General features: G+C 37.2%; 129 protein-coding genes, 1 tRNA gene and 12 pseudogenes (1 of these 142 running past the window's edge). 48 read left to right on the top strand and 94 right to left on the bottom strand.

The features are described from left to right. The 5 genes from OWR28_RS15865 to OWR28_RS15885 all read left to right on the top strand — a co-directional run. Positions 1 to 628, top strand: a 628-nt coding sequence (locus OWR28_RS15865; protein ID WP_332387489.1) for a recombinase family protein, incomplete at its 5' end; no start/stop codon positions are given. Further along, positions 538 to 759, top strand: a complete 222-nt coding sequence (locus OWR28_RS15870; RefSeq protein ID WP_332387490.1) for a recombinase family protein — start codon at positions 538 to 540, stop codon at positions 757 to 759. The genes OWR28_RS15865 and OWR28_RS15870, both read left to right, overlap by 91 nt. Beyond that, positions 756 to 1031 (top strand): zinc ribbon domain-containing protein, encoded by a 276-nt coding sequence (locus tag OWR28_RS15875; RefSeq protein ID WP_332387491.1) that lies wholly within the window; start codon positions 756 to 758, stop codon positions 1029 to 1031. Before OWR28_RS15870 ends, OWR28_RS15875 begins: the two co-directional genes overlap by 4 nt. A gap of 155 nt (positions 1032 to 1186) precedes the next feature. Next, positions 1187 to 1354 carry a hypothetical protein gene (locus tag OWR28_RS15880; RefSeq protein WP_332387492.1) on the top strand — a complete coding sequence of 56 codons (168 nt, stop codon included), beginning with the start codon at positions 1187 to 1189 and terminating at the stop codon, positions 1352 to 1354. Positions 1355 to 1373: 19 nt separating this feature from the next. Then, positions 1374 to 1658 (top strand): hypothetical protein, encoded by a 285-nt coding sequence (locus tag OWR28_RS15885; protein WP_332387493.1) that lies wholly within the window; start codon positions 1374 to 1376, stop codon positions 1656 to 1658. Between the two features lie 65 nt (positions 1659 to 1723). Here the strand turns inward: OWR28_RS15885 and OWR28_RS15890 are convergent. From OWR28_RS15890 to OWR28_RS15935, 10 genes and pseudogenes are all read right to left on the bottom strand, one after another. After that, positions 1724 to 1795: transfer RNA gene (locus OWR28_RS15890), tRNA-Arg, on the bottom strand. 50 nt (positions 1796 to 1845) lie between these two features. Further along, positions 1846 to 3605, bottom strand: a pseudogene (locus tag OWR28_RS15895) (TonB-dependent receptor). A 34-nt stretch (positions 3606 to 3639) separates the two neighbouring features. Next, positions 3640 to 3849: a hypothetical protein gene (locus tag OWR28_RS15900; RefSeq protein ID WP_332387494.1), complete on the bottom strand. Its 210-nt coding sequence runs from the start codon at positions 3847 to 3849 to the stop codon at positions 3640 to 3642. 8 nt (positions 3850 to 3857) lie between these two features. Then, the gene (locus OWR28_RS15905) at positions 3858 to 4130 is read right to left on the bottom strand and encodes a hypothetical protein (RefSeq protein WP_332387495.1); all 273 of its coding nucleotides are present in this window, start codon (positions 4128 to 4130) and stop codon (positions 3858 to 3860) included. A gap of 3 nt (positions 4131 to 4133) precedes the next feature. Next, a complete protein-coding gene (locus OWR28_RS15910; protein WP_332387496.1) occupies positions 4134 to 4268 on the bottom strand; it encodes a hypothetical protein in 135 nt (44 codons plus the stop codon). 130 nt (positions 4269 to 4398) lie between these two features. Next, the gene (locus tag OWR28_RS15915; RefSeq protein WP_332387497.1) at positions 4399 to 4596 is read right to left on the bottom strand and encodes a hypothetical protein; all 198 of its coding nucleotides are present in this window, start codon (positions 4594 to 4596) and stop codon (positions 4399 to 4401) included. Positions 4597 to 4702: 106 nt separating this feature from the next. Then, positions 4703 to 5779 carry a tetratricopeptide repeat protein gene (locus OWR28_RS15920; protein WP_332387498.1) on the bottom strand — a complete coding sequence of 359 codons (1077 nt, stop codon included), beginning with the start codon at positions 5777 to 5779 and terminating at the stop codon, positions 4703 to 4705. After that, positions 5722 to 5904, bottom strand: coding sequence for a hypothetical protein (locus OWR28_RS15925; protein WP_332387499.1), 183 nt, complete (start codon positions 5902 to 5904; stop codon positions 5722 to 5724). The genes OWR28_RS15920 and OWR28_RS15925 overlap by 58 nt, the downstream gene beginning before the upstream one ends. 121 nt (positions 5905 to 6025) lie before the next feature. Continuing rightward, positions 6026 to 6697, bottom strand: a complete 672-nt coding sequence (locus tag OWR28_RS15930; RefSeq protein WP_332387500.1) for a tetratricopeptide repeat protein — start codon at positions 6695 to 6697, stop codon at positions 6026 to 6028. Beyond that, positions 6694 to 7086 carry a tetratricopeptide repeat protein gene (locus OWR28_RS15935; RefSeq protein ID WP_332387501.1) on the bottom strand — a complete coding sequence of 131 codons (393 nt, stop codon included), beginning with the start codon at positions 7084 to 7086 and terminating at the stop codon, positions 6694 to 6696. Before OWR28_RS15935 ends, OWR28_RS15930 begins: the two co-directional genes overlap by 4 nt. A 257-nt stretch (positions 7087 to 7343) precedes the next feature. Here OWR28_RS15935 and OWR28_RS15940 point away from each other — a divergent pair, with 257 nt between their 5' ends. The 6 genes and pseudogenes from OWR28_RS15940 (at position 7344) to OWR28_RS15965 (ending at position 11854) form a co-directional block, all read left to right on the top strand. Then, the gene (locus OWR28_RS15940) at positions 7344 to 7892 is read left to right on the top strand and encodes a hypothetical protein (protein WP_332387502.1); all 549 of its coding nucleotides are present in this window, start codon (positions 7344 to 7346) and stop codon (positions 7890 to 7892) included. A 35-nt stretch (positions 7893 to 7927) separates the two neighbouring features. Beyond that, positions 7928 to 8326, top strand: coding sequence for a CocE/NonD family hydrolase (locus OWR28_RS15945; protein ID WP_332387503.1), 399 nt, complete (start codon positions 7928 to 7930; stop codon positions 8324 to 8326). Next, positions 8323 to 9066 carry a CocE/NonD family hydrolase gene (locus tag OWR28_RS15950; RefSeq protein WP_332387504.1) on the top strand — a complete coding sequence of 248 codons (744 nt, stop codon included), beginning with the start codon at positions 8323 to 8325 and terminating at the stop codon, positions 9064 to 9066. The genes OWR28_RS15945 and OWR28_RS15950 overlap by 4 nt, the downstream gene beginning before the upstream one ends. A 55-nt stretch (positions 9067 to 9121) precedes the next feature. Further along, on the top strand, positions 9122 to 9577 hold the full coding sequence (locus tag OWR28_RS15955) for a CocE/NonD family hydrolase C-terminal non-catalytic domain-containing protein (RefSeq protein WP_494168481.1): 456 nt from the start codon (positions 9122 to 9124) through the stop codon (positions 9575 to 9577). Positions 9578 to 9680: 103 nt separating this feature from the next. Further along, positions 9681 to 11361: pseudogene (locus tag OWR28_RS15960) on the top strand (APC family permease). Between the two features lie 157 nt (positions 11362 to 11518). Next, a complete protein-coding gene (locus tag OWR28_RS15965; protein ID WP_332387505.1) occupies positions 11519 to 11854 on the top strand; it encodes an Mpo1-like protein in 336 nt (111 codons plus the stop codon). Between the two features lie 211 nt (positions 11855 to 12065). Here OWR28_RS15965 and OWR28_RS15970 read toward each other — a convergent pair whose 3' ends face one another. From OWR28_RS15970 to OWR28_RS15985, 4 genes and pseudogenes are all read right to left on the bottom strand, one after another. Next, entirely contained in the window at positions 12066 to 12515 is a 450-nt protein-coding gene (locus tag OWR28_RS15970; RefSeq protein WP_332387506.1) for a hypothetical protein, read from the bottom strand. Between the two features lie 24 nt (positions 12516 to 12539). After that, on the bottom strand, positions 12540 to 12866 hold the full coding sequence (locus tag OWR28_RS15975; RefSeq protein ID WP_332387507.1) for a lipocalin family protein: 327 nt from the start codon (positions 12864 to 12866) through the stop codon (positions 12540 to 12542). After that, the gene (locus OWR28_RS15980; RefSeq protein WP_332387508.1) at positions 12863 to 12997 is read right to left on the bottom strand and encodes a hypothetical protein; all 135 of its coding nucleotides are present in this window, start codon (positions 12995 to 12997) and stop codon (positions 12863 to 12865) included. The genes OWR28_RS15975 and OWR28_RS15980 overlap by 4 nt, the downstream gene beginning before the upstream one ends. Before the next feature lie 123 nt (positions 12998 to 13120). Further along, positions 13121 to 15141: pseudogene (locus OWR28_RS15985) on the bottom strand (hypothetical protein). Between the two features lie 144 nt (positions 15142 to 15285). Between OWR28_RS15985 and OWR28_RS15990 the strand changes: the two are divergent. Further along, the gene (locus OWR28_RS15990) at positions 15286 to 15900 is read left to right on the top strand and encodes a DUF4377 domain-containing protein (protein ID WP_332387509.1); all 615 of its coding nucleotides are present in this window, start codon (positions 15286 to 15288) and stop codon (positions 15898 to 15900) included. Positions 15901 to 16048: 148 nt separating this feature from the next. Here the strand turns inward: OWR28_RS15990 and OWR28_RS15995 are convergent, their stop codons facing one another. Further along, positions 16049 to 16987 (bottom strand): SPFH domain-containing protein, encoded by a 939-nt coding sequence (locus tag OWR28_RS15995; RefSeq protein WP_002978074.1) that lies wholly within the window; start codon positions 16985 to 16987, stop codon positions 16049 to 16051. Positions 16988 to 17134: 147 nt separating this feature from the next. Between OWR28_RS15995 and OWR28_RS16000 the strand changes: the two genes are divergently transcribed. The 7 genes and pseudogenes from OWR28_RS16000 to OWR28_RS16030 all read left to right on the top strand — a co-directional run. Continuing rightward, a complete protein-coding gene (locus OWR28_RS16000) occupies positions 17135 to 17749 on the top strand; it encodes a Crp/Fnr family transcriptional regulator (protein WP_332387510.1) in 615 nt (204 codons plus the stop codon). A 108-nt stretch (positions 17750 to 17857) separates the two neighbouring features. Beyond that, positions 17858 to 18391: a YceI family protein gene (locus OWR28_RS16005; RefSeq protein WP_332387511.1), complete on the top strand. Its 534-nt coding sequence runs from the start codon at positions 17858 to 17860 to the stop codon at positions 18389 to 18391. 26 nt (positions 18392 to 18417) lie between these two features. Next, on the top strand, positions 18418 to 18636 hold the full coding sequence (locus OWR28_RS16010; protein ID WP_332387512.1) for a tautomerase family protein: 219 nt from the start codon (positions 18418 to 18420) through the stop codon (positions 18634 to 18636). Between the two features lie 6 nt (positions 18637 to 18642). Then, the gene (locus tag OWR28_RS16015) at positions 18643 to 19377 is read left to right on the top strand and encodes an SDR family oxidoreductase (RefSeq protein WP_332387513.1); all 735 of its coding nucleotides are present in this window, start codon (positions 18643 to 18645) and stop codon (positions 19375 to 19377) included. Then, positions 19374 to 19826: a nuclear transport factor 2 family protein gene (locus OWR28_RS16020; protein WP_332387514.1), complete on the top strand. Its 453-nt coding sequence runs from the start codon at positions 19374 to 19376 to the stop codon at positions 19824 to 19826. The genes OWR28_RS16015 and OWR28_RS16020 overlap by 4 nt, the downstream gene beginning before the upstream one ends. Positions 19827 to 19854: 28 nt before the next feature. Beyond that, a complete protein-coding gene (locus OWR28_RS16025) occupies positions 19855 to 20166 on the top strand; it encodes a nitronate monooxygenase (RefSeq protein ID WP_332387515.1) in 312 nt (103 codons plus the stop codon). Beyond that, positions 20163 to 20927: pseudogene (locus OWR28_RS16030) on the top strand (NAD(P)H-dependent flavin oxidoreductase); the annotation flags it as partial. The gene OWR28_RS16025 and the pseudogene OWR28_RS16030, both read left to right, overlap by 4 nt. A gap of 7 nt (positions 20928 to 20934) precedes the next feature. Here OWR28_RS16030 and OWR28_RS16035 read toward each other — a convergent pair. Then, complete coding sequence (locus OWR28_RS16035; protein WP_332388046.1) at positions 20935 to 22290, bottom strand: deoxyguanosinetriphosphate triphosphohydrolase; 1356 nt, start codon at positions 22288 to 22290, stop codon at positions 20935 to 20937. Positions 22291 to 22491: 201 nt separating this feature from the next. Between OWR28_RS16035 and OWR28_RS16040 the strand changes: the two genes are divergently transcribed. The 3 genes from OWR28_RS16040 (at position 22492) to OWR28_RS16050 (ending at position 23790) form a co-directional block, all read left to right on the top strand. Then, positions 22492 to 23121 carry a class I SAM-dependent methyltransferase gene (locus OWR28_RS16040; RefSeq protein ID WP_332387516.1) on the top strand — a complete coding sequence of 210 codons (630 nt, stop codon included), beginning with the start codon at positions 22492 to 22494 and terminating at the stop codon, positions 23119 to 23121. Positions 23122 to 23206: 85 nt separating this feature from the next. Next, on the top strand, positions 23207 to 23599 hold the full coding sequence (locus OWR28_RS16045) for a DNA-formamidopyrimidine glycosylase family protein (protein WP_332387517.1): 393 nt from the start codon (positions 23207 to 23209) through the stop codon (positions 23597 to 23599). A gap of 35 nt (positions 23600 to 23634) precedes the next feature. Further along, positions 23635 to 23790 carry a hypothetical protein gene (locus OWR28_RS16050; RefSeq protein WP_332388047.1) on the top strand — a complete coding sequence of 52 codons (156 nt, stop codon included), beginning with the start codon at positions 23635 to 23637 and terminating at the stop codon, positions 23788 to 23790. 333 nt (positions 23791 to 24123) lie between these two features. Here the strand turns inward: OWR28_RS16050 and OWR28_RS16055 are convergent, their stop codons facing one another. The 3 genes from OWR28_RS16055 to OWR28_RS16065 form a co-directional block, all read right to left on the bottom strand. Beyond that, the gene (locus OWR28_RS16055) at positions 24124 to 24846 is read right to left on the bottom strand and encodes a LytR/AlgR family response regulator transcription factor (RefSeq protein ID WP_332388048.1); all 723 of its coding nucleotides are present in this window, start codon (positions 24844 to 24846) and stop codon (positions 24124 to 24126) included. Then, a complete protein-coding gene (locus tag OWR28_RS16060; RefSeq protein ID WP_332387518.1) occupies positions 24846 to 25016 on the bottom strand; it encodes a hypothetical protein in 171 nt (56 codons plus the stop codon). Before OWR28_RS16060 ends, OWR28_RS16055 begins: the two co-directional genes overlap by 1 nt. Positions 25017 to 25248: 232 nt before the next feature. Next, the gene (locus OWR28_RS16065; RefSeq protein WP_332387519.1) at positions 25249 to 25920 is read right to left on the bottom strand and encodes a histidine kinase; all 672 of its coding nucleotides are present in this window, start codon (positions 25918 to 25920) and stop codon (positions 25249 to 25251) included. A 192-nt stretch (positions 25921 to 26112) separates the two neighbouring features. Here OWR28_RS16065 and OWR28_RS16070 point away from each other — a divergent pair, with 192 nt between their 5' ends. Both OWR28_RS16070 and OWR28_RS16075 read left to right on the top strand, forming a co-directional pair. Continuing rightward, positions 26113 to 26544 (top strand): hypothetical protein, encoded by a 432-nt coding sequence (locus tag OWR28_RS16070; protein ID WP_332387520.1) that lies wholly within the window; start codon positions 26113 to 26115, stop codon positions 26542 to 26544. Between the two features lie 231 nt (positions 26545 to 26775). After that, positions 26776 to 27459: a glycosyltransferase gene (locus OWR28_RS16075; RefSeq protein WP_332387521.1), complete on the top strand. Its 684-nt coding sequence runs from the start codon at positions 26776 to 26778 to the stop codon at positions 27457 to 27459. Here the strand turns inward: OWR28_RS16075 and OWR28_RS16080 are convergent. Next, positions 27428 to 27763, bottom strand: a complete 336-nt coding sequence (locus OWR28_RS16080; RefSeq protein WP_332387522.1) for a DMT family transporter — start codon at positions 27761 to 27763, stop codon at positions 27428 to 27430. The two genes, OWR28_RS16075 and OWR28_RS16080, sit on opposite strands and share 32 nt — an antisense overlap. Before the next feature lie 1190 nt (positions 27764 to 28953). Here OWR28_RS16080 and OWR28_RS16085 point away from each other — a divergent pair. The 3 genes from OWR28_RS16085 to OWR28_RS16095 all read left to right on the top strand — a co-directional run bounded on the left by OWR28_RS16085 (position 28954) and on the right by OWR28_RS16095 (position 31662). Continuing rightward, on the top strand, positions 28954 to 29673 hold the full coding sequence (locus tag OWR28_RS16085; RefSeq protein ID WP_332387523.1) for an ATP-binding protein: 720 nt from the start codon (positions 28954 to 28956) through the stop codon (positions 29671 to 29673). Further along, entirely contained in the window at positions 29670 to 30416 is a 747-nt protein-coding gene (locus OWR28_RS16090) for a YggS family pyridoxal phosphate-dependent enzyme (protein ID WP_332387524.1), read from the top strand. The genes OWR28_RS16085 and OWR28_RS16090 overlap by 4 nt, the downstream gene beginning before the upstream one ends. An 847-nt stretch (positions 30417 to 31263) precedes the next feature. After that, entirely contained in the window at positions 31264 to 31662 is a 399-nt protein-coding gene (locus OWR28_RS16095) for a helix-turn-helix domain-containing protein (protein ID WP_332387525.1), read from the top strand. A 275-nt stretch (positions 31663 to 31937) separates the two neighbouring features. On the opposite strand, the gene gcvP is transcribed toward OWR28_RS16095, so the two are convergent. The 8 genes and pseudogenes from gcvP to OWR28_RS16135 all read right to left on the bottom strand — a co-directional run bounded on the left by gcvP (position 31938) and on the right by OWR28_RS16135 (position 40937). After that, positions 31938 to 34796 (bottom strand): aminomethyl-transferring glycine dehydrogenase, encoded by a 2859-nt coding sequence (gene gcvP / locus OWR28_RS16100; RefSeq protein ID WP_332387526.1) that lies wholly within the window; start codon positions 34794 to 34796, stop codon positions 31938 to 31940. Positions 34797 to 35419: 623 nt separating this feature from the next. After that, a complete protein-coding gene (locus tag OWR28_RS16105; RefSeq protein WP_332387527.1) occupies positions 35420 to 36067 on the bottom strand; it encodes a DnaJ domain-containing protein in 648 nt (215 codons plus the stop codon). Positions 36068 to 36441: 374 nt separating this feature from the next. Further along, the gene (locus tag OWR28_RS16110; RefSeq protein WP_332387528.1) at positions 36442 to 36804 is read right to left on the bottom strand and encodes a hypothetical protein; all 363 of its coding nucleotides are present in this window, start codon (positions 36802 to 36804) and stop codon (positions 36442 to 36444) included. Continuing rightward, positions 36801 to 37082: a hypothetical protein gene (locus OWR28_RS16115; RefSeq protein WP_332387529.1), complete on the bottom strand. Its 282-nt coding sequence runs from the start codon at positions 37080 to 37082 to the stop codon at positions 36801 to 36803. Before OWR28_RS16115 ends, OWR28_RS16110 begins: the two co-directional genes overlap by 4 nt. A 221-nt stretch (positions 37083 to 37303) precedes the next feature. Further along, on the bottom strand, positions 37304 to 37471 hold the full coding sequence (locus OWR28_RS16120) for a hypothetical protein (RefSeq protein ID WP_332387530.1): 168 nt from the start codon (positions 37469 to 37471) through the stop codon (positions 37304 to 37306). 91 nt (positions 37472 to 37562) lie between these two features. Continuing rightward, positions 37563 to 37814, bottom strand: a complete 252-nt coding sequence (locus OWR28_RS16125) for a hypothetical protein (RefSeq protein WP_332387531.1) — start codon at positions 37812 to 37814, stop codon at positions 37563 to 37565. Between the two features lie 91 nt (positions 37815 to 37905). Next, the gene (locus OWR28_RS16130; RefSeq protein WP_332387532.1) at positions 37906 to 38460 is read right to left on the bottom strand and encodes an RNA polymerase sigma factor; all 555 of its coding nucleotides are present in this window, start codon (positions 38458 to 38460) and stop codon (positions 37906 to 37908) included. A 476-nt stretch (positions 38461 to 38936) separates the two neighbouring features. Further along, positions 38937 to 40937: pseudogene (locus tag OWR28_RS16135) on the bottom strand (S9 family peptidase). A 423-nt stretch (positions 40938 to 41360) separates the two neighbouring features. Between OWR28_RS16135 and OWR28_RS16140 the strand changes: the two are divergent. After that, the gene (locus tag OWR28_RS16140) at positions 41361 to 41927 is read left to right on the top strand and encodes a hypothetical protein (RefSeq protein WP_291896478.1); all 567 of its coding nucleotides are present in this window, start codon (positions 41361 to 41363) and stop codon (positions 41925 to 41927) included. 146 nt (positions 41928 to 42073) lie between these two features. On the opposite strand, the gene OWR28_RS16145 is transcribed toward OWR28_RS16140, so the two are convergent. The 21 genes and pseudogenes from OWR28_RS16145 to tpx (OWR28_RS16245) form a co-directional block, all read right to left on the bottom strand. Beyond that, positions 42074 to 42532, bottom strand: a complete 459-nt coding sequence (locus OWR28_RS16145; RefSeq protein WP_332387533.1) for a DoxX-related protein — start codon at positions 42530 to 42532, stop codon at positions 42074 to 42076. Between the two features lie 83 nt (positions 42533 to 42615). Next, a complete protein-coding gene (locus OWR28_RS16150) occupies positions 42616 to 43074 on the bottom strand; it encodes an SRPBCC family protein (protein WP_332387534.1) in 459 nt (152 codons plus the stop codon). Between the two features lie 40 nt (positions 43075 to 43114). After that, positions 43115 to 43543, bottom strand: coding sequence for an SRPBCC domain-containing protein (locus OWR28_RS16155; protein ID WP_332387535.1), 429 nt, complete (start codon positions 43541 to 43543; stop codon positions 43115 to 43117). A gap of 133 nt (positions 43544 to 43676) precedes the next feature. Further along, positions 43677 to 44510: an SDR family oxidoreductase gene (locus OWR28_RS16160; RefSeq protein WP_332387536.1), complete on the bottom strand. Its 834-nt coding sequence runs from the start codon at positions 44508 to 44510 to the stop codon at positions 43677 to 43679. A 149-nt stretch (positions 44511 to 44659) separates the two neighbouring features. After that, positions 44660 to 45040, bottom strand: coding sequence for a VOC family protein (locus tag OWR28_RS16165; RefSeq protein ID WP_332387537.1), 381 nt, complete (start codon positions 45038 to 45040; stop codon positions 44660 to 44662). Then, positions 45009 to 45233, bottom strand: a complete 225-nt coding sequence (locus OWR28_RS16170) for a VOC family protein (RefSeq protein WP_332387538.1) — start codon at positions 45231 to 45233, stop codon at positions 45009 to 45011. The genes OWR28_RS16165 and OWR28_RS16170 overlap by 32 nt, the downstream gene beginning before the upstream one ends. Then, the gene (locus OWR28_RS16175; RefSeq protein WP_332387539.1) at positions 45227 to 45424 is read right to left on the bottom strand and encodes a VOC family protein; all 198 of its coding nucleotides are present in this window, start codon (positions 45422 to 45424) and stop codon (positions 45227 to 45229) included. The genes OWR28_RS16170 and OWR28_RS16175 overlap by 7 nt, the downstream gene beginning before the upstream one ends. Positions 45425 to 45611: 187 nt before the next feature. Continuing rightward, a complete protein-coding gene (locus tag OWR28_RS16180) occupies positions 45612 to 45734 on the bottom strand; it encodes a hypothetical protein (protein ID WP_332387540.1) in 123 nt (40 codons plus the stop codon). 151 nt (positions 45735 to 45885) lie between these two features. Next, the gene (locus OWR28_RS16185) at positions 45886 to 46299 is read right to left on the bottom strand and encodes an SRPBCC family protein (protein WP_332387541.1); all 414 of its coding nucleotides are present in this window, start codon (positions 46297 to 46299) and stop codon (positions 45886 to 45888) included. A gap of 77 nt (positions 46300 to 46376) precedes the next feature. Beyond that, positions 46377 to 46807 (bottom strand): annotated as a pseudogene (locus OWR28_RS16190) (VOC family protein). Between the two features lie 88 nt (positions 46808 to 46895). Then, positions 46896 to 47672: an alpha/beta fold hydrolase gene (locus tag OWR28_RS16195; RefSeq protein WP_332387542.1), complete on the bottom strand. Its 777-nt coding sequence runs from the start codon at positions 47670 to 47672 to the stop codon at positions 46896 to 46898. A gap of 2 nt (positions 47673 to 47674) precedes the next feature. Next, positions 47675 to 48199, bottom strand: coding sequence for a DinB family protein (locus OWR28_RS16200; RefSeq protein WP_332387543.1), 525 nt, complete (start codon positions 48197 to 48199; stop codon positions 47675 to 47677). A 183-nt stretch (positions 48200 to 48382) separates the two neighbouring features. Next, on the bottom strand, positions 48383 to 48631 hold the full coding sequence (locus OWR28_RS16205) for a hypothetical protein (RefSeq protein WP_332387544.1): 249 nt from the start codon (positions 48629 to 48631) through the stop codon (positions 48383 to 48385). Positions 48632 to 48706: 75 nt separating this feature from the next. Next, positions 48707 to 48841 carry a hypothetical protein gene (locus OWR28_RS16210; RefSeq protein ID WP_332387545.1) on the bottom strand — a complete coding sequence of 45 codons (135 nt, stop codon included), beginning with the start codon at positions 48839 to 48841 and terminating at the stop codon, positions 48707 to 48709. A gap of 31 nt (positions 48842 to 48872) precedes the next feature. Then, on the bottom strand, positions 48873 to 49283 hold the full coding sequence (locus OWR28_RS16215) for a VOC family protein (RefSeq protein ID WP_332387546.1): 411 nt from the start codon (positions 49281 to 49283) through the stop codon (positions 48873 to 48875). A 97-nt stretch (positions 49284 to 49380) separates the two neighbouring features. Then, positions 49381 to 49788, bottom strand: a complete 408-nt coding sequence (locus OWR28_RS16220) for a VOC family protein (protein ID WP_332387547.1) — start codon at positions 49786 to 49788, stop codon at positions 49381 to 49383. Between the two features lie 77 nt (positions 49789 to 49865). After that, positions 49866 to 50417 (bottom strand): Crp/Fnr family transcriptional regulator, encoded by a 552-nt coding sequence (locus tag OWR28_RS16225; protein WP_332388049.1) that lies wholly within the window; start codon positions 50415 to 50417, stop codon positions 49866 to 49868. A gap of 309 nt (positions 50418 to 50726) precedes the next feature. Continuing rightward, positions 50727 to 51938 carry a DUF763 domain-containing protein gene (locus OWR28_RS16230; protein WP_332387548.1) on the bottom strand — a complete coding sequence of 404 codons (1212 nt, stop codon included), beginning with the start codon at positions 51936 to 51938 and terminating at the stop codon, positions 50727 to 50729. Positions 51939 to 52014: 76 nt separating this feature from the next. Next, positions 52015 to 52419: a glyoxalase superfamily protein gene (locus OWR28_RS16235; protein WP_332387549.1), complete on the bottom strand. Its 405-nt coding sequence runs from the start codon at positions 52417 to 52419 to the stop codon at positions 52015 to 52017. Positions 52420 to 52428: 9 nt separating this feature from the next. Further along, positions 52429 to 52776: a VOC family protein gene (locus tag OWR28_RS16240; protein ID WP_332387550.1), complete on the bottom strand. Its 348-nt coding sequence runs from the start codon at positions 52774 to 52776 to the stop codon at positions 52429 to 52431. A 75-nt stretch (positions 52777 to 52851) separates the two neighbouring features. Continuing rightward, a complete protein-coding gene (gene tpx / locus OWR28_RS16245) occupies positions 52852 to 53352 on the bottom strand; it encodes a thiol peroxidase (RefSeq protein WP_332387551.1) in 501 nt (166 codons plus the stop codon). Positions 53353 to 53617: 265 nt separating this feature from the next. Here tpx (OWR28_RS16245) and OWR28_RS16250 point away from each other — a divergent pair. Then, positions 53618 to 55836 (top strand): annotated as a pseudogene (locus tag OWR28_RS16250) (NADP-dependent isocitrate dehydrogenase). Between the two features lie 198 nt (positions 55837 to 56034). Here OWR28_RS16250 and OWR28_RS16255 read toward each other — a convergent pair. After that, positions 56035 to 56370 carry a winged helix-turn-helix transcriptional regulator gene (locus OWR28_RS16255; RefSeq protein WP_332387552.1) on the bottom strand — a complete coding sequence of 112 codons (336 nt, stop codon included), beginning with the start codon at positions 56368 to 56370 and terminating at the stop codon, positions 56035 to 56037. Positions 56371 to 56469: 99 nt separating this feature from the next. On the opposite strand from OWR28_RS16255, the gene OWR28_RS16260 reads away from it, so the two are divergent. From OWR28_RS16260 to OWR28_RS16290, 7 genes are all read left to right on the top strand, one after another. Continuing rightward, positions 56470 to 57216 carry an SDR family oxidoreductase gene (locus tag OWR28_RS16260; RefSeq protein ID WP_332387553.1) on the top strand — a complete coding sequence of 249 codons (747 nt, stop codon included), beginning with the start codon at positions 56470 to 56472 and terminating at the stop codon, positions 57214 to 57216. Between the two features lie 123 nt (positions 57217 to 57339). Then, positions 57340 to 58374, top strand: coding sequence for a heme-binding domain-containing protein (locus tag OWR28_RS16265; protein WP_332387554.1), 1035 nt, complete (start codon positions 57340 to 57342; stop codon positions 58372 to 58374). Further along, the gene (locus tag OWR28_RS16270; protein WP_332387555.1) at positions 58371 to 58787 is read left to right on the top strand and encodes a hypothetical protein; all 417 of its coding nucleotides are present in this window, start codon (positions 58371 to 58373) and stop codon (positions 58785 to 58787) included. The genes OWR28_RS16265 and OWR28_RS16270 overlap by 4 nt, the downstream gene beginning before the upstream one ends. 104 nt (positions 58788 to 58891) lie before the next feature. Beyond that, a complete protein-coding gene (locus OWR28_RS16275; RefSeq protein WP_332387556.1) occupies positions 58892 to 59905 on the top strand; it encodes a sensor histidine kinase in 1014 nt (337 codons plus the stop codon). Next, complete coding sequence (locus tag OWR28_RS16280; RefSeq protein WP_332387557.1) at positions 59886 to 60650, top strand: LytTR family DNA-binding domain-containing protein; 765 nt, start codon at positions 59886 to 59888, stop codon at positions 60648 to 60650. The genes OWR28_RS16275 and OWR28_RS16280 overlap by 20 nt, the downstream gene beginning before the upstream one ends. Positions 60651 to 62125: 1475 nt before the next feature. Next, positions 62126 to 62713, top strand: coding sequence for a DUF1223 domain-containing protein (locus OWR28_RS16285; RefSeq protein WP_332387558.1), 588 nt, complete (start codon positions 62126 to 62128; stop codon positions 62711 to 62713). Between the two features lie 32 nt (positions 62714 to 62745). Next, complete coding sequence (locus OWR28_RS16290) at positions 62746 to 63138, top strand: DoxX family protein (protein ID WP_332387559.1); 393 nt, start codon at positions 62746 to 62748, stop codon at positions 63136 to 63138. A 434-nt stretch (positions 63139 to 63572) separates the two neighbouring features. Here the strand turns inward: OWR28_RS16290 and OWR28_RS16295 are convergent, their stop codons facing one another. The 5 genes from OWR28_RS16295 to OWR28_RS16315 all read right to left on the bottom strand — a co-directional run bounded on the left by OWR28_RS16295 (position 63573) and on the right by OWR28_RS16315 (position 67091). Next, positions 63573 to 64121: an MBL fold metallo-hydrolase gene (locus OWR28_RS16295; RefSeq protein ID WP_332387560.1), complete on the bottom strand. Its 549-nt coding sequence runs from the start codon at positions 64119 to 64121 to the stop codon at positions 63573 to 63575. After that, positions 64070 to 64444 carry a hypothetical protein gene (locus OWR28_RS16300; RefSeq protein WP_332387561.1) on the bottom strand — a complete coding sequence of 125 codons (375 nt, stop codon included), beginning with the start codon at positions 64442 to 64444 and terminating at the stop codon, positions 64070 to 64072. Before OWR28_RS16300 ends, OWR28_RS16295 begins: the two co-directional genes overlap by 52 nt. 87 nt (positions 64445 to 64531) lie before the next feature. Then, the gene (locus tag OWR28_RS16305) at positions 64532 to 65533 is read right to left on the bottom strand and encodes an aldo/keto reductase (protein WP_332387562.1); all 1002 of its coding nucleotides are present in this window, start codon (positions 65531 to 65533) and stop codon (positions 64532 to 64534) included. 86 nt (positions 65534 to 65619) lie between these two features. Next, entirely contained in the window at positions 65620 to 66525 is a 906-nt protein-coding gene (locus OWR28_RS16310; protein WP_332387563.1) for a helix-turn-helix domain-containing protein, read from the bottom strand. A gap of 239 nt (positions 66526 to 66764) precedes the next feature. Then, the gene (locus tag OWR28_RS16315; RefSeq protein WP_332387564.1) at positions 66765 to 67091 is read right to left on the bottom strand and encodes a hypothetical protein; all 327 of its coding nucleotides are present in this window, start codon (positions 67089 to 67091) and stop codon (positions 66765 to 66767) included. 481 nt (positions 67092 to 67572) lie between these two features. On the opposite strand from OWR28_RS16315, the gene OWR28_RS16320 reads away from it, so the two are divergent. Then, positions 67573 to 67785, top strand: a complete 213-nt coding sequence (locus OWR28_RS16320; protein ID WP_332387565.1) for an N-acetyltransferase — start codon at positions 67573 to 67575, stop codon at positions 67783 to 67785. Between the two features lie 311 nt (positions 67786 to 68096). Here the strand turns inward: OWR28_RS16320 and OWR28_RS16325 are convergent, their stop codons facing one another. Next, a complete protein-coding gene (locus OWR28_RS16325; protein WP_332387566.1) occupies positions 68097 to 68954 on the bottom strand; it encodes an MBL fold metallo-hydrolase in 858 nt (285 codons plus the stop codon). A gap of 172 nt (positions 68955 to 69126) precedes the next feature. Between OWR28_RS16325 and OWR28_RS16330 the strand changes: the two genes are divergently transcribed. Beyond that, entirely contained in the window at positions 69127 to 69777 is a 651-nt protein-coding gene (locus OWR28_RS16330; protein ID WP_332387567.1) for a hypothetical protein, read from the top strand. Between the two features lie 44 nt (positions 69778 to 69821). Next, on the top strand, positions 69822 to 70661 hold the full coding sequence (locus OWR28_RS16335; RefSeq protein WP_332387568.1) for a S41 family peptidase: 840 nt from the start codon (positions 69822 to 69824) through the stop codon (positions 70659 to 70661). 87 nt (positions 70662 to 70748) lie between these two features. On the opposite strand, the gene OWR28_RS16340 is transcribed toward OWR28_RS16335, so the two are convergent. The 4 genes from OWR28_RS16340 to OWR28_RS16355 all read right to left on the bottom strand — a co-directional run bounded on the left by OWR28_RS16340 (position 70749) and on the right by OWR28_RS16355 (position 74294). Further along, positions 70749 to 71114 (bottom strand): DUF7716 domain-containing protein, encoded by a 366-nt coding sequence (locus OWR28_RS16340; RefSeq protein WP_332387569.1) that lies wholly within the window; start codon positions 71112 to 71114, stop codon positions 70749 to 70751. A gap of 61 nt (positions 71115 to 71175) precedes the next feature. Beyond that, complete coding sequence (locus tag OWR28_RS16345) at positions 71176 to 71991, bottom strand: hypothetical protein (RefSeq protein WP_332387570.1); 816 nt, start codon at positions 71989 to 71991, stop codon at positions 71176 to 71178. A gap of 11 nt (positions 71992 to 72002) precedes the next feature. Next, on the bottom strand, positions 72003 to 72512 hold the full coding sequence (locus tag OWR28_RS16350) for an RNA polymerase sigma factor (protein ID WP_332387571.1): 510 nt from the start codon (positions 72510 to 72512) through the stop codon (positions 72003 to 72005). A gap of 153 nt (positions 72513 to 72665) precedes the next feature. Beyond that, entirely contained in the window at positions 72666 to 74294 is a 1629-nt protein-coding gene (locus tag OWR28_RS16355) for an NADP-dependent glyceraldehyde-3-phosphate dehydrogenase (protein WP_332387572.1), read from the bottom strand. Positions 74295 to 74468: 174 nt separating this feature from the next. Here OWR28_RS16355 and tpx (OWR28_RS16360) point away from each other — a divergent pair, with 174 nt between their 5' ends. Continuing rightward, the gene (gene tpx / locus OWR28_RS16360; RefSeq protein ID WP_332387573.1) at positions 74469 to 75038 is read left to right on the top strand and encodes a thiol peroxidase; all 570 of its coding nucleotides are present in this window, start codon (positions 74469 to 74471) and stop codon (positions 75036 to 75038) included. A gap of 403 nt (positions 75039 to 75441) precedes the next feature. Here the strand turns inward: tpx (OWR28_RS16360) and OWR28_RS16365 are convergent, their stop codons facing one another. From OWR28_RS16365 to hutU, 4 genes and pseudogenes are all read right to left on the bottom strand, one after another. After that, positions 75442 to 76212 (bottom strand): MBL fold metallo-hydrolase, encoded by a 771-nt coding sequence (locus tag OWR28_RS16365; RefSeq protein ID WP_332387574.1) that lies wholly within the window; start codon positions 76210 to 76212, stop codon positions 75442 to 75444. Between the two features lie 217 nt (positions 76213 to 76429). Further along, a complete protein-coding gene (locus OWR28_RS16370; protein ID WP_494168477.1) occupies positions 76430 to 76663 on the bottom strand; it encodes a hypothetical protein in 234 nt (77 codons plus the stop codon). 20 nt (positions 76664 to 76683) lie between these two features. Continuing rightward, positions 76684 to 76890: a hypothetical protein gene (locus OWR28_RS16375; protein WP_332387575.1), complete on the bottom strand. Its 207-nt coding sequence runs from the start codon at positions 76888 to 76890 to the stop codon at positions 76684 to 76686. 94 nt (positions 76891 to 76984) lie between these two features. Then, positions 76985 to 78969: pseudogene (hutU, locus tag OWR28_RS16380) on the bottom strand (urocanate hydratase). Positions 78970 to 79192: 223 nt separating this feature from the next. On the opposite strand from hutU, the gene OWR28_RS16385 reads away from it, so the two are divergent. Further along, entirely contained in the window at positions 79193 to 79630 is a 438-nt protein-coding gene (locus OWR28_RS16385) for an endonuclease domain-containing protein (protein WP_332387576.1), read from the top strand. Positions 79631 to 79739: 109 nt separating this feature from the next. On the opposite strand, the gene OWR28_RS16390 is transcribed toward OWR28_RS16385, so the two are convergent. The 5 genes from OWR28_RS16390 to OWR28_RS16410 all read right to left on the bottom strand — a co-directional run bounded on the left by OWR28_RS16390 (position 79740) and on the right by OWR28_RS16410 (position 83014). Further along, the gene (locus OWR28_RS16390; RefSeq protein ID WP_332387577.1) at positions 79740 to 80033 is read right to left on the bottom strand and encodes a hypothetical protein; all 294 of its coding nucleotides are present in this window, start codon (positions 80031 to 80033) and stop codon (positions 79740 to 79742) included. Positions 80034 to 80082: 49 nt separating this feature from the next. After that, positions 80083 to 81069, bottom strand: a complete 987-nt coding sequence (locus OWR28_RS16395; protein WP_332387578.1) for a D-glycerate dehydrogenase — start codon at positions 81067 to 81069, stop codon at positions 80083 to 80085. 74 nt (positions 81070 to 81143) lie between these two features. Then, positions 81144 to 81407, bottom strand: coding sequence for a hypothetical protein (locus tag OWR28_RS16400; protein ID WP_002977995.1), 264 nt, complete (start codon positions 81405 to 81407; stop codon positions 81144 to 81146). 206 nt (positions 81408 to 81613) lie between these two features. Continuing rightward, a complete protein-coding gene (locus OWR28_RS16405) occupies positions 81614 to 82264 on the bottom strand; it encodes a protein-L-isoaspartate(D-aspartate) O-methyltransferase (protein ID WP_002977994.1) in 651 nt (216 codons plus the stop codon). Between the two features lie 102 nt (positions 82265 to 82366). Beyond that, positions 82367 to 83014: a hypothetical protein gene (locus OWR28_RS16410; RefSeq protein ID WP_332387579.1), complete on the bottom strand. Its 648-nt coding sequence runs from the start codon at positions 83012 to 83014 to the stop codon at positions 82367 to 82369. A gap of 133 nt (positions 83015 to 83147) precedes the next feature. Between OWR28_RS16410 and OWR28_RS16415 the strand changes: the two are divergent. The 6 genes and pseudogenes from OWR28_RS16415 (at position 83148) to OWR28_RS16440 (ending at position 88877) form a co-directional block, all read left to right on the top strand. Then, positions 83148 to 84109 (top strand): annotated as a pseudogene (locus OWR28_RS16415) (Gfo/Idh/MocA family protein). A gap of 459 nt (positions 84110 to 84568) precedes the next feature. Next, positions 84569 to 86299 (top strand): cellulase family glycosylhydrolase, encoded by a 1731-nt coding sequence (locus tag OWR28_RS16420; protein ID WP_332387580.1) that lies wholly within the window; start codon positions 84569 to 84571, stop codon positions 86297 to 86299. A gap of 65 nt (positions 86300 to 86364) precedes the next feature. Then, positions 86365 to 87243 (top strand): CGA/CIA family class A beta-lactamase, encoded by an 879-nt coding sequence (gene bla-A / locus OWR28_RS16425; RefSeq protein WP_332387581.1) that lies wholly within the window; start codon positions 86365 to 86367, stop codon positions 87241 to 87243. Between the two features lie 31 nt (positions 87244 to 87274). Beyond that, on the top strand, positions 87275 to 87685 hold the full coding sequence (locus OWR28_RS16430; protein ID WP_332387582.1) for a hypothetical protein: 411 nt from the start codon (positions 87275 to 87277) through the stop codon (positions 87683 to 87685). A 10-nt stretch (positions 87686 to 87695) separates the two neighbouring features. Beyond that, positions 87696 to 88586 (top strand): 3-hydroxybutyryl-CoA dehydrogenase, encoded by an 891-nt coding sequence (locus OWR28_RS16435; protein ID WP_332388050.1) that lies wholly within the window; start codon positions 87696 to 87698, stop codon positions 88584 to 88586. 51 nt (positions 88587 to 88637) lie between these two features. Then, the gene (locus OWR28_RS16440; RefSeq protein WP_002977986.1) at positions 88638 to 88877 is read left to right on the top strand and encodes a DUF8828 family protein; all 240 of its coding nucleotides are present in this window, start codon (positions 88638 to 88640) and stop codon (positions 88875 to 88877) included. A 50-nt stretch (positions 88878 to 88927) separates the two neighbouring features. On the opposite strand, the gene OWR28_RS16445 is transcribed toward OWR28_RS16440, so the two are convergent. From OWR28_RS16445 to dnaN, 6 genes are all read right to left on the bottom strand, one after another. After that, positions 88928 to 89338, bottom strand: coding sequence for an META domain-containing protein (locus tag OWR28_RS16445; RefSeq protein ID WP_002977985.1), 411 nt, complete (start codon positions 89336 to 89338; stop codon positions 88928 to 88930). A gap of 443 nt (positions 89339 to 89781) precedes the next feature. Continuing rightward, positions 89782 to 92184, bottom strand: coding sequence for a phenylalanine--tRNA ligase subunit beta (gene pheT, locus OWR28_RS16450; protein WP_332387584.1), 2403 nt, complete (start codon positions 92182 to 92184; stop codon positions 89782 to 89784). Between the two features lie 204 nt (positions 92185 to 92388). After that, positions 92389 to 93006 carry a DUF417 family protein gene (locus OWR28_RS16455; protein ID WP_332387585.1) on the bottom strand — a complete coding sequence of 206 codons (618 nt, stop codon included), beginning with the start codon at positions 93004 to 93006 and terminating at the stop codon, positions 92389 to 92391. 63 nt (positions 93007 to 93069) lie between these two features. Next, positions 93070 to 93900 carry a helix-turn-helix domain-containing protein gene (locus tag OWR28_RS16460; RefSeq protein ID WP_332387586.1) on the bottom strand — a complete coding sequence of 277 codons (831 nt, stop codon included), beginning with the start codon at positions 93898 to 93900 and terminating at the stop codon, positions 93070 to 93072. A 58-nt stretch (positions 93901 to 93958) separates the two neighbouring features. Continuing rightward, a complete protein-coding gene (locus OWR28_RS16465; RefSeq protein ID WP_332387587.1) occupies positions 93959 to 94723 on the bottom strand; it encodes a M23 family metallopeptidase in 765 nt (254 codons plus the stop codon). A gap of 334 nt (positions 94724 to 95057) precedes the next feature. Then, positions 95058 to 96188, bottom strand: a complete 1131-nt coding sequence (dnaN, locus tag OWR28_RS16470) for a DNA polymerase III subunit beta (protein ID WP_034699704.1) — start codon at positions 96186 to 96188, stop codon at positions 95058 to 95060. Positions 96189 to 96372: 184 nt separating this feature from the next. Here dnaN and OWR28_RS16475 point away from each other — a divergent pair, with 184 nt between their 5' ends. Beyond that, entirely contained in the window at positions 96373 to 96729 is a 357-nt protein-coding gene (locus OWR28_RS16475; protein ID WP_332387588.1) for a diacylglycerol kinase family protein, read from the top strand. A gap of 138 nt (positions 96730 to 96867) precedes the next feature. Here OWR28_RS16475 and OWR28_RS16480 read toward each other — a convergent pair whose 3' ends face one another. From OWR28_RS16480 to OWR28_RS16570, 19 genes and pseudogenes are all read right to left on the bottom strand, one after another. Continuing rightward, the gene (locus tag OWR28_RS16480; protein ID WP_332387589.1) at positions 96868 to 97326 is read right to left on the bottom strand and encodes a GyrI-like domain-containing protein; all 459 of its coding nucleotides are present in this window, start codon (positions 97324 to 97326) and stop codon (positions 96868 to 96870) included. A 418-nt stretch (positions 97327 to 97744) separates the two neighbouring features. Continuing rightward, the gene (locus tag OWR28_RS16485) at positions 97745 to 98077 is read right to left on the bottom strand and encodes a gamma-glutamylcyclotransferase family protein (RefSeq protein ID WP_332387590.1); all 333 of its coding nucleotides are present in this window, start codon (positions 98075 to 98077) and stop codon (positions 97745 to 97747) included. Next, the gene (locus tag OWR28_RS16490; RefSeq protein ID WP_494168482.1) at positions 98077 to 98388 is read right to left on the bottom strand and encodes an SGNH/GDSL hydrolase family protein; all 312 of its coding nucleotides are present in this window, start codon (positions 98386 to 98388) and stop codon (positions 98077 to 98079) included. The genes OWR28_RS16485 and OWR28_RS16490 overlap by 1 nt, the downstream gene beginning before the upstream one ends. Positions 98389 to 98403: 15 nt before the next feature. After that, positions 98404 to 98703 carry an SGNH/GDSL hydrolase family protein gene (locus OWR28_RS16495; RefSeq protein WP_332387592.1) on the bottom strand — a complete coding sequence of 100 codons (300 nt, stop codon included), beginning with the start codon at positions 98701 to 98703 and terminating at the stop codon, positions 98404 to 98406. A gap of 209 nt (positions 98704 to 98912) precedes the next feature. Next, positions 98913 to 99326, bottom strand: a complete 414-nt coding sequence (locus tag OWR28_RS16500; protein WP_332387593.1) for a barstar family protein — start codon at positions 99324 to 99326, stop codon at positions 98913 to 98915. Then, positions 99307 to 103001: pseudogene (locus OWR28_RS16505) on the bottom strand (phosphoribosylformylglycinamidine synthase). Before OWR28_RS16505 ends, OWR28_RS16500 begins: the two are co-directional and overlap by 20 nt. 189 nt (positions 103002 to 103190) lie before the next feature. Beyond that, positions 103191 to 103655: a hypothetical protein gene (locus OWR28_RS16510; RefSeq protein WP_332387594.1), complete on the bottom strand. Its 465-nt coding sequence runs from the start codon at positions 103653 to 103655 to the stop codon at positions 103191 to 103193. A 105-nt stretch (positions 103656 to 103760) separates the two neighbouring features. Then, positions 103761 to 103838 (bottom strand): annotated as a pseudogene (locus tag OWR28_RS16515) (hypothetical protein); the annotation flags it as partial. Between the two features lie 67 nt (positions 103839 to 103905). Next, positions 103906 to 104169 carry a hypothetical protein gene (locus tag OWR28_RS16520; RefSeq protein ID WP_332387595.1) on the bottom strand — a complete coding sequence of 88 codons (264 nt, stop codon included), beginning with the start codon at positions 104167 to 104169 and terminating at the stop codon, positions 103906 to 103908. 48 nt (positions 104170 to 104217) lie between these two features. Further along, positions 104218 to 105645, bottom strand: a complete 1428-nt coding sequence (purB, locus tag OWR28_RS16525) for an adenylosuccinate lyase (RefSeq protein WP_332387596.1) — start codon at positions 105643 to 105645, stop codon at positions 104218 to 104220. Between the two features lie 358 nt (positions 105646 to 106003). Then, positions 106004 to 106147, bottom strand: coding sequence for a bacteriocin-like protein (locus tag OWR28_RS16530; protein WP_332387597.1), 144 nt, complete (start codon positions 106145 to 106147; stop codon positions 106004 to 106006). Between the two features lie 281 nt (positions 106148 to 106428). Continuing rightward, complete coding sequence (locus OWR28_RS16535) at positions 106429 to 106689, bottom strand: hypothetical protein (protein ID WP_332387598.1); 261 nt, start codon at positions 106687 to 106689, stop codon at positions 106429 to 106431. Between the two features lie 177 nt (positions 106690 to 106866). Further along, on the bottom strand, positions 106867 to 107541 hold the full coding sequence (locus OWR28_RS16540) for a hypothetical protein (RefSeq protein ID WP_332387599.1): 675 nt from the start codon (positions 107539 to 107541) through the stop codon (positions 106867 to 106869). Further along, a complete protein-coding gene (locus OWR28_RS16545) occupies positions 107510 to 108643 on the bottom strand; it encodes an RHS repeat-associated core domain-containing protein (protein WP_332387600.1) in 1134 nt (377 codons plus the stop codon). The genes OWR28_RS16540 and OWR28_RS16545 overlap by 32 nt, the downstream gene beginning before the upstream one ends. A 338-nt stretch (positions 108644 to 108981) precedes the next feature. Further along, complete coding sequence (locus OWR28_RS16550; RefSeq protein WP_332387601.1) at positions 108982 to 109443, bottom strand: hypothetical protein; 462 nt, start codon at positions 109441 to 109443, stop codon at positions 108982 to 108984. Between the two features lie 118 nt (positions 109444 to 109561). After that, complete coding sequence (locus OWR28_RS16555) at positions 109562 to 109957, bottom strand: hypothetical protein (protein ID WP_332387602.1); 396 nt, start codon at positions 109955 to 109957, stop codon at positions 109562 to 109564. A 92-nt stretch (positions 109958 to 110049) separates the two neighbouring features. Continuing rightward, positions 110050 to 112376: pseudogene (gene bglX / locus OWR28_RS16560) on the bottom strand (beta-glucosidase BglX). A 79-nt stretch (positions 112377 to 112455) separates the two neighbouring features. Continuing rightward, positions 112456 to 113163: a prolyl oligopeptidase family serine peptidase gene (locus OWR28_RS16565; protein WP_332387603.1), complete on the bottom strand. Its 708-nt coding sequence runs from the start codon at positions 113161 to 113163 to the stop codon at positions 112456 to 112458. A gap of 75 nt (positions 113164 to 113238) precedes the next feature. Continuing rightward, positions 113239 to 113393 carry the 3' end of a glucoamylase family protein gene (locus tag OWR28_RS16570; protein ID WP_332387604.1) on the bottom strand. The gene runs 1237 nt beyond the window's last position, so the window shows 155 of its 1392 coding nt (coding positions 1238-1392); its start codon lies beyond the right edge, outside the window — the gene reads right to left on this strand; the stop codon is at positions 113239 to 113241.

Raw genomic sequence — 113393 nt, forward strand, 5'->3', positions numbered from 1 at the left:
GTATTGTAAATATAACAATATTGAGGTTAAAGGAATTTATCGTGAAGACTATTCTGCTAAAAATTTCAATCGTCCAGAGTGGAAAGAATTATTCTCCGAAATTAAAAAGAAGTCATCAGAAGATAAAAATATATTATTTATTAAATGGGATCGATTTAGTCGCAATGTCGAATATGCTTACGAAATGATTGGAAAGCTTCGGAAGTACAAGACAACCGCAATGGCTATCGATCAACCTATTGATTTCTCCGTGCCTGAAAGTACTGTTATGTTGGCTGTATATTTAGCCGTTCCAGAGGCAGAAAATACTCGAAGAGCTCAAAATACTTCTAATGGTATTCGTCGAGCTAAGTTAATGGGTAGATATCCAAATAAAGCTCCCATAGGATTTATCAACGTAACGTTAATTGATGGTAAAAAAGCTATTGTACCTAAAAAACCGGAAGCTGAAATTATAAAATGGGCTTTCAGTCAAGCTGTTCAAAATCATCACAAAATATCTGAAATCAGTAAAATAGCTAATGAGAAAGGATTGATATGCTCACGATCATACTTTTTCGGATTTTGCGCAATCCAATTTATTGTGGAATCATATCAGTTAAACTTAATTCTAATGAAAGACAGATGATAAAGGGATTACATGAACCATTAATATCTGAGGCATTATTTGATCAAGTTCAATCTGTCATTAATACAAAAAGAAAAATGACAGCTAAAAGAGATGATTTAAAAGAAATGTTTTTCTTCGAGGCTTTTTGACTTGTCCTGTTTGTGGTCGAAAACTTACCGGAAGTTTTTCAGGTAAGCAGAATAGATATCCCTATTACCATTGTGACAATCGTTGCAAAATTAGAATTGGTGCAGTTTTACTTAATGACAGTTATCAAAATAAACTTCAAGAATTAATACTAGCAGATAACACGATGGAGTTGTTTAAGAATATTTTGGAAAATCAGAATATAAAGACTCAGAAAGCGAGTTATTTGTATGCTCAACAATTAGTAGACAGAAAGATAAAAGAGGAAAATTAACACTTTCTCGAGGCAGGAAATTATTTATAGCAGGAATATTAAAGATCGATGATTATAATGAATTAAAACAAGAAAGTCAAATCAACACAAAAAATCTGAAGAAAGAAGAGCGTGACATTACTCTTAATTTAAGAGTAATCGATAAAATGAATCAAATGGAAAATAAGACATTTCGTGAGATTTTCCAAAAATTTGTCAAGTTTGATACTTCAGATAAAAAGTATCTTGTGAATCTTATTCCTCCTGTTGATATTGATTATAAAACTGGAGACCTTTCATTAGAACTTAAGCCAGCATTTTCAAAATATTGTCAAAAAAAGTAATCGAAAAAACAATAGGAAAATGAATTTCATTGATAGAACTGTTTCAGTAGAACAAGCGATTATTATTCTGGCCAAGAATGGTGTTCAGGTAAATGAGAAAGAAGCTAAGGATATATTAGAATTGCTATATTTAGTAGCAAAAACCTACAATAAGTCAAAAGAGAAAAAAGCTCTAACCTTAAGGAGAATTCGAACTCTTAATGATTGTAGATTACAAGCCTATTGTGGCACTTTCAGACTGTTTATTTCAAACAGACTAAGTATTTTACGTTTAAAACATCGAACACAAAAAGTCAAATTTTAAAAATTTGATAACTAAGCATTTACGGATAAAAAAGGAGACAACTATTTATTAGTTGTCTCCTTAAGTGACCGCAGAAGGATTCGAACCCTCACTGTCGGAGCCGAAATCCGAAGTTCTATCCATTAAACTATGCAGCCGTATTCATAAGTAATGAGTAACTCATAATGATTACTGATTACTTATATTTTTAGAAAGTGATCTTCACGCCTCCCAGAAACTGTGCACCCAGGACCTTATATCCTTTGTACGTCTGGTATTTTGAGCTCAGAAGATTATTTCCGAGTGCGAAAATACTGAAATTTTTGTGAATTTTATACTCTGCGGAAAGATTTAAATCAGCATAACCGCCAACTTTATCATTTGTATTCTCCGTAGACTGATAAATTACATTCGGAGCACCTACTGCTTCAATCGCATAAGAGTTTGTAGTTCTGTCACTTGCAAAGATTCCTTTAAATCCCAGTAGTAACTTTTTGTCAAGCATGGTATATTTTGCCCCGATACTTGCATTGAACAAAGGAACGTTATAAATATTATCGTAATTCTTAAGATTGTACTTTGTAAATCTTAATTCTCCGTCTAAAATAAGATTTGCCAACGGAAATACTGTACACTTCCTTTGATATCACTTACATTTCCGTCATCATATATTGCAGAGAACGTATTGGCAAAATTGTATGCAGAACGGTTAACAGAGCTGTTATCAAAAAGATCATTGGCCTTAAAGAACATAATATCTCTCATCTTTCCGTAACCTGCAGAGAAGTCGTATTTCAGCGTTTCATCAATATCTCCTCTCAATCCTACATAAAAATGATATTTCGTCTCTGTAGGCTTTAAAAACTGGTCAGAAAGGATGAATGGATTCGTCTGCAGCATATCTCCGTAAGTATTCAGTTTCAGACCACCGTCTACCCCTCCGTAGAATTTAAATTCATTAGCCGCGGCAAACTGGAACTCTGCCTGCGGGAACCAGTAAGTCTTATTATTTTTTTGCTGGTCCAGCTGGTCATTGGAATTTTTAGCATTCAGGAAAGAGAATGAAGATCCTAACATCAAATAAGAGTCTCCTTTTCTGAAGGTCACTTTAGGAGCCAGGCTGGTATTGAAGAAATTAGCTGAGTTTTTATCCCTGATGGCAAAATCTGTCTTCACAGCATCTAATCCCACTCCCAGATCAGCATTCAGGTTAATTCCTGATTTTCCTAATTCAACCGCATGTTTTGAGAAATTGGCAAGAATAGACACCTGGTTTTCCTGTGCATCAAAATGATCTTTCAGGAAGGATGATTTTACTCTTACATCATTCAGGATTTCATTGGAATAAAAATCATAGTAACCGTTTACCTTAAACTGATTGACTTTTTGCTTCAGGTCAAGTTCTCCGGTAGGCTGCATGGCATAAATTCCATAATAATTATAGCTGTCCAGACCATATTCTGCATTAAGGTTGAATTTACCCTTTTCGCCGTAAGAATTTAAGAAAGCACCGATATTGGCTGATGTCTGCCCGGATTTCCAGTCATAATCTTTTTTAAGACCATTCGTAGAAAGAACATGAACATCTGCTCCTACTTCCAGCTTATTCTCCAGGGTTTTGGAAACATTTCCGTCTACTAAGACTTTCCCGTAGTTACCCATTCCGAACTGGAAATAGTTATTCTGAGCGGTCCCGTCAAATTTCGGGGCTACGTCCTCCCCTGAATGGTTGAAGTTTTGAAATCTGAAACAGCAGGAACATCTGTGATAGTATACTTCACAGGGTTCTGCGACTTCTTCCGGCGGATAATTTTTAATGGTTTCCACTGAAGTTTTCTTCTTCTCGATCTTCTTCACTTCCGGTTCCCTCTTTTTGTTAAGAACCAGTTTTTCCTCCTTGATCTGGGAAAACGCCACCGACGAAACCCCTAAAAATAATATGGATAATATTTGAATTTTCTTGTTCATATTTTCTTTATTTGAAAAAATATATAACGGGCTTTTATTTATTGGAAGCAATATAACTGCCTAATAAAGCTTTCCCTGACTGTTTTGAAAAAGTTCTCCCCAGTCTGAATATATTAAACAGCCAAAGGCTTTGATAAACCTGTAATTTGTATTGATAATTTTTTGTTGTATTGTTCTCAGCTACATCATAACTGTAAGAAATATTATATGGAAATCCTGAAGGCAGCAATCCGACTGTAATCATACTCCCGATCATTGGGTTTCCGCAAGGGGTGTATGCGTCATCATCGGATGCAGGGTGATTTTAGCTGCATGGGTACTGTCTTCCACAATTTCATAAATATCGGAATGTTTTAAAATCTCAAATTCCTTCTTAAGTTCTTTATTCACTACAAAAGCCTTTTGCTTGGGAAAGTCAGCTTTTGCACGGTTATACTCTTTGGGATATGCACTGTACGATGGAATGCAGCTCCAGAGTGAAGCCGGAACCAAGAAAGAATAAACAGCAATTTTAAAAACCTTCATCTCCTATTTCTTAATCTGTTTTTTAACTTCTTTTGCTTCTGCAACAATTTCAGGGAAATCCTTATAGTTGGCAATGATCTGATCACAGGTATAACTTGCCTGGTAGTTATCCTTCAGGCCGATATAGTTTTTCGCCATCAGTACTAACGCTTGCCCCAGAATTCCTCTGACGCATAGTTATTGGCAAGCTTAAAGATTGTTTCATTGGAAGATTTAAACGCTTTTCCTTTGTTCTGATAATAGGCTTTGGCATATAAAGCTTCTGCGGCTACTGAAGTATTGGATGATTTTTCAAGAGAAGAATAGGAAGTCTGTGCATCTTTATCTTTCCTGAGTTCATCAGGCTTCTTGCTTTGATCACTTTCGCAGTCTCAATAACAGCTGCTGAGTTTTTAGAATTGGCAATTACTGCATTGGCTAATTTTTCAGCTTCTGAGAAATTATTTTCTTCTGCATACAGTTTCATCAATTCAACATTTGCATAATTTTTAATGCTGATATTAGAAGAATTTTTAATGCCTTCAAGGTACTTTTAGCTTCCGCTGTATTCCCTTGTGCAAGGTAGATCTGAGCTAAACGAGTTTGTGCATCATCCTGTAATCATTCTGAATTCCAGCCACTTCCTGAAGAACAAGTAAAGCTTTAGTTGAATTATTGGTCTGGTAATAACTTTCTCCCAATTCATACTTCGCCTGATACAATCCTTCCCCTGTTGGGTTCTGTGTCAGATACTTTTCGTAATAAGAAATAGCGTTTTTATAATCTTTCTTCGCGAACAGCTGTTTACCTGTAGATAAGTTGATCTCATCAATTTCTGCAGCATCTACGTTCACCCCAACATTTCTTGCGAAGGTTTCATATCCTGAAACATCTCCGTTTTTCGTAAAGATAGGTTTAGCAGCCTGAACAACTTTTTGGGCATAAGCTGTATTTTTATACTGCTCACCCAAAGTCTTCAACTCAGAAAGTGCTTTGTCATTCTGATTCTGGTCTATATAATTCTGTGCTCTGTAGATAGAAGCATTGGCAATAAGATCTTTGTCAGAAGACCCTTTAATTACTTTTCCGAAATAATCATTGGAATTGGCAAAGTCATCCTGAGCCGCATATGCAGTTCCTATTTCATATTGGGCATCATCGTAATATTCAGAATCAGGGTATTTCAATAAAAGGTTTTTAAGGTTGTTAATTTTTGCCTGAGTATCACCTTTAAATCCTAAAGCCATTGCTTTCTGGTACAAAGTATAATCCGTGGCATCTTCATTTTTATCATAAATGGCAATCGCTTCATTCAGATCATTATTGGCATAATGAATATCTGCAAGACGAAGTTCTGCATCATTTTTAAATTCCGGTTTAGGATTGGCAAGATACTGCTTGAAGTAAGTTGCAGCCTGATCAAATTTTTTGGATTTGAAATAGGCATATCCCAAATCATAAGGAAGCTGCTGTTTCTCAGGGAAATTTTCGTTAAGAAGTTTTTCATAACGAACAATGGCAGATGGATAATTTCCTTTCTGATAATACACCTGTGCCAGCCAGTATAAAGCTCTGCTGTTAAATTCTTTATTGATATTGAAACCAAGACTTCTTAAGAAATACTTCTCAGCTTCATCATAATTTCCTTTGTTGAATTCTTCCGTTCCCAATAAATAGGAAACTTCTGATCTACTTTGTTGATCTCAGGAGTTGAACTCTGTAACCTGTCGATCGCGTTCAGGGTTTCTTTATAGTTTCCGGAATACAGGTATGATTTCACCAATAATGATCTCATTTCAGAAGCATTGGCACCATCCTGATTCTCGTTGATATAGCTTTGGATAACCGCGGAAGGACTTTCAAACGGGTTACCGATATCATAGCTTAATTTGGCGTACTGCTCGGGGCCAGTTTTTTCACTTTTGCATCATAATCCATCTGGTAAGAAGAACGGAATGCAGAAAGTGCCTCCTGCTTTTATCTACTGCCAGATAAGCATTTCCCAACTGATAGTAAGCATTCTGCGCCAAAGCAGAATTGCTGTTCAGAAGCTGGTTATAATAAGAAACCGCTTCATCATACTTTTTCAGCTGTGCTGCCACAAATCCCATCTCATACAAATCGTTTTCAGATGGATTCTGCTGTACACTCAGGTAGTCTTTTAGATGGGGATAAGCAGCGTTATAATCATTCTTCATGAAATAACTCTCTCCGATGATCTTATGAACTTCTGCCTTATAAGAATCCGAAATATTTTCGTTCAACAGGGCATTTCCTTCTGTAATGGCCTGATCGTAGTTCTTATCATTATAATACATCTGTACATAATAAGGACGTACAAGCTTTGAGAATTTATCCTGATCTTTAATGGAATCAAAATACTGAAAAGCTTTATCATTTTGCCTGTTGCTGTAATATAAGTGCCCAAGCATATAAGCAATATCTCCTTTCTGAGACTGATCTGCTGTTTTATAGGCTTCTTCCAGTGCATCAATAGCTCCTTTAGAATCACCTGTCATAAATTTTGCATACCCAAGCTTAAGAATATACTGAGTATTTTCCTCTTTCGAAAGCTGATACTGATTCACTTTTTAAGTGTTTCCAGCGCTTTGTCAAAGTCTTTTTTTGCCAAATAATAATCCGCAAGCGGAAGATTAGCCTGTGCAAAATAAGCAGAATTAGGATATTCTTTCATGAAAGCGGTTAATCCCTCTTCAGCATGATTTTTCTGAAGAATAACGCCGATCACATTATCAAAAAACTGGGCACCTTCTTTCTTAGAACGGGACAAATTCTGATTGTAGAAATATTGTCTTGCATATTCATATTGGGAGGCGTTGTATATTTTGGTCTGATAAAGATTTTCGGCTAGATTGAACCTGTAATTTTCTTTCTGGGTAAAATATTGGGACTGTTGAGCATCGGAGATTCCGAAATAAATGACCGCAGCCGCTAAAAGTATTTTTTTTGATTTCATTCTTCTTGATATAAGAAAATTAGTCTAAATAAGTTAACGAAAATATTAAAAACTTATTGTTTAAGCAAGTTTTAACAGATTTAATGGTTGTAAATAACAATTTTATAACACTGAAAATTTTCTCACTGCCTAATGATAAAATTTACTACTTTCGTCTGATAAAATATAAACAATTTTAATAAACAGTTATCAAAAACTTATTTTAATTTGATACTTTTTCAACAGCAGCTAAAAACATACCATAAATACACCAATACATGAAATTTAAGATATTTTTAGCATTAATTTTTGTGAACCTCATGCAGGCACAAAAATTTTACTTTCCAAAAACAGCTGTAACTGACTCTGTTATATTGGAAAAACAGATGCCGGGACTTGCACAGCAAGTGATTCCTCACCTTCAGTCTGCAAAATATAAACCGGAAAATACTGTTGATCTTATGGATAATCTTTTCCGTCTGCAGATGGTTGCCCAGGATTACAAAAACTCGTTGGCTTCTCTTTCTGAAAACCGTAATCTGTTTGCCGACAACAATATGGGTGGATACAGATATATCGGATTTGAGCTGTACAGCCTTGCAAAGACGGAACAAAAAAGAAAACAATATTCCTTTTCCAATGCGCTCCAGAAAGTATTCAACCAAAAATATGAAAGTCTTCCGGAAAATTTGATTCCAAGACTGGAGCTCGCTCTTAACGGAGATGTGAAAGAATCCAGAAAATTGTTGAAGAACCTGCTGAACAAGCAAAAGGCAAGGACAGCGTCGATTACAGAACAGCGCTGGCTTTATGTAAAAGTTACCTGAATTATAAAACCTACTCCAGCATCAAACCTCAGGTCATGCAGCAGCTGGCTTCAAAAGACAAGGAAAAATTTATTACCGAAACGAAAGACCTTAAGATCAACGGGAATACCTTAACGATCACTATTGTCCGTAAAAAGGAGAATACTTCCCCGCTTCCTGTTATTTTAACCAATAATATCTATGCAGGTCCCATTGATGGTTTCCTTGGAAAGAGAGCTGCTACTTATAATTATGTGGGAGCTATAGTCAATACCAGGGGTAAGAGAAACAGCAATGATATAAACAATCCTTTTGAGCATGAATCGGAAGATATTTATGAAGTGATAGACTGGGTAAGCAAACAGCCGTGGTCCAATGGAACAGTGGGAATGGTAGGAGGAAGTTATTTAGGCTTTAGTCAGTGGGCTGCGGTAAAAAGCTTCATCCTGCATTGAAAACGATAGTTCCTCAGGTAGCAGTAGGCATCGGAATAGATTATCCTGCTCAGAATAATGTCTTCATGAGCTATATGCTGCAGTGGATTCAGTATGTAACCAACAATAAATTTACCGATGAAGCAAATTTTACTAATGCTATAAAATGGGACTCTATTTTTACAAAATGGTACAAAAGTGGGAAATCATTCAGGTCGTTAGATAAAATAAGCGGGAAACCCAGCAAAATATTCCAGCGATGGCTGGATCATCCGGGATATGATGAGTACTGGCAGAAGATGGTTCCTTACAAAGAAGATTTTTCTAAAATCAATATTCCGATCCTGACCACTACAGGGTATTATGATGACGATCAGATTGGTGCGTTGTATTATTTTAAGCAACATCATCTGTACAATAAAAATGCAGAGCATTATCTGGTAATTGGTCCTTATAATCATGGAGGGGCACAAAATTTCGGGTTTACGTATGTGAATGGAAATCCTATTGATCCGGTGGCCAGAATAAGTATTGATGATCTTGCTTTTTCCTGGTTTGATTATATTCTTAAGGGAGGTAAAAAACCGGAAATCCTAAAAGACAGGATCAATTTTCAGATCATGAATACAAATACTTGGAAGCATGTTGCTGATCTTGACAAAATGCACAATTCTTCCTTGAAATTTTACCTTCAGGACAAAAAATACTTCTTCAGTATTCAGCAAACCGGTAAAGCAGAACTTCACCAAACAAACCGTTGATTTAAAAAACAGGAATCAGAAAGACACCTATTATAAAGTCAGCAAAAAAGACAGTATAAAAACGACGAATTCTGTTGCTTTTGAAAGTGAAGTACTTGACAAAGATATCATCATGAGCGGAAATCTGTCAGGAGTTTTCAATGTTTCGGTCAATAAAAAAGATTTTGACACTGATACTTATCTGTACCAGATTTCTCCGGATGGAAAATCCTATTTACTATCAACTCATATCGTGAGAGCCAGCTACGCTAAAGATCATGAAAAACGACAGCTTCTTGAGCCTAATACAACGGAACAGATCCCAATTAATAATTCGTATGTGATGAGCAGAAAGATCGAGAAAGGAAGCAAACTCCTGCTGTTGGTTGGCGTTAACAATAACCCTAACTGGCAGATTAATTACGGCTCAGGCAAGGATGTAAGCGATGAAACCCTGAAAGATGCCGGCGAACCTTTGGAAATAAAATGGTACAATGACAGTTATGTGGAAATCCCTGTCTATAAAGACTAAAGCTTTTTGTTTGAGCATTTTTGCTTAAATGTTGTTAACGACTGTTAACATCAAAATAAAAAATCATTACATTTGCTTTTTTCAAATCAAATATAGTTATTGAATGAGTCAACTTTTTAGAAGAAAAATCTATTCAGATACAGATACTTCGACGGGGCTTTTAAGGGTCTTAGGTGTGTGGGACATTGTATTTTTTGGTATTGCGGCCATTATTGGAGCTGGGAGTTTCAGCAGTTTGGGAGAAGCCGTTTTCAGAGGGGTCCCGGTGTTATCCTTCTATATTTGATTTGTGGTTTTGCCTGTGGCTTTACTGCTTTATGCTATGCTGAATTTGCCAGCAGAATTCCTACCGCCGGGTCTGCCTACACGTATGCTTATGCCAGTTTTGGGGAACTAATTGCCTGGATCATCGGCTGGGCTTTGATCATGGAATATTCTTTCGGAAATATTTATGTAGCCTTTTCCTGGTCGGATTATTTCACCAGTTTTTTAGGCCGTCTCGGAATGCATATCCCTGATTACCTGACCTGCAGCTATACCGAAGCCAGAAAGGCTTTTCAGTATGGTTCAGAAAATAAAGAATTATTAAATGCATGGAAAACAGCACCGTTAATCGGAAGTCTGAAGTTTATTGTAGATATTCCTGCATTGGTTATTAATGGATTGATTACATGGCTTTGTTATGTAGGAGTTAAAGAAAGTAAAAATTTCAACAACTCTCTGGTGATTTTAAAACTGGGAGTAATTCTATTGGTTATTCTGGTTGGTTTTGCTTACATCAACACTGAAAACTGGACTCCTGTAAGCCCAGCAACAGGAACACCTTCTTTCATGCCGAATGGCTTTGCAGGGGTAATGAGTGCGGTATCCGAGTGTTCTTCGCGTATATCGGATTTGATGCTTTAAGTGTACTCTCTGAAGAGACCAAAGATCCGCAGAAGACCTTACCAAAAGGAATGATCATTTCCCTTGTACTGTGTACGGTAATTTATATTGCTTTAACACTGGTATTGACGGGAATGGTGGATTACAAGAAATTTGATGGTGTGGGAGATCCGCTTTCATTCATCTTCGAAAAAACAAACGCCAATGTAGCGTGGATGGAACTGGTGGTTTCTTTCGTAGCCATCGTAGCCATTACTACAGTATTATTAGTATTCCAGATGGGACAGCCGAGAATCTGGTATGCCATGAGCCGTGACGGACTGATGCCTGCAAGATTTCAAAAGATACACCCTAAATATAAGACACCATCATATGCAACCATCGTTACCGGGATCGTAGTGGGGATTCCTATCCTGTTTACAGACAAAACCTTTATCCTTGACTTTACGAGTATCGGGACTATTTTTGCTTTTGTACTGGTATGTGCCGGAGTACTTCTTCTTCCTGCCAAAGAAAAATAAAAAGGCAGATTTCATCTTCCTTATGTAAATGGTAAAATCATTTTCCCTGTTGTTTTTATTGGTGGATTAATTGCTTTCTATCAATGGCAGCCGGAATTTTTTGACAACCTGATGAACTGGTCAGATCCCAATGAAGGAGAATTCAGAGCTTCTATTTTCTTCTTTATTATCATCAACCTTATCCTGTGTGTTGTGGCTTTTATCAAGAATTTATCATTGATTCCATTGGTTGGACTAAGCTCATGTCTGTATCTTCTTACAGGAATGAGCCATGAGAACTGGTTCTGGTTCGGGATGTGGTTCCTGATCGGGATGGTTATTTATTTCTGCTACGGATACAAAAACAGTAAGCTGGGGAAAGAATTAAAAAATAGCTAAATCATAATTAGCAAAAATTGCGAAAAGGCAAAATGGCAGAAAGGTTAAACCCAATGGAGAAACTGATTTGCGATTTTGTCTTTTTTATTTTTTAACCTCTGATAAAAATCGGCAGAATTATTGCTTTAGCTTCTTAAGAACCCATCAACTAACCGCCATGGCTGAAAGAATCAAAACATACAGAGAATTTTATCAGTTTTACCTTACAGAACACAGTAAAACGGGAACCCGGATTTTTCATTTTATCGGGACGTTTCTTGTATTTTTCGTTATAGGATATGTTATCAGTTCAGGAAAAGAAAGATTTTTATGGTACATTCCTATTGTAGGCTATGGATTTGCCTGGTTCAGCCATGCCGTGATTGAAAGAAACAAGCCGGCTACTTTTAAATATCCTTTATGGTCTTTAATCTCAGACTTCAGACTGTTTTTTGAACTTTTGATTGGGAAGCAGAAATTCATAATGCCTAATAATAAACCCCAGAATCCATAAGGGTTTAAAATTAAAACCCTTATTTGAATAATTGAGATTTCTTGCTTTGCCCGGAATGACAAAAGTACCGTTGAAATTTTATCGAAGATAAAATCCTTGCGTCTTACGTACATATGGCTTGTAAAAATCTTAGCGACTTTGCGTTTTCCAACTTTCTGCTTATGAATAATGTTGAGATTGCTTCATATTCGGTTCGCAATGACTCTATAATTTAGTGGGTATTTGGATAAAGCTTCTTCCCTATCAGATATCCCAATGAAGGCAGAATAAATGACAATACAACAGGAATTATTAATGCCAGACCGGAACCATCAAGAACAACAGTCAAAGGAAAAAGATATCCATTATAAACAAGAAGAGCCAGGGAAAAAAGGAAACTGTCACTGTTACCCGTAGAAAGGATATTAAAATTACTTCCAAACTGATCAAATACCCCGGAACAAGTGAATAAGAAAACATTCACAAAAAACACCCATAAAACAGTTCTGTAGATCATTCCTTTTTTTGCGTTCAGATATCCTGCAAAGATGAGCAAAAGAGATAATATTCCGGAAACGGTAAAATCAAGGCCGGATATGGCCACCTCGCTTCCGGTTCTTCCAAAGAAATACATGGCATACAATACCAGATTCAGGACATAAATTACTGTTACATAATTCATAAATCAGAGGTTTAATTTTTATTATCAATATTGTTTTTCAAGTATCTCGTAGTGAACGGTATTAACTATTTTTTCAGCAAGAGCGTCGCCATCTACTTTTGCCCGTTCAGGAATATAACTTGAAAAAGTCATTGTTTTATCTTTATTCATTGTTACCACTACTTCTTCAAGGATATTCCGGTCATCTACATAAAACTGGATCCTGTTGTCTACGATTCTCCAGAAAGACAGTCTGGGTTCAGACGGGCTGCAGTTTCCTACACTTCCTTCTATATAATTATAAACAGCAAAACCATCTTCCCTGATGGCATAGTTTCTCATAAGACGGCAGTTATCAAATTCTTTTATCACTTTCTCTTTCCTTCATAAAACCCGGCTTCTTTCAGCCTCCAGAATCCTGTAACATTTTCTTTGGTTATTTTTTGTGCATTCACCATAGATGAGACTGCAAGAAAAGAAGCAAGACAAAATATCTTAAACATAAATAAATCTGTGTTTTTTTAATGATTTGAATAAAATAATATAAAAGATTTCCGGCAGGCTTCGCCGCCCGCGGAAACTCTAAACCTTAAACATTGATCCCTTAACGCTGAACTTAAAGGATCTTATTTGAATTTTTTCTTAAAGCTGAATTTAAGCCTGTTCATGAGTCCCGGTTCGATAATATCAATTCCCAAACCGTAATTACTATCGGCAATGGTATGATGATCTGTTCTGAACTGTTCAAACTCATTCTGAGGAATTTCAATATTGATCAGAGGACTATATTCTATATACACGCTGGCCCCGTTCTTATGCACTTTTTTACGGCTTTTATAATCAAAATACGGATTGGTAATCGTACTTTCCTGAATTGTATATTTTTCTTCAGTATCAATTTTATGATCTGTGTGAAGGTTGATCTCGTATTTCTCGCTGTCAAAATTATGCCAGAACGGCAGATCTTTATGCATAAAATCCCTGGCACTTGCCTTCACTACATTCCTGTCAAAATACATCAGGAAACGGTTCTTCTGCGGATCTACAAAGTAAGGATTCTCAATAACAGCGGAATATTGAATTCTGACTTCATTCAGTCTCTTATCATCACTTACCACGTCAATAGCCGCATCTTTAAACACATCCCGTACATCTGTCCCGTTCCTGTCTCCTGAATAGTTAAGCGCATAGAAAAGGAAGCTGTTCCAGCTGTCAATAATTTCTCTTTTATTCGTACTCTTAAAATACCTTCTCATAGCATTGGCTCTGTTTCCTTTGTAGGTCGTTGACAAAGTAAGCTTTCCGGTATTACCCTGTGCGCTGAAGTCTACTTTTTCGTCAATACAGAAATAGGGGAATTTATAAGGTTTTCTTACCTGCAGTTCCTGATCTTTTTTCACTTCCAGATAATGCATAAAATATATGAATCCGCGGTTTTCGATCAATCCGAATTCATCACGGATGGTAGCATCAATAAAATATTCCTGTCCTTTATAATTCACTTTTACCACCACGTGATTAAAGCTTAATAACGATGGAAGATAATACTTGATATAATAATCCGTGTTAAAATTCACCAGTACAACAGAAGCTTCTACTCCGATATAATCAAGAATCACTTTCAGTAAAACCGATTTTGCCTTACAATCCCCTTGCTTGTTTTCATAGGTTACCGACGGTTCCTGTGGCTTATGTCCGTTCATCTCATCAGCATTGAAGATATAATAAATATGATTCTGAACATATTCTATGGCAAACTGAAGCTTTTCATCCTGATCGGCAATGGCATCCAGCTTTTCAACAAGATTCGGAGCAAAATCCTTTAAGGAAGCTTTATTGAAAATTTCCTCATAAAAAGGAACAATATAATTAGACAGGTCTTTCCAGTTGCTTTCTGTAGCAAAATCCACATAAGGGAAAATCTCACGTCCTGAATCTACAGGATTGATATAATTCTGTTCTTCGATAACGAATCGTTCTCCTTTTTCAGATGGTTTACCTGCGGCTCAAGAACATTACCCTGCTCATCCCTGAAAAACGTTTTCTTGTAAGCAATCGTCTGTTCACGTTCATTGATGAATGTAAATTTAAAACTTCCGTAAGCCCAGTAATTATCAGGACTTACCCAAACGTATTTGGAGAATTCTTTTCTCAGGAAATCACGATCGGTAAATTCTTTAATCCTTGAATCTTCTAAAATAAGTATATCATACAGCCTCAGATCTTTAATGGTAATATTGATCTTTTTATTACTGCTCAGAACACCTCCACTGCTCTGGTTTTCACTGTCAAGAACTTTGATTTTCGTATCCGGAATCTTATCGATCAGCACGCCATCTCTCAGAACACTGATCCTGTGGATCTGGTACACTTCGTTTTCTTCCACAATAACATCAGAAACAGAGGCCCTTTCCAGATTCCCTGGTTCATTCAGGGTATACGCCATGCAGACATATTCACTGTTCTCCGTATTGCTTGTATAGTATTTTTTATCTAAAAAGTAGCAGTAGTCTCTGCCCTCATCGATTTGTTTTCTGGCAAATTCTGAATCTTTGATCCGGCTTATGATTTCTTCATCTCCGATATTTCCTGCCCACATTTCAGGTTTTTGAATCCTGTAATTTTCAACTTGCATTTGATTATCCATATTCATTATAAGAATTATATTTTGGTTAGTGTTTAAGAAATTCAAATTAAACAATTAAAAAAATAAAAAACAATAGCAGAAGTACTACAAATTGAGGATTTTTTTCGGCATGGTAATTGCGACGTAAGGGAAAAATCAATGTTTATGAAAAGTATAGCAACAATTCTAAAAGGGGCAGCACCCGCATTAGCATTATTCGCAATGACGCAATGTACAACCACAGCCAATGCATCCGCAGGTGATGAAAAAACATTCATTGTAGGACCACAGACAGCAGACTGTACAGGCGTAGCTCCTATGAAATGTCTGCAGGTAAAAGAGAACGCTTCCGGAAACTGGACTAATCTTTACAGCAATATTGAAGGATTTACTTATGAGCCGGGTTATGAATATGTCTTAAAAGTAAAAACAGAAAAAATTGAAAACCCGCCAGCTGATGGTTCATCCATAAAATATACATTGGTAAAACAAGTCTCAAAAACGAAGAAGGCAGAAATGGCAGCCAATGAAAAAACAATCATTGTAGGGCCTCAAACCGTAGATTGTTCGGCTGGAGCAGGCCGTATGAAATGTCTGCAGGTAAAAGAGAAGGCGTCTGAAAACTGGACGAACTTCTATAGCAATATTGAAGGTTTCACCTATGAGCCGGGTTACGAATATGTTTTAAAAGTAAAGACTGAAAAAATTGAAAATCCGGCGGCAGATGCTTCTTCAATCAGATACACACTGATAGAACAGGTTTCAAAAACGAAGAAATAATAATAAATAAAAAACGCTTCTGAAAAATTCAGAAGCGTTTTTTATTGCGGGAAGCCTGAAGAATGAAGCCTGAAGTTATTTTTGACAATCACGGAAAATTCTCCATTAATTCATTTTTCCAGTTTCATTTACGTTTGTTCTTTTTATCTTAAAAGCCTGATTCTTTTTGAGGAGGCTCAGGGTACTTCCCTTTTGTAGCTTCTCCTACTGTGTTTGCTGTTGTCATAGCTACCACAAGATCATTCAGCATCCCGCTTGCTGCAGTGGGCGAATTGGGAAGAAGTACAAGATTACTTCTGTTGCTTGCACCTACCGAATGCAGCGTATCATAATGCTGTGTTACCACAATAAGTGCTGATGCTTCATGAGAGTTGATATCCACATTATTCAGCATTCTAACAGATTCTTCAAGCCCTTTTGCAATTTCTCTTCTTTGGTCGGCAATCCCCTGCCCCTGAAGCTTTTTAGATTCTGCCTCTGCTTTTGCAACGGCTACAATACGGATTCTTTGGGCTTCAGATTCATATTCTGCAGCGGTTTTTTCTCTTTCTGCAGCGTTAATTCTGTTCATCGCATGTTTTACCTGCTCATCCGGGTCAATATCTGTTACCAAAGCCTTGATAATATCATAACCATAACTGTTCATAGCTTCCTGAAGCTCGCTCTTTACTGCTACTGCAATATCATCTTTTCTTACAAAAACATCATCCAGTTTCAGTTTCGGAACCTCTGCACGTACTACGTCGAATACGAATGAAGTAATCTGGTTTTCAGGATTTTCCAAACGGTAATAAGCATCCCCCACCTGATTCCTGATCACCTGATACTGAACCGAAATTTTCATTTTGATAAAAACATTATCCAGTGTTTTGGTATCAATCATTACATCCAGCTGCTGGATTCTCAGGTTCAGTCTTTTCGCAATCTGATCTATAATTGGCAGTTTAAGATGAAGACCGGAATGTTTTACAGCCTGAAATTTCCCGAAACGTTCAATAATTGCTGCTGTTTCCTGCTTAACCACAAAAAACGAAGCGAACAAAATGATAAGCCCGAAGAAAATAACGGGCGCTAAGTATATACCCATAGTTTTTAATTTTTTAATATGTCGTTATAAATCCTGTTTTGTTAAAACAATTTTTACCTGTGCTGTTTAAATATAGGAAAAATAAATTAGCCTTAAAGCATAGTTCACTGTAAATCATGTAGAATTATTCACAACATTTAAATTAAAATGATCCTGAAAAAACTTACTTTTGATTATTCATTATACATCATGGTCAATTCTAAAGAAATATTAAAAGATCACCTCTCTAAATTCACTTCTCTTACTGATGAACAACTTGACTATGTTTTCGGACATTTCGATCTGATTACTTTAAAGAAAGGGCAAAGTCTTATTTCGGAAGGTGATTTCGTGAATCATGAATATTTTGTTCTGGAAGGCTGCTTGAAAGCATTTTATCTTAATGACAATATGAAAATGTTTATTCTTCAGTTTGCCATGCCGACGTGGTGGGTAACGGATTTTGATGCTCTTTACAATAAAACAAGGGCTACCATTAATGTAGACTGCATTACAAATGCAGCAATTTTGTCCATTTCCAATGAGGACAGGGAAAAAATCTGTAATGAAATTCGTGAAGTTGAACATTTTTTCAGATGGCGGACCAACAAAGGGTATGTAGCTGCACAGAAACGCCTTCTTTCTCTTATGAATAATGATGCCAAATTCAGATACCAGGAGCTTTTATCTATGTATCCCCAACTATACAATCTTGTTCCGAAACATCTGATCGCTTCATATCTTGGAGTAACCAGAGAAACTTTGAGCAGGCTTCATCAATAATCTGCAGCGTTTTAAACTGTTTATTCTCATCTGCATTTTGTGAGGTACATCACATCAATATTTCTTTTGGTCAGCTGAACTTTGTATCCATATTTAAACCCAATAAAAATGGATACAAAAATTTTTAAAGTCAATACCGAAAACAGTACTATCCACTGGATCGGAAGAAAAGTTACCGGAGCTCATAACGGTACAATTCGCATAAAAGAAGGCAACTTCATATTTGAAAACCAAAAACTTCAGTCCGGAAAGTTCGTCATTGATACCCGCTCCATCAAAATCCTTGACATTGAGGATATTGAAACCAATACTCAGTTTGCCAACCACCTGGCTTCTGATGATTTCTTCAATACAGAACAATTTCCTGAAGCTTCATTTGAAATTACTCATGCAGAACCTGGTGATGAGAATCTTTATTACGCACAAGGACATCTTACCATCAAAGGTATTACTCAACGTATCGACACCAGCCTTCATATTGTAACAACAGATAATGCAGGTGTCCTAAAAACCAAACTTGTAGTAGACAGAACAAAATTCAATATCAGATTCAGGTCCTCTAACTTCTTTACCAACCTGGGTGATACGTTGATCTACAACAACTTTGATTTAAACATTCATCTTATTGCGGAAGCTTATTAATTCAATAACTCTAAAAATTTATCATCATGCCATTCATCAAAGTAGATGTGCTTCGCGAAGACCTTAACCGCGAAACAAAACAACAGTTAATCAGAAAAATCAGTGAAGCTGTAACCTCAGTTTTGAATAAGGATCCTCATTTAACACATATTGTTATTAATGAGATTGAAGACGATAACTGGGGGTATGCAGGGGAACAGGTGTCAGTATTAAAACAACAGGGATTTTCAACAGTAAAAAAGTAATCATCAGTGAAAAAACAAACCGTAATCATAACAGGAGCCTCTTCAGGAATAGGGTTGGAAACTGCCCGCTATTTTTTAAATCAAGGGGATAACGTGGTCATTAATTCACAAACGGCAGTCAAATTAGAGAAAGTATATCATGAACTGGGAGCCACAGAAAATCTCGCAATGGTTGCCGGAAATGTTTCAGATAAAACAACAGGAGAAGAACTGGTGAAAACAGCTTTAGAAAGATTCGGATCTGCTGATGTGCTCATCAACAACGCCGGAATTTACGAAAACAAGCCATTTCTGGAAGTTACTGAAGACTATCTGGACCGTTTTTTAAGCACCAATTTAAAAGGATCATTCTTTACCACGCAGGCAGTCATTCCTCAAATGATCAAGCAACATGATGGTGTGGTGATCAATATAGGAACGCCATTAGTGTACCACGCCATTGCCCAATCTCCTTCTACAGCACCTATTTCGAGTAAAGGAGCTATTCATGCACTGACATTGCAGCTTGCGGCAGAGTTTGGAAAAGACAATATCAGGGTTAATACAGTTGCGCCAGGATTGATCAGGACACCAATGCATGGTGCTGACCTTGATAATAATGCAGGAATACACCTCATCAACCGTATCGGGGAGCCTGAAGAAGTGGCTCAGATGATTTTTGCTATTGCTAAAAATAAATTAATCTCCGGAGCCATCATCAATGTTGATGGAGGGATGGGTGCCGGACATCACTTATCATGAAACTATCATTAATTATAGCATGGCTGTTCAGCTTTCCGTTGAGCGGTCATGCACAAAACCTTAAGAATATGAAAACCATTCAGGCACCAGAAACCGAAATAAGAAATGTGATAGAACATTATTATTTCAAAGGAATTTATAAGGGCGACACAGAACTTTTGAAAAAGGCTTTTTATAAAGATGCGCTGCTTTTCGGAGATATCAATGGAATTCCTTATTTCAAAACTGCGGAACAGTATATTGAAGGAGTGAGAAACCGCGTAAGTCCGGAAAAATCAGGAAAGGATTTTATAGCTGAAATTATTTCAGTTGATATCATCAATTCAATTGCTGTCGCGAAATTGCATGTAAAAATGTATGACTTCAATTATTATAATTTCATAACTTTCAATAACATAGAAGGGAAATGGCTCATTATTAACAAGACATTGACTCATTTACAACCTTAATTCAATCTTTTAATCTAAACCGAAAAGCATGTGGAACAAAAATAGAATTACAGAATTAATCGGGATTGAATACCCTATCTTCCAGGGTCCTTTTGGCGGAGATTTTTCTACTGTTGAGCTAACAACTACAGTGAGTAATCTTGGCGGACTGGGAGGTTTCGGAGCCTATACTTTGTCACCCCGGGAAATCTATGACATTCACCATAAAATACAGTCGAAAACTGATAAACCATACAATCTCAATTTGTGGGTAAGCGATCACGATATCATTGACGAAAGACACACAAAGAGCAATATCAGAAGGCTGTTGAAACTTTCAAACCTTATTTTGACCTTTTAGATATAAATATTCCGGCACCTCCACCCTTTTTTGAATCGAGATTCCAAAATCAGCTGGAAGTGATCTTTGATATCAAACCTAAAGTTTTCAGCTTTATGTTTGGGTTGCTGAATGAAAACATCATCGAAGATCTTCATCATCAGGGAACTGTTGTGTTGGGAAATGCGACGACACTGGATGAAGCTGTTGCTTTGGAAAAAACCGGAGTGGATATCATTGTTGCCTCCGGATTTGAAAGCGGCGGTCACAGACCTTCATTTCTTGACAGGTCTGAACTTTCTACAACGGGAACTTTTGCTTTAATTCAATTAATCCGGGATCGTGTAAAGATTCCTGTAGTTGCCGCCGGGGGGATAGCTGACGGCACTGGTATTGCAGGTGCTTTCCAGTTGGGAGCAGAAGCAGTACAGATTGGAACAGCTTTTCTTGCAACGGAAGAATCCGGGGCGCTACCCGTTCACAAAGAATTGTTATTTTCCGCAGCTGCAAAATCTACCACTCTTACCAGGGCGTACACAGGAAGATTAGGGCGCGGAATTACGACAAAAATTACACAGGATGTTTTGACTGCAACTGATAAAACACTGCCGTTTCCTTTGCAGGCTCACTTCATGGGAGCCTTGAGAAAAGCAGCTTTGGAACAACAGAAAAATGATCTGGTATTCTTCTGGTCCGGCCAGATTGCTCCGGTTTTAAAGCACAAAAAAGCCTCCACTTTAATGAAATCATTAATCGAAGAGGCTTCTGAATTATTACAATAAATAGAATTTACATGGTCATTCCGATGTCTATTCCTTTAATTTTTCTATACAGATCGGTAGCATAATTATCAGTCATGCCCGAGACGAAATCAATAACCCCGAGCACTTTCTGATAGTCCGTTCCGTCATTGTAAATAAATTGCTTTGGAATTAATTTCAAAGCTTTTTCGTCATAAGATTTTCTTTTGTCGTCAGACTTCAGAATGGAAGGAATAAAGTGATCCAGCAATTCATACATCACATTATATCCTGCATTTTCAATTTCGACAACCGCTTTATGATTATAAATTTTTTCTACCGAAAAACTCTCAATATCCTGAAGTGCCTTATTTTCTTTTTTATAGATGTCCAGTAAACCGTTGCCAAGATTTCCTTCAAGAATGGTTTCAAAGTTATGCTTATACATCTCAATTGATTTATTGATTAAAGCATTGATCACTTTTGCCCTTAAATACGAAATCTGTTCATTTTCATTGGAGATAGAGCTTAATTTTGTCTCAATTCTCTGAACATCATCGGTTTCAGATTTTACCAGCTCGAAAAATAAGTTTTTACAGTCTGCTGTTGATACAATTCCCAGCCGGTGAGCATCTTCCATATCAATGATATTGTAGCAGATATCATCTGCTGCTTCTACCAGCCATACGAAAGGATGTCTTTTGAAAATATGAGGTTCTTCATTTTCAGCAATAAGCCGGGTTCCTTTGGCAATCTCCAGAAATATATCCTTTTCATTCTGGAAAAACCCAAACTTCTTTCTGTGGATAATTCCTTTTTTCTTGGCTACAGCCTCACACGGATATTTTGCAATGCTTGCCAGCGTTGAGAAAGTAAGCTGAATACCTCCGGCATCTTTCCCTTGCTGCTGCTGTGCCAGCACTCTGATCGCATTGGCATTACCTTCAAAATTAACCAGATCTGCCCACTCTTTCTCATTGAATTTAGATTTCAGATCTTTTTCATTTCTTTCAAAATAGCTCGCAATGGCATCTTCCCCGGAATGTCCGAAAGCAGGATTTCCCACATCATGGCATAAACATGCTGCAGCTATTACATTTCCTAAATTATGGAGATAAAAGTTCTTTGAATCCTCAGTCAGTTCATTTTTAAAATCTTCAGCAATAAATTCACCTACAATACTTCCTAAACTTCTTCCTACAGACGAAACTTCCAGCGAGTGTGTAAGTCTGTTGTGTACAAAAACACTGCCGGGAAGAGGAAAAACCTGGGTTTTATTCTGCAGTCTCCTGAAGGCAGAAGAGAAGATAATCCTATCGAAATCCCTTTGAAAATCAGTTCTTGAAGCTTTGGTCTGCGGATTATTTCCTGTACGTTGATTGGTGAAAATGTGGTTTAAATTCATCATTTTTCAAAATTACTTCAAATTTTAATTGTACGGAATAGTATTTAGATTTTTATTGGACAGATCTCTCATTCAAAAAATCTATTATGATAAACGTTTTTAGAGACCGGAAGCTTGAAGAAATATTTTACATTTGATGCAACTAATATAACTGAAGAATACTTTTGATTCTTCTTCATGCAAATTTTAAATTCTTTTACAATGAAAGACAACACATGGCTCAACAGATGGGATGAAAGGTACAGCAGCGAAGAGTTTGCGTATGGAACCGAACCGAATAATTACCTGAGGGAGCAACTCAGTCAATTAAAACCCGGCACTATACTTTTCCCTGCAGAAGGCGAAGGACGAAATGCTGTTTTTGCAGCGACACAAGGTTGGCAGGTTTCAGCTTTTGACATCAGTGCCAATGGCAGAAATAAAGCGCTGCAGCTTGCTCAGCAACTGGGAACCGAAATTGATTATCAGGTTGGGGAACTTTCTGATTTGAATTACCAAAAAGAGCATTTTGATGTCATTGCACTTATCTACGCTCATTTTCCGGCTGGTGTTAAATCTTCTATCCATCAGATGTTGAATCAATATCTCCGTAAAGGCGGATTTATTATTTTCGAAGCTTTCAGTAAAAACCATCTTGAATATATCGCCAGGAATGAGAAAGTAGGCGGACCCAAAGATGTTGAATCCTTATTTTCTATTGATGAGATCAAAGCGGACTTCCCGGATTACGATATTATAGAATTAAAAGAAACAGAAATCGAACTCAGGGAAGGCTTGTTTCATAACGGAACAGGTTCTGTTATCCGTTTTGTAGGGCAAAAGCATAACTGATACCAGTGATGCTTACATAAGTTTGTTTTAGGGTGAAGATTCAGATAATGGAATACTATTTGAATCTTTATCTCAAAACAAACTTATGCCTGAAGGTCCATCCATCATATTAATGAAAGAAAGCCTGCAGCCATTTGCGGGCCAGCAAGTGACAGAAGTTTCAGGGAATGCCAAATTTGAAAAAGATTCTTTTATCGGGCAGACCCTTCTCGAAATCCGTACTTTTGGAAAGCAGACTTACCTTGTTTTTGAGAAAGCTGCCATCCGGATCCATTTATTAATGTTTGGCTCTTACGGTATTGATGAGCAGACCAAACCGGATAAAAGCCTGCGTTTGGCATTGTTTTTCCCAACCGGAAGCATCTATTTTTACACCTGCTCGGTAAAGTCTGTAGATCTGAAATTTCTCTCCGCCATTGATTGGGAAGCTGACGTTATGAGTGATCAGTGGAATCCGAAAAAGCTGAAGAAAAACTAAAATCGAATCCGAAAATGATGGTGTGCGATGCCTTAATGAATCAGGATATTTTTTCAGGTGTAGGCAACATTATTAAAAATGAAGTCCTTTTCAGAATTGGAGTGCAGCCTGAAAGTCTGTTGGGCAATCTCCCGGCTAAAAAAGGAAAGAGCTTATTACTGAAGCCAGAAATTACAGTTTTGATTTTCTGAAATGGAAAAGGGAGTTTGTTTTGAAAAAACACTGGCTGGTACATACCAAATCTGTATGCCCGGTTTGCGGACAGAAGCTGATCAAAAAACAGACAGGTGCCGGAAAAAGAAGGAGCTTCTTTTGTGAAAAGGATCAGAAGCTTTATTGATAAGCAACTATTTTAAGTTTTGACTAAAGCCGCTGAAGAGTTTGATTTATTTAACGGGCTAAATCCCGGTTCTATTGAATAATTTTTAACCGCAGATTACACGGGTTTATACTGATGAATATGCATATCTTTTTCATACATAGATCATTAAACTACTGATTGCTTATTGCTTATTACTCATCCATCAGTCTGAGTTGAGAAGCCCGCCGGCAAATCTTGTAAAGAATTCTGATCTGTATACTTCCCCAAGCGGGATTTCAGAGTCTTCAATGTAGATATTATGATTATCAAATGAATCAATATAGTTCATATTGACAACGTAAGATTTACTTACCCTGATGAAGGTTTCTCCTGAAATTTTCTGATGAATGGTTTTCAGGTTCATAGCAGTGATCAGCTTCTGCTGCTGGGTATGGATCACAACATAATCTTTAAGTCCTTCTATAAATTTAATATCGGAAAAATTAATTTTGTAAAACCTGCGTTCGGCTTTGATAAACAAAAAGTCTGCAGTATTAGATTCTACCGTATTCTTTACTGTATCTTTAGATAACAGTTCTGTGTAAAGGATGGCCTTGTCAATTGCTTTTTCCAGCCTTTGGGGATCAATAGGCTTCAAAAGATAATCTACAGCTTCCAGCTCATAACTTTTTAAGGCATATTGGGAGTAGGCCGTCGTAAAGATGATCAGTGATTTTTTTGGAAGCATTTCAGCAAACTCAAGACCGGTCACCATAGGCATCTCTATATCCAGGAAAATAAGGTCTACATCATTATTCTTAAGAAATTCAAGGGCAGATGGAGCACTGGAAAACTCCCCAAGGACATCAATGCCGGAAATTTCAGTGATCAGCGATCTCATTTCTGATCTTGCCAAAGGTTCATCATCAACTATAATACAATTCATCATACGGGAATTTTTAAATTTACAATATATTCTTTATCTCCTGATTCTATCTGCAGATCAAAAGTATCACCATAAAGAAGTTCAAGCCTTCTGGTAATATTGGCAAGCCCGAGCCCGCTGTTCTTTTTATCCTGAACAATATAACCATCGCTTCTTGAATTTACACACATAAATGAAGCTGCTTATTCTCAATATTTATTTTGATATTCACGTAAGATTCTCCTCCACTGATGTCTACACTATGTTTAACAGCATTTTCTACAAAAGTGGTAAACAGGTTCGGCGGAATAAAGGTACTGTTGACAATTCTTTTATCAATATCAGTCTGAATACCAAAAGAAAAGTGATCACGTCTTATTTTTTCAAGATTTAAAAAGTTGGACAGAAAATCTATTTCTGAGATCAGTAATGTTTTTCTTCACTGTTTTCATACAGCTGATATCTGAGAAACTCGGAAAGTTTTACAATCACCACTGAAGCTTTGGCCGGGTCCGTCCTGATCAGGGCCTTTACATTATTCAGCATATTAAACAGAAAATGTGGATTGATCTGGTTTCTGAGCTCATTGAGTTCCATATTCAGGGTGAGACTGCTCAGTTCATTAATTCTTTTATTATCACTGATCCATTTCTGCAGGAGTTTTATGGTAGTGGTTGTAAGAATAATCGGGATACACATCAGCATGCCTTCATAAATCCCTCCTTTTTCATTTTCTCTGAGAATATTTTTAATCCTAAAATCATCGAACAGCCATTTAAAGCTATATCCGATAAGGTTGATTCCCGCCACTCCCATCAGGACAAGCAAAACAAGATAAGTGATGTATTTCGTTTTAAAGAAGAACCTGGGAACCAATACATAGATATTAATGTAAACCATTGTAATCAGTATGGTATACACAAAAAATAAAACATAATACTGATATATCCCGGAATACCAGTGCCAGAATCTTGCGCTGTATATCAGAAAGAAAAAGAAAATGAGAAACAGCAGATGTCTACGGAACTCATATCTCGCTTCCACCAGAAAATCCATTACAAAGGTTTCTTCAAATTTCCACGGACTGTATTTCATAGGATAGGCTCATTTTATCATTAACAAAAATAGAGAATAACGGAAACTACAACTATTTTATTATACAAAACCTGTATTTTATTATACCAATGATTATACTTCCGGTTTTGGTATAAAATACCTGCCATTTCGTATAAAAACAAATCTGCCAGATACTTTTCTCTATTTCTTTGTACTATAAAATGCACACATATGGAATTAAAAGCTTTTCATGAACTGACTCAGGAAATATCATCAGAATGCTTTTTTATGACAGAATCTCAACAGGAAGAAAAAGTAATACAACTTATTGATCTGCACCATTTCGCAGAATGCTTCGACCCAGAAATGAAAATCATCAGTTACCTTCATCATCCTATTAATATCGTAGAACATAATGGTAATAAAAAAGGAATTCTGTTTTGTGATCTTAAACACGCTACAGTACCGGACAGTAATCATTCAGAAGCGTTCAGAAGGAGATACAGGCTCTCAGAGCTCTGGTTTGTCTTTGTAGAGGAAACATGTATTCTGGATACAGCCGGCTATACTGATGCTATTATTGAGAACTGTCTGGACATTTTCTATGACAGGATTTTTACTTTCAACTTTTTTCAGTCTATCATTCAACCTTTAAAAGATTAAATCAAATTTCTTAATGTCTGAACTTATTATTAAAGTCTCACTATCAGAGAGATTAAAAAAATTAAAATTTCCCCTTTTCAGTATTTAACCATTCCGGTAAAATATAATCAAAACTTCATAAATACAAATTCAGGGGATTCTCTTTCATGAAAAAATCTTATTACCTCTCATGCAAATGGTTGATGAAAATGATTTCAGGATTTTAATATAAGAACTTACTAAAAATAGGATATGGCTGTACCCAAACAGATATTTCAGACTTTTATCACTAAAAAACTTCCTTTGATTACGCGTTATCATATCTGGAATATGAAAAGAAAGAATCCTGAATATGAGTATTACTTTTATGATGATCAGGATATAGAAAAATTCCTTGAAGAAGAATTTCCTCCCCACTATATTGAAACTTATCGCAAACTGAGGATTGGTGCTTCAAAAGCTGATTTTTTCAGATATGCGGTTTTATATAAGAAAGGAGGGATATATCTGGATGTAGACAGCAGTATTATCAAACCATTCAGAAAATTGATTAAGGATAATGATGAAGCCGTAATCAGTGTAGAAAGACATGAAAACCTGTATGTTCAATGGGCACTTATTTTCAATAAAAATCATCCTTTCCTAAAGAAAACACTGGAATTGATGATGGATAATATAAACAGCCACCGCTATCCACATGATATACATTCTACTACAGGACCTACTGTATTCAGTAATGGGATCAGACAGTCATTAGAGGAAAATCCGGCCATTCCCTTTACATTATTTGACGGTATCGAGTTCCGCGGATACTTAAAGTTCAAATATAAACTGGGAAAATTCTTCCTGTACAAAACACGATCTAAACATTGGAAACAGATGCAAAAGCATCAGGAGATCATTTTTAATGAGCTCCCATTTTTGAAAATACATTAATAATAATCACCCCCAGTACGATCAGGACAATACCAACTATAGCCGGCAGGTCCGGAACCTGTTTGAATGCAATAACACCGATCACCGTAATAAAGACAATTCCTACTCCGGACCAGATAGCATAAGTAATTCCTACAGGAATCTGACGAAGGGTGAGACTCAGAAAATAAAAAGCGCAGGCATATCCGATGACTGTTACTACAGACGGCCATAGTTTGGAAAATTCCTCAGACTTTTTCAGGAAAGTAGTAGCGATGATCTCAAATATAATTGCCAAAGCAAGGAAAATATAACTGCGTCCCATAAATTCATTCTTTGTACAAAAATAGTGAAAGCTTCCGGAGAATTCCCAAATGAGAAAAGTTATTATAGTTCGTACCCTGATGGCAATTGGCATTTCTGTATCTGATGAAGTTCCGGACTTTTCAAAACATTAATAAGCAAAAATACTTTCTAAAGGCACTTAAGTAATTTTTAGTGCTTTATTTTTTAGTTATTCTCATTTTTTCCATACGCTTATCTGACGTAAAAAAATATGCCATCAGGTCTTATTATGATTCAACTGTGTCATAAAATTAATATCACTCTATGTCATAAAATGTCACAACTGACAAAAATTCCAGCACAAAAATTATAACCAACAATAAATTTTCTTAACACAAAAATCTATTTCAGGTGAAAAATCTACAGTCAAAAATGACATTTAAAAACAATATTATGCGAAGCATTATTTATTATTTGTTTTATCAAGTCCGATATAGAAGCCAGGAAACGGTTAACGTTTTCACATAATTTTACAGAAAGAACAATAAAAGTATTAATAAATTCTCAATAACACATTAATTTAATGTAAACAAAACCTAACTAAATAATAAACATAAACCACCGTAATACACTGATAAACATCATAATATTTTACTTTGGCACATGATTTGAAAATAGTAATATTGCAATTGAAAAATTAATAAAAAAAGTCAAATAATTAAAAATAATACAAAATGATAACTTATATCGGTATCGCAACAGGTTTAGTAGTAATTACTTCATATTTCATGACAGTAAGAAGAGAAAGAAACTAATATTAAATAAAGCAAGCCTATAGAATATCTATACTAATTATATTGTTTTATGTTTTTAGTCTGAGAAATCGGATTGCTCTTTTACCCATCGGGTAAAAGGGTCCAAAAACATAAGCAGAAAGATCTTAGTTTCATAACAAATTTTAATATCCAAATGAATAAAGCCGGCCGCAAGTCTGGCTTTATTTTTTTATGTTCCGTCCTGTAACAACGTAGAGGTGTATTTCCCACAGATTTCACAGATTTTCACAGATCTTTAGAAAGATTGTACAGAATATGCTGGTTTGTTCGTTAACCACTGATTCCATTCATCATTTATCATTCTGCGTTGGACCAGATGTTTATTATGATTCAGGATTCCTTTTGACATTCAACAAAGCTTTATCTTTGTCTATTCAATAATTTATTTATCATCATGAATCTGTACAACCTTATTATTCAGGATAAAGAACAGGTAAACCTTAACGAGGTATTTCTCGATACAAAAAACAGAGCCCAGCTTGTACAGCTCATCAAAGAGCATACATATGTTAAAGAACTGCAGGAATATAATCTTCCGGTTAACCATAAGATTTTACTGGAGGGAAGTTCCGGATGCGGAAAAACAATGACAGCAAAGGCCGTTGCCAATGCTCTGGGAAAAAATATTATTATTTTAAACCTGAGCAATATTGTTTCGTCGCGCATTGGGGAAACGTCACAGAATATTAAAATGATTTTTGATAAAGCTGCCAGGGAAAGGTCTGTACTTTTTCTGGACGAACTGGATCAGATCGGGAAAGCAAGAGGAAGTGATGATAAAGATGTAGGGGAAATGAGAAGACTGGTTAATACCCTGATTCAGCTGATAGACTATTACCCTGAAAATGCACTTCTCATCTGCGCTACCAACCACCCTGAAATCATTGATACTGCCCTTTTAAGGCGTTTCCAGCTGAAGATCAACTATGAAATGCCTTCTGCTGAGACTCTTGACACTTTCTACGATCAATTACTGGGTCAGTTTCCTGAAGATATGAGAAGCGTTGAAAGAAAGTATTCTGTTTCTTTTGCTGAAGCGAAAGATAATGCCTTAACTGCCGTTAAAGCTGCTTTAATTAAAAAACTGGAGGCCAAAGAAACCATCCCATCATGAAAGAAGATATTCTCCACAACCTCGCCGTTATCAATGAAAGAATAAAAAAGGCCTGTGAACAATCCGGAAGGAATATTGATGATGTAAAGTTATTACTTGCTACCAAAACTGTTTCACCAGACCGTATTAAAATTGCTCTGGAAAACGGACAGACGTTAATTGCAGAAAATAAAGTACAGGAACTGAAGGAGAAATATGAAGATCTGAAAAACATTCCTCATGAAAATCACTTTATAGGCCATCTCCAGACCAATAAGATTAAAGATATCCTGAAATACGATGTCACCTGCGTCCAGTCTCTGGATCGTCTTGAGCTGGCAGAAAAGCTTCATCAAAGACTTTTGGCTGAAAACAGAACGATGGATGTTTTAATTCAGATAAATACTTCTGATGAAGAAAGTAAGTTTGGAGCTGATCCTGATGAGGCTATTGAGCTTATCCGAAAAATAGCCGGCTACTCTACCTTAAAAATAAAGGGATTGATGACCATTGGTCTGTTCAGTGCTGAGACCGATAAAGTAAGAGCATGCTTTAAAATCCTGAAAAATCTTCAGCAGGAGATCATCCGTGAAAATATCCCCAACGTAGAAATGAAAGAGCTTTCCATGGGAATGAGCGGAGATATGGAAACAGCTGTTGAAGAAGGCGCCACCATTGTACGGGTAGGAACTGCTGTTTTCGGAGCCAGAAGCTATCCGGACAGCTATTATTGGAATGAAGGAAAAGCAAATAACAAAGACTAAAATTATATGTTCCCGTTTACTTATACTTTTGAGAGAGAAATCACAAAAGATAAAACCTCGGATCAGGTTACCTGCACAGTACGTGATCTGTTAAGTAAGAAAAAGGTTCAAAATATTCTTTACGGACCTGGATTTGTTTCTTTTAATGAAGGTTTTTTCAAAGAAAGATCCAATTGGGATTATTTATCTTTAATTGATACCGGAAAATTCACCTATGATGAAAACAACAAAATACTGACCTATAAAGTCTATCTATGGAAACTAAATCTTTTTTCTGTCATTTTTTTCATTATTACCATGGTTTATTTTAAAGAGTTCTTCGGTAATCTACTCCCCTTTTCAGCATTTTTGATCAATCATTCCCTTTGCTATTTTGGAAACCGTGGATTAATAAAAAATATTGTCCATAAAGTTAACTTTTGTCATAACGAAAAAACTCAATAACACATTTTAAAAGTCTACAAATCCGGTATAGTTTTTGCTTTAAATATTTCGTAACCAAATAAATACATTTATGAATAAAAAATTACTATCGGTATGTCTGTTCTTGACATTATTATTCTTTTTTTCATGTGAAAAAGAAAACACACAGATGAAAAGTGGAATTTCCATTGAAACCATTTCAATTATAACCTGCGTTACTATGGGCTTTGCTATTTTGCTGGCGTATAGCTTTAAACGAAGATAACAAACCGGAATTTAAATACTAGGCACCTCCCGAAAACCGGGAGGTGATTTTGTTTTAATTAAAAAGAATTCAGTACAAATCTTCAGTATCACCTCTTAATATCACCACAATTTTCTATCTTTACTCATCATAAACCTTCAAATAAGCTTAAAACCACAAATGGAACAAAAGATACATCAGGGAAGAAACGTTAAAAGATTCAGAGAAATGCTGGGCATCAAACAGGAAGCTTTAGCGCTGGATTTAGGTGATGACTGGAACCAGAAGAAAATTTCTTTATTGGAACAGAAAGAAACCATTGAAGATCCGCTCCTTCAAAAGATTTCTGAGGTTTTAAAAATTCCTGTGGAAGCATTCCAGAATTTTGATGAGGAACAGGCTATAAATATTATTTCAAGTAATTTTCATGACAATGCAACAGGTGTGATTGTCAACAATTATAATCCTATTGATAAAATCATCCAGCTTCATGAAGAAAAAATCGCACTTTACGAAAGAATGCTGAAAGAAAAGGATGATATGATGACCAGGCTTGAAGAATTAATTAAAAGGAAATAAAAAATCATTTCTGTTTTGAGATTGCTTCGCTACGCTCGCAATGACAATTGACGTTCAAGGCTCGTAATTTGTCGGAAAAACACATCGTTTAAGCTTGCTGAGTGGAATGCCTCTGCGAACATTGAAACAATTAGTTGTCGGAAATCCTCGCGACATTTGCGTTAAAGAGATTGCTTCGCTACGCCCGCAATGACGATTACTGCACAGAAAATACTCAATAAAAACAAAAATCCCTCTCATTACTGAGAGGGATTTTTTATAGTTAAAAACTGAGATTACATATAAGCTTCAATCGGCTCACAAGTACAAACCAAGTTTCTGTCTCCGTACGCTTCATCTACTCTTGATACAGAAGCGAAGAATTTGTGGTCTCTTACCCACTCTAACGGATAAGCTGCCTTTTCTCTGCTGTATGGTTTATCCCATGAATCTGAGATCACCAGTTGTTCTGTATGAGGAGCATTTTTCAATACGTTGTTTGTTGCATCTGCTTCTCCGTTGGCAATTTCATCGATTTCTTTTTTGATAGAGATCAATGCTTCTGCAAAACGGTCTATTTCAGCCTTGCTTTCAGATTCTGTAGGCTCAATCATCAATGTACCTGCAACCGGGAAAGAAACGGTAGGAGCATGGAACCCATAATCCATTAATCTCTTCGCCACATCAGCCACTTCAATTCCTAAAGATTTGAACTGACGGAAGTCTACGATACATTCGTGAGCTACTCTTCCGTTTTCATTTGAATATAAAATCGGGAAATGCTCTGCCAGCACTTCTTTCAGATAGTTAGCGTTAAGGATAGCATGTCCTGTAGCCTTTTTAAGGCCTTCAGTTCCTAACATTTTGATGTAAGCATAAGAAATGTTAAGGATCAGTCCTGAACCGTAAGGTGCAGCAGAAATACCGTCGATTGCTTCTTTGGAACCGATTCTGATATTCGCATTGGAAGGAAGGAATGGCACTAAGTGTTTAGCAACACAGATAGGGCCTACTCCAGGACCTCCACCTCCGTGAGGAATTGCGAAAGTTTTGTGGAGGTTAAGGTGGCAAACGTCTGCTCCGATGTTTCCAGGACTTGTAAATCCTACCTGAGCGTTCATGTTTGCACCATCCATATATACTTGTCCTCCGTGCTCGTGGATAAGGTTGGTAATTTCTTTAATATTGGCATCAAAGAATCCGTAAGTAGAAGGATAAGTGATCATTACAGCCGATAAATTCTCTGAATGAAGTTCTGTTTTAGCTTTAAGATCTTCGAAGTCGATTTCCCCGTTTTCAAGGTTTTTCACGACTACGATTTTCATTCCTGCCATAGCAGCAGAAGCCGGGTTTGTTCCGTGTGCAGACTGAGGAATTAATACTACATTTCTGTGGTGGTCTCCTCTTGAGATATGATATTGTCTGATGACCATTAATCCTGCATATTCTCCCTGAGCTCCGGAATTTGGCTGAAGAGAAGTTCCCGCAAAACCTGTAATTTCTGCCAGGTCTTTCTCCAGTTCACGGATCATTTCCTGATATCCTTCAGCCTGGTTTACAGGTACGAATGGGTGAATAGCTCCCCAGTTTTCCCATGAAAGCGGTAACATTTGTGTTGCGGCATTCAGTTTCATTGTACAAGATCCTAAAGAAATCATAGAGTGTGTCAATGATAAATCTTTTCTCTCAAGACGCTTGATATAACGCATCAGTTCTGTTTCTGTATGGTATTTGTTGAATACTTCTTCCGTAAGAATCTCGTCTTTTCTCAGATTTTCTTCAGGAATGCTGTATCCTTCTTTAATTTCTAATTTGAAAGTCTGCTTGTCTTTAAACTGAGCGAAAGAAGCCATCAGATAGTTTAATTTCTCTAATGTTGTACTTTCGTTGATCGCAATACTTACTACCCCTTCTGTGAAATAGTTTAGGTTAAGTCTGTGATCCAGCATCAGTCTTACTAATTTAGCTTTCTCTTCTTCAAGCATCGTGATTTTTACAGTATCGAAGATTGGCTCTTCTACTACCTGATACCCTAATGCTTTAAGACCTCCTTTCAAGGCGTTTGCTTTAAAGTGGATCTGATCAGCGATATAATTTAATCCTTTCGGACCGTGATACACAGCATACATCCCTGCCATTACTGCCAAAAGAACCTGAGCTGTACAGATATTTGAAGTAGCTTTTTCTCTTTTGATGTGCTGCTCTCTTGTCTGCAATGCCATTCTTAATGCACGTCTTCCGTACATATCCTGAGAAACTCCAATGATTCTTCCCGGGATATCTCTTTTATAATCTTCTCTACAAGCGAAGAACGCTGCGTGAGGGCCTCCGTATCCTAATGGAATACCAAATCTCTGTGTAGTTCCTACAGCACAGTCAGCTCCCATCTCTGCAGGAGACTTTAGCTTAACCAAAGCAAGAGGATCACAAGCCACTGCTACCTGAAGGTCAAGTTTTTTATATTCTACGATATCTTCAGTATAATCTAAAACGATTCCGTTTTTACCAGGATATTGTAATAAAACTCCATAGTAAGAAGCATCAAACTGGTGTGTTTTATGATCTCCAACTACGATTTCAATTTCTAATCCTTCAGCTTTTGTTTTTAATACAGAAACGGTCTGAGGAAGAACAAGATCAGAAACGAAGAACTTATTAGCCCCTGCTTTTTTCTGGTCTTTAGACCTGTTATTGAAGAACATGTGCATGGCTTCTGCGGCAGCAGTAGATTCATCCAATAACGATGCGTTCGCCAATGCAAAACCTGTAAGGTCACATACTACAGTCTGGAAATTAAGAAGAGCTTCAAGCCTTCCCTGTGCAATTTCTGCCTGATACGGAGTATATGCCGTATACCAGCTAGGGTTTTCAAAAATATTTCTCTGGATTGCTGAAGGCAAAAGTGTATTGTGGTATCCAAATCCGATATAACTTGTATAATCTGTATTTTTAGATGCCAATTCTTTTGAATGGTTCAACATTTCGTATTCAGAAAGTGGTTTCGAGATCTCAAGATCTTTCTCTAAACGGATAGAAGAAGGGATAGTCTGAGAAATTAACTCTTCAATACTTGAAACGCCAAGTTTTTCCAACATCGCCTGTTTATCGGCTTCATTAAGAGAAATGTGGCGGCTCACAAACTGTTCTGTATTCATTTTTATTTATTAGATTTTGTTTGTAAAAAGATGGGTAAAATTACAATTTTTTGGACGATTTCACAAGAGTACTGCCAAGGTGATAATTCACACATCTATTTGTGACTTTTCTCACAATTTGCATTTCATAATTTATGATAAGGTTTACATCAATCTTATCAACAATAACCATTATTCAGTACATAATACATAAAACAAATTATCAATTCGTATATAATCCAGTATTTTATACATTATCAAATCAATGTATTTAATCAATAAACTCAACCTTATTGATTGAACTTATATTAAAAAAGAATCTGTAAAATAAATTTTATTCAGCATGTGCTTTATATCAATACTGGGATTTATCTGCCATTCAACGTTAAGCCTTTTAAAATCTTTAAAACAAGCTCTGACTGCTATTCATCAGGTTCTAAGAATTTTATGAAATTTTATTAATTATATTTATTCTAAATTAATATATTTGCACCATGAATATGATAGTCCCATTTAAAGTTCCGCCTTTGGCACCTTACTCTTTCAATAACGAAGAGATGTTCTGTGAAAAGAAATCTTGCTGTAAAAAATTCAAGAAAGGAAAAAGATGTAAAAAATGCCCAGGGAGAAAGAAAATGGCATAGCTAGTCGAAGCTTTTTATCAGTATATAGATTGCAATCGCCAGGATAATAATGCCCCAGATCAGCATCATTATTTTAGGTTGGCCGAATTTGTTAATCCGGGTTGCGGGCTGTGGCTTAAACATTTCTTCCACCGAATTTTTGAATTTTTCAGAATCGTTCTCAAAAACTTCTGTGATGGTGATTCCCTGAACAACCGTTTTGTGCAAAAGAGAATTTGTTGCATGAAGCAAAAGCTGGAATTTTCCATCTTTAAATTCTGTGATCTTAAAGATCCTTTCTCCATATGGTTTCTCTAACCCGAAAGGCAATACCTTCACCACATCGGCATTACTCGTCTGCCAGTTGATGATGATCTCCTCTCCTTTTTTCGCATGAATCTTATTCGCTGTAAAAGTTTTGATAGCAGGTGGAATATTATATCTGAAACTTCGCTGGTGACTTTCTAAATTCTGGTCATAGGTACGTCTTCTCGCCGGATCACTCAATGTTTCATAAGCCTCCTGAATCTCACGGAAGCGATCTGCGAAAAAATCATCATTATCATTTTTATCCGGGTGGTATTTTAAAGATAACTTCCGATAAGCTTTTTTGACGTCTTCTTCTGAAGCATCCTGTGATATACCGAGAAAATAATAATAATCTTTCATTGAGCAATACAAAAATAAGGATTTATTTTTCTTTGTGTTTGATGTTTACGGTAAATTTTGTCAGAAAAAAACAGATCTTAAAGTCATTACGAACCGAAGGTGAAGCAATCTCAATATAGCTCGTATCTGTTGGTTGGAAAACCGCAAAGACGCTAAGGATTTTCACAACAATCTGTATATTTTTAAGGCGCAAAGATTTTATCTCCGATAAAATTATACTTCTCTAAAATGAAACGGTTATTTTCAACAGTTTCCCTGTCATTCCGAGCATAGCAAGGAATCTCAACTCTGTATTCCACAGATTTTACAAATTACGCAGATCATTTCGCAGCAACTTCAATGACAACCACTAAATGATAATAGACCACCACTATCTATTTGCGGTAAACCCAATCCTTAGCCGGAGCAATCCAGTCATTGAGCGCTTTGAAAAGAAAACCATGATTCAGCCCCGTATTAAGTTCTATTTCCTTAAAATCTTTAATATGAGATCTGATGAACCGCTGTTCATGCGATATCGGAATATGTCCGTCATCAGATTTTTCCGTAATGGAAAGTATTTTTCCATAAAGCCTGAAATTTTTATCTTTTTCCAAAGAATCATCTTTAAAACTGGCACCGATAATTACAAATTTTAATTGCGGATTTTTCTTATAATAAGACACATATTGCGCAATATATCCTCCCTGGGAAGTGCCTACTACCGTGATATTTCCAGCAGGAATTCCTTTTTTCATAAGACTGTCAATCTGCTTTGCCACTTTCTGAGCATACACTGAAGGATCCGTATCTGCTTTTCTTTTTCAGAAATCACAACCGTATTGTTATCCTTTAGTTGATGAAGTATTGCTTCATATTCTGCCACTCCGTATTTTGGATGTTTTTCCTCCAGAGAATGGCCTTCCAGAAATTTATTATGCAGAAAGAAAATATAATGTTTTTGCTGAGAATTCTGTCCATAGATGATGATGGAGAAAACAGACAGCAATGCAATATAAATATACCTGTACTTCATGATAACCGAACTATTTTTTCATACAAATGTAGCGTTAAAAAAGCTTATACAACTGTTTAAATAAAAAAATTCCGGCGCGGGAAGCAGAGCTTCCCGCGCCGGAATTAAACAATTTCAATTTAGTTCTTATGTATTATGCTTCGCAGGTATTATCTTTTCTGCAGCATCTTGAACCGAATTCTTTTTGAACTTTCCTTTCAGTTCCTGATAGTCTTCGTCATTCATTTCCCTGATCTTATCTGCCAGTCCGAAAGGGGACTTTTCTTTGATTCCGTATTCGTCAAAAATACCTTTGATAAATTTTTTCTTTGTGCGGCTTTTTTAGCAATTAAGGCTACACCCACAACGGCTAGTGCTCCAAGAGCTCCTTTTAATGCTGAATTTTTCATTTTTTCAAAATTTTAAATTTTACTACTTCTTGTTTTTTATAGAGACGAATGAATTTTAATTTTACTTTACTACTTCTTTCAAATTTTTAAATTATTCGTTATTTCTGTTGAAGAATCCTCCGGAACATTTGTTTCTCCAGATTTCCTTGAATTTCTCTCTTTCCTCAGGAGACAAACCTGCCATTTTCTCCCTCATTTTTCTTTCTTTGAAATCTCTCACTCCTTTTCCGAAATGAAAACCTCCGAAAAGAATTTTGCTTAAGATCAGTATTCCCATTGCCTGCCAGAAAGTAATCGTTTTCGCTCCTAAAATCTCAGGAAGGAGAGCGTTCCAAAGCATCATTACAATCCATGTAACGGCAGTTAAAATTAATGGCGGGCATAACAATAAAAAAATCCAACCCTTTTTGTGTTTATGATTCATAATTTCTTTTCTAACTTTTTAAATCTTCGTATAATTTTCTCAATCTGTTTCTTAAGTGCTTCACAGCATAGTTTTTTCTGCTGATGATGGTTTTGATGTTTTCTCCCTGTTCATCGGCGATCTCCTGGAGGGTTTTGTCGTTCAGTTCGTTTTCTACGTAGACCAGCCTTTGTTTTTCGGGAAGTTCATCAAGCGCTTCAAACAGTTTTTTCCAGATTTCATCCTGAAACATCTTTACTTCAGGGCCTGCGCTTTCGTCCATCAAAAGGATATCTTTGATAGAGAATTCGCCGTCTTCGTCTTCATATACGAAATCTTCAAGATTTTCTGTTTTCTTTTTACGGTAACGGTCAGTAATTTTATTTGCCGTCACCCTGTACAGCCAGCCTCCAACGTTTACGATCTCAGAAAGATTCGTAAGGCTACTGAACTGATACCACACTTCCTGCAGGATATCTTCCGCATCCTCCGCGTTTTTCACTTTCGGACGAATATAAGACATCAGCTTCCCTCCGTAGTTGGAAACGGTCTGTGAGATGATGCTTTCTTTCTCCTTCTGTGGCATTGTTATTTTTTCGACAACCTCCATACTGATATGACGGTTAGTCTTTTGGTTTTACTTTAATAAATTTAAAATATTTTTCTTACAATTCAGTTTTTCTTTTATCCATCGGTTTTTTATCTTCTCAATTCTCATTACTTATGTTTAAGGGAGCTATTTCCCGCTATCCGCTCATACTCCTCACGCCAGGCCATCCCACACTCTTACCCTTCGACTCTCCCACTCATGTTCCGGGGTAACCGCTGCTATCGGGGCTAAGTTGGTAAGTGATAATTGGTAATTGATGATTGATGATTGATGAAGATCTTTTATCCATTCTCAATTTCTAACGTTATTTGAGATTCCTACGGAATGACACAATTGTAATGATAGTTTATCCATACAGCTTGTCATTCCGTAAGAATCCAAACACCACCTAATCAATAACAAAAGAAACGGAAGACCTGAGCCTTCCGTTCCACACATTATAAAATTATAGGTTACTTATTAAAATTTTCAGCAAAGAATCCTAACATTGACTTATAAAGCTCAATCCTGTTAGGCTCTTTTCCAAATCCATGTCCTTCATCATATTTAACCAGATAAGGAACTTCAAATCCTTTGGCACGCATCGCTTTTACAATCTGATCAGATTCATTGATATTAACCCTTGGATCGTTGGCTCCCTGGACCACAAATAAAGGCTTTTTGATCTTATCAATCTGGTAAACCGGGGAAACTTCCTTAGCTATTTTTGCTTCTTCAGGATTGTCAAGGTCATACCAGATCTGTTTTACCATTTCTTTATAAGGTTTCCAGTATTCCGGGAAGGAATCAAAGAAAGTAAAGATGTTGGAAACTCCTACGTAATCTACTCCACACGCATACAAATCCGGAGTTTTAATCAGTCCCATCAGTGTTGCATATCCTCCATGGCTTCCTCCGTAAATGGCAACTTTATCTTTATCTACCCATCCCTGTTCAATAGCGTATTTTACTCCATCTTCCACATCATCCATAGCTTTTCTTCCGATCTGCTTATAACCTGCTTTCTGGAATGATTTTCCGTATCCCCCGGAAATTCTGAAATTAACCTGAAGGGTAGCATATCCACGGCTTGCAAACAGCTGAGTTTCCGGGTTGAATCCCCAGCTATCTCTGATTCCCTGAGGGCCACCATGAGGATTTACAATAAGAGGAACTTTTTTCCTTCCAATGCTGCCTTAGGCAGGGTGATATATCCATGGATTGTTAATCCGTCTCTGCTTTTAAATTCGATAGGTCTCATTTCAGCCATATCTTCTTCTTTCAGCTGAGGCATCAGATTGTAGAGAAGTTTGGTCTGTTTGGTTTTGGTATCGTATTCATAATAGGTTCCATACAGCTTATCACTTCCCACGACGATCAGAAGTTTATCATTATTATCATCAGAAGAGGCAATTCCAAATTCTTTGTCTCCGAACTGAGCTTTTAATTTATCGTGTATTTCCTTATAAAATTTACTTACCGGAACCGTTTCTCCTTTGGTTCCTTCATAGCTGATATAATCAAGCTCATAGTTTCTGTTTTTACCCGCAGTGCTTATTGAGCTCACATCATATACCGGATTGGAATAAATTTCTTTAATCACAGCATTTTTCTTCAGATCATACAGTACAATCCTCGCTTTATCACTATCCAGATTGGTTACTACATACGCTTCGTCTTTGTTTTTAGAATTTTCATTAAATTCAATAATACTGAAGGTATCAGACCAGTCTGCAGATTTGATCAGATTGAATTTTCCGGTCTGCAGATCCTTATAATAGGTTTTAGTAGTTAATCCGTTTTCAAGAACGCTGTATCCTCTCAGATTTCCGTCTTTATCAAAAAGGTAATCATCAATAGGGCTGTTGACATCTTTATTTTCATACAGCTGGGTCATTTCCCCGGTAACGAAATTGATTTTAAAGGGTTCAAAGATCTGCTTGTTATTCTTATTCATGGTAACCACAACGAAATCCGTATCCTTAACCGGAATAATGGCCTGTACTTTTACACCGTCAAATGGTGTTAAATCTTTCTGATTGCCTCCATCTATATCTGTGGCGTAAAGGTGAATATTTTCATTTCCCCCTCTATCCTGCGTATAGAAAAGACGTTTTTTGTTCAGCCATCCGTAACCTCTTATCAGGTCATCTTTTTCAACTATAGCTTTGGTAATTTTTCCGGTACCAAGATCTTTAACATAAACGTGATTTTTTATCCTGATCTTTTTCTTTGTAGGAAAGATACTTTCCGTCAGGAGAGATTTTAAATGCTGAAGCTTTTGGCCTTGCAAAATAATCTTCAACTTTGTATTTAAAGTTTCCTTTATCGTAAGAAATAAGCTTTTCCAGATTGGCTTTGGAAGATGGCAAAGTAGGATCTCCCGGCAGTTTGGCAGTAGAACTTTGTGCGTTGATCATAATAGTGGACAGTACAATATAGGCTGTACCGAAAATGTTGTGATTTAGGTTCATAACTTCTATTTTAAAGGTTAAAGTTATCGAGTGCACTTTTTTTAAATAATAAAAATAAAGGCAACTATATAATAAGACATGCAATTCCTGTAAAATGTTACAGTTTTATATCATTTAATTAAAAAAATATTTTCATTTATGATACTGAGGCTTTTGAGTATATATATTTACTATTCTCGCAAATAAAAATTATATTAATACATAGGAGAAAATTATAACAAGTAATTTAGATTCTTATGATATCCAAAAATGGCAACCATTTAATATTTTTTAATATCTCTTTCATGAACTCTAAAATCATTTTTATTCTGTAAAAGAATTTGACAACAAATAAAAATATAGAAACTCTAATTAAGCTGCTTTTACGGTTTCCCCCAAAAACATCTCAAAAGTATTTACTTTTTTTGTGGCAAAATTAGAATTATGAATATTGATCAAAATCTAACATCTAAAAAAACAAAAGGAGGCTGCCTTAAATGGACTACATTACTTTTAACTTTAGCTTTTTTATTTATATCCGTCACCGTCTGGAGAACAATCAAAACATTAGAATCTGATAATGGAAAAGTAGAACAAATAAAAAAAGATAGTATTATTAGAAGTCGAAAATTTCAAAAAGGATGGAAGTCATTAGATCTTAAAGATAAAAAAGAAGAAATTAATAAATTAATTAAAAGTGAGGAAAAGTTTTATTTTGAGAAGAGATTTCTAATTAATGAAAACTTATTAACGTTAATAAAAGCAAGTGTTAAATATCCTGAAACTTTGGAATATAAATCTATTTCAAGAGATTTTGTTAAAAACCCCAATGGTTATACATCAGTTCTCCCTGAAGATTTCTCAAATATAAATTATGAAAAGGGTTCTTTTAGGGTTTCTAAAGAATTTAAAAGTGAAAATAAATTAGGAATGAAAGTTAGAGGTATAATATTCTGCGACTTTACTTTCAATGGTTTAAAATATACTTTAAAAAATATAAAATTTGAATAAAACGATGAAACTATTTCATAATTAAACTATTTAACACAAAAAAGTAATTCAACTTTTTTAGGTTCAAAAAGTGCAGTGTCAAAATATTGACACTGCACTTATTTCAATTTTCTAACAAAACAAACTGTTAACTTTAACATTTTTATCTAATGTAAATAGATTCCGAAATACCAGGTCCATGCTATTAAAATAACCTGCATGGGAATCCTTTGATAATAAAGGTATTTCATCCCGGGACCGGTGTAATCTGCTTTAAAAATATTGATGTTTTTCCTGGAGGAATTGATATTGGCAATAAAAACCAATACATAAAAAATGATCAGTAAAACAGCTGTAGTTTCGCGGATGGCCGGAATCATAAGTCCAATCCCTGCCGCAATTTCCAATCCCCCTGTAAAATAGACCCAAAACAGTTTCCCAGGAATAAAATCAGGGATCATCATTGCCATTCCTTTTTGGAATTTAAAATGTGAAAAGCCTGTAAAGATGATAAAAACAGCCATCCCCAGGTTTCCCGAAAATATAAAATCCGGTTTCCCCTGAAAAAGAAAAGTTGCCAGCAAAGCCAGAATACATGTTGCGAAAAGTATGACAAGTAGTTTCATAGATGATAGGTTGCAGGTTGCAGGAATTAGACTCAAGTATCAGTTGTAAACCTGAAACCTTGAACTTTAAACATTGAATTATATTATACTGAATCAAGGCTAACTCCTTCTGCAAGGCTTTTTACAACCATCAGCCCTTTTGTAAATCCTGTATTGAGATGATCCTGCCATTCTTTTTCAACCTGAACCTCTGTATGAAGTTTTGTTTTCCCATCAAAATCGATCAGGAAATATTTCTCAAAACTGCCGCTCCACTCCATTACTTCTTTGCTCTGTGTATCTTCATGACCTTCCTTATCTACCATTCCCAGGTGTTTGAATACAACCTGTCTCGGCTCATCAAGACTGTCTATGGTAGAAACCATACCTTCTCCACTCGCATTAACAAAGTAGGTTTTTCCGCCTACCTTCCAATCGGATTTCATGACGGATCCTTCTCCAAAGTAACGGGTCCATTCGCTATATGTTTCAGGGCTCCAGAGAATATCCCAGACTTTCTGCATGGGAGCATCAATTACTGTTTCGTATGATAAAGTTTCCATATTTTAATTTTTATGATTTGTATTATTTTTTTTGCCACTCCTACAGCTGATTTTCCGAAAGGTGCTTCACAAGTGACATGGCTTTTGGAAATTTCTCCTCAAAAAATTCTTTAAATTCTGCAGGAGTCTGAATCTCAGTCCTCAGCAAAGTCCCTTCTTCGTTTTCCTTCAGGAAGTAAGCTTCTGTAGCCTCACCCCAATCCTGAGGAACTTCAATACCATCGTAAATCTCACCCAGATGCAGAAATATTATTTCCTCGTTAGGAATCACTTTTTCTACCCTGCTGTACATTCCGTTGTTTTTGGGATCAAGAAATTTAACAATATTATTCTCATCCAGCGTCCCTTCATAAAAAGAGCCGTCCGTAAAAGCCGATGTCCATTGCCTGTAGGTAATATCCCCCCACAGGACGCTCCATACTTTTTCAGGTTCGGCATTGATTTCTATTTCGTATGATAGTTTTTCCATTTTTTAAGTATTAAGTGGTGGTAATAGGTTTTGAGAGTCTGAGAGTTTGAGAGTGAGTGAAATTACTGATCAATCACATCTAACTTCTAACTTCTAACTTCCAGCTTCCAGCTTCCATCCTCTGGCCTCTCATCTATCCTCCGACAAAATCACCGCCGTTGATATGAATGATTTCTCCGGTGATATAACTTGCATCTTTTGAAGCAAGAAAAACATAGGCCGGTGCTACTTCAGAAGGTTGTCCCGCACGTTTCAGCGGGGTATCTTTTCCAAAGGTGGAAAGATCATCAAAAGCTTCTTTTACCAGCGGGGTCCAGATAGGTCCGGGAGCAATTCCGTTTACCAGAATTTCTTTTTCTGCGAGGTTGTCTGCCAGAGACCGGATAAAAGATAAAACAGCTCCTTTTGTTGCCGCATAATCTATCAGATGATCGCTTCCACGGTAGGCTGTAACAGAGGTGGTACAGATAATACGTCCTCCTTTTCCTATCAGCGGAAGAAAGTTTCTGGTGAATGAAATCATGGAAATGATATTGGTTTCAAATGTTTCCTGAATCTGCTCATCAGAAATCTTTTCCAGACTGGTTTTCGAGGTATGTATTCCGGCGTTGTTGACCAGAATATCAAGGCTCTTCCACTCTGCTTTAATCTTGTCTGCACACTTGGTCCTGAATGCTTTCCTGGTAAGATCTCCTTTGATCAGAATACACTTCTGTCCTTCTTTTTCCACCAGTTTCCGGGTTTCTCTGGCATCATCGTCACTTTCTTTATAGATAATGGCAACATCTGCTCCTTCTCTGGCAAAATGAACGGCTACAGCCTGTCCTATACCACTGTCTCCCCCGGAAATCACTGCTTTTTTTCCTTGCAGCTTCCGGCTTCCCTGATAATCATTCCGGATAATTTCCGGAAACAGCCCTTCTTTAGGGACCTTTGACTTAGAGTCTGATTTGTTCTGTGTTTTCATATGCAAATCTTTTTCTCTAAATCACATCAAACAATACGCCGAAATACATTAAGAGTTATAGGCATCTTCCAGATCCTGAATGATGATTTTCTGCATTTTCATCATTGCCTGAACTACTTTGTAGGCTTTTTCCTGATCGGAATCGTTCATCAGCTGAATGAGTTTTTAGGGACAATCTGCCAGCTCAAGCCATATTTATCTTTCAGCCAGCCGCACATACTTTCTCTTCCTCCGTCTGCCGTCAGTGTATTCCAGTAATGATCTGTCTGCGGCTGGTCATCTGTCATGACCACCAATGATATTCCTTCATTGAAATCAAACGGATGATCATAGGAATTATCCATGCAGAATAAGCTGTAGTTATCAATTACAAAATGAGCATGCTGAACATTTTCTGCCGGTTCCGGAATGTCATGTCCTTCACTTCCTGCTCCATACGTTAATATGTTTCCTATGTTTGAATTGGGAAAAGTCTGCGTATAAAGCTGCATTGCTTCTTTAGCTTTTCCATTGTTTCCATGGATAAACATCAAAGTAGGAATTATTTTCTGATCGTTTGCTTTTTCTCCCAGGAATAATCTGCCATGTTACTCCGTATTTATCCTGAACCCACCCGTATTTCGGGCTCCATGAGTAAGATCCCAGTTCCATGAGGGCTATTCCGCCATCCAATAACCGGTCCCAGTATTTTTGAACTTCGTCTTCCGTCTCACAGATTACCATAAAAGAAATGGAAGGATTTTTTTAAATTGCGGACCACCATTCAACAGCATCAGTCTTTGTCCGAACAGGTCAATGTTCATTACGACAGGAGTGTCTGCTGTGATCTCTCCTCCAAAAACATTACAGTAAAATTCTGCAGATTGTTTGGCATCTCCGTCATACCAGAGACATGGGAAAATATCGTTGTTCATAACTTTATATTTAAATGGGTTGATAGATGTATTTTTATTTTTGTCTTATGGATCATTCCGTTTCATAACGAATAAAATACCGTGAAAAGTTGTACCATAAATAACAGCAAAGAAATATGATGCCTCTGCATCTGAAAGTGGCTTCTTATCTGCAATGACACCGTAGAAATGCCAGGTTGAAAACTTATTATGCCTCTTTAAAACATACCTGATGCTCTTTCATATAATTCTTCAGTTTAACCATCGTATTTTTTCCGAAACCATGAAGCTGCATGATTTCTTTTTCGGAATAATCTGACAGTTTTTCCAAAGAATTTATTTTTCTTTTTCCAGAGCCCTTCTTGCCGGTATTGCTATAACCCCATGAAGAAATTCTTCTTTAGAGTCATAATTAAAAGCATACATTGAATTTAAACTCTTTGACATGATAACTAAATTGATCATGGCTACAAAAAATATTGTTAATGATTCTCAACATACTTGTGGAAGTTATTAAGGATAGCATACCAGCCATCTCTCTGCATTTCCACAGAATTTTGTTTTTCCGGATCGAAAATTTCAATCACTTTCGTTGTATTGTCATCTATTTTATCAAAAATAACTTCTACTTTCCGGCCGTCTTCCATATGATATTTGATCAGCTGGTGAGGTATAACTGCATCATACACTCCTTCAAAATCAAACCCGAAGCTTTTATCTCTGGCTTCCATTCTGTTTTTGAATTTACCTCCTACCTCAAGATTATTTTCAGAACTAGGACAGTGCCAGCTTTCATGGGCGAAATTCCATTTCGTGATATGTTTGGGTTCATTAAAGTAAGTCCAAACCTTTTCCACCGGTGCTAAAATTGTAATATCGATTTTAATTGGATCCATAGTTCTGATTTTTTTAAGTTTAAACAAAGAGCTGCCCATAAAGCGGGCACCTCTTTTATAATGAGTTAAATATAGTACTATTTTGCGTATTCTTCATTATAGTTCACCATCCAATGAACACCATATTTATCCTGGAAGCATCCGAAATAGTCTCCCCAAAACTGATCTTCAATAGGCATTTCCACATTTCCGCCTTCAGAAAGTTCTTTAAAAATTCTGTCTGCTTCACTTTTGGAATCAGGGAAAATAGATACGTAATTGTTATTTCCCACAGTAAGGGTCTGCCCAAACCCAGGTACAATATCAGATGCCATTAAAAGATCGTTTCCTACAGGCAGGGCAACATGCATCACTCTGTTTTTTCTTCTTCTGAAAGATTTTCGGTACCGGGAGCATTTCCCATTTTATGAATTCCTCCTATGAATTCGCCACCGAAAACAGTTTTGTAAAAATTGAACGCTTCTTCAGCTGTTCCATCAAAATTCAGATACGGATTTAATTTAGCCATGACTTTTAATTTTAAAGTTATTATTATAAAAATAGATTCTACTGTTGATCCATTAAGAATTAATTAAGTTAATATGAATATAAAATGCTTAATGGTTTAAAAATTTTTCTACTTCTCTGACGGTGAAGTCTATTAAGCGGGTATCAATACTTCCGTCAAAATCCGGCATCATATAAACGCCGTGCGTTGCAGGAAGTATCATCAAACGGGAACCTTTAACCAGCCGCCACATTTCGGCAGCGTGTTCCGGCTTCATGACATCCTGATCACCACTGATGAATAATGCGGGTGATTGTATGGAAGACAATACCTCATCATTCCAGTCCTGAAAAGTCTGCATTCTTGTACAGTCTTTCTCAAAAAGGTTTTCAAGCTTGGAAAAATCAGGATTGAGGCTTAAAAAATTAATTTTAAAAGGTTCCGGCATCGAGTCAAAGGTGGCTTCCTGCATTCCTTCAAAAAAACCGTCTATCATTCCGCTTCTTTTGTAGAAAGCTGAGGCAACAACCAGTTTTTCAACGATTCCTGGATGGCGGTGAGCAATCTGCATTACGGTACTTCCTCCGTTGCTGAATCCCCAGAATGACGCCTTACCAATGTTCAGTTCTGCCAGAAGTCCTGCAACATCGTCAGCATCCTGCTCAAAGGTTTCAGGAATATAGCGGTGCTCGCTTCTCCCATGATTCTGTAAATCGATTCCTATCAGCCGGAATTTGCCTTCCAGTCTTGCAATAACTTCTCTAAAATCATACAAAATGGAAGATCCTCCGCCATGAATCAGAACCAGAGGTTTTCCCGATCCATAAATTTCGTAATATAACTGGATTCCGTTAACCTTCTTATAACCTTTTTCTACCGGATTCATCGTTAATATTTAAGGTTTTCGTCAACATCATATTTCATTCCCGGATAATTTAATATCCTGCGCATTAATCCTATCTGTCCGCATAAGTAATCTTCACGGCCGATACACATACCTGCAAAATTGAGCTTTGTTTCTTTGATGAAAGGGATATTCATTCCTATTTCAAATATTTCGTCAAGTTCTTCATCGGTTACCTCATGCAGTTTCTGGTATACTTTAGCAGAAATGGCGTGGAAATTCTCCTTTAATTCAGCCAAAGCCGGATATTTAAAGCTTTCATCGAGCGCTTTTCCCTGGAAAAACAGGTCATTATAAGGATCCTGTTCCTTAATTCCCAATACAGCGCCCAAACCGTAGCGCATATTGATAAAGTTTCCTGCCATCCATACAATATGGTTGGTTTTATTTTCAATTCTTTTCAAGGCGTCTTCTTCCGAAATGCCGTCCAAAACGTTCATAAAGCTTTGGGAATGCATTCTGTAAGCCGGAATAATGACTTCTATTTTTTTTGATTTTGGGGTGTCCATTTTAATTTGATATTAGAGATTAGAAGTTAAAAGCTGGAAGTTAAGATAAATACAAAGGCGCTAAGTATTTTACAAACTGTGCGTTTTTAAGGCGCGAGGATTTTATCTTCGGTAAATTGTACTTTTCTGAAATAGTCTGGAAACTTCGACAGTTCATTCGTCATTCCGAGCAGAGCAAGGAATCTATTTTATTGCGCCCGGCTTTCCTAAAATTCTCCTGAGATAGCCCAGCTGGCCGCTGTGGTAAATTTCATGAAGGCTAAGGGTTGAGATATCTTTAACCGTTTCAGATTTAAAACTTTCAAGCGTGTTGAGTTTTGCTTCCAGTTTGTCCTGAGATTGTTTTAAATAGGACTTTAATTCTTCGAAACTGACCAGTTTATCTTTGTGATCCAAAGCAATTTCGCCTCTGTTGTAGAAAAAATTTTTCATTGTCCCACACAGAATCTTCACCTAAAATATTCAGTAATGGGTTTCTGATATAGATCAGATGCCCAAGAATCCAGTTCATACAATTGGCCTCACCATTGGGAAAACCATCGATTCATCATGGGTAATGCCGTCAGTGTTCATAGTCATCACATAATAGTTACTGACTACCTGATTTTTTATGATTTCTATATCGTTTGATTGTGTTTCCATATGACAGTTATTTGATAGTTAGAAGCAACAATTATTCGGAAGGCAACTGAGAAACATCTGCATGCATTACTTCCCACTGATGGCCGTTAAGGTCAGCAAAACTGCTTTGGTACATCCATCCGTGGTCCATAGGCTCGCTGTATTTTGAACCTCCGTTTTCTATAGCTGTTTTTACCATGTTATCCACTTCATCACGGCTGTTGACTCCTATGGCAAGAAGTACCTGTGTTGTATCTCCTTTCGCAAAAGGCCTGTTGGTAAAGGTCTGGAAGAACTCTTCTTTTAGAAACATCGCATAGATGTGATTTTCTTTCATTATTACGCAGATTGCCTTCTCATCTGAGAATTGCTCGTTGATAGAAAAGCCCAGCTTCGTCCAGAACTCTCTGGTTTTTTGAACGTCTTTTACCGGTAAGTTGACGTAAATTTCATTGATTTTCATTTTCTGTAATTTTAGTGGTGATTATGATTCAAAATTATCAGGATATACTAAGAAAGTGCTTGCCATAGGACAAGATTTACTTTGTATCCGGATGGAGTTATGCTGTAGGCATTTTAGACAGATCGGCAAAAGTGATATTCCAGCCGTGCCCGTCCGGATCCCAGAAGGAATTCTGATACATCCATCCGTAATCCTGAGGTTCTTCATGCTGCCATGCTCCGTTTTCTACGGCTGTATTCACTACCTTATCCACTTCTTCACGGCTGTTTAATCCTACTGCCACAAGAACCTGACTGGTGTTTTCTTTGGCAACGGGCTTATTAGTGAAAGACCTGAAATAATCTTCCTGCAGAAACATAACATAGATGGTATCATTCAAAGCAACGCAGGCTGCTTTCTCGTCTGAGAACTGTTCATTAATTGAAAAACCTACCCTGGTCCAGAATTCTTTTGTTTTCTGCACATCTTTTACCGGAAGGTTCACATAAATCTGATTGACTTTCATTTTCTGTAATTTTAGTGTTAAACTGTTATCCAAAATTACCAAGGTGCAATGAAAATCAACTTGTCACAGGGCAAGATTTAAATTTTCTTGGGATGGGAAACGATTTCTTTACGGATACGGCTCAGAGAGGTGTCTGTAACTCCAAGATAGGAGGCAATCTGTTTTAAAGGAGCAAATTGGATGACTTTGGATTTCTGTTCCAGGAGATTAAGGTATCTTTTGGTTGCCGAAAGGGTAAACATTTCCACAGACCTTTGTTTGTAGGCAAAAAGCTCCTGCGACATCCATGATCTTCCCCATTCTCTGAGGTTTGGAATTTTATGGAAAAGTTCCTGAAAGGTATCATAATCCAGCTTCCAGCATTCACAGTCTGTAATACAAACGATATTTTCCTGAGAAGGTATTCTTTGAAACATCGATAAAACCTCAATAATCACTTCATTTTCTGTAAAAAAATGAGTGGTCACTTCGTTTCCGTTGAAGTCATTGACATATGAACGGGCAAGTCCGCTCTCAAGGATATAGTATTCATTGGCTGTTTTTCCTTCTTCAAGGATAAAATCTCCTTTCTGAAAAGATGTTTTTTCATGAGCCTTAAATATTTCGTCAAGTTCTTCACGAAAAAGAATGGAAAATCATAGCAGATTTCTAAGGCTTTATTGGTCATTTGGTGTCAATTTTTTAAGTCTTTAAAAATAAAATTTTTAATTGAATTAAAAAGAAAAAATATTAAACAAAGAATATAAACCTTTTACAAAAAAGCAGATATTATACTGGGATAAAAGATATTTTAAAGCTGATACTTTTTAAACACGTATGTATGACATGCCTTTTCTGGCCACCCCGTCAAAAATTCTTTGAATTTTTGCCATCCATCCGGAGGAGGGGAATGACTGTTTGTTGGTGATAGTAATCGTTAACTTTTGAAAGAAACAGAACTAAAATAAGGATAGCTGTATGGGTTTGGGAGGGTTTGGTTTCTGCGCATCACCGAATACCGTTTTCCCGCCAAAACGCCAGGAATTCTGTCTTTCTTCTTCAATCACCTGCTGAATGTCAAAATCCGGTGTGAAATCTTTTTCTGCCTTAGCTACGATCTGATGCAGCTTATTTAAGGAATTCAGTTTATCAGAATTTCCCAGTCTGGATTTTTCAATCCCTTTCCTGATAATGCTGATACTTTCGTCATAAGTATTGATGGGAACTGGGAAAGGATGTCCGTCTTTACCTCCATGAGCAAAGGAAAACCTTGCCGGATCTGCAAATCTTGACGGTGCCCCGTGAATCACTTCACTTACCAGAGCCAATGACTGCATGGTTCTGGGACCTACACCTTCCAGCATCAGTAAGTCCTCGAAATTCTGTGGCTGCTGCTCACGGGTTACATACAGAAGGGCTCCCAAACGCTTCAGGTCTACATCAGAAGCCTGAACATCATGGTGGGCAGGAAGAATCAATCTTGCAAAATCTTTCATTACTTCTGTTGAATCGGTATGGGAAATATCCAGGATCCCTTTTCTGTTTTCTGAAGCTTCTGCATCGGTAAGATTCAGTATTCTTCCTCTTGAAACTCCGTTGATTCCTGTATGAGGATTCTCCACAAATGAGGTGAGGTTTTCAGAATGCCAGTGGTACCGTCTTGCCGTTCCGTCCGACTCATGCATTCCCTGCTGGATAACGCTCCAGTTTCCATTGTCTGAGAGAATGAAATTGTGCAGATACAATTGGTAACCATCCTGAATGGCTGTATTATCTACTTTTGCAGAAAGTTTGCTGGCTCTTACAAGGTCTGTTCCGTTTAGTCCGGTTTTATCCGCAATTTTAATCAGTTCCGATGGCGTTTCCCTGGAAAATTTTCCTTTTCCGCCACAGATATAAAGCCCCAAAGATTGTGAATTGGGATTTATAGAACGTTTCAGTGCTCCCATTACGGAAGTGGTAATTCCTGAAGAATGCCAGTCCATTCCCATTACAGCTCCAAAACTCTGAAACCAGAACGGATCTGCCAGCCTGCGCAATACCTCATCTTTACCATAATCCATGAGAATTACTTCGATAATGGAAAGTCCCAGCACAGACATACGCTCATACAGCCATGGCGGTACTTTGCCATAGTGAAGAGGTAAATCTGCGGTTCCTGAACGTTTCATCCTGCAAAATTAGCTTTAATATTCCGGATTCTTATTGACTGTAATCAACATTCCGCAATATTTCCAATGCTTTAAATTAATGAATGGAGAAAAAATCAAGGTCTTTATGTTTTGCTTCATCATATTCTTCTTCAAAAGTAATTTTGTTCCCGAAAGGATCAATTACGGTGAAAGATACGGCGCCATAGAATGTTTTTTCTAGTCCGGGACGGTTATATTTATACTTTTTGTCAATCAGTTCTTTATGATATTGAGGAACGCCTTCGCCCCAGATAGCAACCCTTGTTCCGGGTGTTCCGTCTCCATGGTGTTCGCTCAGATGAAAAATGATATTTTCTCTTTTCACTTCCATATAAACGGGAGTATTTTCATCAAAATAATGCTCCCAGACAATCTCGAAGCCCAGCCAGTCTACATAAAATTCTTTTGCTTTCTGATCATCAAAGATTCTTAATATCGGAATAATACGTTCTGCTTTCATTATATCTTTTTATTGGTGAGACAGAATATTGACCAGCTTTTGAAAAGGATCTTTAACAAAAAACCTGCGGACTCCCCATTCTTCGTCAGTAAGTCCGTAAATGATTTCAAAGCCGGCATTTTTCATTTTATTATAAATTTCATCTACATTATCTACTTCAATGGAAAGGTCCGGAACTTCAGTATCGTTTCCGCCCTGTTCTGCAAAGCTGATCTGAACCTTTGCCTCTTCATCATTGCCTAATGTTTTAATCCACCCGTGATCCATTAAAATATCCAGCTCAAGAATATCCTGATAAAATTGTTCTGCTTTAGAGAGATCATCTGTTTTAATATTGGCTACGATTCTTTTTACCATTTTTGCGCTGTTTTATGTATTCAAAAAGCCTTGTAAAAATTGATTCACAAGGCTTTTCTACAAAAATTATTTTTATTATTTCAATGCTGCAAGAGCCGCATCATAATTAGGTTCGTTGGCAATTTCCGGAACCTGCTCCGTATATACTACTTTGTTGTTTTCGTCTGTAACAATAACGGCACGGCTCAATAGTCCCTTCATAGGAGAATCTGTAATGGTTACTTCATAATCATCACCAAAGCTGCTTCTGAAATCTGAAAGTGTTTCTACATTATTCAATCCTTCTGCTGCACAGAATCTTCCCAATGCGAACGGAAGGTCTTTTGAAACATTGATGATCACTGTATTATCAAGCTTTGAAGCTTCTTCATTGAATTTTCTGGAAGAAGCTGCACAGGTAGGGGTATCAATGCTCGGGAAAATATTGAATACTTTTTTCTTTCCTGCAAAAGTTTCAAGGGTCTTTACATTTAATCCTGAGTCTACCAGTGCAAAATCTTTTACGGTGGTTCCTACAGCCGGTAATGTTCCTATGGTATGTACTTCGTTTCCTTTTAAAGTAATTGTCGTTGACATAATATTTATTTTTAGTTCTTCAAATGTAATCAAAAAAGAAAATTTTTCCTGTTTTATTAAGGTTAAATTAATCTTAAAGTCAAAATACCTTTTTCTTTTATCCAATGATCATTTTACAAACAGAAATTGGTTTATAAGCCATACAATTACACCAATGTAAAATTAAAGAGGTATAGCCTCTTTTTTTATGGAAATATCCCAAATAAAACAATGATATTTACTAAATTTGTGGGACTTAAAATTTCAAATAAAAAATAACAGTATAATGTCAGAAAAATCAAAAATCTATTACACACTTACTGATGAAGCTCCAATGCTGGCTACTCACTCGTTTTTACCTATCGTAAAAGCTTTTACCAAATCAGCAGATATCGAAATCGCTGTACCGGATATTTCCTTAGCGGGAAGAATCTTAGCCAACTTCCCTGAGTTTTTAAAAGACGACCAGAAAATCGGTGATGCTTTGGCAGAGCTTGGAGAACTGGCAACAAAACCTGAAGCTAACATCATTAAGTTACCTAACATTTCTGCTTCTGTGCCTCAATTGGATGCAGCAATCGCTGAATTGCAAGGTAAAGGTTTCGCAGTTCCCAACTATCCTGCAGAGCCTAAAAATGACGAAGAAAAAGCGATCAAAGCTAAATATGCCAAAGTATTGGGAAGTGCTGTAAACCCTGTATTAAGAGAAGGAAACTCTGACAGACGTGCTCCAAAAGCTGTTAAAAACTATGCTAAAGCAAACCCTCACAGAATGGGTAACTGGGCATCTGACAGCAAAACTGACGTAGCTCACATGAACAATGGTGATTTCTACGGGACAGAAACTTCTACAACAGTAGAAAATGCTACAAAATACAGAATCGTATTCAAAGGAAACGACGGTTCTGAATCTGTACTAAAAGACTTCGCAGGTCTTCAGGCTGGTGAGGTAATTGATTCTTCTGTAATGAACTTAAAAGCTTTAAAAGCATTCGTTCAGGAGGCTATCGAGGAAGCAAAGAAAAGAAATGTTCTTCTTTCTGCTCACCTTAAAGCTACCATGATGAAAATCTCTGACCCGATTATTTTCGGGGCTATAGTTGAGACTTTCTTCAAAGATGTATTTACTAAATATGCTGAGACTTTCAAGTCTTTAGACATCAATCCAAATAACGGTCTTGCCGATCTTTTCGAAAAATCAAAGGGAATGCTCAGGAAGCTGACATTAAAGCTGATATCGAAAAAGCGCTGGCTGAAGGACCAAGAGTGGCCATGGTAAACTCTGACAAAGGAATTACCAACTTCCACGTACCTTCTGATATTATCGTTGACGCCTCTATGGCTGCTCTTGTAAGAGGAGGAGGTAAAATGTGGAACAAAGACGGAAATGAGGAGGATACAGTTTGTATCATTCCTGACCGTTCTTATGCAGGTTTCTATCAGTCTGTAATTGATGACATGAAAGCGCACGGAAAATTGGACCCTACCACAATGGGATCTGTTCCAAACGTAGGTTTGATGGCTCAGAAAGCTGAAGAATATGGTTCTCACGATAAGACTTTCCAATTATCTGCTGACGGAACTGTAGAGGTTCAGGATGAAGCCGGAAACGTTCTTCTTTCTCAGAAAGTAGAAAAAGATGATATCTTCAGAATGTGCCAGACTAAAGATGCTCCTATCCAGGACTGGGTAAAATTAGCGGTTAACAGATCAAGATTATCTGATACTCCTGCCATCTTCTGGTTAGACAAAGGAAGAGCTCACGACAGAGAAATCATCAAAAAAGTAGAAAAATACCTTGCTGATTACGATACAACAGGTCTTGACATCAGAATTCTTGATGTAAAAGATGCCATGACTGAAACGCTTAAGAGAGCAAGAGAAGGTAAAGATACCATCTCTGTTTCAGGAAACGTATTGAGAGATTATTTAACAGACCTTTTCCCAATCCTTGAGCTTGGTACTTCTGCTAAAATGCTTTCTATTGTTCCATTGATGAATGGTGGTGGTTTATTCGAAACAGGTGCCGGAGGTTCTGCTCCGAAACATGTTGAGCAGTTCTTAGAAGAAGGATACCTAAGATGGGATTCTCTGGGTGAATTCTTGGCGCTTCAGGCTTCTTTGGAGCATTTGGCACAAACTCAGGGAAATACAAAATCTCAGGTTTTAGCTGATGCATTGGATGAAGCAAACGCTAAATTTTTAGCTACAGATAAATCCCCTGCAAGAAAAGTAGGTCAGATCGACAACAGAGGTTCTCACTTCTATTTGGCAATGTATTGGGCTGAAGCCTTAGCTAACCAGACTGCTGATGCTGAACTGGCGGCTCAGTTTGCTCCGGTTGCACAGGCAATGCAGGAAAACGAAGAAGTAATCAATGCTGAATTAATTGGTGCTCAGGGTAAACCTCAAAACATTGAAGGTTACTACAAAACTGATACATATAAAACGTATGCAGCCATGAGACCAAGCACTGTTTTAAATGAAATCATTGACGGAATTTAATTTTCGTTCTGATATAAATAAGAAGCTCCTTTTTTAAGGAGCTTTTTTTGTGAGATACTATTTTGTTGGAAACCGCCCCGTCAAAAATTAAAATAATTTTTGACACCCCCTACAGAGGAGGGAAATATTGGGCACATATTTACCCATCGAGGACGGAACATCCATAATCCCTGCGCCCTAACATCTGCAGCCTGCCACCTATCTACCCTCCACAATCACTCTCCTGTGCTCCCTGCCCCAGTTAATCATTTCCATAATGATTTTTCCAAAAGTCCGGCAATATTCTGTAGGCTCATATTCTATTAAAACAGGAGTTTCGGGGTAAACGGTACGTTTTACCAATTTGTTCAGTTCCATATCTTTCAGTTCTTTGGAAAGCATTCTGGTAGTAATTCCGGGAATACTCCGTTCAATTTCCCTGAAACGTCTGTTTCCGTTACAGATTGAATTAATCACAGGAATTCTCCATTTTCCGCCGATAAAATAAAGGGTATCTTGTAAAGCTCTTAGCTCTTCGTTCTGATCTCTTTCCATAATTGCAAAGTTAAGTGATATCATGAATGATACTGATATACTCTGTGATACTGATTACAAAAGTATACCATTTTGAAATAACTTTGTCAAAAATTTACAATGAAAAAATTCAGTAACAAACTGGCTGTCGTAACAGGAGGAAACAGCGGGATCGGATTCGCTGCAGCAAAAGAACTTATTTCAGAAGGAGCAACTGTCATTATTACCGGAAGACGAAAAGAAGCAGTGGAAAAAGCGGCTCAGGAACTTGGTGCCACTCCATTTATCGCAGATCAGGCAAATCTTAGTGATATTGATCTTTTAAAAGAAAACATTGAGAAACAATTCGGGAAAATAGATATCCTGTTTATCAATGCAGGAATTACAGGTACATTGACTCCGATTGAAAGTATGGATGTCGAAAATTTTGATCAGGTCATGAATATCAACTTCAGAGGAGCTTACTTTACATTAAGCAGATTCATTCCATTATTAAATGATGGTGCTTCGGTCATCTTTTTATCTTCTATTGTCGCTTCTACCTATAAACCTAACAGTTCCGCCTATCAGGCAAGCAAGGCAGCACTGAATTCTATTGCAAAAACAGCAGCTGCAGAATTAGCTCCAAGAAAAATAAGGGTAAATATGATCAGCCCCGGCCCTATAAGAACTGAAATCATGAGTAAGGCAGGGCTGGATGAAGAGACTTTGAAAAATATTCAAAGCCATCTTATAGAACAGATTCCGTTGAAAAAAATGGGAACCGCTGAAGAAGTCGCGAAACTTGTGACCTATTTATCAGATGATCAGATTTCAAGTTATGTCACCGGCACTGAAATTGTGATCGATGGCGGTATAACTTTATAATGAGCCGATTTAAGCAAATCCCGGTAATGGTGGTACCGGGATTTTTCTTGTGTATTTTCGGGGTTAAAAATTCAGGATTCACCTTTTGATTTGTCCGGCTCGGCCTGTTTTCCATTTTATAGTATGGGCTACCCGTCTATTTTTGAATCAGAAAATAAAAACAATACTCATTATGGAAACCGTAAAGAAAAAAGAAATCCCATTGCTATAGTATTTCTGGCTATATTAGGAATCTTCGGAGGACTTCAGCTATTCAGCAAACCTTTGGAAGGAAAGCCGGTTACAGGAAAAATCGAAGCACCAAAAGAGGTGATCAGTATTCTTGAAAACTCATGTTTCAACTGTCATTCCAATCAGCAGAATCTAAGCTGGTATGATAAACTTGCCCCTGTTTCCTGGGCCGTGAACAAAGATATTAAAAGAGCCAGAGAAGTCCTGAACTTTTCAGAATGGGAAAAATTATCTCCTGCAGAACATCAGGGCAAAATGTATGCTATTCTCAATATGATGCAAAGTGGTAAAATGCCTCTCCATGAATACACTCTTCTGCATCCTTCAGCCAAGATTACAGAGAAAGATATTGAAACCATTAAAAAATATACCCTTTCTTTATCTTCAGTAAGCCCGTCAGCACCTAAAAAGAGTGAAATGCCTGCAGCAACTTCCAGCAGTACATCCATCCCGGCATCAACAAAACTTCCGGTTTCTCCCAATGGAGTTCAATATACACCTGATTTTAAAAACTGGAAAGTAATCAGTATGAGTACGCTGTTCGATAATTCTATTCGTGTCATCTATGGAAATGATATTGCGGTAAAAGCTGTGGAAACAGAAAATTTCCACCCATGGCCGGACGGAAGTATTGTCGTAAAATCTGTATGGAAACAGGAAGAGCTTCCAGATGGAGAGATCAGACCCGGAAAATTTATCAATGCACAGTTTATGGTAAAGGATTCCAGACAATATAAAGACACCGAAGGCTGGGGATTTGCAAAATTCTCTGGAGATGACCTTCACCCAACGGGAAACACAGCATCTTTCGCCAAAGAGTCCTGCATTGCATGCCACAGACAATTAGCAGAAAAAACAGGTTATCTGTTTGATGTTCCGATGAAAGTAAATACCCAAAGACTAATTCAAAACTTACAGAAAAAATGAAAAATTCAATCCTGATCTTACTGGTAAGCCTTATTTCCCTTACCGCCTGCAGCAAAGAAAATAGTGATACAAATAATGGCCTTTCAAGGGTTATTTTTGACCCGGGTTCTCTCAAATTCATCTCCAATTCCTTACATCCTAAGAAAGAAACTATGTCTGCTTTATATGGAAATAAAGAAGCATTGGAATCTTTATCAAAGGAAAGTCAGACACCGGAAGCGGGGGCTGTTATGAAGCTGGTTACCTGGCGATATCATGAAAATCCCCAGTATACCGGCGGAACCATCACCGGGGAACTGGTAAGTGTGGAAACGGTTCAGGCTGATCATCTGGGAAATGTTTCTTATGATATAAAAAATAGTCTGCCCCAAAGCACTAATCCCGACACAGAAAAAGAATACAATATTTCATGAGCTATCGTCCCGTAATAAGGCCTTAATAAAAATTTCTGTTTCACTATTATCATACTATTTTGAATAAAAAGCATTAATTTAACCTTTTCAAATCAGCAGATTTCATGCAACAGCAAAAAATAAAAATCTCACCAGCCATTATCTGGATAAGCTCTATTTTCCTGGGCGTTTTATCTTCTGTACCTCAACTGGCTTCCCATGAATTCAACTGGAAAGAGGCAGCCGTAAACTCAGCAATTACTGCAGCTTTTTCTATTATCATGTGGTACATCAATATCTATATGCTGAACCGTACAGGAAAACGCAGACAGCATATTTCCTATTCCAGATTGATGGTTGTACTGGCTTTCGGGATGGTGATTATGTTTGGGCTGGCATGGATTCAGCAGCTGATTCTATCTCATATCAATTTTGGTCCGGTGATGCTGATGGTGGAGGTAAGAGGAATTCTGATCAATCTGGTATGTTATATGTTCCTCACACTGCTTCAGAACAATTACACGGGACAGCAGATCCAGCTTGAACTGGAAAAGGTAAAGAGTGATAATCTTGGAGCTCAATATGAATTATTAAAGCAGCAGATCAACCCGCATTTCCTTTTCAACAGTTTGAATACCTTAAAATTAATGGCAGAAACCCATGATGAGGAAACGGTTGATTTTATTGTAAAACTTTCAGATTTTTACCGGTTTACACTGGAAAGCAGGAAACTGGATCTGATCAGTGTTCAGGAAGAAATGAAAATAGTAGACGCTTATCTTTTTCTTCAGAAAGCACGTTTCGGGGAAGGAATTAAGTTCACCAACGAACTGGGAAAAGAAATTCATGCAACCCTTATTCCGCCATTCACGCTTCAGCTTCTGGTGGAGAACTGCATCAAGCACAATATCGTTTCGCAAAGTAAGCCTTTGCACATTAAAATCTATCCTACTGACAACCAAATTGTGATTGAAAATCCCATACAGCGGAAAATGAATACGGAAGATTCTCTGGGAGTGGGGCTTGATAATATTAAAATGCGTTACAAACACTTACTGGAAAAGGACATCGTTATTCATTCGGACGAAAAAACTTTCCAGATAAAACTACCATTAATCCATGAATATAATCATTATTGAAGATGAATTCAGGGCTGCCAAATCCCTGCAGAATTTAATCTCAGATTTAAAACCAGATTCGAAAATCCTGGGCGTTTACGACAGTATTGAAACAAGTATTGAAGGTTTAAAAGAAATCAAACCTGATCTTATCTTTATGGATATCCATCTTTCTGACGGACTTTCCTTTGAGATTTTCAAATCTGTGGAGATCACCTGTCCTGTGGTTTTCTGTACGGCCTTTGACCAGTATATGCTGGATGCCTTTAAAAGTAAGGGAGTTGACTATGTTTTAAAACCGTTTTCAAAGGAAGACATTGCTGAAGCCCTGAGAAAAGTAGATGAACTGAAAAAATTCTTCCGGCAAAATGATCTACCGGATCTGGAGTCACTGATACAGAAAATCAACCAGCCTGCTGCTGCAGGTAAGAGTAGTTTCCTGGTTTTTAAAAATCAAAAATACACCACCATTCCTACTGAAGATATTGCTTATTTTTATATCCATAATGAAATTACACATCTGGTAACTTTTGCCAGGGAGCAGTTTCCTCTTTCCCAGCCTCTCGGACAGGTAGCGGAACAGGTTTCTGACAGGCAATTTTTCAGGATAAACAGGCAGTATCTTGTTAATTTCAAAGCCATTAAGGAAATGGAACATTATTTCCAACGTAAAATTCTTGTAAAACTCACTGTTGAAACGCCTGAAAAGCTTTTGATTAATAAAGAAAAAACACATAGTTTCTTTACTTGGCTTGAAGACAGGTAAAGGAGTAAGGAAGTTTGAAGCTGGGAGCTGGAAGTACTTGCAGTCATTCCAAGATATAGAGCTCTTTTGAAATACATTACCACCCTGATTGATATGATCGGCGTTTTATTTTGCTTTTATTTGATCTGTCTTAGTTCTTAAGCTTTGTTGCCTGTATAAAAAATAAAAACGCTATCTCTTTTCACACCCCAAAAACTTCCGGCTTCTCACTTCCGGCTTCTCACTTCCAGCTTCCAGCCTTAAAATATTTTAGGAGTGAGGAAGTTTGAAGCTGGGAGCTGGAAGTACTTGCAGTCATTCCAAGATATAGAGCTCTTTTGAAATACATTAGAACCCTGATTGATATGATCGGGGTTTTATTTGGTCTGTCTTAGTTCTTAAGCTTTGTTGCCTGTATAAAAAAATAAAAACGCTATTTCTTTTAACACCCCAAAAACTTCCGGCTTCTCACTTCCAGCTTCTAGCCTTAAAATATTTAGGAGTGAGGAAGTTTGAAGCTGGGAGCTGGAAGTACTTGCAGTCATTCCAAGATATAGAGCTCTTTTGAAATACATTACCACCCTGATTGATATGACCGGGGTTTTATTTTGCTTTTATTTGACCTGTCTTAGTTCTTAAGCTTTGTTGTCTATATAAAAAATAAAAACGCTATCTCTTTTCACACCGCAAAAACTTCCGGCTTCTCACTTCCAGCTTCCAGCCTTAAAATATTTTAGGAGTAAGGAAGTTTGAAGCTGGGAGCTGGAAGTACTTGCAGTCATTCCAAGATATAGAGCTCTTTTGAAATACATTACCACCCTGATTGATATGATCGGGGTTTTATTTTTCTTTATTTCATCTTTCTTGGTTCTTTAAGCTTTGTTGCCTGTATAAAAAAATAAAACGCTATCTCTTTTCACACCCCAAAAACTTCCGGCTTCTCACTTCCAGCTTCCAGCCTTAAAATATTTTAGGAGTAAGGAAGTTTGAAGCTGGGAGCTGGAAGTACTTGCAGTCATTCCAAGATATAGAGCTCTTTTGAAATACATTAGAACTCTGATTGATATGATCGGGGTTTTATTTTTCTTTATTTCATCTTTCTTGGTTCTTTAAGCTTTGTTGCCTGTATAAAAAAATAAAAACGCTATTTCTTTTAACACCGCAAAAACTTCCGGCTTCTTACTTCCAGCTTCCAGCCTTAAAATATTTCCCCTCACAAATTCCGGGTTCACCTTTTGATTTGTCCGGTTGAACCTTTTTCATATTCTTTTGCCTTTATCAGGTATCTACTTTTGAATCAAATTAAAAGACATGATACTAAAAAACTTAATTACAGTAAGCGCTTTTACCGCAGTATTATTTGCTACTTCAGCATTTATTCATCAAAATAAAGATCAAAAGACAGCACAACATACAACCTCTGAAAATAGGGGTTCGCTGTTCTGGAACTCTTCACTTCAGAAGGCTGTTCAAGCTGCCCTCCGGCAGATGAGCTGATGGGAAAGATTGAAAAAGAATATAAAGGAGAACCCGTTTATCTTCTCTCCTACCATGTTGATTACTGGAACCGTCTTGGATGGAAAGACCGGTTCAGTACTGCAGAAAATTCGCAGCGTCAACAGCAATACAGCCGTATTTTGAATTCACAGGTTTACACTCCGCAGCTGGTAATCAATGGAAAAACGGAATTTGTAGGCTCTGATGAGAATCATATTAAAAATAGCATTCAGAAAGCCCTGCTTGTTTCTAAAAAAACAGATATACTGCTATCGGCAAATATTTCCCGGAATACGATTGAGGTTCAATATAAAACTTCAGCCTCAGATTCTAATAGTGCTCTTCTCGTTAATCTTGTTGAAAAACATTCTTCTACCCAGGTTGGAAAAGGTGAAAACGAAGGGCGTCATCTGCATCACTGGCAAATCGTTCACAAACAAAACCAGATTTCACTTAATAAACAGGAAGGAACAACAACATTCAAACTTCCTGAAGGTTTTTCTCCTGAAAACTGGGAAGTCATAGCCTTTATTCAAAATGTCAAAACCGGAGAAATCTCAGGATCTGCAAAAACATCTCTTAAATAATTTCTACTTAATAACAACTAAAATATACAGCAATGAAAACAAAAACTACAAAAATCATCTATTGGTCCGGAGCTATTTTTATGTCGCTATGGTTTGGAGCCAGCGGGTTCTTTGAACTTACAAAAAATCCGGTAGTCTGGGACATCACGCAAAAACTTGGCTATCCATCTCATTTTATCTATATACTCGGTGTTTTTAAAATTTCTGGAATTCTTGTCCTTCTGCTTCCCAACACATTATTAAGGTTAAAAGAATGGGTATTTGCAGGAATGTTCTTTGATATTCTTTTTGCTTTCTTTTCAAAAATTGCAGTACTTGGTTTGTCATCTACGGTGGATGCGATAGTTGCCTTTTCTGTGCTGACAGTAACTTACATCATGTTCAGAAAGCTGTATTCTCCTGAAGTGGTATTTGGTGAAGCCTGATGATAAAACTCTAATTTTTTCTTATGTATAAAAACAGATCCTCCCGTTGCCCGGGAGGATCTGTTGTATAAATTGATGATTATTAAATTTTGGCTAAAGCCGAATGGTAAATTTTATTGAAAAAACGGACTAAAGTCCGCTGCTATTGATAGTATTGTGTGTATTATTTTACCACCCCGTCAAAAATTCTTTGAATTTTGCCACCCTCAAAGGAGGGGAATGCCAAGCACTTTATTACTATTGGGTAAGATAACATTCTCCTTGTTTCCAATTTCTATTTGTTGTCCGTAATCCCTGCAAACTATTACCTGCCACCTAACTCATAAAACTCTCCGGAAACCATTCAAATCCGGCAGCCTTTCCTTTTGTAAAGCCCAGCCCCGGCCATGGCAAGTGGTAAGCAAACGCTCTGATTCTGGTATCTGCCAGCTGCTTCAGTAATTTTTTCTTGAAGCAGTCGCAATATCCAGATCTGTATCTCCGAAATATCCCCATTCAGGATGTGGAAAAAGGATCACATCGGAATGAATCAGATCTGCAATATAGATCAGCTTTTCATTTCCTGAGGAAATTGTTGTAACCGTTAAGCCTGGTGTGTGACCAGGTGCCAGTTGGAACATGAAATGGTCATATAACGGATTATTAAAATCATAAAACTTCAGTTTGGGCTGAATCGTTTTCAGAATATTGCGGACAGCAGGAATAAACTGATCAAGGAATTCAGGCTGTGTTTTCAGAGCACTGTTGCTGAAGTCTTTGATAGAAGCCTGCATCCAGAAGTCATGTTCTGTTTTTGCGATGAAAATAGCTGCGTTAGGAAAAATAAGCTGATTCTTTTTATCTACAACTCCCCCAATATGGTCAGGATGGGCATGGGAAATAAAAACGTCAGTAATATCTTTGGGAGTAAAACCAGCTTTTTGCAGGCTTTTTAACAGAAATCCTGTTCTTTCATCAGCAAAAATCCCCATTCCGGTATCCAATAGAATGAGTTTATTTTTGTTTTAACCAATAGAATATTCATTGCCATATCAATATAATTCTCCGGCCTGAAATGATCTTTAAGGATTGATTTTAATTCTGAAACGGTGCCTCTTGGTGCAAATGAATTCAGGTTTTCTTCATGGATATATCCGTCTGTAAGAACAAATAGTTCAAGCTCACCAAGCTTCAGTTTTTTAAAGCCGGAAAGATCATCCCCTGTTTTTTCCGGAGTGGTTCTCTGTTCTGCCATTAAACCGGAAAAAGGAATCATACTTAATGTTCCTGCCAATAAACCGTTCTTTAATAATTCTCTTCTGTTCATAGTCGGGTTCTTTTCATTTAAAAATAAATGTAAAAAAACTGAGCTCCTTTCATAAGAAGAAACTCAGTTTTTATCTAAAATAGTTTTTTAGTTGTTTACCAATTTCATTGAACCTTCATTGTATCTTTCTCCTACATTAGGATATTTTTTCAGGATGGCATCAATGGTATCCAGATCCGACCGGGAAAGCTCTATATTGACCGCAGCAATATTTTCTTCCAGGTATTTGATTCGCTTTGTACCCGGAATCGGAATGATATCATCTCCCTGGTTCAGCACCCAAGCTAGGGCAAGCTGGGTTCCCTTCACTCCTTTGGAAGCTGCAAATTCGTTGATTTCGTTAGCCAGCTTTGTGTTATTTTCAAGATATTCCTGCTGATAACGCGGTAATGATTTTCTGAAATCGTCATCACCCAGATTTTGTGCATCATAGATATTGGTGAAGAGCCCTCTTGCCAGCGGTGAATAAGGAACCAGAGAAATTCCCAGTTCTCTGATGGCCGGTAAAATTTCTTTTTCAACATCTTTGGTTAAAATAGAATATTCAGATTGTAAAGCTGCAATCGGGTGAATTTTATTGGCTTTTCTGATAGATTCTGCTGAAGCTTCAGACAATCCGAGATATTTTACTTTTCCTGCTTTTACCAATTCTGCCATTGCTCCTACCGTTTCTTCTACAGGAACATTGGGATCTACCCTGTGGGCGTAATATAAGTCAATAGTATCGATTTTTAACCTTTGAAGGCTTAAATCTACGGCCTGTCTGATCCATTCCGGAGAACCATCAAAATAAGTTCCCGGAGCTCCGCTGTGGCTTGCTTTACCATCTTTAAACCTGAATCCGAATTTGGTAGCAATAAAAATTTTATCTCTGTTCGGAACCAAAACCTTAGAGATCAGTTTTTCGTTTTCTCCATTGGCATACATATCTGCTGTATCCCAAAAGTTAACGCCCAAATCCAACGCTCTGTGTAAGGTATTGATGCTTTCCTGCTCATCGGTAGGACCATAAGCAAAACTCATCCCCATGCATCCTAAACCGATTGCTGATAACTGTTCTTCTGTGTTTCCTAATTTTTTAAATTTCATGATAGGTATGATTTAATTTTACAAGACAAAATTAGAATATGGAAAGATCAACTGTTATATAGAATTCAAACCAAGAATTATAAAATTCAAACAAGGTTCATCCGTAGAGCATTTGGGGTAATTCCCGTCTGCTTTTTAAAATAGTTGGTAAAATAAGCAGGTTCTTCAAAGCCCAGGCCGTAAGCAATTTCAGAGATATTCCAGTCTGTATGGGTAAGCAAAGCATGTGCTTCCTGAATAATCTTTGCCGTGATCTGCTGGCTGGTTGTTTTCCCTGTAATCTCTTTTACAGAACGGTTTAATGAATTCACATGTATTGAAAGGCTCTGTGCATAATCATTGGGAGTCTTTAATTTTAAACAGGCCGCGGGACTGTCAATCGGAAATTGTCTTTCCAGCAATTCCATAAACAAAGAAGCTACTCTTTGCGAGGCATTCTGATAAGGCTCAAAACTTTCTGCCGGCTGCATTCTGATGGTTTCATGGATCATCAGATGAAGATACGCTCTCAGCATATCGTATTTATGAATATAATCCGACTGAATTTCAGTCATCATTTTTGAATACATATCCGAAAGTACTTTCTGCTGTTCTTCATCAACAAAGAAAACCGGAGTTCCTCCAATCTTAAAAAGCGGAGAATCCTGAAGATTACCCATACGGCTCCCATTATGCAGAAACTGATCTGTAAACAGACAGAACCAGCCTTTCTGATTGGCATCATCAGCCTCCCATGAATAAGGAATATTAGGATTTGAAAACAATAATGCAGGGCGATCCACTTTAATCCATTTATCGGCATAATGAAGTTTTCCCTTTCCTATGATCAGTGAAATTTTGTAATAATATCTCCTGCTATAAGGAGTTAGTAATGAGCAGTGTTCCCGGGAAAATACATTGAAGTGCCCCATTTTACTGATTCCGATGCATGGTGATTCCAGACTGGGAGCATTTCTTTCGTAAAAGTCCTTAAGTGATTCGTGTGTTTCCATATATCAAAATTATAAAATTCAAACAAATTAATAATAAAAATATTCCTGCCGAATATAAAAATGGCTGACAAAGATGCCAGCCATGTAAGTGAGTATAGTTGATAATTGTTAATCCCAATCGTCGTCATGTCCATGACCACGATGTTTGTTCTGTTTCTTATAGTACTTCTCCTGATTTTTATAGTATTTTTCCTGTTCTTTACGGAACTTTTTGTAATCATTTTTGTTTCTTCCGTAAACTATGACAGGATTTTGCCCTCTGTAATATTTCTTTTAAAGATAATATACTTTTCTCTACCCAGGATTCTTTCCAGTTCAGAATAACGGTCATTTCTCCATCTTCCCGGCTCTACTACATAAACCCTGTTCCATGAATCATAATCACGATACCTGTCATTCAATACATAGATCTGATTCGCCTGTGTGGTTGAAAGTACAAGATCAGTGATCACCCTTTGCCAGTTGATATCTGAAATACTCCTTCTGTAATCGTTATAATAATCGGACTGGGCATAACTTAGACTAAATGTCCCAACCAATAATGCTGTTAATATTAATTTTTTCATTTCACTCCACTTTAAGATTAAACATGAAGAGACAGTCAATTAAAGTGCCAATTGTTAACTGCAAATGCTAATATTTGTTAAGAAAAACCATAAACATCTGATTATATTCAAAATACATTCTATATTTTTTGATAAATTTTAACCGTTTTAATTTTATTATCGAGAAAAAATTAATTTTACTAAACAACACTTACTTAGTGATATTTAATCACTTATTAAGTGATCGTAACTTTTAAAGAAAGTTGTTTAAGTTTCGGCTAAAGCCAACGGATGATATTTTTTAGTAGGTGGGCTAAAGCCAACCCCTATTGAATTGTAATAACAACATCTTTTATCTTTTATCTTTTCCCATTTACGTTATAAAATTCGTTAAGATTATTGAAAAGTATTATTTGATATCATTTAATTTTGTAATTTTAATGAAGAGAATGTTTTTTTGAAAATATTCTTCAATTATTTAATCAACCAAATCTTAATAATTATGGAAAATATAAAGTTTCAGGTATCTCCATATCAGGATGAATTGCAGCTGTTTATTGATGATAAAAAAGCAGGTTATATGTCCATAGAGGTTGACGGAAGACTGCTTATCGTATATTATACGAAGCTTGATGAAGAACGTGAGGGAAAAGGATACGCCAAACTATTGCTGGATGAGCTGGTACGTTATGCAGAAGAAAAGATTTGCTTGTAGACCCGGAATGTGATTTTGTAAGACAACAGTTTGAGAACCACCCCGCAAGATATAAAGAAATCTGGCATGCCTGATCAGCTTTCCCACCAGGTGGTAAATTGCTGTTCTGACTGATTCAGATCTACTACCTCACCGATCATCGGAGTGAGGATATTCAGTTTTTTCTTTTCCGAGAGCCGTTATCTTTTGTAAAGGTTCATTCCATGGATGAAGTGCCAGTGCAAATTTTGCAGCATGAACAGGAATAATACGTTCTGCTTTGAGATCAATAGCAGCCTGGATAACATCTTCCGGTAACGTATGGATGTACTTCAGGCTTCCCCATATTGTCCGTTCTCAAGAATTGCATAGTCAAACGGACCATATTGCTCTCCGATTGTTTTAAAATGGCTATCATAACCACTGTCTCCTCCTAAGAAAATTTTCTTTGTTGGCGTAATCAGGACATAAGAACTCCAAAGGGTATCATTCTTCCTTACCCTTCTGCCGGAAAAATGTCTGGCAGGGGTAAAAATAATTTTCAGGTCATTTTTCAAATCAACTTCTGCTCCCCACTCTTCTTCAATAAGCCTGTCTTCAGTATACCCCCACCTTTCCAGATGTGCTCCCACTCCCAGAGGTAAAATTACCATTCCTGTTCTGTCTCTTATAGACTGTACAGTGGGATAATCCAAATGATCAAAATGATCATGGGTTATGACAAGATAATCAATATCGGGAATATCTTCCGGCCTGAAAATATCCGATCCTTTAAATGCTTTATTAAAATATTTAAAAGGTGAACCATACAGACTCAAAACAGGATCAATTAAAAAAGAAACCCCATCTGTCTGCAAATAATAAGATGAGTGCCCCAGCCATATCAGTACATCCTGATTTTTATCTCTATTTTTCAAATCCGTATGAAAAGATGGGATAGCCTTCAGAGGCTTCAACAGCGGATCTTTCTTACCTAAAAAGAAATCATACGCCACCTTCGACATTTTATATCCTTCTGTGATAGAAGGAGTATGGCTGATATTCCGGAACTGCTTGTTTTTATAGAGCTTCGACTGTCTTATCCGCTTCAGCCTCTTTCCTTTTGGCACCCCGCCAAATGCCTTCATATTGATCACAATAAAAAAAGTAACTGTCAGAACAGCCACACTCGTAATAACCCAGTAAATCATCCGTATAAAATAAATATCAAATGTATCGACTTTTAGTTTTAAATGAAAATATATTCCATTTTACTACATTTTTTAACTAAATTTATCATGTATTTTGGAAAATTTATTACTCATTTAAATCATGATTAATTTTAAACTTTCTATTTTAGCACGTTAAAAAAACTCAGATACATTGAAAAATTATTCGGTAATATTTCTTCTCGCTATATTTTCGTCCTGTGCCTCTATAAAAAAACACAACGAACAGCGTGCTGCATGTATTCCACCGGAACAACTTAAGGAGGATGTGGATTTTGCCTATTCAAAATTACAGCAAATGCATCCTCAATTATACTGGTATATCCCCAAGAAGGAATTGGAACATAAATTTGACAGTCTCAAGCAGACAATTACTGAACCTCTTACTCCTCTTCAGTTTTATTTTAAGCTTCAGCCTGTTATTGCCGGCATCCGGGAAGGACATCTTTCACTGAGAATTCCCAGACAGAAATTTACCAAAAACGAAATTAAAAGACTGGAACATCAGAAAGGGATGTTCAGCCGTTTTGAATATTATATTTCAGGAGATAGAATGTATATTATTGAAAACAAAGATTCTATTGAGCATATACAACCCGGAACCGAAATTTTATCCATCAATCATGTTCCTGTATCCGATTATATAAAAAAATACAGAAGCCTCATCAGCAGTGACGGCGATAATACCACTTTCTATCCCTATTTTTTAAAGGATCTTTTCTTTAATTTTTACACTGCAGAAAATGGTTTTGGCAGCAAAGCCACCCTTGAAACCCTCTACCGGGGGAAAAAGCGTATACCATAACCCGGGAAACAAAATCCGACTCTGATCTTGAAAAGGACAAGGAAATGCAGAAAAAGACCCGGGAAAAGAAACTGAATGATTATGTAGCTTCCAGTGATTCTTATAACAGAAGCTTCAAATTTCTCGATAAAGACAGTACTATTGCTTATATAAAAGTGAAAAGCTTTTCCAGGGACTTTTCGGATAGGTTCTATAAGGAAACTTTTGCCAGGATCAGTAATGCCAGGTCTTCTTATCTCATTATCGATGTCCGGAACAACTATGGAGGCTCTCTTTATGAAATCAACAACCTGTATTCCTATCTGGCAGATGCACCGTTCACTCTTATCAAACCTTCGCAGGTGACCGCAAGAAATACTCCTCTGCGTACCAATTACTTCAGGAAAAGTAATCCGTTGGAATATGCACTGAAAAGTATTGCCTACCCAAGTTATTTTTTCGCACAGGCTTTCAGTACGTATAAAAAAGACGGAAAGGTTTTCTATAAAATGAAAGCTGACAAACCTACAAAACCTAAAAAAGAGGCCTTTCATGGAAAAGTTTTTGTACTGATCAACGGTGGAAGCTTTTCAGCCTCTTCTATTATTACGGCCAAGCTTAAGAATGATAAAAGAGCAACGCTGGTGGGAGAAGAGACCGGTGGTGCCAATGACGGGACTGTTGCAGGTTTTTATTCGTATCAGAAGCTACCCAATTCTGAAATAAGATTTCCTATCGGATTGCTTCTGGTACAGCCTAATATCAATTTTTCAGATTCGCGGAAAGGGGTTATTCCTGATGTAAAAGTTATTGAAAGCATGCAGGATATTATTGATAAAAAAGATCCTCAGCTGGATTGGATAAAAAACGAAATTGCCAAGGAAAAGAAAAATAAAAAGCAATAATGATAAAAAGGTTTCGGCGGGCTGAAAGCCCGCAAAATTTTTATCTCTTCAATTCTCCTGAAGACTTTTATGATTTCAGCTGAAACATCAATCTTGTTTAAAATCAGGAAAGTCATCTTTTTGAAGATAATGGTTCAGGGCAGTGATAAGCTGGGAAGCAGTAACATCTCCATACTGCCGGAAAGCAAGGTCTACCACATCCTGAATATTCTCATCAGAGCACATATAGTTTAATTTATTATGGTATACAAAATCAGGTAAGATTTCATTATCATTTTCACCAATATCGAGAGGATCTCCGATGAAAATTTTCATTTCAGGCTCAAATTCTTCTTTCGAAGAATACACTGCATAATTGTATTCGGGGTCATAGGATTCTTTCCTGTCTTTCTTATACTTCACAAGTTCCAGAAATTCTTCTATAGAATACATCTGATTTTTAATCTCATCCATCTGATATTTTTTAACAGCTCAACTTGTTAAAGATAGAAAATTTACAGAAGACAGACCATTTCTAATTAAGTTTATTTAAAGCCCTCTGTAATGACCCGATATCGAGGAAATCCAGTTTTGCCCCCAGTATGATGATGATCAGAAGAACAAGTGTCAGGAATAAAATGATAAAAATATACATGGATATAAACCATATGACGGTATTCAGAATATTCCCTTTAATTCCCATTTTATTCATGAAAAAAATCTGTGAGCGTTCAAACCAGGACTTTTTCTTTTCCTGTTTGGGGCTTACTTCAATTCCGTTAAGCTCATCTACCAGCCGCACTACATCATCAATATACCTTCCATACATATAATAGATCCAGTATCTGATGATAAAAGCGATCAGCAATAATGTAATCAGAAGGCTGATTCCGAAGATCGCCAGATTATATTCCATGTCAAAATGGAAGTTGATTTTAACCAGGGACAAAAGAAACCCGAGAGGGATATAAGAAATATAATAGGAAATATAAATTTCTTTCGAGATAAGAAGCTGGGTTTTAAGATTGAACAGGTCATAATTGGTATTGATGCTGTTTTTCCTGAGCAGCTTATACAGTTTCAGGAACCGGGAATAAAAATAAACGATAATCGCAACGGTGAGGATGGTGACAAATGCTGATATGGTCCTGATGTTATAATCTGTAGAAGCAAAAGGGAAACCGGTTAAAAGCATTGGCAGTGTTACAATCATCAGCCAGAATTCAGTTTCCATATTCACTTTCAGCATCTGCAGCGGAGAATGGATTTCTCTTTTCTTTTCCAGAGAAATTTCAGGAGATTCCTGTCCTGTATCTTTATTCCAAAGTTCTTTAAAGTTTTCTAACTCCATAGTGTTATCGTTTAATAGGAGCCCGTATTCTGGCGGGTAATGATCTCTTTCAGTTTTTCTTTAGCCCTTTTCAGCTTTACCCTTGTATTCACTTCGGTAATTCCCAGCTGCACTGCAATTTCTTTTCCGGAAAAACCTTCTAAAAAGAAAAATATCAGCGCTTTATCAATGGGGCTCAACTGATGGATTGCATCATACATCCTCTTCATGTTTATATCATCTGTATCATTATAAGGCTCCTGCCGGGCACTTAGCCCATCTATATTCTGATTCTGTATAAAACTACGTTTTTTTTCACTTCGCAAAAAAACAATTGCTGTGTTAAGTGCAGTTCTGTACAGCCATGTGGAGAAATCACTCCTCTTTTGAAAATCACCGTATGATTTCCAGGCCTGGTAAATAATCTCCTGGTAGAGATCATTCTGATCGTCCTTATTATCCATATACATTTTAGAGATCTTGAAAACTACTCCTTTGTGCTTTTCAATTTTCTCTAAAAATTCTTTTTCCGGTGAACACATGATTTAAAAACTGATCATAGATGATATTTCTAAAAAACACCACCTTATTATAACACAAAACTTTAATTTCCGGTATTAAGTTAAAAAAATCCTCAACAAACAAATAAGTTTATTGAGGATTTTTATTTTATGTTAAATACAATATCGGTACGATCAGAAAATATAATCTGTACTTAAAAAGTTGGAATCATGCTCTCTTACAATAGTATTAAGTAACTCTTTGTTGGATTCCGTAAGTTTTGCTGCTACTAAAGACCTGATAGAGAATGAACGCAGGGCATCAAAAACTGAAAGCGTTCCTTCCGCACTGTCTTTTCTTCCGGTAAAAGGGAAAACATCCGGGCCTCTCTGTGCCTGACAGTTGATATTGACACGGCTTACAAGATTCACGAACGGATCGATCAGTCTCGCTACCTCCTGAGGATCTTCACTGAAAATACTTACCTGCATCCCGTGTGAAGCATTCACCTGATATTCTATAGGTTCTTCTATATCTTCAAACGGAACAACAGGAATTACGGGACCAAACTGCTCTTCATGATACAGTTTCATATCACTGTTTACAGGATATACTACCGCCGGGAAAACAAACGACTCATCCGTATAGCCGCCATCTTTATTCAGCACTGCGGCTCCTTTCTGCAGGGCATCATCAATGCATTCCTTCAAGTAAGGAGGTTTATTGACTTCCGGAAGTGGTGTTACTTTCACATCTTTCTCCCACGGAAGCCCCGGTTTCAAAGCAGAAACAGCAGCACTCAGCTTTTCAGTAAATTCCAGTGCCACTTCTTTCTGAACAAATATAAGCTTGAGCGCTGTGCAACGCTGTCCGTTGAAGGAAAGAGAACCTAGAATACATTCGCTTACCGCTACATCCAGGTTTGCATTCTTGGTAACAATGGCTGCATTTTTCGCATCCAGACTTAAAATGGCTCTTAAACGGTTTACCTTAGGATGCAGTTTTTTCAGCCCGTTCGCTACTTTACTAGACCCGATGAAAGCAAGGACATTCACTTTTCCGCTTTCCATGATCGGGGTAATGATTTCTGAGCCTTTTCCATATAAAGTATTCACTGTTCCCTTTGGAAATGCTTCTTTGAAGGCTTCTAATAATGGATAGTGAGCCAATACACCATGTTTGGGAAGCTTGAAAAGAATGGTATTTCCCATGATCAGGGCAGGAATCAATGTGGTAAAAATTTCATTCAGAGGATAATTGAACGGCCCCATACTTAAAACGACTCCAAGCGGTGCTCTTCTGATCTGCGCAATGGTTCCCTCCGCCTGCTGAAAACGGGAAGATTCCCTGTCAAGATCTTTCAGTGCATCAATGGTTTGATTGATATAATCTACGGTACGGTCAAATTCTTTTGTAGAATCGGCCAGCGTTTTCCCGATTTCCCACATCAGTAACTTAATGATCAGATCTCTCTGCTGGATCATCAGGTACACGAATTTCTGCATACATTTTATACGCCCTTCCACAGACATAGTCGGCCATTCACCAAGACCGTTATCATAGGCTTTTACACAGGCTTCAAGGACTTCCATGGCTTCATTTGGTCCAATATTCGGAATGCTTCCCAGCAGTTTCCTTTCCAATCCGTTTTCTGTAGGAATGCATACAGGTGAATAGATTTCGGTGACATCACCGTTCCACTCTACCAGTTCGCCATTCAAAAGATAAGTCCTTTGGTGAATCACCGGAACTTTATATTCTTCAGGGATTTCGTTTTCACTCTTAAAAATGTGATGAAATGATGCTGTATTTTCTGAACTCATAAATCTTTCTATTTTTTTATGTGATAAGCTTCTCCTTCTTCCGGAGATTTATAATATAAAGGTAGAGGTAAATTGTTTTGAAAAAAATATTCTGACAATAGATTTGATCTATTTGAATTAAAATTAATCTCAGGTCCTGAAAAAAGAATAATTTAGCATAAAAAATTAAATTTCATGTTTTCAAAATTAGTTTTCAGTACACTCTTATTCTGTTCTGCAGTGGGCTTTGCTCAAAAATCCAAAGCCATCAATACAGTTTTAATGGGAGGAAAGGAAGTCCATACCTATGCCAAATTACCGGCTCTCAATAAGCCAGCTCCTAAATTTACCCTAACAGATGTCAATATGAATGATCAGACCCTGGATTCCTACAAAGGGAAATATGTTATTCTGAATATCTTTCCGAGTGTAGATACAGGAGTATGCTCTGCCTCCGTGCACCATTTCAATGAAGAGGCGGGAAATCTTCCCAATACCGTAGTACTTTGTATTTCCAAAGACCTGCCGTTTGCCCAGAAAAGGTTCTGTGGTGCGGAAGGAATCAAAAATGTGGTAATGCTTTCAGATTTCCGTTCCGACTTCGGGTGGAACTATGGTGTGGAGCTGGTAGATTCTCCAATGAAAGGGCTTCTGAGCAGGGCAGTTGTGGTAATAGACCCATCAGGAAAAATCATTTATGAAGAGCAGGTACCGGATATTTCCCAGGAACCGAATTATGAAGCGGCTATTGCAGCAGTGAAATAATAATTTTTATTTTATAATAAAGACAGTCTCGGGCGATCTTCGATCGCCCGAGACTGTTATTTTAATTATATTTAAATATACACAATATATAGCATTCAGAGCAAAGGCCGAAGGTTGGGAAGATAGTTCAGAAGTGCAAATTATATGCGCACCATTTGTCATTCAGAGCGGAACGAAGTGGAGCATGGAACCTACATTTAAAGTAAAAGCCTGGATTCCTCCGGAATGACAAAAGAGGTGAAGAGCTCTACGTTGATTGTGCAAATTATGTGCGCACCATTTGTCATTCAGAGTGGAACGAAGTGGAGCATGGAACCTACATTTTAAAGTAACAGCCTGGATTCCTCCGGAATGACAATAAAGAGGCAAAGCTATCTGTCCAGAAAACGGGCTAGAGCCCGTTCTATTGATGTTGAGATTCTATCAGCATCACTCCATCTTTCAAAACCATATACTCCTGTCCTACTTCCTCTGAAATGTTTTTCAAATCCTGATCATCAAATACCTGAGGAATATAAAATTTCTCATGCGTAAACAAACCATAGTGTATAGGGACCAGTTTTTTTGCATGGAGCAAATGCGCTGCTGCAAAGGCTTCTTTCAGATTAAGCGATGCAGGAACCGGGCTATACTCCAAACCGATAACTTCAAAATTGACAACAACACCGTTTACGGGTAAAAAGGCATAATCTATATTTGGATTTTCTTTTCCGAGCTTCCAGAACTGGTTATGCCAGATGGTATCTCCGCCATGAAAGATCTTGGTTTCTCCATCATCCACAATCCATGAAGACTGTATTTCTCCCACGCCATCCATCGCAAATACGGGTTTGAAGGTGATATTGTTTTCTGTGAAGGTTTCATCAAGATCAAGAACAATCATCTCTACGCCAACCAATATTTTTCTTACTACATCTTCAAGTCCTTTATATACAATCAGTTTTCCGTCATTCTTTAAACATTTCCGGATGACTCCTTTATCAAAATGATCGAGATGCATATGGGTAAACAGGATATAATCTGCCTGTACATGGTCTGAAAACTCTATAAGATTCTCTACTGCATCCCCTAAAACGGGTTTATAGTATGAGTAATCTTCTACAGCGTCTATTAAGATGGTTTTGTGATCTGATGTCAGTTGGATACCTGCCCAGTTTAATTTTTGTATTTCCATATTCTTTTTTCCAGCAAAGGAAAAGACTTCCGGAAGGCCAGTCAATAAACAAAAGATAATTAATGAGGGCGTTTTGAGGATGGGAGCTGAAGGATGGAAGATGGAAGTTATTGAGGTGATAGAATAACTATACCTCTCCTTTATTTGAAATGATGGATCAATTTAATCATTAAACCTAAAAAAATCTGAAGACTGAGAGTAACCTCCAGCTTCCAGCTTACAAAATTCTTTTTCTTATTCTGCTTAAAGAGATAGGCGTAATCCCGATATAAGAGGCCAGATATTTTAAAGGAATATTCTGAATGTAATGGGGCTTGTTTTTCAGCAGGTATTCATAGAGGTCCTGCGGAGTATTTTTCAGTAAAAGCATTTCCCTCTTCATGGCCGCATTCAGTTTTCTGCTGAGATAATAATTCTTTACAAAACGGCAGTGTGGATTTAAAGCAAACATATCTTTCACCTCAGCCAGGGTTATTTCCCATGCCAGACCGCTGCTGATGGATTCGTAAACCGCATCCGAAGTTTTTCTTCAACGGTAAAAATATCTCCCGGAAAGTAAAACTCTGCACAGATTTCGGTATCCATATCCGATGTGCTGCTGATGTAATATTTCCGGACATGCCCATCTTCCAGCAGATAAGCTTTGCGGTCCGGAAATATCTTTTTTTGAAAATTCAACCTCAGCAAATTTTTCCCATACAGGATCGTTATCCTCTACGTTCAGATGTGAAAACAGTTTTTTGTTGATCGTTGCCAATGCTGAATTTATATATTACAGTAAGTCTTCGTCTACAAGGTTTGGCAGGGTTACCTTCAGGTTCGGTTCTGCTTCCATAGCTCTTTTGATAGCGAAAATAGCACCTTCGTTTCTTGCCCAGCTTCTTCTTGAGATTCCGTTGTTTACGTCCCAGAAAAGCATAGACTTCAGTCTTCTGTCGGCATCATCGCTTCCGTCAAGAAGCATTCCGAAACCACCGTTGATCACTTCTCCCCAGCCTACTCCGCCACCATTGTGAATGGAAACCCAGGTAGCCCCGCGGAAACTGTCACCAATCACATTGTGAATGGCCATATCTGCAGTAAACCTTGAGCCGTCATAGATATTGGAGGTCTCCCTGTAAGGAGAATCTGTTCCTGAGACATCATGGTGGTCTCTACCTAATACCACAGGTCCTATCTCTCCGTTTTTAATAGCTTTGTTGAAGGCTTCCGCAATCTTCATTCTTCCTTCTGCATCTGCATACAGGATTCTTGCCTGGGAACCTACCACCAGTTTATTTTCCTGTGCTCCTTTGATCCACTGGATGTTGTCTTTCATCTGCTGCTGGATTTCCTCAGGAGAGTTCTTAATCATTTCTTCCAATACGGCACACGCAATGTCATCCGTCTTTTTCAGATCTTCAGGGTTTCCGCTTGTACATACCCAACGGAACGGCCCGAAGCCATAATCAAAACACATGGGTCCCATAATATCCTGAACATAGCTCGGATATCTGAATTCTCTTCCTAATGTCGGATTTTCTGCCATTACATCAGCCCCTGCTCTGGAAGCTTCAAGTAAGAAGGCATTACCGTAATCGAAGAAATAAGTTCCTTTTGCTGTATGTTTATTGATAGCTGCCGCATGTCTTCTTAACGTTTCCTGAACTTTTTCTTTGAATAATTTAGGGTTTTCAGCCATCATTATATTTGATTCTTCAAAACTTTGTCCTACCGGATAGTAACCACCCGCCCAAGGATTGTGAAGCGAAGTCTGGTCTGAACCAATATCGATTCTCAAATCTTCCTGATCGAATTTCTCCCATACATCAACCACATTTCCAAGATAAGCCAGAGAAACCGTTTCTTTGTTAGCCTGTGCTTCTCTTACTCTTTTTACCAGTGCATCAAGATCTTCATGAATCTCATTCACCCATTTCTGATCATGACGGATTTTGGTAATTTTCGGGTTCACTTCGGCACATACCGTCACACAGCCGGCAATATTGCCTGCTTTTGGCTGGGCACCACTCATTCCCCCTAATCCTGAGGTTACGAAAAGACCTCCTTTCGGTTCTTTTTTGATTTTTCTGAAAGCATTTAAAGCCGTAATCGTTGTACCGTGAACAATTCCCTGTGGGCCAATATACATATAACTTCCTGCTGTCATTTGTCCGTATTGGGTAACGCCTAATGCATTGAACTTCTCCCAATCATCAGGTTTTGAATAGTTCGGGATCATCATTCCGTTTGTAACCACCACTCTCGGTGCATCTTTATGAGAAGGAAATAATCCCATCGGATGGCCGGAATACATCACCAATGTCTGCTCATCGCTCATTTCAGACAGATATTTCATTGTCAGCAGATACTGCGCCCAGTTTGAAAATACGGCTCCGTTTCCTCCATAGGTAATCAATTCGTGAGGATGCTGCGCTACCGCGTAATCCAGGTTATTCTGAATCATCAGCATAATCGCTTTTGCCTGTTCAGATTTTCCGGGATAATCTGTGATCGGTCTTGCTTTCATTTCATAATCCGGACGGAAACGGTACATATAGATTCTTCCATAATCTTCCAGTTCCTGCTTGAATTCAGGGATGAGTTCTGCGTGAAATTTAGGGTCGAAATAACGTAAAGCATTCTTCAATGCCAGTTTTTCTCTTCTTCCCCTAAAATTTCTTTACGCTTCGGAGCATGGTTGATATTGGTTTCGTATGGTTTCGGTTGTGGCAGCTGATCAGGAATCCCCTGCTGTATCTGTTCTTGAAATGTCATATTACTATTTAAAGGTCTATGTTTTTAAACAATGTTTGAAGTTTTAAAGATATTCAAATTAGGAAATATAGGCAAGGGGTAAAGAATGGTTTAAGTTGTAAACCAGTCACCATTTGATATTAAATACTATATTTGATAAATACATCTCATTCCCCTCCATTGGAAGGGTGGATTCCAAAGTTGATAACTTTGGAAGACGGGGTGGTAAAAAATAAACACAATCATGAAAGAAATCCTTACCGTTATCAATGGAATTCCGATCCGTAGGAATTTCGTTGAAAATCTTCCCTATAATCCCTATTTAAAAGCATTATTAAAAGAAAAACGTAAAGCCCATATTTTAGGTGAAGTGATATTCTGGAAGAAAGTCCGTGCAAAAACTTTTCACAAAATTGATTTTGACCGACAAAGAATAATAGGAAATTATATTGTTGATTTTTATGTAAAAACACTGGGGCTAATCATTGAGATTGATGGGTCCAGCTATGATGAGAAACAGGTTTATGACGGCATAAGGGAGGAGTATCTGGAATCTTTAGGCCTGTTTGTTTTCAGAATAAGTGATTTTGATGTGAGGAATAATCTAAGTGCTGTAATGAAAGAACTGGAGAATTTTATTGTATTGCACTTTGGAACCACCCCGTCTTCAAAAATTCTTTAATTTTTGAATCCACCCCTCAAAGGAGGGAATTGCCATTACCCTATTAGCCGTTATCCAACATAAAAAAACCTTACTAAATTCAGCAAGGTTGGTTTATTATCGTAAAAATTTAAGTTAAAACATCATCATTTTCCTCTTCATGGTCATCCTCATTATCGCTGAGACTCCAATAGTTATTTTCTTCATCTTCCTCCCCTATTTCTTCCATCTCATCATCATCTTCCGCACCGGGAATATCCAGTCCCTTATCAATTTTATCTTCATCAAAATCCTCATCTAAAACAGGATTTCCGTCTCCGTCAAGCGGAATATGTTTTTCTTTTTTGAATATATCTTCGTTGGGATTATAATCCATCTGTTCCAGCTTTCTGTTTTGTTCATTAATATTGTTTTCTGGTGCCATAATATTACGATTTAAAGGTTTCTGTAATCAGAACAAAAATAATTCCAAGTTAGGCTGAATGATTAGAATAAACTTCAGGGTTGGCACAATTTGGCATTTTTTTGTTTTCTGCAAAAGCAATGATATTTCCTGCAGCCAGTCTGGCCATTCCGTTTCGGGCCTCAACGGTAGCCGAACCGATGTGCGGAAGAATGCAAACGCTGGAAAGCTGCAGAATGGGATCATCCGCAGCCACAGGTTCAGGATTGGTAACATCCAGACCTGCACCCCAGATTTTCTGATCAACCAATGCCTGGTATAAATCTTTTTGATTGTGAAAGCCCCCTCTGGCGGTATTGATGAAAATAGCATTTGGTTTCATCTGTTTAAAAACAGACTCATTAAACAACTCTTTATGTTCCGGAGTAAAGTTGGCATGAACACTCAATACATCTGAGTTTCTGATCAGGTCTTCAAAAGAAACATAAGTGGCTCCCAGCTCCTGCTCTGCTTCTTCATTATGATGACGGTTATGATAAATGATATTCATGCCGAAGGCTTTCTTTGATTTTTCTGCCATTTCATATCCGATACGTCCCAGTCCAAAAATCCCCAGCGTTTTTCCATACAATTCCTGTCCCAAAGCGTGTAAAGGATCAAATGCACCCCAGCTTCCCTCTTTTACTTTCCCGAAATTGTAGCTTGCTCTTCTTGCTGCTGCCTGCATGAGTAAGAAAGCAACATCCGAAGTCGCCCGGCTCAGTACATCCGGGGTATTCCCTACCGGAATATTTCTGAGGGTGGCTTCTTTAATATCTACATGGTCAAAACCTACAGAATATAATGCAATGGCTTTAACGTCCGGGCAGGCTTCAAAGAAATTTTTGTCATATTTAAATTCTGTTCCAATACTTAAAACAGTATCGGTATTTTTACAGTAATTCAGCCATTCTTCATAAGACAGATTTTCTTTTTCCGGGAAAATTATTTCAAGACCAGCTTCTTCCAGCATTTTAATTCCTGCTTCCGGAATTCTTTTATTGATAAAGACTTTCATTGTGATGGTTTAATGGTTTTCAATAAAAAACCTCACTCGCAAAAAGTAAGGTTTCTGAACTTTAATATTAAAAATTATTTCTTTTCATCTGAATGGTTTTTATTCTTCTCCCAGGCTTCCGAAGCAATTTCCTGAATCTCAGCCCAAACTTCTTTTGCAGATTTCTGAGCCTGCGCCATAAATCCCTGCTTGGTAGCTTCCTGATTCCTCTTTTTCATGTCGCTGATGTAATCTTTTACCTGCTGTGAATAGCTTTCTACACTATATCCCGGATTATTGTGCAGGTTTTTCTGAAGATTACTAAAATCATGTGACGCTTTGAATCTGTTCGTATCCATAATAGTAAGATTTTAGTGATTGGGTTCTGATGTGAATCCAATTTTCATTCCGAAATCAGTTAAAATATTTTAATTTTAGTTTAAACCTTTTAAATTTCATTCATAAAAAAACGGACCCAATAGTCCGTTCTTATTGTTATATTGTTTTTACAATGGCATTGGTGTCTGAGACCAGTAGGTCTGCCGATTCCGTATCTGTGATACAATTATTGGTTGGTACTTCCAAGCATAGGAACAAATTTATAGGCACCGAATTCTTCTTTTTCAAATTCTGTGGGACCTACCTTGGTAAATCTGTATAAAACCTGTTCATCCGTAGGCCCTAACGGAATCACCATTATTCCTCCGACATTCAGTTGTTTTAATAATTCTGTCGGTAAAGTAGAAGCTCCACAGGTAACGATAATCTTATCAAAAGGAGCAAAGGTAGGAAGCCCGGCAAAGCCATCCCCAAAACTCTGGAATTTCGGGAACAGATGTAGTTCCCTGAGTTTCTTTTTAGAAAAATCAAAAAGATCTTTCTGCCTTTCTACTGTGTAAACATGGGCTTTCATTGCCATTAAAACAGCGGTCTGGTAACCGCATCCGGTACCAATCTCCAACACTTTTTCACCAGGTTTTACCTTCAGCAGCTCAGACTGCTCCGCTACCGTGGAAGGATGGGATATAGTCTGGTGTGCCAGAATGGGAAATGCCCTGTCCTCATAGGCAAAATCTTCAAAAATACTTTCGATAAAAAGGTGTCTCGGAACTTCACTCATAGCCGAAAGTACATTTTCGTCTGAAATTCCAATTCTGTTGCGAAGGTAATCTACTAAAATCTTTCTTTTTCCTTTATGTACAAACGAATCCTGCATTTGACAAAAATAAGAAATTAGAAGTTAGAATTCCGAAATCGTCAGAAAGAATTATCCACAAAAACACAGCAGTCATTTGTTAACTGCTTTTCTTTTTATTTTTTAATTCCATTTTATCGGATAAGGCCCGGAAAAATCACTGAAGGTGTTATCTGCACATCTTTTTCTCACAAAAAAGTTATAATTCACTGTTTTACTTAATCCTATATAAACAGCTTTTTGACCTGAAATCACCTGTTCTCCGCTTGCCGGTGGCACAGGACTGGTTGTCAAAACAGTTTCATATATGGAAACGCCATCACTTTCCCAGGTTACTGTAGCATCAAAAACAGAAGAATTAACAGAAAAGGTTGTTTTTGAATAGGTTGCATACGCAGGTTTTATACAGGTGGTTGTATTAGCCGCCAATACGGTAACAGGTCCTGCCCAGTTGCTCCGGCCATTGTCTGCTCCGCAGTTTTTTCTTACATAAAGATCATATTTATTATTTTTATATAGAGGGAGATGGCAGGAATTCTTACTGGTTACAACGGTTGTTCCCTTTCCTAAAATGAAACCCTGCTCTCCATACTGTACTTCATAATATCCTTCGCCCTGACTGATCATGTTCCAGGAAAGCAGGTTATTTGCTTTTTCAAATATCAGGTTTGCAGGAGTTCCACATTTAGCCTGCGGGTCATATGGACTATCTCCTATACATCCGGCAGTGCATAATCCAAAGATGAGTACAATCGAAATTATTCTTTTCATAGTTATTTTTCAGGCCTTGAATTTACTGCAATTTCTTTAATGAACAGATGTGTTTAATCTTAAAAATCTCCAAGTAAAAAGTCATGTATTAATAAATGTACATTCACTATCTTTACAAAAATTTAATACAGCTATGTTAAAAGCAGGTTTGGTAGGTGCCGGACACTTGGGAAAAATACATTTAAAACTTCTTAATCAGTCAGATAGATATGCGTTTGTAGGTTTCCATGATAAAGATGTTGAAAACGGAAAGAAATTAGAAGCCGAATTCGGGTATAAATATTTTGAAAATTTTGATGATTTACTGCAGCAGATCGATATGCTGGATATTGTCACCCCGACGATTTATCATTATGATTATGCATTAAAAGCCATTGAAAAAGGACTTCACTTCTTTATTGAAAAACCGGTAACCCAGACTCTTGAGCAGGCAGAAGAAATTTTACGTTTATGCCAGGAAAAAGGAATCAAGGCACAGGTAGGACATGTTGAGAGATACAATCCCGCTTTTATAGCGACTAAGGAATACATCAGCAATCCGATGTTCATTGAAATCCACAGGCTGGCAGAATTCAATCCACGCGGTACGGATGTTTCTGTTGTACTGGACCTGATGATCCACGATCTGGATATTCTGTTGAGTATGGCAAAATCCAAGGTTAAAAACATCCACGCAAGTGGTGTCTGTGTAGTAAGCAAGACTCCGGATATTGCCAATGCAAGAATAGAATTTGAAAACGGATGCGTAGCTAATCTTACGACTTCAAGAATTTCTATGAAAGCCATGAGAAAAAGCAGATTTTTCCAGAAAGATGCTTATATTTCTGTTGATTTCCTTGAAAAAAGGCAGAAGTGATCAGAATGAAAGATGCTCCTGAAAATCCTACTCCATTTGATATGATCATTGAAAATGCAGATGGGGAAAAGAATCAGATCTTATTCGAATATCCGAATATTCAGCCTAACAATGCAATTTTGGATGAATTAAACTCTTTTGCAGATGCCATCACAGGGGATAAAAATGTTGAGGTTTCTCTGGAGGACGGAACTGAAGCGTTAAAAGTGGCTTTAGAGATCATGAAACTGATCAGTTAAAAATATATTACTTTTCTAAGCAATAATTAAATGCTATCTTATAATCCTGAGTAATCAGTTATAAGATAGCATTTTTAATTTTTGATGTTATTTATTGCAAACTTACACGCAAAGGCTTTATTTTCAGTAACGCATTATTTTAAGGAAACAAAGGAAGAATCGATTTTCAATCGATTTGATGAAGCTGCGGGTTTATTAATTAATGTATAATTTGTCTTTTAAGAAACTTATATAAAAGAAAAACGGTTTATTAATAATTACAGATTTACCAATAAAAAATCTTTTCAAAATAAAAAAACAATATATTTGGAGAATAATTCAATACAATATTGAAAGATTTTATTTTACATATATGGATATCTGATACAATAAATGAACTGAATACAGATTCATTGTGTGCTGGCATCATTCATGATAATTTCTAATATTTCCCTATTATTTTAAACCATTGAAACCACTATGAAAAGAGCTATTCTACTATCCGCGTTTTTATTGTCTCAATTTGGGACATCACAATTATTGAAGACTTCCGGACAAAAAATTGTTAATGATAAAGGTGAAAATGTTCAGCTGAGAGGTCTTGGCCTTGGCGGCTGGATGCTTCAGGAAGGTTATATGCTGAAAACTGCTGATTTTGCGGGTCCGCAGTATAAGATTAAGGAAAAAATTGCGGAGTTAATTGGTGAAGACGGCATGAATGCGTTTTACAAAGCTTACCTGAAAAACGGTATTACCAAACAGGATATTGATCTGCTGGCCAAATCCGGATTTAATTCGATAAGGCTTCCGATGCATTACAACCTTTATACCCTTCCGATTGAAAAGGAGCCGGTAAAAGGGAAAGATACCTGGCTGGAAGAAGGTTTTAAAATGACAGATGAATTATTAAAATGGTGTGCAGACAATAAAATATATCTGATCCTGGATCTTCATGCTGCGCCGGGGGGTCAGGGAAATGATGTCAACATTTCGGATAATGATAAGTCTAAACCATCTCTTTGGGAAAGTGAAGAAAATCAAAGAAAAACAATAGCGTTATGGAAAAAACTGGCAGAAAGATATAAGGATCATCCCTGGATCGGAGGATATGACCTGATTAACGAGCCTAATATTAATTTTACAGGCAAAAATCCAAATGGTACAGATGAAATGTCGAATGCCCCGCTTTGGAAACTGCAGAAAGATATCACTGCTGCAATCAGAGCAGTTGATAAAAAACATATGATCTTCATTGAAGGCAACGGATGGGGAAATAATTACAACGGGCTTCCTGCGCTTTGGGATAACAATATGGCTTTCAGTTTCCACAAATACTGGAATTATAATGATGATCAAACGTTAAAATTTGCACTAGATCTCAGGGAAAAACATAATATTCCGATCTGGCTGGGTGAGACCGGTGAGAATTCCAACGTCTGGTTTACCGAACTGATACAGCTTCTGGATAAGCATAATATCGGATATGCTTTCTGGCCTATGAAAAAGATTGATAATATTGCCGGAATTGCGAATGTAAAAATCACCCCTGAATATGAAAAGCTATTGGATTACTGGAAAAACGGCGGAGAAAAGCCAACAAAAGAATATGCCCAGAAAGCATTAATGCAGATTGCCGATCATTACAAACTGAGCAATACGGAAGTTAAAAAAGATGTTATTGACGCAATGTTCAGGCAGACAACAGATGCTTCAACAATGCCATTTAAAGATCATCAGGCTCCGGGAAGAATATTTGCTTCAGAATATGACTTTGGAAGAATGGGCTCAGCTTATCTGGATAAGGATTTCATTAATCTTTGGGTAAGTGATCCGGCCAAAAGATCAGAATGGAATTTTGGACAGCAAATGAGAAATGATGGTGTAGACCTCTATAAGTGTAATGATAAGATTACGAATCAATATTATGTAGGGAAAACAGAATCCGGAGAATGGCTGCAGTATACGGTGCAGTCAAAAGGGGATAAAAATTATACATTTGATATCAGATATTCGGGAGCAAAAGATTCTAATGTAAGAATTGAGACCGCTTCCGGAAAAGTCCTGGCCAATGTATCACTACCATCCAGCGGGGGAAATGAAAACTGGAAAACAGTTTCTGTAAAAAACGTTCCGCTTCAGAAGGGAGAAAACAAAATCAGAATTTTCTTTGAAAGTGATGGTGCCAATCTGAATTATTTTGAATTAAAATAGTAATAATTGTCTTAAATTGCAGCTCTCTTCTCATCTTCTGAAGAGAGCTTTTTAATTTCCGTATTATGAAAAAAACAGCACTTCTTTTTCTTCTGATTTCAGCATTTTCATGGGCTCAGACCTCTTTATTGGAACAAAAAATTAATTCGGTCATTAAGAACAAAAAAGCTACGGTTGGTATTTCTGTTCTTGGTTTTGAAAATGGCTTTAAGTACGATAAAAACGGAGATAAAAAACTCCCGATGCAAAGTGTGTTTAAATTTCACATTGCAGCAGCAGTTCTGAATGCTGCAGATCAGGGAAAACTTTCTCTGGATCAGAAAATTATGCTGGACAAATCGAATTTACTGGAAAATACATGGTCGCCGCTTCGTGATAAATATCCGGCCGGAAATGTTGAAATTCCGTTAAGCGAAGTGATTGAATATACGGTTGCCAAAAGTGACAATAATGGCTGTGATATTCTTCTGAAGCTGTTGGGAGGAACCCAGGTTGTTCAAAAATTCATGGATTCTAAAGGAGTAAAAGGTTTTCAGATCAAATACAATGAAGAGGATATGCATAAAGACTGGAATGTTCAGTATGAAAATTACAGCACAACAAAATCCGCTGCTGATGTCCTGAAAAAGTTTTATGACGGAAAGTTATTATCCAAAAAATCTACAGAGTATCTGATGAAAGTAATGCTTTCTACTTCAACCGGATTAAATAAAATAGTTGAACAACTTCCCAAAAACACACCTGTCGCAAGAAAAACGGGAGCTTCAGGGAAAAATAAAGCAGGCTTAACAGGCGCAGAAAATGAAATCGGAATCGTTACTTTACCCAACGGGAAACATTATGCATTAGCTGTATTTGTCAGTAATTCAATGGAAACGGATGTCGTAAACTGCAGGATGATTTCTGATATTTCGAAGGAGGTTTGGGAATATTTTAATAAATAAAATTTTAAGCTTATTTTTAAAGCGATTTAACATGAAAAAAATAATAGTAACAACTGCTCTGTTTGCATTCACTTTCTTTTACTCACAGAAGAATCAGAATTATTTAGAAGTCAGCTATGGAAGTGTCTGCTGCGGTCCTTCGTCTGATAAGCCTGTCATCAGTTTTCTGAAAGAATTTAAGAGAAAATACCAGATCAAAAGTCTGGAAATCCTGATACAAAAAGGAATGGGCAGGGAAGGTGAATACACATTGTATGTTGGTACAGACTTTCTGACAAAAAATCAGAGAAGCAGGCTTGTAAGAGGACTTACGGCTACAGTTTCGAATCAGAACAACAACAAAGAACAAAGCAGCAAAGGAAATGTTAGTTTTGATCCGTCAGTTACGGTTTCACAATCGGATCTTGCACAAGCAAAAAATTTAACTATCTATAAAAAATAAAGGAAAAATGATTAAAAACATTGTAGTTATCGGAGCGGGAACCATGGGAAATGGTATTGCACATACTTTCGCGCAAAGCGGTTTTAAAGTAAATCTTGTAGATGTATCTCAGGAAGCTCTGGACAGAGGTTTAAAAACCATTACTACGAATCTTGACAGAATCATTGCAAAAGGAAATCTTACAGAAGAGCAAAAAGCAGAAACATTAGGGAACATTACTACCTTTACAGCACTGAATGATGCTGTAGGCACTGCAGACCTTATCGTAGAAGCTGCCACTGAAAATCTTGATCTTAAACTGAAGATCTTCGGTCAGATGGATGAACTGGCTCCTGCCAATTGTATTCTTGCCACCAATACTTCTTCTATTTCTATTACAAAAATTGCGGCAGCTACCAAAAGAGCTGATAAGGTAATCGGTATGCACTTTATGAACCCGGTTCCTATCATGAAGCTGGTAGAGATCATCAAAGGATATTCCACTTCCAAGGAGACTTTCGATGCAATCTATGAAATGAGTAAGACTTTAGGGAAAGTTCCTGTAGAGGTGAATGATTACCCTGGTTTTGTAGCGAACAGAATTTTAATGCCTATGATCAATGAGTCTATCGAAACACTTTATAACGGTGTGGCTGGCGTAGAAGAAATTGATACCGTAATGAAACTGGGAATGGCTCATCCGATGGGTCCTCTTCAGCTTGCAGATTTTATTGGTCTTGATGTATGTCTTGCTATCCTGAATGTTATGTATGACGGATTCAAAAATCCAAAGTATGCACCCAATCCGTTATTGGTAAATATGGTAACAGCAGGGAAACTTGGTGTAAAATCAGGAGAAGGTTTCTACGATTATTCTGAAAGCAAAAAAGCTGAAAAAGTTTCAAAAATGTTTTTGAAGTAATTTTAAGTCAATAATTTTATTTATCTTTGAGAAAGTTAAAACATTAAAAAAATGAAATTACCAAAGTTTTTATTAGCAGATAATTCGGAATTTCCAGAGGATCTATTCGTAGTTCACACAGAATATCCAAGATTTATCTTAAACGTTGAGGAAGAAGAAGTTGAGTGGTTAGATGATCTTGAAGGTGATGATGAAGAAACTATGGCAGACGAAGCGACTAAAGTAGTAGAAGCAGCGTTCAAATGGTGCGACGAAGAGTTGGCTAAGTACGACGAAGAAGAGGAAGATTAATAACACTCCAAACATAAAAAAGGAACTCAATATTGAGTTCCTTTTGTTTTTTATTCTGATTTGGTAAATTTCAGTAACAGAAGATTGTCTTTATACAATTCTAAAGTATTCCCGGAAATTACATATTTGTTTGCTTTTCCCATCATATCCATAAAGTTCTGCTCTACCCCGATGTTATTGCACATCATTTTGGTGGATCCCATCTGCCCTGCTGTAAAACTACCTGTAGACGGATCTATGCTGGCAGTTCCGAAATAGTTGTTACACCCTGCATTTCCTGTGATTTTCTCTCCTTCAATATTCAATGTCGGAACTTTACCTTTTACCGTTTCAGCCAGTGTCCATTTTGTATTGGCAAGAGCAGGCTGAGCTTTTCCTACTTTAGATGCAGAAGGGCTTGTCATTGATCCGCATGAAGCCAGTACTGCAGCTGTACATATACTTAAAAAAAGATTTTTCATTTTTTTCTTTTTGAATTAACCCAAATTTACGGAAATTATATTATTTAAACGGGCTGCCGTGAATTTTATTATTCTTTAACACTTGTTAGTTTGAATATTTTCCGGTTATTTTCAAAGGCTTAAATATGAAATTTCCAGTGCTCTGTCCTTCCAAAGAATCTCTATTACAATTAGCATATAAAGAGCGCTGAGACTCCTACGGAGTGACAAAGATTGAGGGTAGACTGACCAGACAAGATTGAGGATAAACTGACCAGAAAAGCATTCACAGAATACAGCTAATTCAACAGGAACGGGCTTTAGCCCGTTTACTTAAAATAGCCAACAATCCAATGGCTTTAGCCAAAACATATTAATCCGGGATATGTAAAAAAAGATTCAAAACAAAAAAACGGACTTTAAAAGTCCGTTTCTATTTATGTTGAAATATCTATTTTCAAATATTAAGATCTCAACTCAGCATTGAATTCTTTCTGGAAAGATTTGATTAAAGAATCCATTACTTCTGTAATTTCTTTTTCTTCCAGTGTTTTCTCTTCGTTTAGCAGCTCGAAGCTCATGGCGTAAGACTTCTTGCCTTCAGGAAGATTTTTCCCTTCATACACATCAAACAGGTTAATGCTCTTAATGAATGGAGATTTATTCTTTTTGGCAGTCTGATATAGATCCTGATAGTTTACCGTTTTATCAATCAATAAAGCCAGGTCTCTTCTGATCTTGTTGAATTTCGGAATATCTTTGAATTTCAGTTCATTTTTAGAACGAAGTTCCTGAGCATATTCCAGTTCAATTTCCGCATAGAAACAATCCTGATCGATATCAAAATCTTTCAATAAAGCAGGTGCTACTTTTCCGATTCGTACCAATGCTTTACCTTCTGCCTCATATACCAATGCATCAGAGAATCTGTCATCCGTTAATGCCACTTCCTTATAATTTACAGCAAGTCTTTCCAATAAAACTTTAACATAAGCTTTAAGGTTATAGAAACTTACTGCAGATTTTGGCTGGAGCCAGTTTTCTGCAACATCTCTTCCTGAAACCAATAATGCCAACTGTTTTCTTTCTTCGTATTTATCTTTTTTGTGATAAATTTTTCCTAATTCGAAGAACTTGATATCCTGATTTTTTCGGTTGATGTTATATACTGTATTCTGAAGAAGCCCTTCCAGCAAAGACTTTCTCATGAACGCCAGATCTCCGCTTAAAGGATTCAATAGTTTTACGGCATCAGTTTCATCTTTTACAGAGGTTAATGAGTTGTTCATCACTTCGTTGAAACCAAGCCCCTGTAAAGTTCTTGCCCAGCTGTTCTCCAGTTCGTCCTGATCGTTTGCACTTAACTTAACAGGAGTAAACGAAATCTTCTGTGGAGCATCAATTTTATTGTATCCGTAAATTCTTAAGATCTCTTCAATCACATCAATTTCTCTTGTTACATCTGCTCTGTAAGCAGGAACGGAGATTTCAAAACCATTAGGAATTTCATTCAGAACCTGAATTTCCAATGCTTTTAGAATTTCCTTTACTTTTTCTCTATGGATTTTTGTTCCTAAAATCTGTTCAATTTTAGAGAATCTCAGGATCACATAGTTATCTTCTATTTTCTTAGGATATTCTTCCAGTAACTCTCCTACTAACTTCCCTTCAGCAATTTCCTGAATCATTTTGATCGCATGGGTAATTGCTGTCCTTGTAATATTCGGGTCTACTCCTCTTTCAAACCTGAAAGAAGCATCTGTATTCAGGCTGTGCGCTTTTGCCCCTTTTCTTACCGCAATCGGGTTAAAATAAGCACTTTCCAGGAATATTGTTCTGGTAGTTTCAGATACTCCTGACTTTTCACCACCGAATACTCCGGCAATACACATTGGGTTATCTTTACCGTCTTTGATCATGATTTCAGAACCGTTCAATGTTCTTTCTACACCATCTAAGGTAGTAAACTTCGTTCCCGGCTTTACAACGCCTACTTTCACTTTTTTGTCTGCAATTTTATCTGCATCAAATGCGTGAAGCGGTTGTCCGTAACCGTGAAGAATATAGTTCGTAATATCTACAACATTATTGATCGGGCTTAACCCAATCGCTTTCAGCCTGTCCTTCAGCCATGATGGTGATTCAGCTATTTTTACATCTTCAATAACAGCTCCGATATATCTTGGGCACAGTTCAGCATCTTCAATTTCAAGCTTGAAGTCATGAGTTCCCTCGCCATTCAAAGCTTCGGAAGCTACTTTATTAAACTGAGACTTTAGCTGGTTTGTAGAAAGATAAGCATGTAAATCTCTTGCAACACCATAGTGAGACATTGCGTCTGTTCTGTTGGGTGTTAATCCGATTTCAAAAACCTCATCATTAGTTAACTCAAAATAATCTGCAAAGTTTTTCCCTACCTCATATTTTGTTTCGTCCAGCACCATAATTCCTCCGTGATCATCGCTAAGACCTAATTCATCTTCAGCACAGATCATACCCTGAGAAACTTCTCCTCTGATTTTTGCTTCTTTGATTTCAAAAAAGTTTCCTGTTTTGTCATAGATTTTAGTTCCGACAACTGCCACAGGAACAGTCTGCCCTGCTTCTACGTTAGGAGCTCCGCAAACAATGTTCAGTACTTTTCCGTTTCCTACATCTACTGTTGTCTTCTTCAGTTTGTCAGCATTGGGATGTTTTTCGCAGGTTAATACTTTACCTACAACAATTCCTTCCAGGCTTCCTTTTACACTTTCAAATTTATCTATCCCTTCAACTTCAAGACCTATATCTGTAAGGAACTCACCGATTCTTTCAGTTTTTAATTCCGTTTTTACAAAGTCCTTCAGCCAGTTGTTTGATATTTTCATTTGTTAATCTATCTACTTATTTAATTCGTCAGATGAAATTAAGGGTTCATCTGCTCAATTTGAAACTTTATTTGAAATCCCACACCTTATTCAAGTGCAATTTTTCGAGCTACAAATGTCGTGTTTTTTTGAGAAATAGAGAAATTTAGAAGCGATTTTAAGATAATAAATTTTCGTTAATCTTTCTGTTACTAATTATGGAAACTATTGGTCCGACGGTCTTACCAGCTTCTTCAGGCTATCAGAAAATAATACCAACCCTCCGGCCATCATGATAATATCCTTCAATACAAGACGTCCTGCTCCGGACAGATAGGGAAAACCATATTGAGGTGTAGCGTAATCTCCACCCAGATTGGGGACGTAAACTTCAGGGGTCGTGATCAGAAATGACAGGGTAACCAATGACATTAAAAATGTTAAGGCTCCCCCAACGGCTCCTATTTTAGGAAACCAAATTCCAAGCAGTACAAGAAATCCTATCACTACTATCGTGGTTCCCAAGCCATAGGAAAAGGCATACGTTCTGTTTTCCTTTTGCCAGTCAATATTTTTCTGAATGATCTTCCCTTCCGGATTTTTGTACAGGGTATATTCTGCGACCAGCTTTTGATCTTTATTAAGGACTTTATTGCCTGCATTTTTGTAGAAGAAACTCATCAGCGGGCTGTTGGCTACGAAAGGTACAATTCCGTCGGCTTCGTAATGAAATGCCTTCAGGCCTCCAATCCAGGCCATAACAATGAAAATTGAAATTCTGAGAAAATTGAAAAAATATGTATCCCATTGTAGTAGTTGGTCGTAAAGTCTGTTATTTTTCATGTGATTATTTTTTTAACAAAGGTATCCACATGCATACAGCGCCAACATAGACATTTCAGGACATTACATGGACATTTTCGCCACCACCGAGATCCCAACTTTTTCTCTGTAATTTTTAGGTGAGCAGCCCACCGATTTTTTGAAATACCTGCTGAAATAAAATTCATCTGCAAATCCCAGCTCTGAAGCAATTTCCTTGACAGATCTGTAGGTTAAATGCAACAGTTTTTTAGATTCCAGGATAATTCTTTCATTGATAAGCTGAGTAGGTGTTTTGGCAAATTCTTTCTTTACCGCTTTGCTTAATGTATTATTGGTAATCTTCAGTTTGTCACTGTAAAATGACAGTTCCTTTTCATCTTTAAAATGGGATTCCAGCAGTTTCTGAAATTCTGCAGCATTTTTATTGGGAATTTTATCACCTGTAATCACGCTTTTTTCAATACTGCTTTTCTGTTTGCTTCCAATGGCAAGGATAAGCTGTATATAAGTTTTGATAATGGATTCTGAAAACTGATGTTTTTCCGATTCTTCTTTTTTGATGTGACTGAAAAGTTCGAGAATATAATGATAGCTTTCCTCTGTCAATTCAACTCCCGGATTCAGGTAAATATTATTGAAAAGAAGTCCGTTACAAGCTACTTCCTCTTTGTGATATTCTATACAGTAATAATCGCCATGAAAGAAAAGCACATGAATATCTTCCTCGGATTCAGAAGCCAGCTTCAACTTCTGGTAAGGAGAAAGAAACAGAATATTGTATCCGCTGTAAGAATAGTTGATGCCATCTACTGAGAAAATACCGGAACCCTTCCACAGAAAAACGCTATAGTTTTCAGTAGTGAATTCCGAGGGAAAATCCGAAGTGTGGTAAGAGTGGATTTTTATTTGCATGATTGAATCTTTTTAAACACTAATGACACTAATAGACTCACAAATAAACACTATCTTTTCAGTACTCTTTTGAATATGTTCTTTTCTCTGTAAGATATTCTGTTTTGCTTCCGTTACCGGTTCTGAAAAGAGTTTTGAGCGTATTCTTCTGTTTAGGTTTTGAAGGATCGGGAAGAAAGCATTGGAAATGTAAATGTGGGCCGTTTGTCCAGCCTGTATTGCCACTCAGTCCTATTAAATCACCTTTTTTAACTTCATCTCCAATTTTAACTTTAACTCCATTTTGTTTCAGGTGAAAATACTGCGCAATCGTTCCATCCGAATGTAAAATTGAAATATAATTAGCCTGATTAGCACAACTTGATGTAGGACATCCCGTATTATTACTCTGAACAGCATCAATGACTTTACCTTCTCTTGCCGCTGTAATTTCGGTTCCTTCAGGCATTACAAAATCTAAAGAGTTTTCATTCTGATGAGAAAACATTCCATTGTACCCCTGATAAACATTAAAGGATTTCCCTTTTTGAAAAGGCAGATCATAGGTATAGTCAGCATCATAGGTCTTTATTGTAGCATCTCCAGCCAAAGTGTAGTAAGCAGGCATTTTCTTGATTTTCCACCCTTTTCTTTTATCATTGACAACAAAATAAGCAATTCTGTTTTTCGTTGATTTGGGAGGCAGTACTCTGATCATTTTAAATGCTTCGGGACTCTTCAGATTTTCTGTTTCCGGCTGTTCGGAGAACGTTATTGAAATTGGATAGATTTCAATATTATCAGCATAGTAAGTGATAATATCTTTTGTGTGCTCATAGTACATTTTCGCACTCTTTTGCGAAAAAGCCCATAGAGAGCAAATAAGTGATCCGAGAATTGTTATTTTTTTCATGTTTATTAAAATGTTTTTACTATACTTTTACCCTGAAGCAAAAATATACAAAATTTCAAGTCGGGAATCATCCGCTAAAAATTTGAATGTCTTCCTAAAATTTCCAAACTCGCATGAATTGTCTGGTTCTCTATCGGATTACATTTAAATTTTCCTGATGCTCCTGATTTCTAAGTAGATTCCACCTCTTTCAACTATAAATCGGAAGGCAGGATTACAAAAAAAGCCGGAAAATTCCGGCTTTCTATTATTTGTCATCTTACTATTACAATCCGATTACCGGCATTGATAACATTAAGATATTTTCATTTTCTTCAAGACCATCAAGAGGTTCAATGATCCCCGGTCTGTTAGGCTGAGACATTTTCATTGTGATATCGTCAGATCCTAAAATGGTCAGCATTTCAGTTAAGAATTTGGAACTGAATCCGATATTGATATCTTCACCGTTGTAATCACATGGAATCTGCATGTCTGCTTTGTTTGCATATTCAGTATCTTCTGCATGAAGGTGAAGAATATTTCCGGAAAGCTTAAATCTTACCTGGTTGGTAGATTTGTTGGACATGATAGATGCTCTTTTGATCGCTCCTAACAACAGGTTTCTGTTGATTGTCAATACATTTGGATTTTCCTTTGGAATTACCGCTGTATAGTTCGGATATTTACCATCGATCAGTCTGCAGATCCAGATATGCTTACCAAAAGTAAATTTAGCCATATTCTCATTGAAGTCGATGGTAACGTCTTCATTGGAACTTGCCAGGATATTTTTGAAAATGTTAAGAGGCTTTTTAGGCATGATAAACTCCATCGGCTCAGCATTCATAAGGTCTGCTCTTTTATACACCACTAATCTGTGGGAGTCTGTAGAAACGAAATTGGTTTCATTTTCTCCAAACTGGAACAGTACACCTGTCATTACCGGACGAAGAGAATCGTTACTTGTAGCAAATAGTGTGTTTGTCAAAGCTTCAGACAAAACTCCTGCCGGCATCGTTACACTCTGTGAAGCGTCGAATTCCGGTAATTCAGGATAGTCATCAGCATTGTCTAATGCTACTGCGAAATTATCTTTTTCATCTAAAATCTCAAGCTGGCTTCCGGTACCTTCGGCATTGTCTTTTACAACAAATGTCAGAGGCTGTTCACCATAAGTCTTGATAAAATCCTGAAAAATTTTAGCAGGAACAGCAAATTTACCTGTATCATCAGACTTTACTTCCAGGGAAGTAACAAGAGTTGTCTCGCCGTCAGATGCTGTAATGGTAACATTATTTCCGTCTAATTCAAAAAGATAGTTTTCTAAAATCGGTCTCGATTGAGAGCTTGATATTACGCCACTTACAGTTTGCAAAGCCTTCTGCAGTTCACCACTTGAAATAATAAATTTCATAGATTTATAAAATAAGTTTCTACAAATATAATAAATAGATACAATAAAGAAAAGAATATTATGGAGGAGTTTTTAACAAAGATCCTTAATTTGTTTTGAGCCTTGATATTATACTTAGATTTCTGTGGATATACATTTTTTTATCAAATACAAGACCTATATTTGTGAAAAAACTTAGGAAATCATGCAAAAACCTCCCATCCATAAAAGTTTTCTCAATGCTTTCAGAGGTGTTTTCATGATGATTAAAACAGAGAGAAATTTCCGGATTGAGCTTTTTATATTCTTCATCAACCTCTTCTGTATTTTCTATTTCAGACTGAACAACACAGACGCAGCATTGGTTTTCATTGTCTCTTTTGCTGTTTTGAGTGCTGAAATTTTTAATACGGCTATTGAAAAGATCTGTGATATCATTCAACCTGACTTCGATAAAAGAATAGGCTTTATTAAGGATATTGCTGCCGGAGCTGTAGTTCTGACCGCCATTGCAGCAGTGATTGTCGGAATTCTGGTGTACTGTAAATATATTTTCAGCTGAGCCGGAAGAAAGAAGCTGAAGTTTCAGACCACCCCGTCAAAAATTCTTTGAATTTTCGCCACCCCTCCAGTGGAGGGGAATTTCACGTCTTAAGTTGGAAAGTTTGCGAAGTTTAGCGATCTTTTATTCTTTAACTTTTTATTTGACAGCGATGAAGATATCTACTTCTGCGTCTGAAGGATTTTGTGCTTTTTTTCCATAGGCTTCAAAATCGGCAGTAAATAGCCTTTCCAGATCCATTTCCCATATTTTCGTCCACTCGTTGATCACTAAATCTTTTGAAAGATCCCCTTTTGTGGTAAATTTTATATAATCTCCACCATCAAAAGAATAACCAGCCATTCCTTCCGGGATGTTCTCAAGACTTCCCACTTTACATCCAAGAACTGTAGTATAAGGTCTGGTATGGTCTTTTTCGTAATCTGTGTAAATGGAATAGATGGTATTGTCTACCCTGTTCGGGATTGAATTGAGGATATCTTCCCTGATCATTTTTTCCCATAATAAAGGGATGTCTTTTCCTGCCTGTCCATTTTCGTTAGTTGTTCTTACTGAGATTCCGATCACATTAAAAGGACCGACTTTTACTTTATTCATTTTTTGTTTTTGTTGTAGGACAAAGATAGGAACAGGTTGTGACAGGTGTATGTCAGCAGTTTTTTAACGTTTTGGCTGAAGCCGGTGAATTTTGCATTTATAAATGAGTGGGCTAAAGCCCACTCCTATTGGATATTTTATTCGTGGTATTTGTGGTAATATTAGTGTCATTAGTGTTTAAAATGGAAGTTTTGTATATAAACAATCTATCCATAGCCTTTGTCCATTCCGCAAGGTATCTAAACTTCATAAGCTATTAATCTGTGAGTATATGAAAGTATAGGTTCCTTGCTTTGCTCGGAATGACAAAGAGAGTGTTGACCAAAGATAAAATTACATGAGTTTAGTGCTTTAATTCTTATTGAAATTGCTTCGCTTTGCTTGCAATGACAGCATGGGGATGTTTTAAGATGGGGAACTATTTCCCGACATAAATAAATCCTTTCTTTCCGGATTTAAAAATGGCTTCAATTCTTTTGTAGTCATCCACTTCATATTCGTCTGCCTGAAGGATCTCCGCTTCGGTTACCTCAAAAAGCACACCTTCTATATGATCATTATCATTACCTGAAAACTTTAGCACCGGATGGTATTTCTGTCCGCTTTTTCTTAGTACTTCGGGATCTGTAATCTCAAGCATATGAAGTTGATATCCGGATAAAATATCTTTTTCTCCCTCTAAAAGTCTTCCGAAAGTTTCAAGCTGCACCTGTTCTTTCTGCAGGGTTCCATAAGAAAACAAATAAACCATTATAAATATTTTTCAATAATTGGTATAGCTACTTCAGCCATCATTCCATAGCCTTTTTCATTCGGATGCACACCGTCTGCAGAAAGCAGAACCTCTTTATCAGCAAGGAAAGCCGAATAGAAATCAATATACCCCAGCGAATGCTCTGCAGCAATATCTTTAAGAATCTGATTGTAGACAATCACTTCTTCATTGGTTCTCAATTTCCCTGAACTTACCACGACTCCGTTTACCTTTTCAGAAAAGGGAAGAATACTCACAAGATAAATTTCATTGGAAAACTGTCTGGCATGATTGACAGCCGTCGTAATATTTTTTTAAATTTTTCACGTGCTACAACCTGAATCCCACCTTTTACAGCAAGATCGTTGGCGCCATAGCTTAAAAATAATGTTCCCGTCAGCAGAATTTCTGGCCTCCAGTTCATGAGGAATTCTTTTGAGTAAGCCTTCTGTAGTTTCTCCACCTATTCCGAGATTGAAAAGAATCAGCTCATCTCCGTTTCCTTCATGAAATTTCTGTAAGGCATATCTTTTCAGAATATCTACCCATCCTCCAAAAATACCGTCATATTCCCCGTAAGTAATGCTGTCACCGAAGAACAGCCCGTAAGTAATCTTTTTCATTCAACTTTATTGTTTCCTGTTTTGTTAAAGTAAAAATAGGAAGAAAAACTATTCCGGGATTATTAAAACTTCTGAATTTATGGGATTTTAACGCAGGATCTTATTATTCTCTTAGTTCAAGGAAACAAAGGAAGAATCAACTTGTTGATTTGATGAAGGTGGCTGAAAAAGTTTCCACTCATTACTCATTACTCATTACTCATTACTCATCATTCTAATGTCAGCGTAATATTGGTATGTGATTCTATAATTTCCATCAGAATATCAAAGAGTGTCTGCCCTTTTCCTTCCAATAAATCATTTAATTTTTGTTGAATTAATTCTATGTTGAAGGGTTTTCCCTGCCTGATTTTATTTTCATAGAATTCACGGGTAGCATTAAAGCCTAAATTTTCTTTTGACTTTTGTGATTCTTTCCAGATGATTTCAATTTCTTCTTTATTTTCGAATACTCCGAAACCACCGTAGAGAATATCATCAAATCCATCCAATGTTCCTACCTTCCAATCCGCATTTTTCATCATGACGCTGGAAATTTCCTCATAGAAACCTGCCAAAGACGAAAAATGACCGCCATGGATGACGATCATTTTTCTTGTATTGTTATTTGAAGTATTCAACACCGTTTTTGAATATGTTGTGATAATTCGCGGTTGGTATGTTTTTCATGAGACCTTCAGCAAATCGTTCAGGGTGTCCCATTCTTCCGTATATCTTTCCACATGGACTGGTGATTCCTTCGATTCCGAATAATGAGTTATTCGGGTTGAAAGGCATCCCATGGGCAATATTTCCGTCAAGATCAATGTACTGGGTTGCAATCTGCCCGCTTTCATACAGTTTTCTGATTTCTTCTTCTGAAGCCATGAAACGTCCTTCTCCGTGAGAAATAGGAATAGTGAAAGTCTGATCTTTCATTCCTTTTAACCAAGGGCTTTCATCATTTACTACTTTTACCGTTACCATTTGGGAAATATGCCTTCTGATCGCGTTGTGAGCTAACGTTGGAGAATTTTCATCCAGATCTTTTATTCTTCCATAAGGCAGCAATCCTGATTTTACAAGTGCCTGGAACCCGTTACAGATCCCGATGATCATACCATCCCTGTCTAATAATTCATGAACTGCATTTTTCATTTTCTCGTTTTTCAGAACGTTTACAATGAATTTTGCAGAACCATCCGGCTCATCCCCTGCGGAGAAACCTCCGGAGAAAGCCAGAATCTGAGAAGTTCTGATCTCTTCTACCCAGGCATCAATACTTTCATCCAGTAACTGGTGATTGATATTGATCAAAGGAAGGCTGCTTACTACAGCACCTTCTTTTTGGAATGCATTCAGTGTATCATATTCACAGTTGGTTCCCGGGAATACCGGAGCAAATACTTTTGGTTGAGCAATACCGTGCTTTTTAATGATGATATTTCTTGGATGAATTGAGTTTGATTTTTCATCAATTTCAACCGTGATCTTTTCCTTTTCAACTGTTGGGAAAAGATTTTCGAATGTATTGGTATTGGCTGCTACAAGGTCTGTAATGTTAGATTCAAGACCATTGATTTTTAAAGTCCCTGAATCTTTTACTTCTCCGATAAACTGAAGAGCTGCTGAGCTTAATTCTTCTTTTGCTTCAATGATTAAGCTTCCGATATTTTTAGCCAATAAAACAGTTTCATCAGCATTGATTTCAGCTCCTAACCTGTTTCCGAAGCTCATTTTTGCTAATGCTACGGCAAGACCTCCTTCTTTTACTGTTTTCACAGAAACAATTTTTCCTGCTTTGATATTTTCGAAGATCAATTCAAAAACTTCTTTTAAAGCATCATAGTTTGGAAGTCCGTTTTCCCGGGCAGTGTGATTGAAGAAATACAGTTTGTTTCCTGCATTTTTCAGTTCAGGAGAAATGATATTTTCTTTGTCTCCGTTGGCACATGCAAAAGAAATCAAAGTCGGCGGAACATTCAGATCCTGGTACGTTCCACTCATGGAATCCTTTCCTCCGATAGCTGCAAGACCTAAATTGATCTGCGCATCATAAGCTCCTAAAAGTGAAGCTAAAGGTTTCCCCCATTTCTCAGGGTTTTGTCCTAACTTTTCGAAGTATTCCTGGAAGCTCAGTCTGATGTTTTTATAATCACCTCCCATTGCCACGATCTTCGCAACACTTTCCACTACGGCATAAGATGCTCCTAACAGAGAGTTTTGTTTTGAAATTTCAGCATCGAATCCCCAGCTTGCCAAAGAAACGGTTTTAATATCTTTTGCTCCTAAAACCGGTAGTGTCTGCACACTTCCCTCCATCAGGGTCTGCTGGTATTTCCCTCCTAAAGGCATTGCTACTGTTGTGGCCCCGATTGAAGAATCGAACATTTCAAGCAATCCTTTCTGGGAAGCTACGTTTTTATCTTTTAGGGTGTTCAGGAAGTTTTCTGCTGTGAAAGCTTTTGTTTCTTCTTTTACTTCTTCAAGATGAGTGATTTTCACTTCCTGGGATTTTGAACATCCGTTGGTATCTAAGAAAGCTCTTGAAAGGTCTACAATTTTGTCTCCTTTCCAGAACATCTGCATTCTTCCTGAATCTGTTACTTTTGCTACTTCTACCGCAACAATGTTTTCAGCTTCACAGAATTTGATGAATTTTCTTTATCCTGAGGATCTACCACCACAGCCATTCTTTCCTGAGATTCGGAAATAGCCAGTTCGGTTCCGTTTAATCCTTCGTATTTTAATGGCAATACGTCAAGATTTACTTCTAAAGAGTCTGCAATTTCACCGATTGCCACAGAAACACCTCCTGCTCCGAAGTCATTTGATTTTTTGATCAGCTTCGTTACTTCAGGATTTCTGAATAGTCTCTGAATTTTACGCTCTTCCACAGCATTTCCTTTCTGAACTTCTGAACTCATGGTGTGGATAGAAGTCTCGTCCTGCTCTTTTGAACTTCCGCTTGCTCCTCCTACTCCGTCACGGCCTGTGGCTCCTCCTAAAATAATGATTGAATCGCCATTGGCAGGTTTCTCACGTCTTACCCAATCTACTGGAACAGCTCCGGTAACGAAACCTACTTCCATTCTCTTGGCTTTGTAGCCTTCGTCATAGATTTCGGAAACCATTGTCGTAGCAAGACCAATCTGGTTACCATAAGATGAATATCCGTTGGCTGCCTGTTTCGTAATGGTTTTCTGAGGTAATTTTCCTGGTAATGTTTTATCTACCGGCTCCAAAACATCTGCAGCACCTGTTAATCTCATGGCCTGGAATACGAAAGATCTTCCCGACAAAGGATCTCTGATTGCTCCTCCCAAACAGGTGGAAGCTCCTCCGAAAGGTTCAATTTCCGTAGGGTGATTGTGTGTTTCGTTTTTGAATAATAAATACCAGGGTTCTTTTTTACCGTCATATTCTGCTTCGATCTGAATGGTACAAGCATTGATCTCATCAGAAATTACAAGGTTTTCAAGGTTTCCGGTTTTATGGAAATATTTACCGCATACTGTTGCCAGATCCATTAAGGAAATCGGCTTCAGCTCACGGCCTAAGAATTTTCTTTTTTCGATATAATCATTGAAAATAGTTTCCAATGTGTGTTTGAACTGGCCTTCAAACTGAATGTCTGACAATTCTGTTTCGAATGTCGTATGACGACAGTGATCGCTCCAATACGTGTCTAATACTTTTAATTCTGTTTCCGTAGGATTTCTTTCTTCAATTTTGAAATATTCCTGGATGAATTTCAGGTCATCCAATCCTAATGCAAAACCATGATTGTTATAGAAGGTTTCAAGTTCCGAATCATTGAAATTAATAAAATTTTCGTGAATGATCACTTTTGACGGTGTTTCTTCTGCAGGAATATCCAGAACAGAAAAGTCTTTTTCCTGAGATTCTACTTTATTGATCAGAAGGTCTTTGATTTTAACCAAATCAGCTTCGGAAACCCCTTCAAATTCGATCAGTTTTCCACTTCTTACTTTTGATTTTTCATTTTCAGTCAGCAAAGCGATACACTGCTGTGCAGAATCTGCTCTCTGATCATACTGTCCCGGTAAAAATTCCATTCCGAAATGAATAGCCTTTGCAAGGTTTTCTGTATGCAAAATATCAGTAACAGGGTCTACGAAAGTGTTGTTCACCACTTTTTCAAATTCTCCGTCGTTCAGATTGAAAATATCGTACACATTGTATACTTTCACGCTTTGAACTGCCGGAACCACCGCTTTTACTTCATCAAAAATTTTTGGACTTTCAACATCGAAAATTCCTCTTTTTTCTACGAAAATTCTTTTGTTATTAGACATTAGATGTCAGATTTTTAATATTAGATTTATTTTTCTTTTTACTTTTGCTGAGTTAAAGCTTCTTTCTTTAAACCCATCTATATTGGAAACTTTTGAAAGAGATTTTCTCTCCAGCCATTATTCCGTACAAATTTAAAGGAATAAGTCGTATGTTCTTCAAATTTGAACTTCCGAATTTCCAATTTTATATTATTTATTGATAAATTTATTCGGATTATCCTTATGCTCTTTCTGAAAGTCCTCTGCATTTTTTATTTCTTCTTTCAGCCAGTTTTCGAAAGGAACTTTTTTATCATTATAATCTTCTATGGCATAAAATGTTTTACCATCTTCTGAGACCAGGAATTTGAAACGATAAAGCATATCCAGATCCTTTTTCCTGTAATCATAGGTATTCACCTGATAATAGGGGAAATTTTCTTTTGGTCTTTCTACGATTTCAAAAAACAGGTTCTTTTCTTTTTCAGACAGTTTATTGTAAAAGTTCACATAATAGAGGTCTGAAAGCTTTTTCTTCTGCTTTTCAAAGAACTGAAGGATTTTCTTCTCCTTGTCATTGTACTGAAACGGATTAGGATAGTATTTACCCTCTATTTCAACATCCTGAGCTGTTGGTTTTGTTAATGGCTGAACAGTTTCTCCTTTGACATTCATTACTCCCCATTTTCCACCTACAATAGATCTGTGTTCATCATTTGTTTTTTCCCAGTCACAGCCATCACAGAATGCAGCATATCCGTAATTGAAGGGAGATGCAAAATCATGCTCAGCCTCAATAACTGTTTTTGCATTTCTGTCTACAAATCCTACCTTTCCGTTTTTAACAAATCTTCTCAGCCCTTCAGAGAAATAATCTGCTCCATTGTCGTAAGAATAGGGCTGGTAAAGAAAATTTCCTTTTCTGTCAAAGACAACTCCCCAGGAATTTTCTCAATTTTACTTTTATCAGCCAGAGAAGAATCAAAAAAATAGTATTATTTGTACTCTCAACAATTTCGTTGTCTTTCATTCCTGTAAGATTAATAAACTGCGCCGGAATAATAATCTCCCCTTTTTGATTTTTCACCCCCACCAAACTGTCCTTGGAAATAAAATATTTTAACACCTCTTTTTCCTGAGAAAAAGACATGACCGGCATCAATAAAATGGTTAAAAACAGTTTTTTCATAGTTGAGGCTGGAAATAAAATATGCAGCCGAAAAGACTGCATATTGTTTTATACTTTAAGATCAGCTTCCAATCCTATTAAGTCTTTGTTTTGGTCTATAATCGGCTGTACCTCGTTCTTGACGAATTCCTCCGTCTGAATCGGCGCGAAACCAATAAAGTTTTTAGGATCTAAAACTTCTTTCAGTTTTGATTTGTCTAGTTTTAAGGAATCATCATTCAGGATTCTTTCGATAAGGTCATTTTCTTTTCCTTCTTCTTTCACTTTCTTGGAAGCTTCCATAGAATGAACTCTGATTACCTCGTGGATTTCCTGACGGTCACCACCTGCTTTTACTTCTTCCATGATGATATATTCTGTCGCCATGAAAGGAAGTTCTTCCATAATATGCTTGTTGATCCTGTTCGGATATACAACGATTCCGTTCAGGATGTTATTCCAGATTAACAGAATAGCATCCACCGCTAAGAACGCCTGAGGAATGGTTAATCTCTTGTTGGCAGAGTCATCCAATGTTCTTTCAAACCATTGTGTAGAAGCTACCATTGCAGAACTTGTTGTCAGAGACATTACATATTTTGCCAATGCTCCGATTCTTTCGCTTCTCATTGGGTTACGTTTGTAAGCCATTGCCGATGAACCGATCTGGTTTTTCTCGAATGGTTCTTCAATTTCCTTAAGGTTCTGAAGTAAACGTAAATCGTTTGTGAATTTATGGGCAGATTGTGCAATATTCCCTAATAAAGCAACTACTTTCGCATCAATTTTCCTATCGTAAGTCTGTCCGGAAACCCCGAAAACCTTATCAAAGCCAAATCTTTTTGAAAGTTCTTTATCTAAGTGCTTTACTTTGGAATAATCTCCGTTGAACAATTCAAGGAAACTTGCAACAGTTCCTGTAGTTCCTTTTACTCCTCTGAAACGAAGTGTTTCAAGGAAGAAATCCAGTTCTTCGATGTCAAGAACCAAACTCTGTAACCAAAGGGTAGCTCTTTTTCCAACTGTTGTCAACTGAGCCGGCTGGAAGTGTGTGAATCCTAAAGTCGGAAGGTCTTTATACTGAATAGCAAAATCTGCTAAGTTCTTCATGACGTTAACCAACTTTTTCTTTAAGATTAAAAGTCCGTCACGGATCTGAATTAAGTCCGTATTGTCTCCTACAAAAGCTGAAGTTGCTCCAAGGTGGATAATTCCTTTTGCCGAAGGCGCCACATCCCCGTAAGCGTGAACGTGAGCCATTACATCATGACGGAATTTTTTCTCATACTCTGCTGCTTTCTCATAATCGATGTTTTCAGCATTAGCTTTTAACTCAGCGATCTGCTCGTCTGTAATTTCAAGTCCAAGGTCTTTTTCGATTTCAGCAAGAGCTATCCAAAGCTTTCTCCAATTCTGGAATTTGTTATTGTGTGAGAAGTTAAATAACATTTCTTCACTGGAGTAGCGCTCTTCCAATGGATTTTTGTAGGAATTCATTCGTTCTTTTACTTTTTAGATGTACAAAAATACGGTTTTTCAGTGAGAGATGAAAATCCAGCTTTGATGATTTTCATTCATGATTTTACTTATACTTTGTCTTGAAACAAAAGCATGCAAAAGTTCAAGACGGAATCATCCGCTAAAAATTGGAATGGACTCTTAAAATTTCCAAACCCGCATGGATCATCCGGTTCTGCTTCGGTTCTGAACAAGTCCCATGCTCAGACAGTGGAATTTTTTAACGGATTCCATTCAAATTTTCTTAACGCTCCTGATTCCTAAGTCGATTGATGGGAAAGCACATAAAAAAGCTATCCCATTTCTGGGACAGCCTGTTTTTACTATTTTTAATTAGTTACTCGATAATAAGTCCGCATGGTGACCCTACCGGAATGCATTTTCTTTCCAATGAACACCAGAAGTACCCAGCAAGACACATCGGGATACCGCCCTGAACAGTTTTTAATTCTCTTTTCGAAAGTTTTCTTAGATTTTTCATAGTAATATTTTTTGATTTTCTCCTACTCTATATGCTTTTCGGATTACGCTTTAATTTGGTAATACCAATATACATATTTTTGGAATACAAAAACATAACATGTTCATTTTATAATATTTACAATAAAATTTGTTTATTAACTTTGGATGATCAATTTTGTATGTTAATATAGTTTCTTAAAACAAGGAATAAAAAAACCTCCGCTGTTGCAGAGGTTTTGTTTTATTTGTGGACATGAGCGGACGCTCGCGCCAGTGGGGAGCTCACAGCTTTAAAACTCATTAATTTTCATCATTATAGGTAATTTCGACTCTATTATTTTGATTTAATGTGATTCCATTACTATCCTCTATGTCATCTTCTTCAACTAAAAATAAACTATTTTGCTTTATTAGAATCCATTGATAAGGTTCATCACATATAATATTATCATTAACAACAACATCTTCATGAATCTTATTTGAGATAGCTATACCTACAGAAACGTTGTTATTAAGTTTAAGTTCTCTAGCTCTTCCTTCATCTATACAATAAATATTCAACTCAACTTGAAACTCCGAAATATCATCTAATATGCGGTTCTCGAATTTAATTAAACTTTTTTATCATCCATGAGATTACTAATTTCTTTTATATCATAGTTAAAAATCTCTTTTAATAACTTAATAATATAATTATCGTTTCTTTTTCTCCTTAAATAACAAATAAAATGAATCATATTAATATTTATTTATAAACTCTTTTGCAAAGTTAATATCTATATTAGATACACCGGCTCCTTTTAAGGCTTGATCTACTTTATTAGTAGGTACCGTTTTCATCAATTGTATTGCTTTAATTTGCCCTTGAGATAAATCTTGAAATTCGGGAGCTCCTCCACTTCTAGGAAATAATGTTTGACCCTCATTTTTTATACCATAAATTCTACCATTAATAATTACATCTCCATTTCCATTATTTGCATTCGAGAAATTGCCAGCATTGTATGTGGTTATATCCAAATCTAATATTTCTTTTGGAGCAAAAGTTCCTGCACGTGTTTTCCCTCCCGCTATTGAAGTAGAATTTAAATTGTGACGACCATTTATTTTTGCTGAAAACTTTGGTGTACTTTTAGGAACATATCTAGAATATCTAAATCCATTAGCATCCTGCATTGCGGAACCAAAAGCTACAGCAATAGATAATAAGACTCCTTCATTCGTATCAGGTATTGTAAAGTTTCCAGGGATACTACTATGTGCTAAATCTTCTGCTGCTTGAGCCGTTCCTGCCTCAACAGGCTCATCTAACCATTGCCCAATAGATTCTAAAAGACCTACTTCAACTTGGTTACTCTTCTTTACATTACTTTCTTTTTTGTTAGCATATCCCCAAGCTCCAAAATCTCCCAACACTATCCCAGGCACGACGCAATCCTCCATGAGGACAATTCGGGTCATCACACATTCCATCAGAATCTAACCTGTTAATTGGGTTTCCAGAACAATAATTATATGGTGTTTTATTATGTGAATGGTCTGCCAACGGGTCAACAACACCCCATCGTCCTAAGTCAGGCATATAGAATCTCGCTCCATAATCATACATTCCAGTCTCTTGCAACTCTTTGCCATTATATTTGTACTTATAACTTGGATTTCCTGCTAATGCATTATATCCCTCATGCTTCAATCCAAACGGATAATAATTACTCTCTTCAATGATCTCTGTTCCTGCTCCACTTTTAGTATAACTTAATCTGGTATTTCCAAGGTGGTCCGTATAATTATACACATACTTTCCGGTTTCAACATTAAAATATCCTTCTGCTGTAGGGAAGAATTTCAATATTGAATTCATATACTGGAAGCCATCCAGATAATCGGTGGTTTCTGTTCCGAAAACCTTTCTTACTTTCACTCCGTCTGCCCGGTAAATATAATCTGTTACTTTTGAGTTTTGGGTAATCTTACCCGGTAAATTTAGATAATTATATTGGATGGAGGAAATTCCTTTATCCAATTGGGTGGTCATATTTCCGTTGAGATCATAAGTAATGGTGCTTCCTGTACTTCCTGATGCTAACGGATATCCGCTGATGGCATTTCCGGTTCCAATTTCTTTAAGGTAAGATAATTTATTACTTTGTTCCCCGTTTTCATAATGGTATTCCAGATTGTCCATTACTTCAGGGGCTGTATATCCCGGAAGCTGTCTTCCTCTTCTTAAAAGCGTTTTTATGTTTCCGTTAAGATCGTAAGTCAACTGTTCATGATATTCTCCTCTTTCCAAATTCATGGCATCCCAGAAGCGCCCTTCTTTAAGTCGGTTAAGCGCATCGTATTCATAGGAGTAATTTCTCAGTACCGCATCATTCTGGGTAATCCATGACATCTGGGAAATATTTCCATTATACCTCGCAGAACCTGAAAACTGGCTGTTTGGATTATTATAACGCAGTTCGTATGCAAAAAGTTTATTCTGCAGATTGGAAGGATCATTCACTTTTGTCATCCAGCCTCTGATATTGTAGGCATACTTTATACTTTGCAGTGGGCTACCTGTAGTATTTCCTACGTTTTTCGTCTGCAGCTGCCCCAGATCATTGTAAAGATTTTCAGCCAGAAGCTCCTGAGCCCCTCCATTTACCTGGTTCCAGTGTCTGACTAGTCTTTCCTGGTGATCATATTCAAAGGTTTTTAAGACATGAAAATTATTTTAATGTGGTATTCTGTAAATCATACTATTAATAATCAAATTCAATCTATTTATATCTATTTTCATTCTATTATGATGTAAAAATATCCATCAACAACGACAAAACTTGTCGTATAAAAATTTATCAATTCATTTTAATGCACAAAAAAACCACTCTTCCGAGTGGCTTCCATTTTTAAATCTGATCTATTGATAGATAACAACATCATTTTTTTGATCTGGTAACTTTTTTTGTAGGGTGTCAGAATATAGCTGTCTTTAATGTGAGAACCGCTTTTCCAGACTTTTTCTTTGCCTTCTTTATCCAGAATAATGCTCTTAGCCATTCCATCCGGAATAAAAATTTCAGCTTTTTTCATGTTTTTACTGAAAATTACGGCTGTCATTGAAGTATAGCTTTTATCCGGGTTAACTTCTTTGAGCTTTATTTTCTGACTGAAAGTTTTTATACAGTCGTTTTTTAACTGTGAGTAGGTGTATCCTGCAGAACCGATACAGCCGTGAACATCTCTGTCACCTCCTAGGACAGGAGCACTTTTCTGTGCAAAAACTATGGAACCAAGGGACAAGGCACTGAGTAAAATTATTTTTTTCATAGGTAAAATTTTTGTTTTCTGATTGGTTAAAATATCACAAAAAGTGATATTAATTAATTTCTCTCTAAGGTACAAAAAAAACCACTCCTGGGAGTGGTTTTTTCATCTTAAATCTGATCTACTGATAGATCACGATATTATCTTTCTTAAGCTGGTATCCGTTTTTCTTGTAAGGAACCAATGTATAGCCATCCTTTTTCCATGCTTTGGCTTTACCCGCTCTGGTTAGGATAATACTTCCTGTCTCTGCATCTTTAACAAAAACTTCAGCCTTTTTCATGTCTTTGCTGAAAATAACTGCAGCTATGGAAGTATAGCTTTCTTTTGGAGCTACTTCTGTCAACTTGATTTTCTGTTCAAAAGTTCTTACACAGTCTTTTTTAATCTGAGAGTAAGTATACCCTGCAGAACCGATACAGCCATGTGCATCCCTGTCACCACCTACTTTGTGAGTTTGTTGTGCGAATACCAAAGAACCAAGGAACATTGTACTCAATAAAATTGTTTTTTTCATGTCGATTTGCATATAATAGTAATTACCGAGGTATTATTAAAAATCATGCCAAAAAAGACATAATACACAATTCTGTGAGTAACTTTCCTATATTATTTGGTCCAGTTAATTTTTGAGTGTTGTACCTGATCAGAACTTGTTCCAATCATGATGTCGAATTCGCCTGGTTCCCAGTCATATTTCAATTCTCCGTTATAGAACTTCAGATTTTCAGGAGTAATATCGAAAGTTACTTTTTTAGATTCTCCTTTTTTAAGAAATACTTTCTGGAAGCCTTTTAATTCTTTTACCGGTCTGGTAATACTTCCTACCATATCTCTGATATACAGCTGAACGACTTCAGCACCATCATAGTTTCCTGCATTGGTTACTGTAACAGATGCCTGTACAGTCTGATTTCCTTTCGGGTTGGTATTGGAAACTGTCATATCGGAATAGTTGAATTTCGTATAGCTCAAACCGTATCCGAAGGCATATAAAGGTGTATTACATTCATCCATATAGTTTGAACGGAACCTTTCATACGTACATTTGTCCACTTTATCCTGACTTAGCGGACGGCCTGTATTCTTAGCATTATAATAAATAGGAACCTGCCCAAGGCTTCTTGGGAAAGTCATCGGAAGCTTTCCGGAAGGATTTACTTTTCCGAACAGAACATCTGCAATTGCATTTCCTGCTTCAGATCCTGCAAACCATGCATTCAGGATAGCATCCGGAGTATCTTTTACATTCGTTAAGGCTAATGGGCGTCCTGTGAAAAGAACCATTGCAATAGGTTTTCCGGTTTTTTCAATTCATTTAATAAGTCAACCTGAGACTGAGGAATGGTGATTTCCGTTCTTGAAGAAGATTCCCCGCTCATTTCAGCAGATTCTCCGATTGCCAGAACAATAACATCAGCTTTGTTCGCCACCTCTACAGCTTCCTTTAACAACTCTTCTTTGGAACGGTTGTCTCTGTCTGTTTTTTTACCGTGTGCCGCATAGATTTCTTCTAATTTAGCATCATAATCTATATTGGCTCCTTTTGCAGATAAAAATTCAACTTCTTTTCCGTAGTTTGACTGTAATCCCTGCATTAAAGAAACTGATGAAGCATGTTTTGTAGCGACACTCCATGTTCCGGCCATATTCATGGAGTTATTGACCAATGGTCCGATAACGGCAACTGTTCCTGATTTTTTCAAAGGCAATACCTGATTGTCGTTTTTCAGCAAAACCATGGATTGGGCAGCGGTGCTTCTTGCTATATTACGGTTTTCCATATTATAGACTTCTTTTGCCGCCAGTTTTGCGTCACCGTGTTTGTATGGGTTATCAAATAAGCCAAGATCATATTTTGCTTCAAGAATTCTTCTTGCCGCCATATCAATTTCAGCCTGTGTAACTTTTCCTTCTGCCAGGGATTTTTTTAATGTTGTCAAAAAACCTTCTCCCACCATGTCCATATCAACTCCTGCCTTTAAAGCTAAAGCAGAAACCTGCTGAAGATCTCCCATACCATGGTCTACCATTTCATTGATACCGGTATAGTCTGTTACTACAAATCCTTTAAATTTCCACTGGTTTCTCAATACTTCAGTCTGAAGCCATCTGTTCCCTGTGGCAGGCACACCATCCACTTCATTAAAAGAAGCCATTACAGAGGCAACACCTGCATCAACAGCCGCTTTGTATGGTGGGAAATATTCGTTGAACATTCTCACATGGCTCATATCAACAGTATTGTAATCTCTTCCTGCTTCTCCGGCGCCGTATAGTGCAAAGTGCTTTACACAAGCTAAGATATTACTCCCGTTCGCCAGATCTTTCCCCTGGTATCCATATACCATATTTTTGGAAATTTCACTTCCCAGATAAGGATCTTCTCCTGAACCTTCCGATACCCTTCCCCATCTTGGTTCCCGGGAAATATCCACCATTGGAGAGAATGTCCAGTTGATTCCGTCAGAAGCAGCTTCTCTGGCTGCTACTCTTGCAGACTGCTGGATAAGATTCATATCCCATGAAGCCGCTAAACCTAAAGGAATGGGAAAAGTGGTTTCATAACCGTGAATAACATCCATTCCAAAGATCATAGGGATTTTCAGACGGCTCTTTTCCACAGCTACTTTCTGAACAGCTTTGATCTTCTCTGCTCCTTTTATATTGAATAATCCTCCTACTAATCCCTGTTCCACTTTCTTTCCGATATCAGAGCTCTGCGCCTGGCCTGTAGTGAAATCTCCGGAAGTCGGCAGATTCATCTGACCGATCTTTTCATCCAATGTCATTTTAGATAAAAGATTGTCTACAAAAGCTTTCTTTTTGGCCTGATACTGAGCCGTCTGATAGGACTGAACGGGCTTCGTTACCATTTCCTGCGCGGAAATTACGGGAGCCAATGCTAAAGTGGCGATTACAATTAACTTTTTCATAAATCTATCTTCTTAAATTATTGTTTTATATTTTTTGCTTTAATTTGATGGGTCTATTTTTCAATCATTGTGTGTCAGATTACTTATTTTTCTTTTTCGACAGCATCCATTCATATAATACAGGATCTGAATAGGTTGAATCCCATGAATTATGATTATCATTCGGGAAGATAACCAATTCTGCCGTTGGATTGACAGGGTGCAGCTTCTGATAAAAATTAAAAGCATTGGCAGGAAGTACAATATCATCCATTCCTCCATGAAATATTTTCATATTCAGATCTTTAAACCGATGAATATTGGCGGTCATCACCTGATCTGTAGGAGCACATACAGAAGCTACTGCCGCAAACATTTCAGGATGTTCCATGGCCAGCTTCAAGGTTCCCCATCCTCCCATAGAAAGCCCGGTAAGGTAGATACGGGAAGCATCTATTTTATATTTTTTCTGGATTTCTTTAATCAGATTATAAACCGTAACCGTATCCCACCATATTCCTTCCGGACACTGGGGTGCGAGAATAGCTACCGGTTCCTTGATCAGATTTTTATAGGTAAACGGACTGTGTGTCTTTACCAGATCAAGATTAGTTCCACGCTCTCCTGAACCGTGAAGGAAAACCAGTAACGGTACGTTTCCTTTTACATTCTGCGGGTAATCCAGAACGTAAGACATTTTTTCCTGTCTTTTAATTTCTTTATTGAATTCCGCTTTTATTTCCTGCGCATTCACCTGTAGTGAAAGCGGCAGCAGTAAAAGCGGGAGGTGTTTCAGTTTTAATTTCATATTATCAGGTTTTGGCTAAAGCCACGGATTTGAATCTTTTTATTTTAAACAGGCTAAAGGCCGTTTCTATTGAATTTACTTGAGTCCATATTTAGCTGACTGAAAGCTTAGTTTTTTCAATCCCTGCTGAATTTCAGGGGCATTCATAAACAGCTTCCAAAGGAATCCTGATCTGTAATTTTCAATCATTGGGGCAATGGTTCCCTGATCAATAGCCAGATATCTTGGGG

Source organism: Chryseobacterium sp. 1B4 (genome assembly GCF_036631475.1).
Classification (GTDB): Bacteria; Bacteroidota; Bacteroidia; order Flavobacteriales; family Weeksellaceae; genus Chryseobacterium.

Coding starts and splice junctions, on each gene's coding strand:
- OWR28_RS16325 (WP_332387566.1), bottom strand. CDS start 68,954: ATGATTTACTGGGTTATTACGAGTGTGGCTGTTCTGACAGTTACTTTT.
- OWR28_RS16355 (WP_332387572.1), bottom strand. CDS start 74,294: ATGAGTTCAGAAAATACAGCATCATTTCATCACATTTTTAAGAGTGAA.
- OWR28_RS16565 (WP_332387603.1), bottom strand. CDS start 113,163: ATGAAATTAAAACTGAAACACCTCCCGCTTTTACTGCTGCCGCTTTCA.
- OWR28_RS16555 (WP_332387602.1), bottom strand. CDS start 109,957: ATGAAAAAAACAATTTTATTGAGTACAATGTTCCTTGGTTCTTTGGTA.
- OWR28_RS15990 (WP_332387509.1), top strand. CDS start 15,286: ATGAAAAGTATAGCAACAATTCTAAAAGGGGCAGCACCCGCATTAGCA.
- OWR28_RS15940 (WP_332387502.1), top strand. CDS start 7,344: ATGAAATTTAAGATATTTTTAGCATTAATTTTTGTGAACCTCATGCAG.
- OWR28_RS16205 (WP_332387544.1), bottom strand. CDS start 48,631: ATGAAAAATTTTTTCTACAACAGAGGCGAAATTGCTTTGGATCACAAA.
- OWR28_RS16185 (WP_332387541.1), bottom strand. CDS start 46,299: ATGGATCCAATTAAAATCGATATTACAATTTTAGCACCGGTGGAAAAG.
- OWR28_RS16475 (WP_332387588.1), top strand. CDS start 96,373: ATGCAAAAACCTCCCATCCATAAAAGTTTTCTCAATGCTTTCAGAGGT.
- OWR28_RS16090 (WP_332387524.1), top strand. CDS start 29,670: ATGAAAGAAGATATTCTCCACAACCTCGCCGTTATCAATGAAAGAATA.
- bla-A (WP_332387581.1), top strand. CDS start 86,365: ATGAAAAAAACAGCACTTCTTTTTCTTCTGATTTCAGCATTTTCATGG.
- OWR28_RS16175 (WP_332387539.1), bottom strand. CDS start 45,424: ATGAACAACGATATTTTCCCATGTCTCTGGTATGACGGAGATGCCAAA.
- OWR28_RS15905 (WP_332387495.1), bottom strand. CDS start 4,130: ATGAAGGTTTTTAAAATTGCTGTTTATTCTTTCTTGGTTCCGGCTTCA.
- OWR28_RS15965 (WP_332387505.1), top strand. CDS start 11,519: ATGGCTGAAAGAATCAAAACATACAGAGAATTTTATCAGTTTTACCTT.
- OWR28_RS16220 (WP_332387547.1), bottom strand. CDS start 49,788: ATGAAAGTCAATCAGATTTATGTGAACCTTCCGGTAAAAGATGTGCAG.
- OWR28_RS15935 (WP_332387501.1), bottom strand. CDS start 7,086: ATGAAATCAAAAAAAATACTTTTAGCGGCTGCGGTCATTTATTTCGGA.
- OWR28_RS16095 (WP_332387525.1), top strand. CDS start 31,264: ATGGAACAAAAGATACATCAGGGAAGAAACGTTAAAAGATTCAGAGAA.
- purB (WP_332387596.1), bottom strand. CDS start 105,645: ATGAATTCCTACAAAAATCCATTGGAAGAGCGCTACTCCAGTGAAGAA.
- OWR28_RS15980 (WP_332387508.1), bottom strand. CDS start 12,997: ATGTTTAAGATATTTTGTCTTGCTTCTTTTCTTGCAGTCTCATCTATG.
- OWR28_RS16460 (WP_332387586.1), bottom strand. CDS start 93,900: ATGCAAATAAAAATCCACTCTTACCACACTTCGGATTTTCCCTCGGAA.
- OWR28_RS16000 (WP_332387510.1), top strand. CDS start 17,135: ATGATCCTGAAAAAACTTACTTTTGATTATTCATTATACATCATGGTC.
- OWR28_RS16155 (WP_332387535.1), bottom strand. CDS start 43,543: ATGGAAAAACTATCATACGAAATAGAAATCAATGCCGAACCTGAAAAA.
- OWR28_RS16370 (WP_494168477.1), bottom strand. CDS start 76,663: ATGTTTGCTTTAAATCCACACTGCCGTTTTGTAAAGAATTATTATCTC.
- OWR28_RS16045 (WP_332387517.1), top strand. CDS start 23,207: ATGCCTGAAGGTCCATCCATCATATTAATGAAAGAAAGCCTGCAGCCA.
- OWR28_RS16210 (WP_332387545.1), bottom strand. CDS start 48,841: ATGGAAACACAATCAAACGATATAGAAATCATAAAAAATCAGGTAGTC.
- OWR28_RS16455 (WP_332387585.1), bottom strand. CDS start 93,006: ATGAAAAATAACAGACTTTACGACCAACTACTACAATGGGATACATAT.
- OWR28_RS16350 (WP_332387571.1), bottom strand. CDS start 72,512: ATGTGTTCACCGGAAAAAGAATTTTTAGAGAAAATTGAAAAGCACAAA.
- OWR28_RS15915 (WP_332387497.1), bottom strand. CDS start 4,596: ATGAAACTGTATGCAGAAGAAAATAATTTCTCAGAAGCTGAAAAATTA.
- OWR28_RS15925 (WP_332387499.1), bottom strand. CDS start 5,904: ATGAGATCATTATTGGTGAAATCATACCTGTATTCCGGAAACTATAAA.
- OWR28_RS16230 (WP_332387548.1), bottom strand. CDS start 51,938: ATGAAACGTTCAGGAACCGCAGATTTACCTCTTCACTATGGCAAAGTA.
- OWR28_RS15870 (WP_332387490.1), top strand. CDS start 538: ATGCTCACGATCATACTTTTTCGGATTTTGCGCAATCCAATTTATTGT.
- OWR28_RS16140 (WP_291896478.1), top strand. CDS start 41,361: ATGAATATTGATCAAAATCTAACATCTAAAAAAACAAAAGGAGGCTGC.
- OWR28_RS16265 (WP_332387554.1), top strand. CDS start 57,340: ATGGGCTACCCGTCTATTTTTGAATCAGAAAATAAAAACAATACTCAT.
- OWR28_RS16040 (WP_332387516.1), top strand. CDS start 22,492: ATGAAAGACAACACATGGCTCAACAGATGGGATGAAAGGTACAGCAGC.
- tpx (WP_332387573.1), top strand. CDS start 74,469: ATGTTTTCAAAATTAGTTTTCAGTACACTCTTATTCTGTTCTGCAGTG.
- OWR28_RS15900 (WP_332387494.1), bottom strand. CDS start 3,849: ATGATTACAGTCGGATTGCTGCCTTCAGGATTTCCATATAATATTTCT.
- OWR28_RS16120 (WP_332387530.1), bottom strand. CDS start 37,471: ATGAAAAATTCAGCATTAAAAGGAGCTCTTGGAGCACTAGCCGTTGTG.
- OWR28_RS16550 (WP_332387601.1), bottom strand. CDS start 109,443: ATGAAAAAAATAATTTTACTCAGTGCCTTGTCCCTTGGTTCCATAGTT.
- OWR28_RS16400 (WP_002977995.1), bottom strand. CDS start 81,407: ATGGATACGAACAGATTCAAAGCGTCACATGATTTTAGTAATCTTCAG.
- OWR28_RS16480 (WP_332387589.1), bottom strand. CDS start 97,326: ATGAATAAAGTAAAAGTCGGTCCTTTTAATGTGATCGGAATCTCAGTA.
- OWR28_RS16520 (WP_332387595.1), bottom strand. CDS start 104,169: ATGAAAAAACTGTTTTTAACCATTTTATTGATGCCGGTCATGTCTTTT.
- OWR28_RS16075 (WP_332387521.1), top strand. CDS start 26,776: ATGGCTGTACCCAAACAGATATTTCAGACTTTTATCACTAAAAAACTT.
- dnaN (WP_034699704.1), bottom strand. CDS start 96,188: ATGAAATTTATTATTTCAAGTGGTGAACTGCAGAAGGCTTTGCAAACT.
- OWR28_RS16110 (WP_332387528.1), bottom strand. CDS start 36,804: ATGAAAAAAGGAATTCCTGCTGGAAATATCACGGTAGTAGGCACTTCC.
- OWR28_RS16115 (WP_332387529.1), bottom strand. CDS start 37,082: ATGAAGTACAGGTATATTTATATTGCATTGCTGTCTGTTTTCTCCATC.
- OWR28_RS16465 (WP_332387587.1), bottom strand. CDS start 94,723: ATGTACTATGAGCACACAAAAGATATTATCACTTACTATGCTGATAAT.
- OWR28_RS15945 (WP_332387503.1), top strand. CDS start 7,928: ATGCAGCAGCTGGCTTCAAAAGACAAGGAAAAATTTATTACCGAAACG.
- OWR28_RS16290 (WP_332387559.1), top strand. CDS start 62,746: ATGAAAACAAAAACTACAAAAATCATCTATTGGTCCGGAGCTATTTTT.
- OWR28_RS16060 (WP_332387518.1), bottom strand. CDS start 25,016: ATGTGTGTAAATTCAAGAAGCGATGGTTATATTGTTCAGGATAAAAAG.
- gcvP (WP_332387526.1), bottom strand. CDS start 34,796: ATGAATACAGAACAGTTTGTGAGCCGCCACATTTCTCTTAATGAAGCC.
- OWR28_RS16310 (WP_332387563.1), bottom strand. CDS start 66,525: ATGGAAACACACGAATCACTTAAGGACTTTTACGAAAGAAATGCTCCC.
- tpx (WP_332387551.1), bottom strand. CDS start 53,352: ATGTCAACGACAATTACTTTAAAAGGAAACGAAGTACATACCATAGGA.
- OWR28_RS16300 (WP_332387561.1), bottom strand. CDS start 64,444: ATGAACAGAAGAGAATTATTAAAGAACGGTTTATTGGCAGGAACATTA.
- OWR28_RS16255 (WP_332387552.1), bottom strand. CDS start 56,370: ATGGAAAGAGATCAGAACGAAGAGCTAAGAGCTTTACAAGATACCCTT.
- OWR28_RS15885 (WP_332387493.1), top strand. CDS start 1,374: ATGAATTTCATTGATAGAACTGTTTCAGTAGAACAAGCGATTATTATT.
- OWR28_RS16260 (WP_332387553.1), top strand. CDS start 56,470: ATGAAAAAATTCAGTAACAAACTGGCTGTCGTAACAGGAGGAAACAGC.
- OWR28_RS16410 (WP_332387579.1), bottom strand. CDS start 83,014: ATGAAAAGAATAATTTCGATTGTACTCATCTTTGGATTATGCACTGCC.
- OWR28_RS15970 (WP_332387506.1), bottom strand. CDS start 12,515: ATGAATTATGTAACAGTAATTTATGTCCTGAATCTGGTATTGTATGCC.
- OWR28_RS16485 (WP_332387590.1), bottom strand. CDS start 98,077: ATGGTTTATTTGTTTTCTTATGGAACCCTGCAGAAAGAACAGGTGCAG.
- OWR28_RS16065 (WP_332387519.1), bottom strand. CDS start 25,920: ATGAAATACAGTCCGTGGAAATTTGAAGAAACCTTTGTAATGGATTTT.
- OWR28_RS16345 (WP_332387570.1), bottom strand. CDS start 71,991: ATGGAGTTAGAAAACTTTAAAGAACTTTGGAATAAAGATACAGGACAG.
- OWR28_RS16545 (WP_332387600.1), bottom strand. CDS start 108,643: ATGACAAAAGTGAATGATCCTTCCAATCTGCAGAATAAACTTTTTGCA.
- OWR28_RS16165 (WP_332387537.1), bottom strand. CDS start 45,040: ATGTTTATCCATGGAAACAATGGAAAAGCTAAAGAAGCAATGCAGCTT.
- OWR28_RS16395 (WP_332387578.1), bottom strand. CDS start 81,069: ATGAAAGTCTTTATCAATAAAAGAATTCCGGAAGCAGGAATTAAAATG.
- OWR28_RS16160 (WP_332387536.1), bottom strand. CDS start 44,510: ATGAAAACACAGAACAAATCAGACTCTAAGTCAAAGGTCCCTAAAGAA.
- OWR28_RS16150 (WP_332387534.1), bottom strand. CDS start 43,074: ATGGAAACTTTATCATACGAAACAGTAATTGATGCTCCCATGCAGAAA.
- OWR28_RS16085 (WP_332387523.1), top strand. CDS start 28,954: ATGAATCTGTACAACCTTATTATTCAGGATAAAGAACAGGTAAACCTT.
- OWR28_RS16430 (WP_332387582.1), top strand. CDS start 87,275: ATGAAAAAAATAATAGTAACAACTGCTCTGTTTGCATTCACTTTCTTT.
- OWR28_RS16035 (WP_332388046.1), bottom strand. CDS start 22,290: ATGAATTTAAACCACATTTTCACCAATCAACGTACAGGAAATAATCCG.
- OWR28_RS16130 (WP_332387532.1), bottom strand. CDS start 38,460: ATGCCACAGAAGGAGAAAGAAAGCATCATCTCACAGACCGTTTCCAAC.
- OWR28_RS16020 (WP_332387514.1), top strand. CDS start 19,374: ATGAAACTATCATTAATTATAGCATGGCTGTTCAGCTTTCCGTTGAGC.
- OWR28_RS16285 (WP_332387558.1), top strand. CDS start 62,126: ATGGGAAAGATTGAAAAAGAATATAAAGGAGAACCCGTTTATCTTCTC.
- OWR28_RS16365 (WP_332387574.1), bottom strand. CDS start 76,212: ATGGAAATACAAAAATTAAACTGGGCAGGTATCCAACTGACATCAGAT.
- OWR28_RS15880 (WP_332387492.1), top strand. CDS start 1,187: ATGGAAAATAAGACATTTCGTGAGATTTTCCAAAAATTTGTCAAGTTT.
- OWR28_RS16440 (WP_002977986.1), top strand. CDS start 88,638: ATGAAATTACCAAAGTTTTTATTAGCAGATAATTCGGAATTTCCAGAG.
- OWR28_RS16390 (WP_332387577.1), bottom strand. CDS start 80,033: ATGGCACCAGAAAACAATATTAATGAACAAAACAGAAAGCTGGAACAG.
- OWR28_RS16240 (WP_332387550.1), bottom strand. CDS start 52,776: ATGGTAAAAAGAATCGTAGCCAATATTAAAACAGATGATCTCTCTAAA.
- OWR28_RS16445 (WP_002977985.1), bottom strand. CDS start 89,338: ATGAAAAATCTTTTTTTAAGTATATGTACAGCTGCAGTACTGGCTTCA.
- OWR28_RS16530 (WP_332387597.1), bottom strand. CDS start 106,147: ATGAAAAATCTAAGAAAACTTTCGAAAAGAGAATTAAAAACTGTTCAG.
- OWR28_RS16270 (WP_332387555.1), top strand. CDS start 58,371: ATGAAAAATTCAATCCTGATCTTACTGGTAAGCCTTATTTCCCTTACC.
- OWR28_RS16025 (WP_332387515.1), top strand. CDS start 19,855: ATGTGGAACAAAAATAGAATTACAGAATTAATCGGGATTGAATACCCT.
- OWR28_RS16315 (WP_332387564.1), bottom strand. CDS start 67,091: ATGAAAAAATTAATATTAACAGCATTATTGGTTGGGACATTTAGTCTA.
- OWR28_RS16050 (WP_332388047.1), top strand. CDS start 23,635: ATGAATCAGGATATTTTTTCAGGTGTAGGCAACATTATTAAAAATGAA.
- OWR28_RS15995 (WP_002978074.1), bottom strand. CDS start 16,987: ATGGGTATATACTTAGCGCCCGTTATTTTCTTCGGGCTTATCATTTTG.
- OWR28_RS16195 (WP_332387542.1), bottom strand. CDS start 47,672: ATGAATCCGGTAGAAAAAGGTTATAAGAAGGTTAACGGAATCCAGTTA.
- OWR28_RS16010 (WP_332387512.1), top strand. CDS start 18,418: ATGCCATTCATCAAAGTAGATGTGCTTCGCGAAGACCTTAACCGCGAA.
- OWR28_RS16335 (WP_332387568.1), top strand. CDS start 69,822: ATGCAGAAAAAGACCCGGGAAAAGAAACTGAATGATTATGTAGCTTCC.
- OWR28_RS16495 (WP_332387592.1), bottom strand. CDS start 98,703: ATGAAAAAGATTACTTACGGGCTGTTCTTCGGTGACAGCATTACTTAC.
- OWR28_RS16305 (WP_332387562.1), bottom strand. CDS start 65,533: ATGAAATTTAAAAAATTAGGAAACACAGAAGAACAGTTATCAGCAATC.
- OWR28_RS16320 (WP_332387565.1), top strand. CDS start 67,573: ATGGAAAATATAAAGTTTCAGGTATCTCCATATCAGGATGAATTGCAG.
- OWR28_RS16055 (WP_332388048.1), bottom strand. CDS start 24,846: ATGAATTGTATTATAGTTGATGATGAACCTTTGGCAAGATCAGAAATG.
- OWR28_RS16005 (WP_332387511.1), top strand. CDS start 17,858: ATGGATACAAAAATTTTTAAAGTCAATACCGAAAACAGTACTATCCAC.
- OWR28_RS16200 (WP_332387543.1), bottom strand. CDS start 48,199: ATGGACACCCCAAAATCAAAAAAAATAGAAGTCATTATTCCGGCTTAC.
- OWR28_RS16235 (WP_332387549.1), bottom strand. CDS start 52,419: ATGAAAGCAGAACGTATTATTCCGATATTAAGAATCTTTGATGATCAG.
- OWR28_RS16215 (WP_332387546.1), bottom strand. CDS start 49,283: ATGAAAATCAATGAAATTTACGTCAACTTACCGGTAAAAGACGTTCAA.
- pheT (WP_332387584.1), bottom strand. CDS start 92,184: ATGAAAATATCAAACAACTGGCTGAAGGACTTTGTAAAAACGGAATTA.
- OWR28_RS16145 (WP_332387533.1), bottom strand. CDS start 42,532: ATGAAACTACTTGTCATACTTTTCGCAACATGTATTCTGGCTTTGCTG.
- OWR28_RS16080 (WP_332387522.1), bottom strand. CDS start 27,763: ATGGGACGCAGTTATATTTTCCTTGCTTTGGCAATTATATTTGAGATC.
- OWR28_RS16275 (WP_332387556.1), top strand. CDS start 58,892: ATGCAACAGCAAAAAATAAAAATCTCACCAGCCATTATCTGGATAAGC.
- OWR28_RS16385 (WP_332387576.1), top strand. CDS start 79,193: ATGAAAGAAATCCTTACCGTTATCAATGGAATTCCGATCCGTAGGAAT.
- OWR28_RS16070 (WP_332387520.1), top strand. CDS start 26,113: ATGGAATTAAAAGCTTTTCATGAACTGACTCAGGAAATATCATCAGAA.
- OWR28_RS16280 (WP_332387557.1), top strand. CDS start 59,886: ATGAATATAATCATTATTGAAGATGAATTCAGGGCTGCCAAATCCCTG.
- OWR28_RS16405 (WP_002977994.1), bottom strand. CDS start 82,264: ATGCAGGATTCGTTTGTACATAAAGGAAAAAGAAAGATTTTAGTAGAT.
- OWR28_RS16510 (WP_332387594.1), bottom strand. CDS start 103,655: ATGAATGTCAAAGGAGAAACTGTTCAGCCATTAACAAAACCAACAGCT.
- OWR28_RS16420 (WP_332387580.1), top strand. CDS start 84,569: ATGAAAAGAGCTATTCTACTATCCGCGTTTTTATTGTCTCAATTTGGG.
- OWR28_RS16340 (WP_332387569.1), bottom strand. CDS start 71,114: ATGGATGAGATTAAAAATCAGATGTATTCTATAGAAGAATTTCTGGAA.
- OWR28_RS16105 (WP_332387527.1), bottom strand. CDS start 36,067: ATGAAAGATTATTATTATTTTCTCGGTATATCACAGGATGCTTCAGAA.
- OWR28_RS16170 (WP_332387538.1), bottom strand. CDS start 45,233: ATGGTAATCTGTGAGACGGAAGACGAAGTTCAAAAATACTGGGACCGG.
- OWR28_RS16125 (WP_332387531.1), bottom strand. CDS start 37,814: ATGATGCTTTGGAACGCTCTCCTTCCTGAGATTTTAGGAGCGAAAACG.
- OWR28_RS15910 (WP_332387496.1), bottom strand. CDS start 4,268: ATGGCGAAAAACTATATCGGCCTGAAGGATAACTACCAGGCAAGTTAT.